The following is a 115343-nucleotide window of genomic DNA, read 5'->3' on the forward strand; positions in this document are numbered from 1 at the left end:
GCGGAAGTTGATCAAAGCAACTATTCGATAAATAATTCGTTAATATATGGTTTGGTGAAATCATTGAAGGATAGCGCTAGTCAGCGCGGAGATTTTTGGAATTCTTTCGTGATTTCATTTACCGCTGATGAGCAAGTCAAGGTGAAGTTTAAATATAGTTAAACTTCGCGGAGGTTCATTATCATCTTTAGGATATTAGCTCAAGCTTCAAGAAGAAGAGGTGGGTGAAATGTGGGGGTGAGGTTATTCAAAAAGATATCAATCTGAATATTTGCAACTGGTAATCAGCAATGGCCCGGGCCTTCGTTACCTGATCGAGACCGATCCGCGCTTCGTCAACTACGACAACTTCATCAGCAGCGACTTCCTGCTGGACAAGCTGGGCGTGGACCCGGAGTGGACCCAGATCCGCCTGGGCGACGGCTTCTACGAGCAGCGCCTGGTGCTGGACCAGATCACCCAGCTCACTGGTCGTCGTTATTTGGGCAACTACGCCGACGGCGTGGCGCAGTACCGCGCCTTGCTCGAGTCCGGCGTGGCCGCTGCAGGCCAGCTGCAGCTGAGCATGGGCGTTGGCCTAACTGCCGCCCAGGCGGCTGCACTCACGCAAGACATCGTGTGGATGGTGGAGCAGGACTACCAGGGCCAGAAGGTGCTGGTGCCGGTGGTCTACCTGGCCTCCAACTCGCTGCAGTTGCGTGGCAATGGTGCCTTGATTGCCGGCGGCAACGTCGAGCTCAACGCCAGCAATTCCATGAGCAACCAAGGCGTCATTGCCGGCGCCGACGTCAGCATCACCGCCGGCAACCTGCTCAACCAGGGGCGTATCAGCGGCACCGGCACCGTGGCATTGGAAGCGCGCAACGACCTGCTCAACCAGGGCCAGATCCAGGGCCGCGATGTCGCATTGGCCGCCGGCAACAACCTGGTCAGCGAAGCGGCCAAGGCCATCAATGGCGTCGGCATCCTGTCGGGCATCACCGCCAGCAACACCCTGCAACTCATGGCCGGCAACGATATGACGTTGACCGGCACCCGCGTGCAGGCGGGCGGCAGTGCGGCGCTGATTGCAGGCAATAACCTGAGCCTCACACCGAGTGCCTTGCGCGACGACAATGGCCTGCTGCGTGGCGGCGATGCCGTGTCACTCGTCACGGGTAAAGACCTGATCGTGTCCGCAGGCAACGACCTGCAACTGCATGGCGTCAGCATCAACGCGGGCGGCAGCGCCGCCTTGCAGGCAGGCAACAATCTCTCGCTGACCCCGACCACCGGTCTGGACGGCAAGGTCGCCACCCGCACCAGCATCAGCACCGGCGACAGCCTGCAGCTCACTGCGGGCAACGACCTGACCATTCGCCAGGCCGAAGTGAAGGCAGGCGGCGATCTGATCGCTGCAGCCGGCAACAACCTCAATGTCGAGTCGGTGCTCAACGACAGCGAGACCAACAGCTACAACTCACGCAACGGCAGACGCGCGTCACTACCACGACCACTACGCAAACCATCGACCAACAGGCGCTCACTGCCGGCGGCAACCTGATCCTCAGCGCCGGCAATGACGTCAATCTGGTCGCTGCCAAGCTCGATGCAGGCAAGGGCTTGGGCATCAGCGCCGGCAACGACATCAACGCCAGCACGCTGACCACGGTGGACACCAGCGACGTCCTGGAAACGCGCAAGCGCTTCAAGCAGACCACCAGCACCAGCGACGAAACCGTCCACGGCACCGAGTTCACCGCCGGCGGCAACCTCGCCATGCAGGCGGGCAACGACATCACCCTGACTGCCGCATTGGCCGCCACCAAGGACGGCGGCATCACCCTGGCCGCCGGCAACGACGTCAACCTGCTCGCCGGCAGCGAGCAGCACGATGCCGTGCAGGACATGACCAAGAAGAAGAAGGGCACGTTCTCCAGCAAGACGACCACTACGCATGATGAGTGGCACGACACCGTGGCGGTCACTACTACACTCAGTGGCGACACGGTGCAAGTTGCGGCGGGTAACGATCTGCTGTCGCAAGGCGCACGGGTCGCCAGCACCGGCGATGTGGTGTTGGCCGCTGGCAACAACCTCACGTTGGACACGGTGCAGAACACGCACAGCGAGGAACACGAAAAGACAGTCAAGAAGTCCGGCCTCTACGGCGGCGGTGGATTCAGCGTCGCCTTGGGCGTCACCAAGAAGACCGACGGATTAGATGTCACCGAGGTCACCAATGCCGGCAGCCTGGTCGGCAGTACCGACGGCTCGGTGACGATGACAGCTGGCAACAAGGTGTCCGTCACCGGTAGCGATGTACTGAGCGCCACCAGAAGCACCATCGTGGGTAAGGAAGTCACGATTGCGGCAGCGGAAAACACCGCGGATACGGTGCAGACGTCCAAGCAGCAGAGTGCAGGCATTACCTTGGGGTTGACTGGTGGGGCTGTAGATGCCGCGCAGGCGATCTACGGCGCTGTCAAGCGTGGCTCGGAGGTCGAGGACGATCGCCTGAAGGCGCTCTACGCCGCCAAGGCAGGTTACGCGGTCAGCGACACAGTGGGCTTGGTCGGCAATGGCCTGAAGGGCTACGACGGCCAGGCGGTTGCCGGCAACATGAACAAGACCGGCGCCGCCGCTGCGGATGGCGCACAAGGTGCCGCCAATGCGGCGGGCGTGAGCTTGCGCCTTGGCATCGGCGCCAGCAGCTCGTCGAGCAAGACGACCACGCACGAGGAAACCACCGGCGGTAGCCGCATCCTCAGCAACGGCGATATCACCATCGCCGCGACGGGCGGTGACCTCAACGTCATCGGCAGCAAGATCGCTGGTGAAAACGTGGCCCTGGCCGCTGCAAACAATCTCAACCTGCTGAGCAACAAGGAAACCAATACCACCAAATCGGAGAACAAGAACGCCGGTGGCGAGATCGGCATCAGTGTCGGCGCGGTCACGGGCTACTACCTGTCGGTCACCGCGGGCAAGGGCAGTGCCAAAGGTAATAGCGACCTACGCACGGAAAGTGTGATCACGGCCAACGACAGCTTGACCCTGGTCAGCGGCAACGACACCACCATCCAGGGTGCACAGGCCATCGGCAACAAGGTGCTGGCCAATGTCGGCGGCGACCTGCTGATCAAGAGCGAGCAGGACACCAACGAGTACAAGAGCAAGCAACAACAAGCCAGCCTGACGCTGGCGACCGGCTCGGGCAGCGGCGGCAGTTACAGCCAACAGAAGGTCAACAGCAGCTATACCAGCGTCACCGAGCAGAGTGGCATCCAGGCCGGCAATGGCGGCTTCGACATTACGGTGGGCGGCAACACGGCCTTGGTCGGCGGTGCCATTGCAAGTGCGGCCGATGCCAGCCTCAATCGGCTGTCCACCGGCAGCCTGACGGTCGAGGAGTTGCAGAACAAGGCCGAGTACAAGACCAGCGGCGTCTCCGTGGCCGGTGGTACGGGCAGCAGCATGGCCAGCGTGGCCATCGGTACCGGGCTGAGCATGCTGGGCAACGCCAGCGACAGCTCGAGCAGCACGACCAAAAGCGACATCGCTGCCGGCTCGATCCAGATCCGCAATGGTGACGCATCCGCGCTGGCAGGTCTGGATCGCAGTGCAACCGAGTTGCAGCAGTCAGGCCTGAAGGAAATCTTCGATCAGAAGAAGATCGAGGATCAGAAAGAGCTGATGGGGCTGGCTGGAGCGATCGGGTTCCGGGCAGCGGGTGATATCGCCAGCAGCATGCAACAACGTGCGCTCAGCGAATACGCGACTGCCTACAGCACGAACAATCCGCAAGGAATGGCTGACGCCCAGGCGAAGATGGACAGCTGGGCCGACGGGGGCCTGAACAAGACACTGCTTCATGGTCTCACCGGCGCCGCGGTGGCCGCGCTGGGCGGCGGCGATGTGGCGGGAGGCGCGCTCGCTGCCGCTGGTGCCGAGAAGGCGAAGCTGGCGATGGCCGGGTACCTCAGGGATCAGGGGGTTGCCAGTGATAGCGAAACCTATCGAGCCCTGATGGAACTGGGTAGTGCGGCCATCGGTGGAGCGCTGGGCGGCGTTGCAGGAGCCAACACTGCGTTGGCCGGCGATCAGTTCAACCGGCAGCTGCACCCGGACGAAGTGAAGTGGATCAAGGACAATGCCGCGGTATTCGCCTACGAGCAGGGCATCTCGGAAGAGAGTGCCAAGCAGATCCTGCTCATCGAAGCAGCGTCGTACGTAGATGCGACGATTCAATCGGCTTTGAAGGATGTGCCGATGAATGCAGCGTCCGTCGAATTCCTCAAGACGAACAACAACGAGTACGACGGTGTAAAAGCCTTCGATACGAGCGATCGAGACAATTTCCACCTCTACGGCAAAAAACTGGCAGGCACGCCGGAGAATTTCAAGGAAGTCTTCGATGCGCTTGGTGCCGCAGGCCTGAAAAAGGACGAGCTTCAGTTGCTGTACCAGCCGGAGCTGTTGACTTACGCCGGGAAGGGTATTGGCAGAGACAGCCGCCTAACCGTCGCTGTTCCAGCCATGGGAGCCGCGATCGGCGTCGCCGCGGTAGGTGGCGGGGCGTGCGCATTAAATCTTGTTGCTTGTGGCCGACTAGCAGTCGGTGCGCTCGACGCGATCGCAACCGAGGCAACTGGCGGTCATAGTCTGCTTGTATCTACTGCGTGGGGTGGTGCGGTCGTTGCAAAGAAGTTTGATGACATAGTGAAATCCGCTGGTTTGACCGCAGAGCAGATCGCGATTGCTTTTGGGCGGGCACCTTCGACGAAAGTAGCGCCCTTGGCGCTCAATCTTGGCGAGGTCGCTAAGATTGATGGCGTCAATGTAACGAGAGTTGGGCGCTGGATGTCATCTGTTGAGTTGGAGGCGATGCAATCTACTAATCGCGTAGTTCAAGGGGGAGGTGGGCAGACATACATTTCTGTCAACGGGGCTGGCGACTTTAGGGCTACCGCACCTAGCGGTTCTCTTTACGTGGAGTTCGATGTTCCCGTCAACAGTCTTGTTCAGGGGGGGAAGCAGGGGTGGTTCAAGATGCTTGGGCCAGATGCTAGTAAATCTCAAAAATTCATGCTTGGAAAACAAGGCGGTGAAGAGCTTCCGCAGGTTAGTAATGTTAAGATTGTCGATAAAAAGGCGGATTAATCATGAGCATGGTTCGATTTAAAGAAGACTTGTTGGCCTCTCTCAAGGGTTGCGAATTCGAATTAAGTAATTTCAAGAATGGTGATTTCGGGGATCTCCAGCGAGTGGAAGTTCAAGGTTTTAACAAGCTGGGGACAGTGGAGTTTTGGTCCTTAGGATGGGTTGGGGTTGATCTTGTTGATTGCGTTTCTGGAACCCAAGAGATGAGCTTGCTGCTTTCCCCAGAGCAGCTAGATTTGGTTGGCAGTGAGTTAAGGAAATTTGCAGCTTTGATGACCGGGTCAAAAATTTGAATGTTGGGTCATGCGTCTGCCGCTACCCAATAGTTCTGTGCACGGCGATGTCTTCGTCTTGATCTGCCGACCAAGACTCGTTCGATCAGCCTGATTCATTGGCAACGTGGCGCTTGTAAAGCCGTTAAATGAGGCTGATAAGCGAAACTGCTAAGTCAGTCAAGTTCAGCCACGTTCACGACCAGTTCGCCATTGCGCACTCGCACATTCAGTTTGCTTCCGATGGTAAACCCTAGTTGTTCCAGCCAGCGACCGCGTAGGCGTAGTGTAGGAATACGTTGATCGCTGGCGGGGTAGTAGCCATAACCGACTGTCAGTTGTTGGGGCGGGCGCGGGCGACGCTTTGCGCGCTGTTGTTTGACAAGGTCGGCGGCGTTGGCGGCTTCAATCTCTTCGGGGGTGAGCATCGGGGTAAGCGGCGACTCTTTGATGCGCCAGACCGCGTCCAGGGGTGGTTGACGCTTTACGCGCTTGCGCGTGGTGGTGCGAGATTGCGGTTGACGCATGGCAAAGCCCTCCGTTGCGAACAGGCGCCGTCGCCGATCAGCGACGGGATGTCGGGAGGTTAGAAACCGCTCATAGCCGGCGGGCGTATTTCCCCGAAGGGTGTTGTATTAGCCGCCCTCCCGACGCAGGCATCGCGTCGGTTGCACCTACGAAATACAGGCACAAAAAACCCACCGGTTTGACGGAGGTGGGTACCGCTATGAGAGGAGTTTCTACGCTCCTTGGAGCAAGAGATTGCTACCGCGCAGGAGCCATGTCAATGGCTTCGTAACATCGCGCTCAACGCTACCAGCGCCCTGAGCAACCAGGGCGTCATTGCCGGTGCCGATGTCAGCGTCACTGCCGGCAACCTGCTCAACCAGGGCCGTATCAGCGGCACCGGTAGCGTGGCGCTGGAAGCACGTAACGACCTGCTCAACCAAGGGCAGATCCAGGGCCGCGACGTGGCACTGCTGGCAGGCAACAACTTGGTCAGCGAAGCGGCCAAGGCCGTCAATGGCGTGGGCATCCTGTCCGGCATCACCGCCAGCAACACCGTGCAAATGATGGCCGGCAACGACATGACGTTGACCGGCACCCGCGTGCAGGCGGGCGGCAGTGCGGCGCTGATTGCAGGCAATAACCTGAGCCTCACACCTAGTGCCTTGCGCGACGACAATGGTCTGCTGCGTGGCGGCGATGCCGTGTCACTCGTCACGGGTAAAGACCTGATCGTGTCCGCAGGCAACGACCTGCAACTGCATGGCGTCAGCATCAACGCGGGCGGCAGCGCCGCCTTGCAGGCAGGCAACAATCTCTCGCTGACCCCGACCACCGGCCTGGACGGCAAGGTCGCCACCCGCACCAGCATCAGCACCGGCGACAGCCTGCAGCTGACCGCCGGCAACGACCTGACCATCCGTCAGGCCGAGGTCAAGGCGGGCGGTGATCTGATCGCCGCAGCCGGCAACAACCTCACTGTTGAGTCGGTGCTCAACGACAGCGAGACCACCAGCTACAACTCGCGCAACGGCAAGACGCGCGTCACTACCACGACCACTACGCAAACCATCGACCAACAGGCGCTCACCGCCGGCGGCAACCTGATCCTCAGCGCCGGCAACGACGTCAATCTGGTCGCTGCCAAGCTCAATGCAGGCAAGGGCTTGGGGATCAGCGCCGGCAACGACATCAACGCCAGCACGCTGACCACGGTGGATACCAGCGATGTTCTGGAGACGCGCAAGCGCTTCAAGCAGACCACCAGCACCCGCGACGAAACCGTCCAGGGCACCGAGTTCACCGCCGGTGGCAACCTCGCCATGCAGGCGGGCAACGACATCAGCCTGACTGCCGCATCGGCTGCGACCAAGGAAGGCGGCATCACCCTGGCGGCCGGCAACGACGTCAACCTGCTCGCCGCCAGCGAGCAGCACGATGCCGTGCAGGACATGACCAGGAAGAAGAAGGGCACGTTCAGCAGCAAGACCACGACGACGCATGACGAGTGGCAGGACACCGTGGCGGTCACCACCACGCTCAGTGGCGATACGGTGCAGATCGCGGCGGGTAACGATCTGCTGTCGCAAGGCGCACAGGTCGCCAGCACCGGCGATGTGGTGTTGGCCGCTGGCAACAACCTCACGTTGGACACGGTGCAGAACACGCACAGCGAAGAGCATGAGAAGACCGTCAAGAAGTCTGGTCTCTACGGCGGAGGTGGCTTCAGCGTCGCCTTGGGCGTGACCAAGAAAACCGATGGTCTGGACGTTACCGAGGTCACCAACACCGGCAGCCTGGTCGGCAGCACCGACGGCGCGGTGACGATGACCGCCGGCAACAAGGTCGTCATCACCGGTAGCGATGTGCTGAGTGCCACCAGCACCACCATCGTGGGCAAAGAGGTCACCATTGCCGCAGCGGAACACACCGTGGACACGGTGCAAACGTCCAAGCAGCAGAGTGCAGGCATTACGTTGGGTTTGACCGGTGGGGTAGTAGCTGCGGCGGAAGCGGCCTATAGCGCGACCAAACGTGGTTCGGAGGTAGAAGACGATCGTCTAAAGGCACTCTATGCCGCCAAGGCGGGATATGCAGTCAGCGATGGCGTGGCCGAGTATCAGGCAGCTGCGGCCGCTGGCAGCAGTATGGGGGGCGTGAGTCTACGCATCGGGATCGGTGCTAGCAGTGCGTCGAGCAAGACGACTACGCATGAGGAAACCACTGGCGGTAGCCGCATCCTGAGCGACGGAAACGTCACCATCGCTGCGACCGGCGGCGACCTGAATGTCATCGGCAGCAAGATCAATGGTGAAAACGTCGCGCTCTCTGCCGCGAACGACCTGAACTTGTTGAGTAACCTGGAGACCAACACCAACAAGTCGGAGAACAAGAACGCCGGTGGCGAGATTGGTGTCAGCGTTGGTACAACGACGGGTGTGTATCTCACTGCCTATGCTGGTAAAGGCAGTGCCAAGGGCAATAGTGACGTACACGCTGAGAGCGTGGTGACCGCCAACGACAGGTTGACGTTGATCAGTGGCAATGACACCACGATCAAGGGCGCACAAGCAATCGGCAACAAAGTGCTGGCCGATGTTGGCGGTGACCTGCTGATCCAAAGTGAGCAAGACACAAGCGACTACAAGAGCAAGCAGCAACAGGCGGGCATGACGTTGGTGTGGGGCTTTAGCGGAAGCAGTGCAAGCTACAGTCAGCAGAAGGTCAATAGCAGCTACACGAGTGTCAACGAACAGAGCGGCATCCAGGCCGGCAACGGTGGATTTGATATCACTGTCGGCGGCAATACGCACCTTGTTGGAGGTGCAATCGCAAGTACAGCGGATGCGGTACTCAATCGCCTGTCCACAGACAGTTTGACGGTAGACGATCTTCAGAACGAAGCAAAGGCAAAGGCATCGAACATCGGTGTGAGCGCGGGGACCAGTGGTGCTGGGTTAGCACAATCGGCCGCAAGCGCAGGACTCAGTGCTTTAGGTGGCGCTAATAGTAATGCGATGAGTACTACTCGCAGTGACATTGCTGCTGGTGCTATTGAAATACGTAATAAGGATCTCGGTGACCTGGAAGGTCTGCAACGTAGCGCTGCAGTACTTGATGGCAACAGCGTCAAGGCGATTGATACGAACAAGTTGCAGGAACAGATCGAGCTGAGCCAGGTTGCAGGGGAAGTCGGATTCCGTGCTGCCAAGGACGTGATTGCTGCACGGCGTGACGCGGCATCAGAAGAGCTAAGAGCCGCAGCCGAAGACTATCAAGCTGCCACAACCGATGAAGAGCGTGCAGCAGCAGTGGTACGGCGTGATGCCGCTCAATCCAGTCTCAAGCAGTGGTCCGATGGCGGTAACGCCAAGATGGCAACGCAGGTACTAGCAGGCGTGTTCCAAGCGAGCCTTGGCGGGGGCAGTGCCCTCAGTGCTGCAGCTGGTGTGGCTGCCAACGAAGGTTTCCTGACCAAGCTATCAGCAAGCATCAACAAGGGCTTGGATGGCGATGGTATCGCCCACGAAGGAGCGATGAACCTGGCCAGCATTGGCCTGGGCCTGATTGCTGGCGGTCTGATGGGGGATGCCACATCGGGCGCCATCGCCGCCAATACTTCCCAGCAATACGGCTATTACGACTACCGTGATGGTAAGCGACAGCTGCTAGCCTCCGACGCTCTGCGTGAGATGGCCGGCGGTGACGAAGCTTTGCTGCAAGGCATGCGTACGCTGATCAACGAGGCAATCAAGAATGGCGCGGATCCAGCCAGCCTCGCGGCGGCGCTGACAACGCCTGGCGTTGCCAACAACATGGCGGGCATGGCGCTGGTTGAAGCATCGGCACAGAAGCAATACGGCAAGAGTTTTGGCGCGCTCGATGTAGTAGATCAGAAGTCAGTCTTGGGGCTGCTAGGTAAGGTCTATGTTGGTGGTATCCAGAGCACTGATCCTGAGAGACAAGCTCTTGTTACTACGGGAGGTGTCGAGACGCTACCGACGGTAGAGGTAGTCGGTAAATCGTCCGGTGGGCTCCTGCACGCTGGTCAGCTTGTCAGCGGAGTCATCGAGAGTGGTGGTCGCGGCGTTGAGAAGGCAAGCAACTGGCTGGGTCAAGACACGGCATTGGCGCTTGCTTACGTCGCAATGGCGGCTGCTGGCGGCCCGGTCAAGACCGTTGCGAGTACGCTGTTTGAAAACTCTGCGCCTGGCGAGTTCTTGCAGAACAAGAAACAGCAGTATGTGGTTGATCCGTTTGGAAATTTTATTGGTACTTATGGCCTAGGAGCCCAGAACGAGCAGCAGCTTCAATCGGTACGGCCTGCCACAAGTATGATGGCAGGGATGGGCGTCGACTCGATGGCGTCCGTTATTGGCGTCATCAGTACGGGTAAGGCAGCCAATAGTCTTCTTGAGAGTTCGCAGGGCATTGGAAAGAAAATTGATGACGCCGAAGGTAAGATTGTTTGGGTTGATGAAAAAGCGTCGATGAGTTCCAAGGCGCGCGATTATAATGACTCTGCCCCAGGTGCGCGATCAAACGTGGAAACCCAAGCATCGCAAGCGCCTTCAATCACGAGGACCATGCCAGATGGAACGGAACGGCCTGTCAAGTTCGACGGTGTTGACGCAGATGTGTTGATGGATCGTAAAATATCAGTGGTTACCACGCCAAAGGCGAAAGATCAGGCGTTACGTCAATCTCAAGCTTTGTCAGAACAGGGTTTAACCGGTCGATGGGAAGTGCCCACACAGGCACAGGCTAATCGTGCAAAGAAAATGTTCGAAGAGCTTGGTATTAACAACATAACTGTAGAGGTGGTTAAGCCATGAGAGAAGCTAATAAAACTTTTGCCAAAGTTATAGCTAATTTTTGTAATTTTCTAGAGTTTTCTGATGCTAAAGTTGTCGATCAAGATGCGGCTGTTCAGATGATGGAGCAGTTGGCCTTCGAGCTGCAGGAACTTCCTGATGTCGAAAGGGCTCTGCTGTGTTCTGATTTGGTTTCGGAATCTTTAAATTATGAGGGTGAGGTTGCCGATTTTGTGAAAAATATTCCAAGTTCACTTGGTTTGAATGAATAAAAGAACGGGGTCAGATTCTTAGGTATCCCCACGTTTTTACGGTATCAGCGTCATCTGCTCACGCACTGTGTCGGGCAGTGTGCGTAAGCGTTCTAGCCAGCGTGAGACAGGTTCCATCGCCCAGCGTCTGACCAACGCCTCGCGGCCGACGCGCAGTGTCGAGTAGAGCTTGCGTGTGCTGTTGCGTGGCGGCAGCCACTGGGCGATGCCGGTGGCTTCGCAGCCCAGTCCTGCCAGCCAGCTGGCGAATGATACGCCCAGAGTTCCGTAGACACTCAAGACCCTCGTTGCGCATAGCGCCGTTCAAACTCTACAGGGGACAGGTCACCAGTTGAACCGTGGCGGCGGTTGGGGTTGTAGAACATCTCGATGTAGTCGAATACCTCGGCGCGTGCGGCGTCCTTAGTGGGATAAATCCGTCGCCTGATCCGCTCGCGTTTGAGCAGGCCGAAGAAGCTCTCCACGGGTGCGTTGTCGTGGCAGTTGCCACGCCGACTCATGCTGCACACCAAGCCATGGGACGCCAGGAAACTCTGCCAGTCATCGCTGGTGTAGACAGACCCTTGGTCCGAGTGAACCAGGCAACCAGCGTTGGGTTTGCGCCGCCACACCGCAGACAACAAGGCCTGCACGACCAACTCGGTGTCGGCCCGATCGCGCATCGCCCAGCCGACGACCTGCCTGGAAAACAGATCGATCACCACAGCCAGGTACATCCAGCCTTCGTGCGTGCGAATGAAGGTGAAATCACTCGCCCAGGCCATGTCCGGCTCAGTCACGTCGAACTGTCGGTCCAGCAGGTTGGCCGCCGCCTTGCACGGCATTCCGCCATGGAAGCGCGGTTTGCGACCATAGCCTACCTGGGCACGCAATCCCGCGGCGCGCATCAATCGATGCACACGATGGCGACTGCAACGCTCACCCAGATCGCGTAGGTCCTTGGCGATCTTGCGATGCCCATACACACTGCCGCTGGCCAGCCAGTGGTGCTTGATTAGTCCAAACAACCGATCATCTTCCTTGGCGCGCTCACTGTCGGGCGCCTTTAGCCACGCGTAGTATCCAGCCCGGTTCACCCGCAACACCCGGCACATCGCACACACCCTGAACTCCCCGCAGTGGGCTTGCATGAAGGCGTACTTTGCCTTTACCCCTTGGCAAAGTACGCGGCGGCCTTTTTTAGGATGTCGCGCTCCTCGGTCACTCGACGCAACTCGGCCTTCAGGCGCCGAACCTCGGCGCTCTGGTCCACCTCGGCGCGCTGTACCACGCCGGGCTTGCCGAACTTGCGCAACCAGGCGTACAGGCTGTGCGTCGTGACACCCACCCGCTCGGCGACTTCTGCCACCTTGAACCCACGATCAGTCACTTGCCGGACCGCCTCGATCTTGAACTCATCCGTATACCGCTTGCTGCTCATAGACACCTCCGAATCGACCATTTTCCATGGCCATGAGATGTCTAGGAAACCCTGGGCGTATCAGTTCACCAGCCGCGACTACACCCGACTGGTTCGCAGCTATGGGCTGATGCAGGAGTTCATCACCCCGCATTACCCACAGCAGAACGGGATGGTGGAGCGTGTGATCCGGACCTTGAAGGAACAGTGCGTGCACCGACATCGCTTTGAGAGCCACACCCACGCGCTGCGAATGATTGCTGACTGGATCGCCTTCTACAACCAACAGCGCCCTCACCAGACGCTGAAGATGATGACCCCGGACGCGGCCTATGCCGCTACATTAACCCCATGACCTGAGCAGAAACCGGTGGGTCATTACAAGTCCGGACTGGCCCACTAAGGAAAATAATGGTTTCGCTGATGGTTTCGATGCGGTGCCAAAAGTTATTGAACTTAGGCCGGGGGAAACTTTTGACAGGTTTGGGGGGAGATTTGACGAGTATGGAAATTTTACCGATCGGGGAAACTTTGTCGCGCCGCTGGATGTGCCGTTTGATCAGCGCGCCTTGCCAAGCTCAAGCATGGACTCGCCGCAGAAGAAGTATGTGGTTTTGAAGCCTATCCCCAAAGTAGAATCGGGTAACGCATCTCCGTGGTTCGGGAAGCCGGGCGGAGGAGTCCAGCACAAGCTGCCCATGAGTATCGATGAATTGAAGTCAAATGGATTTATCAGGGAAATTGAATAGATTAAAGGTGGTTTAAGTGAAAATCGATGAAATAGCCTATTTTTTCTTAATGTATGCAGAGATGCAGGGGAAACCGTACAAGTTTCTTCCTTTAGGGACTGATGTTGAGGAGTTTGGTGCTCCGTACATAGAGATTAATGAATCAGGAGTTTTGGCTATTGTTGCAAAGGATCGTGGTAGTGAATGTCTAAGGAAGGAAACAGATTCTCCTGAAGTTCTAGCGAGGTGGATTTATGAAATTTATAACAAATAAATTTAAAAAATGCTTAAGTAAGGCCTGAACAAATCGGCCTAACTTGGCGATCAACCAACCGAGCGGACGATTTCAATGCAAGTTGCCCTTCGGCGACGCGGAGTACGACGGCAAGCGCAAGCAGATGTCGCGCGAACTGTGCTTGGCCGAAATGGGTCATGTGGTGTCGTGGAAGAAACTGCTTGCGCTGATCGAGCTGCGCTATCCGAAGTCGGAGAAGCGGGGGCGACAGCCGTATCAGCTGGAAACGATGCTGCGCATTTGAAGAACGGGGTCTGAAGAACGGGGTCAGATGTAATTAACAAGTCGATCTAACCCTGCGGTCGGCCGAAGGCAACGCCTTGTTGCTGGCCAGCAAGGACATCGTGTTCGACGTTGCGCACAGCACCCAGTCCAGCGGCAATGCCAGCAACGGCAAGGGCTGGGGCTTCAACAATGCTGCCGACCTGCCATACGGCAACTACAACCAGCAGGGCACCTGCAGCGGGCAGACCGATACCATCACCGGCACGCAGTTGTCGGTGGGCGGCAACGCCAGCCTGACCACCACGCAGGGCGACATTGCACTGACTGCAAGCAACATCGCAGCCCAAGGCAATGTCAGCATGCGTGCGGCCGGCGACCTGACCATCCAGAGCGGGCAGGACCTGCTGGGCAATGCCAACCAGTCCACCAGCAAGGGCATCGGCACGGTGGTCATCTCCGACACCGAGCGCTTTGCCGGCTACAACAAGAAAAACCACACCGACGACAACGCACAGGTGGCGCAGGTGGCCAGCAATGTGGGCAGCCTGGGGGGCAATGTCAGCCTGACGGCTGGCGGCGCGTACACGCAGTCCGCCAGCAATGTGGTCGCTGCCAAGGATGTGGACATCACCGCTGCCTCGATCCAGTTGCTGACCGCTAATACGAGCAGCTCGGCCTCGCAGCAGGACGATGATCTGAAGATCGGCGCGTTCGCGCGCATCAAGTCCCCGCTGATCGATCTGATCAACAACGTGGACGATGCGCGCAAATCCGACGGGCGCTTGGGTGCGATGCAGGGCATGGCGGCAGCGGCAAATGCCTATCAAACGGCGAAGGCTGTTCAAAGCGGCTCGTTGCTCAGCGTGGAAGCCGGCGTCGGCTTCGCCACCAACGAGAGTAGCTTCAACAGCAGCAGTCAGATGTCGCAGGGCTCCACCATCACAGGCGGTGGCAACGTTAGCCTGAAAACCACCGAAGGCGACCTGCACATCGTCCAGGGCAACCTCAAGGCAGGCGACACGCTGAGCCTGGATTCGGCACGCGATCTGGTGCTGGAAGCCGGCAACTCCAGCAACACCGAGCAGAGCAAGGGCAGTAATGCCGGCTTCGAAGTGGGTGTGGGTGCCTCGGTGGGCGCACAGACCGGTGTCTATGCCTATGTGCAAGCCAGTGCGGGTAGCCACAAGTCGAACGTGGATGGCAGCACCTGGCAGAACACACAACTGGCCGGCCAGGACATCGTCCTCAAATCTGAGGGCGACACCACACTGCGTGGCGCGGTGGTCAAGGGCGACCGGATCGATGCACAGGTTGGTGGCGACCTCACCATCGAATCGCTGCAAGACAAGCTCGGTATTCAGTCCAAGGAAAGCAGCGTGGGTGGCCGAGTGCAGGTCTCAGCGGGTACCGCTTGGGATGCCAGCGGCTACGCAAGCGGCGCCAAGGCCAACGGCAACTACCTCGGTGTCGTTGAACAGTCGGGCTTGTTTGCGGGCAACGGCGGCTATCACGTCACCGCCGGCAATGTGAACCTGATCGGCGGTGCCATCGCCAGCACCAATGCCGGCGCCAGCGAACTGAGCGCCGACTCGCTGACGTTCACCGATCTGAAAAACCAGATGGACTACAGCGCCACCTCTGGCAGCATCAGCGGTGGATTCGGCAGTACCGGCAACCAAACCGATGCCAACGGCAACCCGATCCAGCGGACCGCTGGCGAGCAGTCCAGCGACATCGGCAACAACATCGCCAATGGCAACTACGGCAAGGCCAACACCGGTAGTTTCATGCCGGGCGTGCCGATGAGCGAAAGCGGCAGCGACACCAGCTATACCCGCGCCACGCTGACCGAAGGCACCATCAAGATCGGTGGCAAGATCACCACGGCTGCGGCGACCGGCATCAACACCGATGCCAGTGCCGCGCACGAAGCTGTGGCGACCTTGCCAGACGTGCGCAAGATCCTGGGCGAGCAGCAGGCAATGGCCGCCGCGGCCGGCACGGTCATCGCGACGGGCAGGCAGATCGGCCAGGACATTGCTGCTGCCGCTGAAAGCAAGACGCGGACCATCGAAGCACAATACAAAGAGGGCCTCGAAACCGACGATGAAAAGAACCGTTTTTCAGCATTGACGCCTGCTCAGCGGGAAAGCGAACTGCTACAGAAGGTTCCCGACTACCGCTCTGCCTACGAGTCAAAGCAGCAGTGGGGTACGGGCGGCGACTATAGCCGTGCGTTGCAGGCGGTAACCACGGTGCTGGTCGGCAGTGTTGCCGGTCAAGGCGCCGGCCAAGTTGCCGGTAATGCATTGGCACCCTATGCCGCACAGCTTATTGGCAAAACCTTCGATCAAAACCACGGCAGCGATCCCAACGCAGTCCTGCAAGGCTTGTCGCATGCGGTGCTTGGCGCAGTGCTGGCGCAAGTCAACGGTACGTCTATGGCGGGCGGTGCATTAGCCGGTGCAAGCGGCGAGCTGGCCGCGCAATATCTGACCAAGACGCTGTACGGCGACGATCCGCAAGCCTACGGCCCGGATGGTAAGTTCGATCCGAATCGATTGTCGGAAGCGGACAAGCAGATGATCGTCTCGTTGTCGCAGGCCGTTGGTGCGATTGCGGGTGGGATGACGGGTGGGAGTTTGGCGGATGCTGCGACCACCGCAAATATTGCGAAGAACTCGGTGGAAAACAATTTCCTCGGCAAGGATGATCATGCGAGATTGAAAGAGCTTCGTCAGAAAGCTGAAGCACAGTTTGGACTGAATCCACAAGAATCATTAGAGCTGGTCCTGCTTGACGCTGGTGACCAGATGAGCGCCGGTCTTTTGAAGAAGATATTGGCTGGGGAGAATCTCACTAAAGTTCAGGAAGCTGATCTAGCTACTTACTACTACCGCTATCTTGATCAAAATGGAAGCTTTGAAATAAATAACCTGCAAGGCATCGGGCCAGACCAGATGTATGGTTTTCCATATGCAGGATTAAGTGTTGATAAGCAAGCTTATATAAGTACAAACTTCAACTTCATGGAGCGATTGTTTGGTCGTGATAAGACGACCAACGACAAGATATATGCTGGCGCGCTCATCAAGTCAGGGCTTGAAGTCAGTCGTAGCGAAGATCTTCTCCCATCCTCAATGCAGCTAAGAAGTTTCTTCGCCCTCCATGATTCATTAAGCTCGAGCGCACTTGCAAGCCTGGGCTATCTCGGTGCAACTGCGGCGGGAATGAGTGAGGAAAATCGGCGCAATGTCGCAAATACGATTGCAGGAGTAACCCAGATTATTGGTGCAGGAGTAACTCCGAAAACCGGTCTGGTGCCAAACACTGGCAGCGTTGGAGTGCCTCGTGCGCCAATACCTCGTTACGTGGAAGAAGTGTCGCCGAATACACTGGTAATAACTCCTAAAAATCCCGCGGCTAGCAGCGGCAATGGAGTGTCGCCGAACAAGCCAGTTGAAGAGTCAGTAATCCCACCAAGTAGACCACTGGCACTTCCTTCACCCAATTTCAATGTGCCTAGTGGCTACATTGCATCTACGAACGCTGATGGTACTGCCACGGTTACTGGACCGCGTGGCGGTGTGTATAATTCAACTGGCAGATATACAGATGATGGGAAACCGATCTACCGCGACAACAGCGGTGGATATGTAACGCTTGATGGGGGAAGGGTTGACGTAAATGCGCCACCTAATTATGACGCAATTCCGCTGCATCACCTGTGCACTGATAAGTGTACTTCTGACTCGAACGGAAAAATAGCTTGGACATTGGAGTTTCAAAGATTTTTTGACGGCTCTGGTCTTGATATAAGTCGGGCGACTGAAAATTTGGTGGCTGTTCCAGGACATAGGGGGCCTCATCCTGAGCAGTACCATAAATACGTATACGGAACTCTCAATAGAGCCACAATGGGCTTGACTCCTAATACTCCAGAATACAAGATGGCTGTGACTCAGGCGCTTAATAGGATTAAGGTGGAGGCTGTAACGAGGGGGAGTGAAGTTAATAAGTGGTTAACAGGAGGGTGATGTGAGGTATTACTTAATGTGGCAGGATGTATCGATAAAAGGAAAGTGGATTCTTGATGATGTTGGCTATGTTAATAACTGGAATTTCATTGATCCGCCTGTCAATTTCATGGAGCCAGGTGGTTATTCATTGAGGGTGAGGTTTGATGGCATTGAAGTTGATTATTCATTGGCTGGATATGCAAGTGTCCCTGTTTTAAGTAAGAAGGCTGTTGATTCGTTAATTGGTTTGCCGGAAGTTGATGAGCCATACCAAAATGTTGTGTTTGCGCCATTGGAAATTAAGAAAAAAAATTTGAAGCAAAATTATTTTGCGATGATAATCGAAACTCAAATTGATTGCGTGGATGAAGGAAATTCTGAATTTTCAGTTTTTGACGAGGATGATCCAGTTCGCCCAGATCTTGCAGGGACATATCGAAATTTCTTTAATCTTGTTATAGATACGTCCAAGGTGGGCGAAAAACATATATTTAGGCTGAAAAAATATTTGGGGGCGATAATCGTTAGTGAGGAGGTGAAGCGGCGATTTGAGGACGCAGGGATAACAGGGGTAGTTTTTGATTTATTGAATGGTTCAGGAAAAGTTGTTGCTTAAGTGGGTTGTAAATATCGCATGGGCTTGCTTCTTTGTTGTAAGTGATTTGGGTGGTGTAAAATAAAAAGGTTCCGGGCAAATATCAAGAATAAAAATTTCAGAGCGAATGTCGGTCTGAATATCCGCAGCCAATAGTCAGCAACGGCCCCGGCCGTCGTTACCTGATCGAGACCGACCCGCACTTCGTCAACTACAACTTCATCAGCAGCGATTTCCTGCTCGACAAGCTGGGCGTGGATCCGGAGTGGACCCAGACTCGCCTGGGCGATGGCTTCTACGAACAGCGTTTGGTACTTGATCAGATCACCCAGCTCACCGGCCGCCGTTACCTGGGCAACTACGCCGACGGCGTGGCGCAGTACCGCGCCTTGCTGGAGTCCGGCGTGGCCGCCGCAGGCCAGTTGCAGCTGAGCATGGGCGTTGGCCTGACTGCCGCCCAGGCCACTGCACTCACGCAAGACATCGTGTGGATGGTGGAGCAGGACTACCAGGGCCAGAAGGTGCTGGTGCCGGTGGTGTATCTGGCCTCCAACTCGCTGCAGCTGCGTGGCAATGGCGCCTTGATCGCCGGCGGTAACGTCGAGCTCAACGCCAGCAATTCCATGAGCAACCAAGGCGTCATCGCCGGCGCCGACGTCAGCATCACCGCCGGCAATCTGCTCAACCAGGGCCGCATCAGCGGTATTGGCAGCGTGGCGCTGGAAGCCCACAACGACCTGCTCAATCAAGGCCAAATCCAGGGCTGCGACGTGGCACTGCTGGCAGGCAACAACCTCGTCAGCGGAGCGGCCAATTCCATCAATGGCACGCATCTTGTCGGGAAAACATGGGTAATCCCCCCACAGGTTAGCTGACGCCAGAAGTGGAATTTTCTCGTACCCTTTTCCGAGGAGGTTCCATGAAGACATCCCGCTTCACCGACAGCCAGATCATTGCCGTCCTCAAGCAGGCCGAGGCCGGCACGCCCGTGCCGGAGTTGTGCCGGGAACACGGCATCAGCTCGGCGACGTTCTACAAGTGGCGCAGCAAGTTCGGCGGCATGGACGCATCGCTGATGTCCCAGCTCAGGGAGCTGCAGGACGAGAACCGGCGCCTGAAGAAGATGTACGCCGATGCCCAGCTCAGCGCCGACCTGCTGAAGGAGGCGATGGCAAAAAAATGGTGAGGCCATCTCAACGCCGGGAGATGGCCCGATGGGCCGTAGATGGTGGCCACACGAACATCCGGCATGCCTGCCGGACCTTTGCGGTGAGCGAGACCTGCTTTCGCTATCAAGCCAAGGCCAGCGAGGAGAACGCCCGGATTGCCGATTGGCTGGTGCGGTTGACCACAACCTCTCGTGATTGGGGGTTCGGCCTGTGCTTTCTGCACCTGCGCAACGTGAAGGGCTTTGGCTGGAATCACAAGCGGGTGTACCGCATCTATCGGGAGCTGGAGTTGAACCTGCGGATCAAGCCGAAGAAGCGGCTGGTGCGCGAGCGGCCAGAGCCGTTGGCGGTGCCGGAGACGATCAACCAGGTCTGGTCGATGGATTTCATGCACGACCAGCTGGCCGACGGCCGCAGCTTCCGGTTGTTCAATGTGCTCGATGACTTCAACCGTGAGGGTCTGGGCATCGAGGTCGACTTATCGCTGCCATCGGCCCGGGTGATCCGCTCGTTGGAACAGATCATTGACTGGCGCGGCAAGCCAAACGCCATTCGCTGCGACAACGGCCCGGAGTACATCAGCGGCGCGCTGCTAGCTTGGGCACAGCAGCGCGGGATTCGGATCGAGCACATCCAGCCAGGCAAGCCGCAGCAGAATGCCTATGTCGAACGTTACAACCGCACCGTCCGCTACGCCTGGCTGGCCACAACGTTGTTCGACACCATCGAGCAGGTTCAGGACAAGGCCACGCGCTGGCTATGGACGTACAACCATGAGCGCCCCAACATGGCGCTCGGCGGTATCACGCCAGCAATGAAATTGGCGATGGCCGCCTAGCTCCACTTTTGGCGAACGCTCAAAGCGGGGGGATTACCCATGGATTTGGAGTAAAGTGGAAAGTAAAGTAAGGCTCGTTTAGTCAATCTAAAAAAGTAAGGTTAGTTTGGTTAAGGTAAAGAGGAATGGCGGTGGATAAAAAATACGAGTTCATACTTTCATCTGGAACTCCTGGGGTGCGTTCTGTATGTACTGAAGATCCTGCATGGGAGAGGGTTGTTGCGGGAATTGATTCAGTTTTTGTAGAAGGTGGACGTGCCTCTCTGATTATTCAAGGATCAGATGGGCCTATTCGCGCTATAATTATGGAGGGTGCTAAAGGAGTATGCCGACTATTGCTAAAAATGAACTCGGATGACCCGAGGTTCGAGATTTTGAAGTGGTGGGATGAGAGTGGATGTGATTTTAAAATTGGGCCTATAATCTACCTCGATCAGAAATGGGATCCGAGAGGTTGGATGGTTGATGCTGAAGTTGCGAAAAAGTTAATGAAGGATTTTTTTGATAAAGGTAGGTTGGATAGTCTTTTGAATTTTAAATCTCCTTGGGATGTTGACTTTTCATTTAAAGATTAGACTGAATCGCTCAATCGCTGGTTGCAAGATCTGCGACTAGTCGGTTGGGAAAAGAACGGGGTCAGGGGCAATTAATAGACCAACCTGACCTTGAGGTTTCCCACGTTTAGTACATCGATTCACCTGCGCGCTTATAACTTCCGGCTTTGTAAACAAGCGTTCCAACCAGCATGAGACAGCTTGCGTCGGGCAATGTCTGATCAGCGCTTCGCGCTATGCGAAAGGTTGACGGAGCCGTTCGACTCGTAGCGGTATTAATGATTTCATCATTGCAGGGCTCCGATAAGGGCGCCCACGAAGCCGATGGAGGACCGCGCAAGACACCAGTGCGGCTACTTGACGCTCTAAGCAGCGATTAGCCGCCCCTCTTACGCGTCGCTTGCACAAGTGGTCTGCCACGCTAGTTGCTGTTGATCTCAACCCATCACGGTCATGACGCAGGACATCTCGAAAAAATCACAATGGTTTGGACTATTGGGCTGGCTGGCGCTGTGTTACGCCGTCGCCGGATTGGGCGCGTTGGCGTCGATCCAGGCGGCCAGCTTCTATGCCGAGTTGCAGCGTCCAGCATGGGCGCCGCCGGGGTGGTTGTTCGGGCCGGTATGGACTGCGCTTTACGGGATGATGGCGGTGGCGGTCTGGTTGGTATGGCGGCGCGGGGGCTGGGCCGGGGCGCGTTCGGTGTTGGGCTTGTTCCTCGTGCAGTTGGCGCTCAATGGGCTGTGGAGCTGGTTGTTCTTTGCGTGGCACATGGGGGCATGGGCCTTCGCTGATATCGTGTTGCTGTGGTTGACGCTTGCGGCAACGATCGGCGTATTCGCGAAGCGGAACTCGGTGGCCGCGTGGTTGTTGGTGCCCTACTTGGCGTGGGTGAGCTTTGCGGCCGCGCTCAACTATTCGGTGTGGCAACTCAATCCTCAGGTGCTTGGCTGATCTCTGTGCTGACCATGCTGATTTGCACCGGCTGACGCAGCAATGGGGAAGGCCTGTCACTTGATGCGAAGTGACCTGTTGTTGGACACGCAGTGCCACCGGCAGCAATCCGATGCAATCGCGCGTAAGCGATCCGTCAGCTGCATCGCATTGGCCGGGTCGCACGACAGCATCCATCCATGTTCGAAACCTGCGCAGCGCCGCCTGCTGAGGCGGCTCGAAAAGTTTCCATGGCAATCAATTGCTTGCAGGCGGGTTGCTTAAATCTTTGAGCCGCAAGGTTTTCTGCTCAGGGCTGTGGCAGCAGGCGCATGCCCATTGACGCACTGCTTGACAGGCCTCGGCCTGGTGATGTCTTTTGCAGGCATGGCTAATGCCTCCGCCAACGTTTCGCTCCTCTGCCAGCCGCTGTTTTGGGCGGGCACGGGCGTGGCCGGTATTACCACCACCATTACCACCGTCACCATTTGCCCGGTGCGGCCCGTCGTCTTCGCGTAACTTCCGAAAACAACGGCCCCGCACCCGGATCAGGATGCGGGGGCCTCCCTCTCACCTGAAGCGGACGGGGCCTCCTTAACGAGGTCTGTCGATGTCATCGCTTGCTGTTTCGCTCGACTCTGCCGCCGCGCCGGCGTCATCCCACCGCACCGTGGTGCACAAGTTCGGCGGCACCTCCGTGGCCGATGCCGAGCGGTATCGGCATGTGGCGCAGTTGTTGCTCGCCCGCGACGAGACGGTGCAGGTCACCGTGGTCTCGGCGATGAAGGGCGTCACCGATGCCTTGATCGAGCTTGCCGAACTGGCCGCAAAAGATCGCCCCGAATGGCGCGAGCGCTGGCACGAAACCCGTGCGCGCCATCGTGGTGCGGCGGTGGCCTTGCTCGGCGAGCATTCCGGGCCGACGGTGGAATGGCTGGACGAGCGCTTCGAGCATCTGTCGCAGATCCTGGGTGCGCTTGCGGTGATCGGCGAGTTGCCACGCGAGGTGCTGGACCGCGTGCAAGGCCTGGGCGAGGTGTATTCGGCGCAATTGCTGGGCGACCACTTCCGCGCCATCGGCGAAGACTGCGCGGTGCTGGACGCGCGCGACGTGCTGGTGGTCAATCGCGGCGAACTGGGCGTGGATGTCGATTGGGACGTCAGTACGCAGCGCCTTGCCACGTGGCGGCAGGCGCATCCGCAAGCGCGGGTGGTGGTGACCGGGTTTGTGGCGCGCGATCGTGCCGACCGCATCACCACGCTGGGGCGCAACGGCAGCGATTACTCGGGTGCGATCTTTGCGGCGCTATTCAATGCCGACGAGTTGCATATCTGGACCGACGTAGATGGCGTGCTGTCTGCCGACCCGCGCGTGGTGCCTGAAGCAGTGCAACTGGAAACCCTGAGCTACGACGAGGCCTGCGAGCTGGCGTATTTCGGTGCGAAGGTGGTGCACCCGCAGACGATGTCGCCGGCCATCGAGCGCGGCTTGCCGATCATCATCCGCAACACCTTCCAGCCCGAACATCCGGGCACGCGCATCACCGCCAGCAGCGCGGTCAGCGGGCCGATCAAGGGCCTGACGCTTAGCCCGGATCTGGCGGTGCTCAATCTGGAAGGCACCGGCCTGATCGGTGTGCCAGGCACGGCCGAGCGCGTGTTTGCAGCGCTGCGCACGGCGCAGGTGTCGGTGGTGATGATCTCGCAGGGCTCGTCGGAGCATTCGATCTGCTGCGTGGTCAAGCAGCACGAGTCCGAGCGTGCACGCAACGCGTTGTTGCAGGCGTTTGCGCATGAACTCACGGTCGGCCAGGTGCAGCGCGTGCAGCTGACCACCGGCATCAGCGTGCTGGCGGCGGTGGGCGATGGCATGGCCGGGCAGCCGGGCGTTGCGGCGCGCCTGTTCGAGTCGCTGGGGCGCGCGCAGGTCAATATCCTGGCGATTGCGCAGGGCTCATCCGAGCGCAACATCTCGGTGGCCATCGATGCGGCGCATGCGACCAAGGCCTTGCGCGCGGCGCACGCCGGTTTCTGGCTGTCGCCGCAGACCTTTTCGGTGGGCGTGATCGGCCCGGGCAATGTCGGCGCGGCGTTGCTGGATCAACTGCGCATCGCGCAACCGCAATTGCTGGGCAAGGCCAACCTAGATCTGCGCCTGCGTGCGGTGGTGTCGCGTGGGCGCATGCTGCTGGACGAGCGTGGCCTGGTCGGCGACTGGCGCGATGCGTTTGCATCGGCCGCTACGCCGACCGACCTGGAGCGCTTCACCACGCATCTGCTGTCCGCGCATCTGCCGCACACGGTGATCATCGATTGCAGCGGCAGCGCCGAAGTGGCCGACCGCTACGCAGGCTGGTTGGCTGCCGGCATCCATGTGGTGACGCCCAATAAACAGGCCGGTTCCGGCCCGCTTGCGCGCTACGAGGCCATTCGCGCAGCGGCCGATGCCAGCGGTGCGCGCTTCCGTTACGAGGCGACCGTCGGCGCCGGTTTGCCGGTGATCACCACGCTGCGCGATCTGGTCGACACCGGCGATGCGGTGACCTCGATCGAAGGCATCTTCTCCGGCACGCTGGCCTGGTTGTTCAACAAATACGACGGCAGCGTGCCGTTCGCCGAACTGGTGACGCAGGCGCGCGGCATGGGCTATACCGAACCGGACCCGCGCGATGATCTGTCCGGCGTGGATGTGGCGCGCAAGCTGGTGATCCTGGCGCGCGAAGCAGGGCGTGCGATCAGCCTGGAAGACGTGCAGGTCGAAAGTCTGGTGCCGGAAGCATTGCGCCAGGCCAGCGTTGACGATTTCATCGCGCGCCTGCCCGAGGTGGATGCAGCCTTTGCGCAGCGTCTGGCCGATGCGCGTGCACGCGGCAACGTGCTGCGCTATGTGGCGCAACTGCCGCCCGACCGCGCGCCCAGCGTCGGCCTGGTCGAGCTGCCGGCCGATCACGCATTCGCCAACCTGCGTCTGACCGACAACGTGGTGCAGTTCACCACGCGCCGCTATTGCGAGAACCCGTTGGTGGTGCAGGGCCCGGGTGCCGGGCCGGAAGTGACCGCAGCCGGCGTGTTCGCCGATCTGCTGCGCGTGGCGGCGGGCGAGGGCGCGCGGCTGTGACGCAGGCAGTTGTCGGCCAGACCGGCCTGAGCCAAGCAACGTCGGCGCGTGCGCACAATAGTGATGGCGCTTCTGTCGGCAACCACGGGCTGCACGAAGCGCGCGCCTTCGCGCCAGCATCGGTTGCGAACGTGGCAGTGGGATTCGACCTGCTCGGTTACCCGATCGATGGCGTCGGCGACACCGTCACCGTGCGCCGCATCGAACAACCCACAGTACGCATCGCGGCGATTCGCGGCACGACCGTGGCGCTGCCGCTCGACGCCGAACGCAATACCGCAGGCGCTGCGTTGATGTCGCTGCGCGCCGCATTGCAGCTGCCTTACGGGTTTGAAATCGAGATCGACAAGGGCATTGCGCTGAGCTCGGGCATGGGCGGCTCTGCTGCCTCGTGCGTGGCGGCGTTGGTGGCGGCAAACGCGCTGCTGGCCTCGCCGCTGGACCACCACCAGCTCTACCAGTACGCGCTCGATGGCGAAGCGGTGGCCAGCGGTAGCCGCCACGGCGACAACCTGGGGCCGCTGTTTTTGGGCGGACTGGTGCTGTGCACGCTGGAACGCCTGGTGCCGATCGCGGTACCGGCAGCCTGGTATAGCTTGCTGGTGCATCCGGATGCAGCGCTGGAAACGCGGCGCGCGCGCGAGGCCCTGGCCGGGGCGTATCAGCTGCGCGAGTTTGTCGCGCAGAGCACCAACCTGGCCCTGGTGCTGGCCGGTTGCCATGCCGGCGACGCGAGTCTGGTACGCGCCGGCCTGCGCGATGTGCTGATCGAGCCGCGTCGTGCCCCCTTGATTGCCGGCTTCGCGCAGGCCAAGCAGGCGGCGCTGGAGTACGACGCGTTGGGCGCCAGCATTTCCGGCGCCGGGCCAAGCGTGTTTGCCTGGTTCGAATCGCGTGCCGCTGCAGACGCTGCAGCACCGGCAGTGCAGGCCGGGTTTGCTGCCGCCGGTTTCGATAGCCAGGCGTGGGTGTCGCCGATCGCAAGCCCGGCAGCGCGGTTGCTCGGATGAATCAGCACGCCCGCAATGACAATATGCCGCAAGTAGCGCGCAACAGGTCTGGCCTGCTGCGCGCTACCCGCGATTTAGTCGACCACCACTTCGCTGATCTGCGTCACCGGCGTGGGGTCGGTGTAGTTGGCGATATCGCCGAGGATCTCGGCCGCGTGCGGGCCAAAGCTCGCGTTGAAGGTCTCCACCGAGTCGCAATAGATGTGGCACATGCCGATGAAGGCGGGGGGGCTGCCGGCTTCGCCACCGCTGATGCCTTTGTCCACGGTGTATTTCAGACAGGCCGCGCCCATGCGCGCGCTCACCAGCGGCATGTGCTGGTCGCGGTAGTAGGCGTGGTCGAAGCGCGCGCCTTCGCGGTAGGGATACATCACGCTGACCTTGATCATCTGCCGGCTCCACGGAAAGGTGCGCGCAGCATAGCGCCGCGCCCATGGGGGCGGATGACGCGCAGGACACGCACCCGCACTGCGCCACTCCCGCGTCTTTCCTCATCTCTGTTGTCGCCGGGCAGCGCCCGGCCTCCCTATTGCCTGGAGTCACGCTGATGTTCATTTCCACCCGTGGCGGCGCGCCCGCCGCAAGTCTGAGCCAGGCCATCGCTGCCGGGCTGGCGCCCGATGGCGGCCTGTATGTGCCGCAGTCGCTGCCGCCGGCGCGCACGCTGACGGCGGGCGTCGACTTGGCGACCACTGCCAGCACGCTGCTGCAGCCATTTTTCGAAGGCGATGCGCTGGCGGCGGAACTGCCGGCCATCTGCGCCGAGGCGTTCGATTTCCTTGCGCCGTTGGTGCCGTTGGCCACGCCCGGCGACTACGCACTGGAGCTGTTCCATGGGCCGACCGCCGCGTTCAAGGATTTCGGGGCACGCTTTCTGGCCGCCTGCCTGACCCGCCTGCGCCGGGACGAGGATCGTCCGCTCACCATCCTGGTGGCCACCTCCGGCGATACCGGCGCGGCGGTGGCGGCGGCCTTTCATCGGCAGCCGGGCCTGCGCGTGGTGGTGCTGTACCCGGATGGCCGGGTGTCGCCGCGGCAGGCGCATCAGCTGGGCTGCTTTGGCGACAACATCCAGGCCCTGCGCGTGGCCGGCTCGTTCGACGACTGCCAGGCGATGGTCAAGCAGGCCTTGAACGATGCGTCGCTGCAGGCGCAGGTGCCGTTGAGTTCGGCCAACAGCATCAGCCTGGGCCGGCTACTGCCGCAGATGAGCTACTACGCGCATGCGGCCCTGCAGCACCATGCGGCCTCTGGTAGCGCGCTGAATCTGGTGGTGCCCACCGGCAACCTGGGTAACGGGCTGGCCGCGATCCTGGCGCGTGCGCTCGGGGTCCCGTTGGGCACGATCGCGCTGGCGTCCAACGCCAACCACGTGCTGCCGGACTACTTCGCCGGCGACGACTACGCTCCGCAGCCCAGCGTGGCGACCCTGGCCAATGCCATGGACGTAGGAGCGCCCAGCAACTTCGAGCGCCTGCGCTGGCTGTATCGCGGCGACGACACCGCGCTACGTGAGGCGTTCCGTGCCCTGTCGGTGGACGATGCGGCCATTCGCCACACCATCCAGCAACGCTACGCGCGCTATGGCGAGGTGCATTGCCCCCATACCGCCACTGCGGTGCATGTGCTGGAGCAATTGCGCGCGGAGGGAGCCGAGGGCGTGACGGGCGACTGGGCCGTGGCTGCCACGGCGCACCCGGCCAAGTTCGAGGCCGTGGTGGAGCCGCTGATCGGCCGTGGGGTCGAGGTTCCGCCGGCGCTGGCGGCGCTGCTGCAACGCCCGGCGCATGCCGAGGCGCTGCCGCCGGACTACGCGGCGTTCCGGCAGCGTCTGCTTGCGGACGTGGCCTGAGCCGAACGCGTTCAGCCGGCCGGGGTTGGAAAGTGCCGCGCTTGGGGCTATTTGTAGCGGGTGCGGCGCCGGCGTGGTGCCGCGTCTGATGTGGGTTGCTGCATGTCTTATCGAGTGATTGCCGTTGTCGCCGCGCTCTGCGGATGGGCTGCGGCTGGTACGGCCAGTGCTGCCGATGCCGTGTCTGCTTCTCCGCTGTCGCCACTAGGCGCGCCACGCATCGGCTTGGTCGAAGCCCTGGCGCGTCAGGCGCCGTCGCTGGACCGCCAGGTGCTGGCGCTGGCCACCGACGCCTTGCAGTGCGCGCGGCAGCGCCAGCAGGTGGGCGCCGAGCGGGTGCTCAGCGTCATCGATTACAGCCGGCCCTCGACCGAACGCCGCCTATGGGTGTTCGATCTGGACAAGCAACGCTTGTTGTTCCAGGAGTGGGTGGCGCACGGGCGCAACACGGGCGAGAACCTGGCGGCGAAGTTTTCCAATGCCGACGGCAGTTTCCAGTCCAGCCTGGGTGCATTTACCGCGCAGGAGTCGTATACCGGCCACAACGGCTACTCGCTGCGGCTCAAGGGCCTGGAACCGGGCTTCAACGACCATGCGCGCGACCGCGCCATCGTCATCCACGGCGCGCCCTACGTCAGCGAAGCCATCATCCGCAGCCAGGGCCGGCTTGGCCGGAGCCTGGGCTGCCCGGCCGTGCGGCCGGCAGTGGCCAGGCAACTGATCGATACCTTGCGCGAGGGTGCCTTCGTGTTTGCCTATTACCCGGACCGCGCCTGGTTGCGTCAATCGCAACTGCTCAGCAGCGGCTGCGGCGGGTCGGTGGCGGGGACGGTGGCCGGGCGCTGACTGACGGCGTGCGGGGGTAACAGCGGCAGGCGGCTTGCGATCAGCGTGAGGCGCAGCGGCTCTGTCCGTCAGCCCTCACACCGTATCGCCGGCCAGGCTTCGTAACGCGGCGTAATCCAGGATCTGCACCAGGTGCAGCTGCGGTAGCGCGATCAGCTGCTGCTGCCGCAGCTTGGTGAAGGTGCGGCTCACCGTTTCCATGGTCAGCCCGAGATGGTCGGCGATGTCGCCGCGGCTCATCGGCAGCGCCACGGTGTCGCCGCTGGCGCCGGGCTGGGTGGAGCGTGCGGCCAGGCGGAGCAGAAAGTGCGCCAGCCGTTCGCTGGGCTGCAGGCGTGCCAGCAGCAGGCCGGTGTCCTGTGCGGCGGCCAGTTCCATGCTTGCGCGTTGCAGCAGCTTGCGTTCCAGCTGCGGGTAGCGATCGCGCAACTGCCGCATCTGCGCCAGCGGCGTGCGGCACACGCGGGTCTCGACGATGGCCTCGATGTCATGGCGGTGCTGCGGGGTTTCGGTCAGCCCCACGTAGTCGCCGGGCAGCACGAAGCCGGTGATCTGGCGGCGCCCGTCGGCCAGGGTGCGCACCATGCGCAGGGCGCCGGAGGTGACGGTGTAGACGTGGTGGCGCGCCTCGCCGGCACGCACCAGGGTGCTGCCCGGGGAATAGCCCGAGGCGCTGGTGACTTGCTCGAGTGCGTCCATTTCCTGCGCCGACAACGCCGCGCAGACCGCGCGGCCGCGCACCGCACACAGCGTGCAATCGGAATGACGTGCGTCGCTGCCGGCCGCCGCGCTTGGGGTCGGGCAGGTCACGCTGGGGTCTGAAAGCTGCCGGTACATGGGTCACGCACTGCCTGGGACGCGTGTGAATGATACGCCATGCGGTCAGCGCGGCCGCCCAACCGGTAGAATTGCCGGCTCGCCCCCAGTCGTCATGCAGGAGTTTCGCTCGTGATCAAGCCCCGTACGCCGCCCGGCATCATGGAATTGCTGCCACGCGAGCAGATCGCGTTCCAGCGCATGCTGGACGTCATCCGCCGCAATTACGAGCGGTTCGGGTTCCTGCCGGTCGAAACCCCGGTGTTCGAGCTGTCCGATGTGTTGCTGACCAAATCCGGCGGCGAGACCGAGCGCCAGGTGTACTTCGTGCAGTCCACCGGTGCGCTGGCCAATGCCGCCGCTGCGGCCGACGAAGGCGGCGAGGGCGGGCTGCCCGAGCTGGCGCTGCGTTTCGACCTGACCGTGCCGCTGGCGCGGTACGTGGCCGAGCACGAGCACGACTTGAGCTTCCCGTTCCGCCGCTACCAGATGCAGCGCGTGTATCGCGGCGAGCGTGCGCAGCGCGGGCGTTTCCGCGAGTTCTACCAGTGCGACATCGACGTCATCGGCAAGGACGCGCTGAGCATCCGCTACGACGCCGAGGTGCTGGCGGTGATACACGCGGTGTTCGCCGAGCTGGGCATCGGCGACTTCAAGGTGCAGTTGAACAACCGCAAGCTGCTGCGCGGCTTCTTCGAAAGCCTGGGCGTGGCCGAGGGCGAGCTGCAGCTTGCGGTGCTGCGCGAGGTCGACAAGATCGACAAGCGGGGCGCCGATTACGTGCGCGACACGCTGACGGGCGAGGGCTTCGGTATTGCCGCCGAGCAGGTTGCCAAGATTCTCGCCTTCGTGGCGGTGCGCTCGAACGGGCACTCCGATGCGCTGGCGCAGCTGCAGGCGCTGGAAGCTTCGATCGGTGCCAGTGCCACGCTGGGCGAGGGCATTGCCGAATTGCGCGAAGTGCTCGAGCTGGTCAAGGCGCTGGGCGTGCCGGAGAGTGCGTACTGCCTGAATTTCTCCATCGCGCGCGGGCTGGACTACTACACCGGCACCGTCTACGAAACCACGCTCACCGACCACCCGCAGATCGGCTCGATCTGCTCGGGCGGCCGTTACGACAGCCTGGCCAGCCATTACACCAAGTCCAAATTGCCCGGCGTGGGCATCTCGATCGGCCTGACCCGCCTGTTCTGGCAGCTGCGCGAGGCCGGCCTGATCCAGGGCATCGCCGAAAGCAGCGTGCAGGCCATGGTGGCGCTGATGGATGAAACCCGCCTGGACGACGCGCTGGACATCGCGCGCCGGCTGCGTATCGGTGGCATCAACACCGAAGTGCAGATGGAGCCGAAGAAGGTCGGCAAGCAGTTCCAATACGCCGCGCGTGCCGGCATCCGCTTCGTGGTGCTGGCCGGCGACGACGAGCTGGCGCGCGGCGTGGTGGCGGTGAAGGACCTGGTGCGCGAGCAGCAGTTCGACGTTGCCCGCGACGAGCTGGCGAGCACCTTGCAGGTGGAGCTGGAGCAGGCCAAGGTGATGCCGTAAGGCAGGTGGTCGTCGCTGGTTTTTCGATGGCCGGCGCACGCAATTCAGCATGTGAACTGATGGCGGTGCTGCACGAGGTTTCGCCCCCATCCGCCCTGCGGGCACCTTCCCCCGCAGGCGGGAGAAGGGCGGCGGATCTCCGCCGCGCCCGAGGCGCCATGGATTGCTCCTTCTCCCGTTGAGGGGAGAAGGGCAGCGGGTCCGCCGCATCCGAGGCGCCTTGGATTGCTCCCTTCTCCCGTTGACGGGAGAAGGTGGCGCGCAGCGCCGGATGAGGGGCGTTGGGGCTTTCCTGCAACTTAGCTTAGAAGCCGGGGCACAACGCCTCACCCCGGCAGCAACGAGGGCGCCTTCCTCGCAGGTGGGGCAAGGGCAGCTTGGTCGGCCCTCCTTGCAGCAACGCGAGGGCAGGCGAGCGCAACGCCGCATGACGGGCACCAACCAAACTGTCCTACTGTCACCGCCGCAGCAGGTGACAAGCGCCACCGTTTGCGTTAATGTACTAACACGCTATTACATTAACGCGATGAAACAACGACCAGCCCCCCGCGAAAGTACCGACGTCGCCGCCTCCCTCAAGATGCTGGCCGACGCACTGGCCTGCCTGACCGAGCCCGGCGCGGTCGAAGCCTTCCTGCGCGATCTGTGCACACCCGCCGAACTGGAAGCCATGGGCGACCGCTGGCGGGTGGTGCCCTTGCTGGTCAAGGGCGTGCCGTATCGCGAGATCCACGAGCTGACCCAGGTCAGCGTGACCACCATCGGGCGCGTTGCGCGCACGTTGGAACACGGCGCCGGCGGCTACGCCGAAGCCCTGCGCGAGCAATCGTCGCGCCCTGTCGAATCCCACTGAGAGAACAACATGAGTGCTTCCACGGCAGCACCGGCACGTGACCGGTTGCGTATCGCCATCCAGAAGAGCGGCCGTCTGGCCGAGCCCGCGCGCAGCCTGCTGGCCGCCTGCGGGCTGAGCTGGCGGCAGAGCCGCGACAAGTTGTTCTGCTACGGCGAATCGCTGCCGGTGGACTTGCTGCTGGTGCGCGACGACGACATCCCCGGCCTGATCGCCGATGGCGTCTGCGACCTGGGGATCGTCGGTCAGAACGAGCTGGACGAGCAGGCCTCGGCGCGTCGTCGCGCTGGGTTGCCGGCCGCCTACCACGCGGTGCGCGGCGTCGGTTTCGGCCAGTGCCGGTTGATGCTGGCCGTGCCGGAAGACTGGGAGTGGCAGGGGGTGGCGCAACTGGCGGGCAAGCGCATCGCCACCAGCTACCCGGCGATCCTGGCCGACTGGCTGGAGCGGCAGGGCATCGATGCGGCGGTGGTGGAGCTGTCCGGCTCGGTGGAAATCGCTCCGCGGCTGGGTACCGCCGATCTGATCTGCGATCTGGTCTCCAGTGGCGCCACCCTGGCCGCCAACCAGCTCAAGCCGGTGGAGCTGGTGATGGAAAGCGAGGCGGTACTGGCTGGCGCCGTGCGCGAGCCGGCGGACGCACGCGCAGCGCTGCTGGCGATGCTGCTGCGGCGCATGGACGGCGTGCTCAAGTTGCGCGATAGCAAGTTGCTGATGTTCCGCGCCGAGCAGACCCATGTGGATGCGCTGCGCCGGCTACTGCCCGACGCCGACCCGCTGGTGCAGTTGCCCGACGACGGCAACGGCGCGATGCGGCTGCAGACCATGTGCCACGGCGCGGTGACCTGGCAACGGTTGGAAGAGCTAGAACGCGCAGGTGCGCAAGGCTTGATGGTGTTGACGGTGGAGCGCTCGCTGGCATGAACATTCTCGATTGGTCCCAACTCGACAGCGCCGCGCGCACCGACGCATTGACGCGCCCGGTGCAGACCGTGGCCACACAGACGCGCAACGCGGTGGCTGCACTGATTGCCGATGTGCGCGCACGTGGCGATGCCGCATTGCGTGAGATCACCGCACGTTTCGATGGCGTGTCGCTGCAGAGTTTTATCGTCAGCGAGGCCGAATTCGCCGCTGCCGAGGCCGCGGTTGCCCCCGAACTGCGCCAGGCCATGCAGGACGCGGTGGCGCGGATCGACACCTTCCACCGCGCCGGCATGAGCGCCGGCTACGCCGTGGAAACTGCGCCGGGCGTGGTCTGCGAAAAGATCGTGCGCCCGATCGGGCGGGTCGGGTTGTATGTGCCTGCAGGCAGCGCACCGTTGCCGTCGACGGCGCTGATGCTGGGCGTTCCCGCACGGCTGGCCGGTTGCCGCGAGGTCGTGCTGTGCACGCCGCCGCGCAAGGACGGCAGCGTGGACCCGGCGGTGCTGGTGGCCGCGCAGCTCACCGGCGTGCGCCGCGTGTTCAAGCTGGGCGGTGCGCAGGCGGTCGCGGCGATGGCGTATGGCACCGAGTCGGTGCCGAGCTGCGACAAACTGTTCGGCCCGGGCAACAGCTTTGTCACCGAAGCCAAGCAGCAGGTGGCCCAATCCGGCGCAGCCGCGATCGACATGCCGGCCGGTCCCTCCGAAGTGCTGGTGATTGCCGATGCCGGCGCGCAGCCGGCGTTCGTTGCGGCCGACCTGCTGTCGCAGGCCGAGCACGGCCCGGATTCGCAGGTGTTGCTGCTGTCTGACAGCGACGCTTTGATCGATGCGGTGCAGGTGCAGCTGGATGCGCAACTGGCCCAGCTCTCGCGTGCGGACATCGCACGCCAGGCATTGGCGCAGTCGCGGCTGATCAAGGTGCAGACACTGGACGACGCCTTTGCGATCAGCAACCGCTATGCACCCGAGCACCTGATCCTTGCGCTACGCGAACCGCGCGCATGGCTGGCGCAGGTCGAAGCGGCCGGCTCGGTCTTTCTCGGCGATTACACGCCGGAAGCACTTGGCGACTATTGCAGCGGCACCAACCATGTCTTGCCGACCAGCGGCGCGGCGCGCGCGTACAGCGGTGTCAGCGTTGCCAGCTTCCAGAACATGGTGAGCGTGCAGGCCGCGAGCAAGGCCGGTATCGACGGCATCGGTGAGTGTGCATTGATTCTTGCGCGCGCCGAAGGCCTGGATGCCCATGCCAATGCGGTGGCCCTGCGCATGGGAGTGGCAGCATGAGCACGTCCTCGATCCTGGATCTGGTGCGCGAGGACCTGCGCGCATTTGCCGGGTATTCGTCGGCGCGTACCAGTGCGCTGCAGGGCGATGTCTGGCTCAATGCCAATGAATCGGCCTGGGAGAACCCGGCCGATCCCGGTGGCAGCACGCGACGCTATCCCGACCCGCAACCCAAGGGCCTGCGTGGCGCGCTGGCCGCGCTGTATGGCTGCGCGCCCGAGCAGCTGCTGATTGGCCGTGGCAGCGACGAAGCGATCGATCTGCTGGTGCGCGGCCTGTGCGTGCCGGAGCGCGATGCGGTGGTGGTGACGCCGCCGGTGTTCGGCATGTATGCCGTGTGCGCACGGCTGCAGAACGCGCCCTTGATAGAAGTGCCGCTGGTCGATGGGCCCGACGGTTTCCACGCGGATATCCCGGCAATCATCGAGGCAGCGTTGGCCGCGCGCGCCAAGTTGGTGTTCCTGTGTTCGCCTTCGAACCCGGCCGGTTCGGCGATCAGCCTCGAAGAGATCGAAACCGCCTTGCAGGCATTGCAAGGCAAGGCGCTGGTGGTGGTCGACGAAGCCTACGGCGAGTTCTCCGATCTGCCGTCCGCAGTGAGCCTGCTTGCGCGCTACGACAATCTCGCTGTGCTGCGTACGCTCTCCAAGGCGCACGCGTTGGCGGCGGCGCGTATCGGTACGCTGATCGCCAATGCCGAGTTGATCGCCTTGCTACGCCGCTGCCAGGCGCCGTATCCGGTGCCGACGCCGTGTGCCGCGATGGCCGAGCAGGCCTTGTCTGCACCGGCGCTGGAGGTCACGCGTCGACGCATCGCGGAGGTTCGTACTGAACGCGAGCGCATGCACAAGGCGCTTGCGCAGCTCGCCGGCGTGCGCCAGGTGTACCCCTCGCAGGGCAACTTCCTGCTGGTGCGTTTCGACGATGCCCAAGCCGCATTCCAGGCGCTGCTGGAGGCAGGCGTGGTGGTGCGCGATCAACGCGCAGTGCCGCGGTTGCACGATGCACTGCGTATTACCTTGGGCACGCCGGAACAGAACGTGCGCGTGCTGACGGCACTGCATACCGCGCAGGAGGCTGCCGCATGACCCCGATTCTTTTTGTCGACCGCGACGGCACGCTGATCACCGAGCCGGCCGACTATCAGATCGACGCCTACGAAAAGTTGCGCTTCGTCGACAACGTGATTCCGGCCATGCTCAAGTTACGCGACGCCGGCTATCAGTTTGTCATCGTCACCAATCAGGACGGCCTGGGCAGCGAAAGCTACCCGCGTGCGTCCTTCGACGGCCCGAACAACCTGATGCTGCAGATCTTCGCCAGCCAGGGCATCGAGTTCCGCGACGTGTTGATCGACTGCAGCTGGCCGGCCGACAACGCCCCCACGCGCAAGCCCGGCATCGGCCTAATGGTGCCGTATCTGCAGGACCGCACGATCGACTGGGCACGCTCGGCGATGGTCGGCGACCGCATCACCGACATCCAGTTCGCGCAGAACCTCAATATCCGCGGCTTCCAGCTGCGTACCGACGAATTCGGCGGCGAGTGGGACTGGCCTGGCATCGCCCATGAGCTGGCCGATGCGCCGCGGCGCGCGGTGGTTCAGCGCAACACCAAGGAAACCAAAATCCGCGTCGAGCTGGACCTGGACCGCGTCGCCGAACCGCACACCGCCACCGGCCTGCCGTTCTTCGACCACATGCTGGAGCAGATCGGCAAGCATGGCGGCTTTGCGCTGGATATCCGCGCCGACGGCGACCTGCATATCGACGAGCACCACACCATCGAAGACACCGGCCTGGCATTGGGCCAGGCGCTGCGCGAAGCGCTGGGCAACAAGCGCGGGATCGGCCGGTATGGGTTCGATCCCGCCGAAAGCCCCTGGCTTGCAGCAGGGCCGGACGCGCAGCACGGCTTCACGCTGCCCATGGACGAAACCATCGCCAGCGCCGCGCTCGACTTCAGTGGCCGGCCGTATTTCGTATTCGAAGGCGACTTCAAGCGCGAGCGCGTGGGCGACATGCCCACCGAGCTGGTACCGCATTTCTTCCGCTCCATCTGCGATGCCTCGGGCTTGAATCTGCATCTGAGCGTGCGTGGCGAGAACGATCACCACAAAGTGGAAGCCTGTTTCAAGGCGCTTGCACGCGCATTGCGTCAGGCGATCCGCCGCGAAGGCAACGCGCTGCCGTCCACCAAGGGCGCGCTATGACCGATGTCGCATTGATCGATGCCGGTGGTGCCAATCTGGGTTCGGTGCGTTATGCGCTGGAGCGGCTGGGCGTGGAGGCGCGGCTGGTGCGCGATGCGGCGGGCCTGCAAGGCGCCGAGCGGGTCATCCTGCCGGGCGTGGGCGCCGCGCCGGAAGCGATGAAGCGCCTGCGCGCACAAGGCTTGGTCGAGCCATTGCGGCAGCTGCAGGTGCCCTTGATCGGCATCTGCCTGGGCATGCAGTTGTTGTTCGAGCGCTCCGAAGAAGGCGATGTGGAGTGCCTTGGCCTGGTGCAGGGCATCGTGCGCCATATGACCCCGGCGCTGGGCATCCGTGTCCCGCACATGGGCTGGAACCAGCTGGTGCCAATGCGCGACTCGGCGCTGCTTGCCGGCCTGCCGGAGCGCGCCAGCGCCTATTTTGTGCATGGCTATGCCGCGCCGGTGACGGCCGATACCGTGGCCGCCTGCGATCACGGGGGCCTGTTTACCGCCGTCGTGCAGCAAGGCTTGCGGTGCGGCGCGCAGTTCCATCCCGAGCGCTCGGCCGACACCGGTGCACGCATCCTGCGTAATTTTCTTGAGATGAGTTTCCCATGAGTTTTACCGTCTATCCGGCGCTGGATATCCGCAACGGCCGCGTGGTGCGCTTGCTGCAGGGCGATTACGCACGCGAAACGCAGTACGGCGACGACGTGTTGCCGCGCGCGCAGGCGTTTGCCGATGCCGGCGCGCAGTGGATGCATCTGGTCGATCTGGATGCCGCCAAGGCCGGCGGCTACACCCTGGCAGCAACCCTGGGCGAGATCGCGCGCCAGACCGGCCTGCAGGTGCAGACCGGCGGCGGCGTCCGTTCACGTGACGATGTGGCACGCATCCTCGATGCCGGCGCGGCGCGCGTGGTCATCGGCTCGCTGGCGGTGCGCGAGAGCGACACCGTGATCGGCTGGCTGCAGGAGTTCGGCGCCGACCGGTTGACCATTGCGCTGGATACGCGCCAGGACGCGCACGGCGTGTGGCAGCTGCCGGTACATGGCTGGACCGAAGCGGCCGACGCCACGCTGGATCACCTGGCGGTACGTTACGCGCAGGCCGGCCTGCAGCACCTGCTGTGCACCGACATCGCGCGAGACGGCATGTTGTCCGGCCCCAACATGGCGCTGTACGCGCACCTGCGCGGGCTGGTACCGCAGCTGCAGGTGCAGGTGTCCGGCGGTGCACGCCATCTGGCCGACGTGGTCGCTGCCAAGGCATCCGGGTGCGCCGGCATCGTGCTGGGCAAGGCCTTGCTTGAAGGGCATCTGGATCTCAACGAGGCATTGGCATGCTGAGCCGCCGCATCATTCCATGCCTGGACGTGCGCGAGGGCCGCGTGGTCAAGGGCGTCAAGTTCCGCGACCATATCGACATGGGCGACATCGTCGAGCTGGCCCTGCGCTATCGCGCACAGGGCGCCGATGAGCTGGTGTTCTACGACATCGGTGCCAGCCCGGAAGGCCGCTCGGTCGACTACACCTGGGTCGAGCGCGTGGCGCGGCTGATCGATATCCCGTTCTGCGTTGCTGGCGGCATTCGTGATGTGGAAACGGCGCGTGCGGTGCTGCACGCCGGGGCCGACAAGATTTCCATCAACTCGCCGGCACTCGGGCGCCCGCAGCTGATCTCCGAACTGGCCGACGCCTTTGGCGTGCAGTGCGTGGTGGTGGGCATCGACTCCATTCGCGAGGAAGACGGCCAATGGCGGGTGCGTCGCTATACCGGCGACCCGAGCAAGACGCAGGCCTTGCCCATGCGCACGCTGGACTGGGTTGCCGAAGCGCAGCGCCTGGGCGCCGGTGAGATCGTGCTCAACTGCATGGACAACGACGGCGTGCGGCGCGGCTACGACCTTGCCCAGCTGCGTCAGGTGCGTGCGCTCTGCCGGGTGCCGTTGATCGCCTCCGGCGGCGCCGGCGAGATGCAGCATTTTGCCGACGTCTTCGACCAGGCCGATGTGGACGGCGCGCTGGCCGCCAGCGTGTTCCATAGCGGGGCCATTCCCATTCCGGAGCTCAAGCAGTTCCTGCGCGCGCAACAGATCGAGGTACGTGATGGACAGTGACACCGTGGCAACCGGCGACGCCTTGCAGGCGCTGGACTGGAGCAAGGGCGACGGGCTGTTGCCGGTCGTCGTGCAGGACGCCGACAACCTGCGTGTGCTGATGCTGGGCTACATGAATGCCGAAGCGCTGGCGGTGACGCAGCAGCGTGGCGAAGTGACCTTTTTCAGCCGCAGCAAGCAACGGCTGTGGACCAAGGGCGAGAGCTCGGGCAATGTGCTGCGCGTGGTGACCATCGAAGCCGATTGCGACGCCGACACCTTGCTGGTGCTGGCCCGTCCGCACGGGCCGACCTGTCACCTGGGCCGTACCAGCTGCTTCCCGAATGCGCCGGGGCAATTTCTGGGCAGCCTGGATGCGCTGATTGCCACGCGCGAGCACGAGCGCCCGCATGGCAGTTACACCACCAAGCTGTTCGAGCAGGGCATCCGCCGCATCGCGCAGAAGGTGGGCGAGGAGGGTGTGGAAACCGCATTGGCAGGCGTGGTGCAGGGCGATGCCGAACTGCTCGGCGAATCGGCCGACCTGCTGTATCACCTGATCGTGCTGCTCCGCGCGCGTGGGCTGGGCCTGAGCGACGCGGTGGCACTGCTGGAGTCGCGGCACAACTAACACGCCGCCGTAGGAGCGCACCCGGGCGCGACGGGGCTTTACCAGCAAGGCCAGTCGCGCCCGGGTGCGCTCCTACGGTGCGTTGCAGGACGCGCGATTTTCCGGGCCTGCACCGCGCGCGGCGGGCCGGCGGGTACAATTTCCGCCGGTCTTGCCGCGGTACACCACATGCAGCTTCGCTTCGCTCTATTGGCCCTGGGGTTGCTTGGGGGCAGCGCGTACGCACGCGACGTCATGATCGATGGCACCGTCTACGAAGAGCGCGACGGGCGTGCCGGCCGCAGTGCGGATGAGCCGGGTCTTGCCGGTATTGCGGTGTCCAACGGTGAGCAGATCGTGCGCACCGATGCACAGGGGCGCTACCGCCTGCCGGTGCGCGATGGCCAGACGGTGTTCGTGATCAAGCCGGGCGATCGCCGCTTTGTTCCTGCCGCCGACGGGCTGCCCGGGTTCTGGCGCCACTATGCGCCGCTCGGTTCGGTGACCCACAAGTATCAGGGCATCACATCCACCGGCAGCTCCACGCAGGGCTGGGATTTCGCACTGACGCCGCGTGCGGACGCTGGCGGCAACGGTTTCGACATGCTGGTGTTCGCCGACAGCCAGACCGCCAGCCTCACCGATGTGGGCTATTACCAGCGCGATATCGTGGCACCGCTGGTCGGCAAGACGTCCGCGCGCCTGGGGACCACGCTCGGCGACATCGTCAACGACGATCTGAGCCTGTATCCGGCCCTGAACAAGGTCACGACCCAACTGGGCGTGCCATGGTTCCATGTGCCCGGCAATCACGACCTCAACATCGATGCCGGCGACGATCTGCAGTCGCTGGACAGCTGGCGCGCGGTCTATGGCCCGGACACGTATGCGGTGGAAGAAGCCAATGCGAGCTTCGTGTTTCTGGACGACGTGATCTACATCCCCGGCGGCAAGCCGGCGTATGTCGGCGGCCTGCGCGAGGATCAGTTCGTGTTCCTGCAGCACTACCTGGCGCAGGTGCCGCGCGGGCGGCTGCTGGTGCTCGGCATGCATATCCCGCTGTTCGATGCGGCGCCGGGGCAGGAGACCTTCCGGCATGCCGATCGCAGCCGTCTGTTCGCGCTGCTGAAGGATTTCCCGCATGTGCTGGTGCTCAGTGCGCACAGCCACACCCAGCGGCAGATCGATCACGGCGCCAACGAAGGCTGGCACGGCGAACGCCCGCTCCACGAATACAACGTGGGTGCAGCCTGCGGTGCGTTCTGGTCGGGGGTCAAGGACGCCGACGGCATCCCCGATGCGACCATGAGCGACGGCACGCCCAACGGCTACGCGGTGCTGAACGTGGCGCCGGATGGCAACTACACCCTGGCCTACCACGCGGCACGCGCAGTCGACGACGCGCAACTGCTGCTGCATGCGCCCAAGGTGCTGCGACAGGGCGCATATCCGGCCTGGGGCATCTACGCCAATGTGTTCATGGGGCAGGACGATACCCGCGTGGAGATGCGCATCGACAACGGCGCATGGCAATCGATGAAACGACAGGAGCGCGCCGACCCCCGGCTGCTGGCCGAAAACGTGCGCGACGATAGCGCTGACCGGCTACGTGGGTACGACCGCTCACCGGAAGCGACGCCCTCCACACATCTGTGGCGCGGCGTGTTGCCGACCACCCTGGAGTTGGGCGAGCACCGCGTGGACGTGCGCGCGCACCTGCCCACCGGGCAGTACAGCGCCCACACGGTCTATCGCCTGCAACGCGCCGATCCGTAAATGCCGGCGCGGTGGGCTGGCGCACGGATGTGCGTTGGTTCGTGGTCACGCGTGCGGCCGATCGAGGGCCCGCACGTGACACCGTAAGGTCGGGTGCGTGCGTTGCACCGTGCGGACCGGTCAGGCAGCGCGGTGAGGCCTGTGTTGCCGGCCGCGCGAAAGTGATGACGCCGCGCTCCGTTGGCCGCGCGCCTCGCAACAAGGCTGCTGGCCGCGCGCATGCGCCTGCGCAGCCAACGGGCAAGCGCCACCCCGATGGCAGAAACACAAACGCCTCCACAAGGGAGGCGTCTCAGGACCCGGGCTGGCAGGCGTCGGCGCGCTGGCGGGGATCTGTGCTGGCTGGCAGAAGCTGGCTGGCCCGGCGAGTGTAGCGAGGCCCTGGAATTGCTGACGAAATGAGAATTAGTCTCAGTTTTTCGTGGCCGAAGGTGGCGATGGGGCCGTTGGAGCAGACGTCGGCGGGTTCGTCCCCTTGCCGGCGTTGCTGCTGGCGTCCGGGCTGCCGCCGCTGCCCGGGTCACCGTCCTTGGCCGGCTCGGCGTCGGCATCCGGATCGATGTCGACCGGCGGATACGGATAGGCGAGGGCAGGCCCAAGTCGCAACCCTGCACGCCAGTGCGCCAACACCGGTGCGATGCGCTTGCCGAGCGATTGCTGCGGCAACGAGGGCAATTCGCCGTCCTGTTTTTCGCGCGCGGTGATGGCATCCCTGGCCATGTCGAAGGCCGCAAGCGGGTCGTCGCTGCGGTTCATCGCATCGATCAGCCAGGCCTGGCCGAAGTAGGTGGCGTTGGACGTATTGCCGCAGCCGAAGGACGGCCGATCCGCCCGCGCGGCGGTCAGGATCACGGTGTCCGGCGAACGCAGCGCCGGGATGAACCCGCCCGAATAACAGGCCGACAGCACGATGATGCGGTTGCCGATGCCAGCATCGTCCAGCGCGGTGCGCAGATCCTGCGGGCTGATGAAGTCTTCTTCGTTCTGGTCCACCTGCACGTACAGCGTGTGGTCTTCGGTGCCGTGCGTGGTCACGAACAGCAGCAGGGCATCTTCCTTGCGGTCCATGCGCTTGCCGATCGCGGCCAGCGTGTCGTAGAGATTGTCGTAGGTCGCCAGTGGCGCATACGGATGCTCGCCCAGGTTGTCCGGGTTGTTGACCAGCGTGACCACGCGGCCGCGTGCGTCGAAGCGTTGCTCGAACAGTTGCTTGAGGTAGAGCGCTTCGTTGCGGAAGACATCGTCGCTGGCATCGCCGGCAAAGCCAACCACGTACAAATCGGTCACGCCTGGGCGCTGCGGCTGCACCGCCGCCAGCGCTTTTGCAAGTGCGGCTTGGTCGATCGGGTCCGCCTCGGCTGCCGCTTGCGCGGCCGCGGGCGGCAAGGCCGCGCCGGCATCGGGGTGGCACCCGGCCACCAGGACGGCCATGGCCAGCAGTGCCAAGATCCGACGGGGCAAGCGGTGCGCCGTCGGCAGGGAATGGACTCTCAAAAACAACGCCGATGCCTCTCGAAGACGGATGGACACAGCGCTCGACCAAGGCGTCTTGTCGCGCAATTGCTGCGTCAAGCGGAATCGACCTTGCGCACGCCGGCTGCGTTGCGAGCAGCCGGTGTGCGCAATGACGCCACGTTTCAGAACACCAGCTGCGAGAAGCTCTCCACGCGCTGGTGGCTGCCGACATCGTCGGCCGAGCGCGGCGTGGGGTAGTCCTCCAGGCGGTCCAGCAACGCGGTGCGCATGCCGGCGCGCTTGGCCGCGTCGAGTTCTTCGATCACATCCGACAGGAACAGGATCTCCGGCCCCGGCACGCCGATGCGCTCGGCAATCCGGCGGTAGCTGGCGCTCTCGCGCTTGGGCCCTACCTCGGTGTCGAACCAGTCGGTGATCAGGCCGCTCAGATCGCCGGCGTCGCTGTGCGCGAAGAACAGCTTCTGCGCCGGCACCGAGCCGGACGAATACACGTACAGCGGGATGCCCTGCGCATGCCAGGCCTGCAGCTGGATCGCCGCATCGGCGTAGATGTGCGCGGTGAAATCGGCAGTCTTGTAGCCATCGCCCCAGATCAGCCCCTGCAGGGCCTTGAGCGCGGTGTGCTTGCGGTCCTCGTCGATCCAGGTCTGCAACGTGGTGATCAGCACGTCGTCCGGCACGTCCTCGCCGATTTCGTCGGCCACCTGGTTGAGCCAGTGGCGCACCTGCGGATGATTGCCGTGCTCGCGTACATACGCGGGCATGGCGCGGCGTGCATACGGAAACAGCACGTCCTTGACGAACGAGATGCTGCTGGTCGTACCTTCGATATCGGTGAGGATCGCGTGCGGTCGTGTCATCGTCAGCTGGCCTTGTGAGGTTTCTCGGGGGCGTAGCGGGGGAATTGTTTGGCGATTTCGGTGCCGGTGAAGTGGCCGACCCAGCCATCCGGCTCGGTGAAGAAGCGGATCGCCACGAAGTGCGGCTCCGGCCCCATGTCGAACCAGTGCAGGGTGCTGTCGGGCACGGCGATCAGATCGTCCTTGACGCACTCGATCTCGTAGACCTTGTCGTCCACGTGCAGCGTGAACAGGCCCGAGCCGGCGACGAAGAAGCGCACCTCGTCTTCCTTGTGGAAGTGCTCGTCCAGGAACTTGGCGCGCATTTCCTCGCGCTTGGGGTTGTCCGGCGCGATGCTCACCACGTCCACGGTCTTGAAGCCGCGCTCGGCACTGATGCGGTCGATGTCGGCGCGATAGGCCGCCATCACCTGCTCGGGCGTGGCGCCCGGTTCCACCGGTTCGCTGGCGTGCCAGCGCTCGAAGGTGACGCCGATCTTGACCAGCTCGGCGGCGATCGCATCGCCGTCGCGGCTGTCGAATTCCGGGGTGGTCGGGTTGGTGTCGGCGAAGATACGCAGTCGGCTCATGGCGGTCTGGCTCACGAATGGGGGACGGACGATGATCAGCGCGGGCCGCGCAGTTTCAGCAGTTCGAGCTCGCAATGCAGCAGGAATTCGAACGCCTCCAGATGACGACGTGCCTCGGCCATGTTGCGGCCCCAGGCATACAACCCGTGTCCTTCGATGAGATACCCCCACATACTCTGTTTGTCCAGCAGGGCCTCGACCTGCGCGGCCAGCACCTGCATGTCCTGGGTATTGGCAAATACCGGCACCTCCACCGCGGTCTCGTGGGTGGTGTTGCCGTCGAAGGCCTTGAGCAGCTCGTAGCCTTCCAGCCGGATCACGCCGGGGCCTGCATACAGGCGCGAGGCGATCGTCTGCACCGGCGAATGCGTGTGCAGCACGCAGCCGATCTCCGGAAACCGGCGATACAACTGGGTGTGCAGCAGGGTTTCCGCGGAGGGTCGCAGCGGACGGCCAACGGCCTGGCCATCGAAGTCCACCACCATGATGTCTTCCTCGACCAGGCGGCCCTTGTCGCGGCCGGACACGGTGATGGCGGCGTGCTGCTCGTCCAGGCGATGGGAGAAGTTGCTGCTGGTGGCGGGCGTCCAGCCGGCCTGGGCCAGCTCGCGGATATTGCCGATCAACAACTGCGCCAGCTCGTGCAGGCGGGCGGCGCTATAGGGCAGGGGGGCAGTGGTCGCATTCATGCGGCTATTCTACTGCCCCACCGGATTACGGTCAGGTGCAGCGCAGCAGGGGGTGTTGCTGCCACGCCCGGGTCGCGAGTGGCTGACAAACGGTGAAGCGCGCGCGTCAGACGGTGAACGCAGTGGTTTTTTGTTAGCCGCCTCTTGTCGGAGGCGGTCAGAGGGCGAGGTGAAACGCTTTAGTCGGTCGAGGGCGCGGTGTCCTCACCGCTTGCGGGACACGCCTTGAACCCGTCCCTGGGGGCTCGGTGGCGGCATCCATGCCGCCACACGGTCCCGCAACCGGCAAGGACACCGCACCAGACAGTTGGCCGGCTGTTTTTTTGAAAACATATTGCTCGGCTTGCGGCGCGCAGGCTGGACGTTTCTAGTCTGGTCTTCCGCTCGGCTTGCGATGGAAAGTGGTGAGAGGTTGAGCGGACGCCCAGTGATCCAACCAGAGCACGTCATGCACTGCTTGCAAACACACACGCCGACCATCTCGACAGGTCCTTGCCCGCCCACCGTCGCGGGACCTTACGCGGCATGGATGCCGCGTAAGAGCCTCCATGGACGGATTCACGGCGTGTCCCCGCGATGGTGGGCGGGCAAGGGCCCTGCAGCCAAGCAGCAGACCAGCGGATCAGGGCCTTACAGCCAAGTTGCAGATCAGCAGAATAGGGGCCTGCAACCAGGTCACAGATCAGCCGCCCAGGAGCCGAATACCTGGCACCCGCTCTGCCATACATCGGCGGGCGGTCGCTCGTCAGTGGCTGCTGGCGCGCGCGCTCAGCGGCCGTCGCGCAGGCGACTGTGACGGTAGCCGTAGCCGAAGTAGACCACCAGCCCGACCAGCGTCCACAGGCCCATCAGCATCCAGTTGTGCAGCGTCATCGCCGACAGCAGCGCAAGGCAGCTCAGCACGCCGGCACTGCAGATCAGCCACGCCGCCGGCATGCGGAACGGGCGCGGCAGTTCCGGGTGGGTGCGGCGCAGGATCAGCACGCCGGCGCAGACCGCGGCAAAGGCGATCAGCGTGCCCATCGAGGTCAGCTCGCCCAGCACGTCCAGCGGGAACACGGCCGCCAGCACGGCGATGCCGACACCGGTGATGATGGTGTTGATATGCGGGGTGCGGTACTTGGGATGGATACGGGTGAAGATGGACGGCAACAATCCGTCGCGCGCGATGATCATGAAGATGCGCGGCTGCCCGATGATCATCACCAGCACCACCGAGGACAGCCCGATCAACGCGCCTACTTCGACCACCACGCGCAACCAGGCCAGCTGCGGATGCGCTGCTACTGCGGTCACCACCGGCTCGTCGGTGCCGAGCAGCGTATAGGGCACCAGACCGGTCATCACCGCCGCCATGGCGATGTAGAGCACGGTGCAGATCAGCAGCGACAGCATCATGCCGATCGGCAGGTCGCGTTGCGGCCGGTGCGATTCCTGCGCGGCCACCGACACCGCTTCGAAACCGATATAGGCGAAGAACACCATCGCCGCACCGCGCAGCACGCCTTCCATGCCGTACTTGCCCGGGCCTTCGTTGGCCGGGATGAAGGGATGCCAGTTGGCGGTATCGACGTACTTCCAGCCCACTGCGATGACCAGGATGATCAGGCCGGTCTTGAGGATGACCATCGCCATGTTCATTGCCGACGACTTGCGGATGCCCACGTAGCACAGCCAGGTCAGCAACAGCACGATGCCGGCGGCCGGCAGGTTGGCGATCGCACCGGTGGGCTGCAGCTTGCCGTCCAGCGGTGCACTGACCAGCGCGGCTGGCAGGTGGATGTCGAAGTGTTCGAGCAGGCTGAGGAAATAGCCGGTCCAGCTGACCGCCACTGCCGAGGCGGATACGCCATATTCCAGTACCAGCATCCAGCCGATGAACCACGCCGCCAGCTCGCCGAAGGTGGCGTAGGTGTAGGTGTAGGCGCTGCCGGACACCGGCACCATCGCTGCGAATTCGGCATAGGCCATGGCACAGAACGCGCAGCAGATCGCCGCCAGCACGAACGACAGCACGATCGCCGGGCCTGCATGGTCGGCCGCAGCCTGGCCGGTGATGACGAAGATGCCGCCGCCGATCACCGCGCCGATCCCGAGTGCGGTCAGCCCCCAGGGGCCGAGCGCGCGTTGCAGGCCCAGCCCGTCGGCCGCCTCATGGCTGGCGTGCGGGTGTTTGGTGGCCCAAAGTTGTTTGAACATGCAGCAGTTCCGGCTTGGCGCTGAGCGCGATCATTGAACGAGAAGACCGGCGCTGTGCGCCGGTCTTGAGAGAGCGTCAGGCCCGCTTGGCCAGACGACTGTTGTGGATGCCGTAGCCGAAATAGATACACAGGCCGATCACGGTCCAGCCCACGAACACCTTCCAGTGCTCCTGGAAGGCCTGGAAGAACAGGAACAGACAGGCCAGCGCCCCCAGCGGGCAGATCACCATCGCCAGCGGCACCCGGAACGGGCGCGGCAACTCAGGCTTGGTGAAGCGCAGCACCATCACCCCGGCGCACACCGTGGCAAAGGCGAGCAGGGTGCCCATCGAGACCAATTCGCCCAGTACGTTCAACGGGATCACGCCGGCCAGCAGCGCAGCGACCACACCAACAAAGAGCGTGCCGACGTAGGGCGTGTGGAATTTGGGGTGCACCTTGCCGAACAGCTTGGGCATCAGCCCATCCTTGGCCATGGTGTAGAAGATGCGCGGCTGCGCCATCAGCATCACCAGCACCACCGAGGACAGGCCGGCGATCGCGCCAATCTCCACCGCGGTCTTGAGCCAGGTCAGCTGTGGGTGCGCCTCCAGCGCGGTGGCCACCGGCTTGGCGGTACCCAACTGTGTGTACGGCAGCAGGCCTGTCAGCACCGCACAGACGATGATGTAGATGACGGTACAGATCGCCAGCGACACCAGAATGCCGATCGGCATGTTCTTTTGCGGGTCCTTGGTTTCGCCGGCAGAGGTGGAGACCGCATCGAAGCCAATGTAGGAGAAGAACACGATCGACGCCGCGCGGAACACGCCGTCCCAACCGAACTTGCCCGGACCGGCGTTTTCGGGGATGAAGGGATGCCAGTTGGCGGGGTCGATGTAGGCGATGCCGAAGCCGACGAACAGGCAGATCACCACCACCTTGATCGCCACCACGATCGCATTGGCGAATGCGGACTGGGTGACGCCGACATAGCACAGCATGCTCACCGCAGCGACGATCAGCACTGCCGGCAGGTTGACGATATTGCCGGAACTGACAAAGCCGTGGCCGTCCCAGGCCAGTGGCGCACCCGCCAGTTCCGCAGGGAACGGCAGGCCGAGCGTGCCGGTCAGGAAGCTGATCAGGTAGGCGGACCAACCGACCGCGACGCTGGAGCCGGCAAACAAATACTCCAGCACCAGGCACCAGCCGATGAACCAGGCGATGCCCTCGCCGAGCGTGGCATATGAATACGAGTAGGCGCTGCCGGAGACCGGCATCATCGCCGCGAACTCGGCGTAGCACAGCCCGGCGAATGCGCAGGCGATGCCCGCAAACACGAATGACAGCATCACTGCCGGGCCGGCGTGATTGGCCGCCGCCTGGCCGGTCAGCACGAAGATACCGGCACCGATGACCGCGCCGATGCCGAGCATGATCAGGTGCTTGGCGGTGAGGGTCCGCTGCAGCGTGGCTTCGCCTTGCAGGCTGCCTTCGACCGGTTCGCCCGCATCGACGCGTCCGGCGGGCTCGATCGGTTTGACCCTCAACAGAGATTTCAGCATTCGGTACGTCCCTAAGTGGCAAAGCGAAGGCGCACGCGCCCGGGCGAGGTGTGTGCCGCCCCCGGGGGACAGGCAAGCGGCCTACCTTGCCAAAGCTGCACGCTCACGACAAGCACGTACGCAGCATGAATGGCGATAATGGCCGCTTGGCCGACGGGCGACCGGGAACGAGAGATGGTGGATGCAACCTTGCGGCAGCAACTGGCTGCCTACCGCGCACGCTGGCCGGACGAGGCCGTTGTGGCCGACCAGTTTGCGCAGCTGCTGGACGATGCCACCGATCCGTTCGTGCGCGAACGTGTCGAAGGTCATTTCACCGGCTCGGCCTGGGTGGTCAGCGCCGATGGCAGCCGCACCCTGCTGACCCACCACCGCAAGCTGCAGCGTTGGCTGCAGCTGGGCGGGCACGCCGACGGCGACCGCGATCTGGCCCAGGTGGCGCTGCGCGAGGCGGAGGAAGAATCCGGGCTCAGCGGTTTGCGGCTGGCGGACACGGCGCTGTTCGATCTGGACCGTCACTGGATCCCGGCACGCGGCGAGGTGGCCGGGCATTGGCACTTTGATGCGCGTTACGTGGTGATGGCCGGTGCGGACGAGGCGTTCGAAGTCAGCGAAGAATCGCTGGCACTGGCGTGGCGCCCGATCGTCGAGCTGCTTGCAGAACCGGAGCTGGATCCGTCGCTGCGGCGCATGGCCGAGAAGTGGATGGCCCGAGGCGTGTGATGGGTGCTGAGGGTGTGCACCCTCATCCGCCCTGCGGGCACCTTCTCCCGCAAGCGGGAGAAGGGAGCAAGCGGGAGACCGATGGCCTGCACTTTCTTCTCCCGCTTGCGGGAGACGGGGGCAAGCGGGAGACCGATGACCTGCACTTTCTTCACCCGCTTGCAGGAGAAGGGAGTAAGCGGGAGACCGATGGCCTGCACTTTCTTCTCCCGCACGCGGGAGAAGGGAGCAAGCGGGAGAGCGATGACCTGCACTTTCTTCTCCCGCAAGCGGGAGAAGGGAGCAAGCGGCAGACCGATGGCCTGCACATTCTTCTCCCGCTTGCGGGAGAAGGGGGTAAGCGGGAGACCGATGGCCTGCACTTTCTTCACCCGCTTGCGGGAGAAGGGGGTAAGCGGGAGACCGATGGCCTGCACTTTCTTCACCCGCTCGCGGGAGAAGGGAGTAAGCGGGAAACCGATGACCCACATTCTTCTCCCGCTTGCGGGAGAAGGTGGCGCAAAGCGCCGGATGAGGGCGCTCGCGCAACAACAGATCAATACAAGACGCGCGTCCGCAACGTGCCTTCGATCAACGCCAGGCCTTCCTTCAACGCGGTGGCCTGCGCCTCGCTGGCGCTGACATCGATCACCACATAGCCGACCTTGGGGTCGGTGCGCAGGAACTGGCCGTCGATGTTGACGTTGTGGCGCGAGAACAGTTCGTTGATTCTGGAGAGCACGCCCGGCACGTTGCGATGGATATGCAGCAGGCGCAGGCTTTCGGCGTGCTCCGGCAACGTCACTTCCGGGAAGTTCACTGCCGACAAGGTGCTGCCGTTGTCGCTGTAGCGCACCAGTTTTGCAGCGACTTCAATGCCGATATTGTCCTGCGCTTCCAGCGTGCTGCCGCCCACGTGCGGGGTCAGGATCACGTTGTCGTGCGCGATCAGTGGCGATTCGAACGCGTCGCCATTGCCCTTGGGCTCGATCGGGAACACGTCCACTGCTGCGCCACCGATCTGGCCTGAGGTGAGCGCCGCATCCAGTGCGGCAATGTCGATGACGGTGCCGCGCGAGGCATTGATCAGATGCGCGCCGGGCTTCATGCGGGCGATTTCCGCCGCGCCGATCATATCCTTGGTGGACGGTGTCTCGGGCACGTGCAAGGTCACCACGTCGGCGCGGGCCAGCAGGTCGTCCAGGTCGATCGCCGCGCGCGCGTTGCCCAGCGACAGCTTGGTTTCGATGTCGTGGAAGATCACCTGCATGCCCAACGATTCGGCCAGCACGCCCACCTGCGTGCCGATGTGCCCGTAACCGACGATGCCCAGCACCTTGCCGCGGGTTTCGTGGCTGCCGGCCGCCGACTTGGACCAGCCGCCACGGTGGCATTCGGCATTTTTCTGCGGAATGCCGCGCAACAGCAGGATCGCCTCGGCAATCACCAGCTCGGCCACGCTGCGGGTATTGGAGTAGGGCGCATTGAACACCGGGATCCCGGCCAGCTCTGCGGCATCCAGGTCCACCTGATTGGTGCCGATGCAGAAACAGCCCACCGCGATCAGCCGCTTGGCGTGCGCCAGCACCTCGGCGCTCAGCTGGGTGCGCGAGCGGATCCCGACGATGTGCGCCTCGGCGATGCGCGCAATCAACTCGTCTTCCGGCAACGACTTGGCATGCAGTTCGATCTGCGAGTAGCCGGCGGCGTGGAATACATCCACCGCGGTGGGGCTGATGCCTTCCAGCAACAGCACGCGGATGTCCTGCTTGGGAAACGAGGTTTTCTTCGGCGACATGGGGGAGCGCAATGCAGCAATCGGGTCGGCAACTATGCCAGATGGGCTGCCCGATGGGGCGCTGGCGATGCGGCGTTTGTGCGGCGCCAGCCCTTGCGCTGCAACGGTTTCAGCTGAATCCAACACGGCGCCGGCGCGGCGCATCGCAACTGGACGAGGCCGGCGCACACTGGCACGCTGTGCGGTTCCTACTGCCGCGCCGCGTGCCATGACCGACCCCCGCATTGTTTCGTTGCAACAGGCCGTGCCGGCCCTGCGCCTGAAAACCGAGCCGGCCGACCTGGACCATTACGGCCGCGACTGGACGCGGCGCTGGACGCCCAACCCGCTGGCCATCGCGCTTCCAGGCTCGGTCGATGAGGTGCAGGCGGTGGTGCGCTGGGCCAATGCGCAGGGCGTGGCGGTGGTGCCATCGGGCGGCCGCACCGGGCTGTCCGGCGGCGCGGTGGCCGCCAATGGCGAACTGGTGCTGAGCCTGGAGCGCTTGAACAAGCCGCTGGACTTCAACCCGGTGGACCGCACGCTGACCGTGCAGGCCGGCATGCCGCTGGAAGCGGTGCACAACGCCGCGCGCGAACAGGGTCTGGTGTACCCGGTGGATTTTGCCGCACGCGGCTCCTGCTCGATCGGCGGCAATATCGCCACCAACGCCGGCGGTATCCGGGTGATCCGCTACGGCAACACCCGCGAATGGGTGGCCGGTTTGAAAGTGGTCACCGGCGGCGGCGAGCTGCTCGAACTCAATAACGCGCTGGTGAAAAATTCCAGCGGCTACGACGTCCGCCATCTGATGATCGGCTCCGAGGGCACCCTGGGCATCGTCGTCGAAGCGACGCTGCGGCTGACCGACCCGCCGCCGCCCAGCAATGTGATGCTGCTGGCGCTGCCCTCGTTCGAGGTGCTGATGCAGGTATTTGCAGCGTTTCGCGCGCAGCTGCGCCTGGAAGCCTTCGAGTTCTTTACCGACCGTGCGCTGGAACACGTGCTTGCGCATGGCGCGCAGGCGCCGTTCGCCGACGTTCACCCGTATTACGTGGTCACCGAGTTCGCCGCCGGAGATGAAGTGCAGGAAGCGGCGGCGATGGCGGCGTTCGAGACCTGCATGGAGCAGGGCTGGGTCAGCGACGGGGTGATCAGTCAGAGCGATGGGCAAGCCGCGCAGCTGTGGCGGCTACGCGAGGGCATCACCGAGGCCGTGGCGCGCTACATCCCGTACAAGAACGATGTGTCGGTGCGCATCTCGGCAATGCCGGCGTTTCTGGCTGAAACACAGTCCTTGCTCAGCCAGGCGTACCCGCACTTCGATGTGGTGTGGTTCGGCCACATCGGCGATGGCAACCTGCACATCAACGTGCTCAAACCCGACGACACCAGCCAGGCCGATTTTGTCGCTGCCTGCGATCAGGTCACCAAGGTCCTGGCGCATGCGCTGCAGCGTTTCGGCGGCAGCATCTCTGCCGAGCACGGCATCGGCCTGGTCAAGAAGCCGTATCTGTGGAGTACCCGTTCAACCGCGGAGATCGCGCTGATGCGCGGCATCAAACATGTGCTCGATCCTCATCTTTTGCTGAATCCCGGCAAGCTGTTCGACATGGACGACGCGCCCGGCGTCACGCACGCCGGTTAGTCTTTCGGCACCTCACATGGAATCGACATGCCAATGATGCGCTCCCTGGTGTTTTGTGCGTTGACCCTGCTGCCGCTGGCTGCAGCCGCCTCCAGTCTCGCCGGCACGTCGGCCGGCGCATCGTCGGCTGGCTCGTCCAATAGCAGCAGTTCCGGCGACGACAAGGTAGTGGCCGACGCGCGCGAAGATGCGGCCGGCTTCGTTGCCAGCGATGGCGCCATCCGCGGGGCGCGCCTGGAAGCGGCGTTGCTGCAGCTGCGTAGCCGCAGCGATGCGGCGCGTCTGTCCAGCGACCTGGAATTGGCTCAGTCCATTCTGGCGCAGTGAGTCGTCGCCGCCGGTGCGGCTGGCTGTGGCTGGCCGCAGCACTCGCACCGGCGGCCTACGGCCAGTCGCAGCTCGCTCCGGCGCTGCAAATTGCCGTCATGCCTGCGGACCTGAGTCCGGAGCAACGCGATGACAGCCAGGCGCTGGTCCAGCAGGTCGTGCAGCGCCTGCCGCAGGGCTGGGCGCAACGCCCTGCAGCGCCGATCCAGCTGCAATGGCGCCGCGATCTGCCTGCACGCGTGCATGGCCGCGCCATCGGCAACCACATCCTGCTCGACCGCGCCTTGTTGCAGTCCTGGAGCGCGCAGCCGGCACGTGAGCGCGCCGATGTGACCGCACCGGCCACGCGCGCCGCCATGGCGGCGTTGATCCACGAGTTGGCGCATGTGCGCGACCGTGGCTCGGGCAGTGCGCTGTCGCGTGATCCCCGCTTGCGCGATCTGGCCGGCTGGCAGGTGCGGCCATGGCGGGTTGGACGCGGCGCAAACCACTTCAGCGACCGCAGCCCCGACCCTTACGAGCGGCATAGCCCTGCAGAGTTCGTCGCGGTCAATCTCGAACATTATGTGCTGGACCCGGACTATGCCTGCCGGCGTCCCGCGTTGGCGGCGTGGTTGTCCGAACAGGTGGGCCCGCCGCAGAACATCGCATCGTGCGCGCCGACGCTGCCCTACCTGCAGGCCGACAACGATGCCGGGGCGATGTCGCTGCTGAGTCTGGATCCTTCCCGCGTGTATGCGGTGGACTACCTGCTGGCCGAAGGGAACCAGCAGCCGATGAGCCGTTGGGGCCACAGCATGTTGCGGCTGGTGATCTGCGCGCCCGGTCGCGTGCCCGGACCGGATTGCCGGCTGGACCTGCAGTACCACCGCGTGCTCTCGTTCCGCGCGTTTGTGGGCGATGTGCAGATTTCCAGCTGGCGCGGGCTGACCGGGTCGTATCCGTCGCGGCTGTTCGTGTTGTCGCTGAACCAGGTCATCGACGAGTACACCAAGGTGGAACTGCGCGCGCTCTCGTCGGTGCCGCTGGCGCTGACGCCCGAGGAGATCGCCGCGCTGCTCACGCGTGCAGCGCAGGTGCACTGGAGCTACGACGGGCGCTATTACTTCGTCGGCAACAACTGCGCGGTGGAGACCTACAAGCTGCTCCACGACGGCGTGCCGCGTCTGGGGGCCGCCGATCTGGCGTCGATCACGCCGCGCGGCCTGCGTCAGCGCCTTCAGCGCGCCGGTATCGCCGATATCAGGGTGTTGGACGACCACGCCCAGGCAATCCGCCAGGGCTATTACTTCGAGTCGGCGGCCACGCATTACCAGGCCATGTTCGAGGTGATCCGGCGCGGCATCCCGGTGCCGCAGACCAGCGTGGCACATTGGCTCGATGCGCAACCCGCCGCACGCGCGCAGTGGTTCGACCAGGGCGGCCTGCGCGAAACCGCAGCGGCGCTGTTGCTGGAGCAGGCGGCACTGCGTCGGCAGGAGTTGCTGGCGCGCGATGCACTCAAGCGGTTGCTGCGCCCTGGCGTGGCCGACCGCTTAATGGTGCAGGACCAGCTGCACGCAGTGTTCGCGCAGCAGGCGCAGTTCAGTCGCCCGGCGACGCTGCTGGTCACCTCCGGTTATGGGCTGCCGCAGACGGACGAACAGCGGCAGCTGGCAGAGCGCGTTGCGCAGGACAGCGGCGTATTGGTCGATGGCTGGAAGCAGCTGCAGCGCTTGGGCCGCCAGCACTTGCCGGCCAAGCTGCGCAGTGGATTGGAGCAGGGTGAAGCGAATGTGGCGCGTTTGCGTACGCGCTTGCGTGTGCTGGCGCGCGGTGAGGCGGCTGCCGACAACGTGCAGTCGGACATGCGCACGCCTCTGCAGGTGCAATAGCGAACCAGGCTACGCAAAGGGGGCGTAGCAGAGCCCCTCTCCCGTCGGGAGAGGGGTTGGGGTGAGGAGGACAATGTCCCGAGGGGAGAAGGGATGCTTCAGCCGGCGGGTTGCAGATCCGCTTGCACTGCATACTGGCGCAGCCATTCGCTGATGTGCGCGTCGTTGCGGTACTGCTGCATCAGCTTTGCAAGCCGTGCCGGCGCCGGTGTGCAGAATTGCGCCACGGCGACTTCGATTTCGTGGCGGCGGTCGGCGTCATACGGTTCCTCGCCGGCGAAGTGCTCGCACGTGTCGTAGTCGTCCACCAGCGCGCGCACGTCATCGGGCATGCCGCACAGGCCGGCGGGGTGCTGCAGCCATTCTTCCTCCACCTTGGGGTCGGTGCAGGTTGCCGCAGCCGGCGTCGACGCGGGCGTCGGTACCGGTTCTGCGGTGCAGGCAGCCAGCAGCCCCAGCGACAGGGCTGCGATCAGACGCCGCATCAGTCGGCGCGGCCAGCAAATTCGCCCGTGGTGGTGTTGACCAGCACGCGCTCACCGTTGCTGATGTACTCGGGCACCATGATTTCCATGCCGGTGTTGAGCTTGGCCGGCTTGGGGCGCTTGGTGGCGGTGCCGCCCTTCAGTTCCGGCGGGGTTTCCACCACTTCCAGGGTCACCGTCTGCGGCAACTGCACGGCCACCGGCTGGTCGTCGATCACCTGCACGTAGATGCCGGTCAGGCCATCGGTGATGTAGCCGGCATCGGTGCCGATCACGTCCGCATCCAGCGTGTACGGGGTGAAATCTTCGTCGTCCATGAACACGAAGGCTTCGCCATCCTTGTACGAGAACGTGGACAGGCGGCGCAGCAGCTCGACTTCGGGCAGGTTGTCGTCGGCATCGAAGCTGGCGTCCAGCTTGGCGCCGCCGGGCACGCTGTACATGATGAAGCGGAAGCGCACATTGCCGCCGCGCCCCTGCGGCGAGCTGCGCTCGATATCGCGGATCTGATAAATGCCGCCGTTGTATTCGACGACGTTGCCTTTCTTGATGTCGTTAGCTTTCATGGGTCAAGTCAGAGATTGAGGATTGGGGATTCGGGATTGGCAAAACAGGATTTCAGGAGGCGGGAAGGGTACGGCGTTCTTGCTGTGACGAATCCCCAATCCCGAATCCCCAATCCCGGCTACTTGGGTGCCAAGCGCACGCCGCCGTCCAGGCGGATCACTTCGCCGTTGAGATAGCGGTTGCGCAGGATGAAGGCGACGGTGTCGGCGTATTCGTCGGGTTGGCCGAGGCGCGAGGGGAACGGAATCGAAGCGGACAGCGATTGCTGCACGGCCTCGGGCATGCCGTCGACCATCGGGGTCCAGAACACGCCGGGCGCGATCGTCATCACGCGGATGCCGAAGCGGGCGAGTTCGCGCGCCATCGGCAGGGTCATGCCCACCACGCCACCTTTGCTCGCGGCATAGGCGGCCTGGCCGATCTGGCCCTCGTATGCAGCGACCGAGGCGGTGTGGATGATCACGCCGCGCTCGCCGTCGTTACCGGCGGCGTTGTGCTGCATGACATCGGCGGCCGCCTTGGCCACATTGAAGCTGCCGACCAGGTTGACCAGCACGGTGTTGCGGAAGGTCGCCAGCGGCATCGGCGCCTCCTTGCCCAGTACGCGCCCTGCGCCCAGGATGCCGGCGCAGTTGACGACAAGAGTGAGCCCGCCCAACGCCTGCGCCGCCTGCGCGATATTGGTTGCCACCTGCGCCTCATCGGTGACGTCGGTGGCGAAGTAATGCGCATTGCCGGCGCCCAGCGCCGCCAGCGCCGCGTCGGCCTTGTCCGCGTTGACATCGAACAGGGCCACCTTGCCGCCGTCGGCCACGAGGCGTTGCGCCACGGCCAGGCCCAGGCCGGAGACGCCGCCGGTGACAACGGCAAGAACAGAAGACGGCTGCATGCGATGGTTCCCTGTGATGGCGTTGGATGCCGAGCGATGACGGCACGCGAACGGTGGACGAGACGGCCGGCAATTCTAGCCGAAGCCCTTGCGCCAGCGCGGCGGCGACGCTGCCGGCGCGTTGCGGTGCCGGTTGATCAGCCGGCGGCCGCGAGCGCCTTGCCGGTCTTGCTGCCGGTCTCGCGACCGAGCAGCTGCGCCAGCCAGCGGCCGGTGCGGGCGAGGGCGGGCAGGTCGATGCCGGTGGACATGCCCAACCCGTGCAGCAGGTACACCACATCCTCGCTGGCGACGTTGCCGCTGGCGCCCTTGGCGTACGGGCAACCGCCCGCGCCGGACACCGCCGCATCGACCACGCGCACGCCCTGTTCCAGGCATGCAGCGATATTGGCCAGCGCCTGTCCGTAGGTGTCGTGGAAATGCACGGCCAGCGCCTGCATCGGCACCTCCTGTGCGACCGCGTCCAGCATCTGGCGTGCCTTTGCCGGGGTGCCGACACCGATGGTGTCGCCCAGCGAAATCTCGTAGCAGCCCAGCGTGTACAGGCGCTGCGCGACGTCCACCACATCGGCCACTGGCACCTGTCCCTGGTACGGGCAGCCGAGCACGGTGGAGACGTAGCCGCGCACGCGTACGCCATCGATGGCGGCCTGCTCCAGCACGGGCCGGAACCGCGCGATCGATTCGTCGATGCCGGCATTGGTGTTGGTGCGGTTGAACGCTTCCGATGCGGCCGTGAACACCGCGACCTCGCGCGCGCCCGCGGCATGGGCACGTACATAGCCCTGCAGGTTCGGCACCAGGACCGGGTAGGCGATGCCCGGCGCCTTGCCGATGCCGGCAAGGACATCGGCAGCATCGGCCAGCTGCGGCACCCAGCGCGGACTGACGAAGCTGGTCGCCTCGATACTGCGCAGGCCGGTGGCCGAGAGTTGATCGATCAACGCAATCTTGTCGGCGGTGGCGACCGGTTGCGCTTCGTTCTGCAGTCCATCGCGCGGGCCGACTTCGACAATGCGGACGAAGTCGCTCATGCGCCCACGTTCCCACATGCACGCCCGGGCGCGGCCGACGCAACAGCGGTCTCATGTGCGCCCACGTCCGCGCAGGGAGATAAAGTGCTCAAGAACATCGGAACGGTGCTCATGCGGCGCGGTGACAGACCGCTTCGAGGTTGTTGCCATCGGGGTCGAGCACGAAGGCGCTGTAATAGTGCGGGTGGTAATGCGGGCGCAGACCGGGCGCGCCGTGATCGCGGCCGCCTGCGGCGAGCGCTGCACGGTGGAACGCGTCCACGCTGGCGCGATCGGCCGCCGCCAGTGCCAGATGCGCGGTGCCGGGAGCCTGCGCATCGGACCCCAGCCAGACGATCGCACGCTCGATGCCGAAGCCGGCGTGCGCGCGGCTGCCGGTCTGGGCCGCGCTCAATTCCGCCAGCAGGGTCATGCCCAACGGCGCCAGCGCCGCGCGATAGAACGCGACGCTGGCGGCAAGGTCGCCGCAGGCGATGCCAACATGGTCGATCCCGCTCATGCCACGCTCTCCGGCACCCATGCTGGCGCCCGTTTGTCGAGAAAGGCACCAAGACCTTCCTGGCCTTCGGGCGACACCCGCAGGCGTGCGATCCAGGCGGCATTGGCGGCATCGATCGCGTCGCGGTCGGCAGGCGGCAGTACCGAACGCACCAGCGTCTTGGCGCTGCTGGCGGCCAGTGGCGCAGCGGCCAGCAGCAGGCGCACCTGCCGCTCCACCGCGATGTCCAATTGGTCGGCCGCCACGAGCTGGTGCAGCAGCCCCAGCAGCTGCGCGGTGCCGGCGTCGAAGATCTCGGCGGTCGCGAACCAGCGGCGCGCCTGGCGCGCGCCGATCGCCGCGATGACATACGGCGAGATCACCGCCGGCAGCAGCCCCAGCTTGCTCTCGGTCAAGCCGAAGCGCGCTTCGGTGCAGCCGATGGCGATGTCGCAGCACGCTACCAGGCCGACGCCGCCGCCGAACGCGGCGCCGTTGACGCGGGCAATGGTGGGCTTGGGCAGTTCGTCCAGGGTGCGCATCAGCTGTGCCAGCGACATTGCATCGGCAGCGTTCGCGGCCTCGCTGGCGTTGGCCATGCCGCGCATCCAGTTCAGGTCTGCGCCGGCGGAAAATGCATCGCCGGCACCGGTCAGCACCACCACGCGGATGTGGGCTGCGCCGGCTGCCTGTTGCAGGGCCTGGGTAAGGCCGCCGATCAAGGTCGCATCGAAGGCGTTATGCACCGTTGGTCGGTGCAGGCGCAAGGTGCGGACCGGTCCCTGGTCCTCGACGATCAAGCCGGTGTCCTGCATTGCGAACGTCCATGAATGAGATGCGAACCATCATAGCGGTACGGGTCGCCGGAGCCATGACGCGGTGCGTCGATGCTAGAATTGAGAACCATTCCTAACAATCAGGCCGTCTTTGTGACGCTGTCCGACATGCCCTTGCATCGCGCCGCCATTGTGGACTCTGTGGAGGATCGTCTTCCCAACGACACGATCGCCCGGCGCTTGCGCGAGCTTGGCTTTGTCGCAGGGGAGGAAGTGACCGTGCTGGCCACCGGGCCGGTGGGGCGCGAACCCTTGCTGGTGCAGGTCGGTTACACCCGGTTTGCGCTGCGTCGCAGCGAGGCGGCGCGCGTACAGGTGCGCCAAGAGGGGGTATCGGCATGAACGCGGCCAGCGTTCCGCTGCGGCTCGCATTGGTCGGCAACCCCAACAGCGGCAAGACCGCCTTGTTCAACCAGCTCACCGGCAGCCGCCAGAAGGTGGCCAATTACACCGGCGTCACCGTCGAGCGTAAGGAAGGCCACTTCCGTGCCCCGTCCGGGCGCGACTTTGCGGTGCTGGATCTGCCCGGCGCCTACAGCCTGCAGCCGGCTAGCCTGGACGAAGCGATCACCCGCGACCTGTGCCGTGGCTTCTACCCCGGCGAACCCGCACCGGACGTGCTGGTGTGCGTGATGGATGCGACCAACCTGCGCCTGCACCTGCGCTTTGCGCTGGAGCTGCGCGAGCTGGGCCGGCCGATGATCGTGGCCTTGAACATGGTCGACGCCGCGCAGCGGCGCGGCATCGTCATCGATCTGGCGGCGCTGGAACAGGCGCTGGGCGTGCCGGTGGTCGAAACCGTGGCAGTGCGGCGCGGTGGGGCCAAGGCCCTGGTCGAGCGCATCGACGCGCAGGCCGCCAGCCTGCACGCGCCCAGTGCAGCACCGCCGGCGGACGGCAACTACCACGCCCAGGTGCGCCAAATTCTGAGTGCGGCCGTCAGCATGCCGACCCGCACCTCGCGTGTGGACGACGCGCTGGACCGTTGGCTGCTGCACCCGATCTGGGGCCTGGTCACGCTGGCGGTGGTGATGTTCCTGATCTTCCAGGCGGTATACGCCTGGGCCACGCCGGTGATGGATCTGATCGATGTCGGCACCGCGATGCTGGGCGATTGGGTGGGCGCCACGCTGCCGGAGGGTCCGCTCAACAGCCTGCTCAAGGACGGCATCGTCACCGGCCTGGGCGGGGTGATCAAGTTCCTGCCGCAGATCCTGATCCTGTTCGCCTTCATCCTGGCATTGGAAGAATCCGGCTATCTGCCGCGCGCGGCGTTTCTGCTGGATCGCATGATGGCTGCGGCCGGGTTGTCGGGACGCTCGTTCATTCCGTTGCTGTCGAGCTTTGCGTGTGCGGTGCCGGGCATCATGTCCACCCGCAGCATCCAGGACCCACGCGACCGGCTGGCCACCATCATGGTCGCGCCGCTGATGACCTGCTCGGCGCGGCTGCCGGTATATGCGCTGCTGATCGGCGCCTTCATTCCGCGAAAAACAGTGTGGGGCATCTTCAACCAGCAGGGGCTGGTGCTGTTCGGGCTGTATGCCGCGGCCATCGTCAGTGCGCTGCTGGTGTCGTGGACCATGAAGAAGTGGCGTCGCGACAAGAGCGAGCATCCGCTGATGCTGGAGTTGCCGTCCTACCGCGTGCCGCAGCTGCGCGACCTGGCGCTGGGCCTGTGGGAGCGGGCCTGGATCTTCCTCAAGCGGGTGGGCGGCATCATCCTGGCGCTGACCATCCTGCTGTGGTTCCTGTTGTCGTTTCCGGCGGCGCCCGCCAATGCAACCTTGCCGGCCATCGATTACAGCTTTGCCGGCCGCATCGGCCATGCAATGGCGGTGTTCTTCGCGCCGTTGGGCTTCAACTGGCAGATCTGCATTGCGCTGATTCCCGGACTTGCCGCGCGCGAAGTGGCGGTGGCTTCGCTGGCGACGGTCTATGCCTTGTCGGCCGCCGATGACGATGCCGCAGCGCAGGCGCTGTCGCCGTTGATCAGCGACGGCTGGTCGCTGGCCACCGCGCTGTCGTTGCTGGTCTGGTACATCTACGCGCCGATGTGCATTTCCACGCTGGCCACGATCAAGCGCGAAACCAACTCGTGGAAGCAGATGACCATCAGCGCGGTGTATCTGTTCGCCCTGGCCTACCTGGCCTCGCTGCTGACCTACCAACTGGCCGTCCTGTTGGGTGCAGGCTGACATGGATCTCTCGCTCACGGTGCAATACGTGGTCATCGCCATCGCGGTGCTGGTCAGCCTGTGGGTGGTGATGAAAAAGCAGTTCCCCGGCACCTTGCGCCGGCTACGCGGCGCGCTCGCGCTCGCGCTGCTGCGCACCGGGCGACCTGCCTGGATGCAGGCGGTCGGCCGTCGCGTGGCGCCGCCGGCTACCCAAGGTGCAGCCTCCTGCGGCGGCTGCGATAGCTGCGGCCCGACGCCGCCGCGCAAGCACTGACGCACCCAGCGTCGGCTACACTTGCCCGGCCGCAGGACGCGGCGAAACAAGGGGCGGTGATGCGTTTGCTGGTGTTGTTGGCGGTGCTGGCCGCCGTTGCGGGGTTCTACAACTATGGTGGCAATGCGCTCGACGAAACGCAGGTGCGCGATTTCTACGCCGCCCAGGAAAAGGCGATGATGGGCCAGGATGGTGAGGCCCTGTGTGCGATGACCGCGCCTGAATTCGAGATGGTGGTGCTGTACCGCATGGATTCCCATCAAAAGCGCGAGACCACCAATCGCGCCAAGTACTGCAAGTCCAATGGCGAATGGGCGCAGGTGCTCAGCCAGATGCGCCATGTGGCTGAGCCGGAAGAACTGATCGACTACAAGCAGTCGATCACCAAGATCGAGATTGCACCGGACGCGCGGTCGGTGCTGGTGGAGACGCGTGCCACACTCGGGCTGCCGGGCTTGCGCATGACCTTCCGCTCGCGCGACACATTGATCCGCAAACGGTGGAAGACCCTGATCGAACGCAGCGAAGGCACGGCCTGGGTCGGCCCCGCGTACCAGTAAGCGGCGTCGCGCCCGGCAAATGGCGAGCAATGTATCGCTGCAGTGCACAGCGGCGCAGTCGCTGGCGTTCGCTATGCTTGTGCCATGACAACCTCTTTCCAGATCTCCCGACGTGCGCAGGCGCTGACCAGTTCGGCGATTCGTGAAATCCTCAAGGTGACCGAGCGGCCGGAGGTCATTTCATTCGCCGGCGGCCTGCCATCGCCGGCGACCTTTCCGGTCGAGCGCATGCGCGCGGCCAGCGATCAGGTATTGCGCGATGCACCGCAGGCCGCCTTGCAATACGGGCCCACCGAGGGCTACGCGCCATTGCGCGAATGGGTGGCGGCCCGGCTCAGTCGCGATGGCGCGGCCGTCCGGCCCAGTCAGGTGCTGATCACCACCGGGTCGCAGCAAGGCCTGGACCTGCTGGGCAAGGTCTTCATCGACGAAGGCAGCAAGGTGCTGGTGGAAACGCCCAGCTATCTGGGCGCGTTGCAGGCGTTCTCGTTGTTCCAGCCCACGTTTGTCGGCATGCCATCGGACGACGAGGGTGTGGTGGTGGATGCGCTGGAGCCGGCGCTGCTGGCCGATGCGCGTTTCCTGTACTGCCTGCCCAATTTCCAGAACCCGACCGGGCGGCGCTTGCCGTTGGCGCGACGTCGGGCGCTGGTGGCGCGCGCTGCCGAGGCAGGCGTGCCGCTCGTCGAAGACGACCCGTACGGCGAGCTGTACTACAGCGGACAGCCGCTGCCGAGCCTGCTGTCGATGAATCCGGACGGCGTGATCTACATGGGCTCCTTCTCCAAGGTGCTCGCGCCCGGTCTGCGGTTGGGCTATGTGGTGGCGCCGGAGGCCGTGCTGGGCAAACTGATCCAGGCCAAGCAGGCAGCCGATCTGCATACGCCGTCGTTCACCCAGCGCGTGGTCTACCAGACGCTGCAGGACGACTTTCTGGATACCCACATCCCGCAGATCCGCGCGCTGTATGCGCGCCAATGCAGCCTGATGCTGGAAGCGCTGGACAGGCATTTTCCGCCCCAGGTGCAATGGAATCGCCCCGAAGGCGGCATGTTCCTGTGGGTGAGCCTGCCGCCCGGGCTGGACGGTACCGCACTGCTGGCGCGCGCCATCGCACGCAATGTCGCGTTCGTGCCCGGCGCACCGTTTTTTGCGACGCTCCCGCAAGCCAACACCCTGCGGCTGTCGTTCGTCACCGTGCCGGGCGAGAAGATCGATGCTGGCATCCAGGTGCTCGGCGAGGTGCTGCGCGAGGCGCTGGCCGAGCTGCCGGGGCAGGGCGCATGAGCGCGCCCGCTACGCTGCAGGACGTGCCGACCGCAACGCGGATCGATAGCGTCGCCATCGGCGTGGCACGCGACTTCACGCGCCCCGGCAGCCGCAGCGCGATCGACAAGCGCGCCGTGCGGGGTTCGGTGCAGATTGCGGTGGACGGTCTGGCCGGCGACGAGCAGGGCGACCGGCGCGTGCATGGCGGGCCGGACAAGGCGATCCATCACTATCCGCGCGACCACTACGCCGCCTGGCGCAGCGAACTTGGCGCGCATGCGCTGCTGGAAGCTGCCGGCGCCTTCGGCGAGAACCTGAGCAGCACCGGCCTGACCGAGGCCACGGTCTGTCTTGGCGATCGCTTTACGTTGGGCACGGCGGTAGTGGAGGTCTCGCAGTTGCGCCAGCCATGCTGGAAGCTGTCGGACCGCTTCGGCGTGCGCGGGATGGCGCGCCGGGTGCAGGACAGCGGACGCACCGGGTGGTATTACCGCGTGCTGCAACCCGGCGCGGTAACAGCCGGCGACATGCTCACGTTGCAGGAGCGACCGCATCCGCAATGGACATTGGCCCGCCTGCAGCAGGTGCTGTACGCGCGCACCGTCGATACCGCCGCGATCTCCGATGTGCTGACGTTGCCACTGGTGCCCTCGTGGCGCGCGTTGTTCGAGCGTCGCCTGCAGCGCAGCGAGGTCGAAAGCTGGGCCAAGCGTCTGGACGGCATGGACGACTGAGCAAACGTCGCCCCGGTCGATGTGAGCGGCAATCCCTCACCCAAGCGCCACACCATCGCAAGCCCCTCCTCGCGCTCCCAAGCCACACCCCACCCAAGAACCGCCAAACCCCGCCAGCCGCTCAGCCATAGCACACCGCTCTTACGATTCCCGATTCCCGAATCCCGATTCCCGAATCCCAGCACCTTGTGCAACCCACACCGCATCGCTAGCCTGCGGTCATGACAACGTCTCCTGTAAAAGTGTTGATCCACGGTGCCTCCGGGCGGATGGGCAAGGCCTTGTTGCGCCTGGCGGCCGAAGACGATGGCTTGCATGTCGTCGGCGCAGTGGTGGGGCGCTCGCCCTCGCAGCGGGTGGTCGACGGCGTGCCGTTCTTTGCCGCCAGCGAGCTGGGCGGTGCGCCGGCCTTCGATGTGGCGATCGACTTCAGTCTGCCGCAGGGCTTTGCGCCGGTCCTGGCGTTGTGCACGCAGCGCGGCAAGCCGCTGGTCTCCGGCACCACCGGGCTGGACGAGGCGCAGCGCGCCGCCTTGCTCGATGCCGCGCGGCAGATTCCGCTGGTATGGGCGTCCAACTTCAGCCTGGGGGTGGCGGTGCTCACCGAATTGGTCGAGCGCGCCGCCGGCACCTTGCCCGGATGGGACTGCGACATCATCGAAGCCCATCACGTGCACAAGCAGGACGCACCCTCCGGTACCGCACTGACGCTGGGCGAAGCGGCCACCGGCAGCGGTGCGCAACCGCGCTTTGCCAGCCTGCGCGCCGGCGATATCGTGGGCGAACACACGGTGCAGTTCACCGGCTTGGGCGAACGGGTGGAGCTGGTGCATCGCGCAACCAATCGCGACATCTTCGCGCGCGGCGCCCTGCATGCAGCCAAGCGCCTGATCGGGAGGCCGGCCGGTAGCTACCGGGTGCGCGACCTGGTGCTGTAACGCGCCACGCAACCGCGCGTGAACGGTTGCCAGGCGCGGCAGCGTATTCATGCCGCTCCGGCGCGGCGTCTGCCGCTTCGGCTGCGCGACAGGGTGGCATGCGGGGGCACTTGCCTTTACAATTCTCGCTTGCCCGAACCAGCGTCGGACCGGTCCTCAGCACCGCGTCCGCGCTTTGCTGCAACCGGAATTTGGCCGGAAGCGCATCGGAGTCCCAGGCAGCCAGAGCGAGACCCCACGTGACCCAACCCGCAATCCTTGTCCTCGAAGACGGCACCGTGTTCGAGGGCGAATCCGTAGGCGCCAACGGGCTTTCCGTCGGTGAAGTGGTGTTCAACACCGCCATGACCGGTTACCAGGAAGTCCTGACCGATCCCTCCTACGCCCGCCAGATGGTCACGCTGACCTATCCGCATATCGGCAACACCGGCTTTACCGATCAGGACGACGAAGCCCGCAAGATCTGGGCCGCCGGCCTGATCGTGCGCGATGTGCCGCGCCGTCCCAGCAACTGGCGCAGCCAGGTGGCCCTGCCCGAATGGCTGCAGGCGCGCGGCGTGGTGGCCATCTCCGGCATCGACACCCGCAAGCTGACCCGTTTGCTGCGTGAGAAGGGCGCCCAGAACGGCGCGCTGATGGCCGGCGAGATCGACATCGAAAAGGCATTGGAAGCCGCGCGCAAGTTCCCCGGCCTGAAAGGCATGGATCTGGCCAAGGTGGTTTCCACCGAGACCAGCTACAGCTGGCAGGAAGGCTCGCTGGATCTCAACTCCGACACGTTCGTGCGGGCCGAGCTGAAGCACAAAGTTGTTGCTTACGATTACGGCGTCAAGCTCAACATCCTGCGGATGCTGGCCGACCGTGGTTGCGACGTCACCGTGGTACCGGCGCGCACGCCGGTGGCCGAGGTGCTGGCACTGCAGCCGGATGGCGTGTTCCTGTCCAATGGCCCGGGCGACCCGGAGCCCTGCGATTACGCCATTGACGCGATCAAGGAGCTGGTCGCGCAGAAGGTGCCGACCTTCGGCATCTGCCTGGGCCATCAGTTGCTGGCGCTGGCCGCCGGCGCGAAGACGGTGAAGATGGCCACTGGCCATCACGGCGCCAACCACCCGGTGCAGGATCTGGATGGCGGCCGGGTGATGATCACCTCGCAGAACCACGGTTTTGCAGTGGATGAAAGCAGCCTGCCGGCCAATGTGCGGGTGACCCACCGTTCGCTGTTCGATGGCACCAACCAGGGCATCGCACTGACCGACGCACCGGCGTTCTCGTTCCAGGGCCACCCGGAAGCCTCGCCCGGTCCGCGCGATGTGGGGCCGTTGTTCGATCGGTTTGTGGAGTTGATGGCGGCACGCGCCTGATGAAAGCAGGGCTGGCCTCGCTGCCGCACACACGCCATTGGCGGGTGTTCGCGTTGGCGATGCTGGCGCTGTCCGCGTATCCGGCGTTCGTGTTGATCGCGGTGTATTCGCAGTGGATGGGATCCGGCCTCCCGGGCGGACGCAACGGCCCGGCCGATGCCTACCGGCACAGCCTTGCAAGCGCCATCGTTGCCTACACCTTGTCTCCGCGTTGCGTGGATTGGGTGACTGCCGTGATGGAGCGCGGTGGCGTTGGCACTCCGAGCCGCGCGATGGATGCGCACAACAACGGGATTGGCGCGCGCATCGGCGCCGCCGCTCCGAGCTGGGCCGCGATGCAGCGAGAGGTTCGCGCCGCGGTCGACCATGGCGCGATCGACGCCCGATCGCCCGACCAAATTACCTGGCTCGCCGCAACGGCGTGGCAGGACCGACTTTACTGAGGACCCCCATGCCAAAGCGCACCGACCTAAAAACCATCCTGATCATCGGCGCTGGTCCGATCGTCATCGGCCAGGCCTGCGAGTTCGATTACTCCGGCGCGCAGGCGTGCAAGGCGCTGCGCGACGAGGGCTACCGGGTGGTGCTGGTCAACAGCAATCCGGCCACCATCATGACCGACCCGAACATGGCCGATGCCGTCTACATCGAGCCGATCAACTGGCAGACGGTCGAGAAGATCATCGCCAAGGAAAAGCCCGACGCCCTGCTGCCGACCATGGGCGGGCAGACCGCGCTGAACTGCGCGCTGGATCTGGCCGACCACGGCGTGCTGGAGAAGTACAACGTCGAGCTGATCGGCGCCAAGCGCGAAGCGATCCGCATGGCCGAAGACCGCGAGCTGTTCCGCGTGGCGATGGGCGAGATCGGCCTTGAATGCCCCAAGGCCGAAGTGGCGCACACGCTGGAAGAAGCGCTGGATATCCAGACCCGCGTCGGCTACCCCACCATCATCCGCCCCAGCTTCACCCTGGGCGGCAGCGGCGGCGGCATCGCCTACAACCGCGAAGAGCTGATCGAGATCGTCGGTCGCGGCCTGGAGCTCTCGCCGACCACCGAAGTGCTGGTGGAAGAGTCGGTGCTGGGCTGGAAGGAATTCGAGATGGAAGTGGTGCGCGATACCGCGGACAACTGCATCATCGTCTGTGCCATCGAAAACCTCGACCCGATGGGCGTGCACACCGGCGACTCGATCACCGTGGCGCCGGCGCAGACGCTCACCGACAAGGAATACCAGCGCCTGCGCGATGCCTCGATCGCGGTGCTGCGCAAGATCGGCGTGGACACCGGCGGTTCCAACGTGCAGTTCGGCATCAGCCCGACCAATGGCCGCGTTGTCGTCATCGAAATGAACCCGCGCGTGTCGCGGTCCTCGGCGCTGGCCTCCAAGGCCACCGGCTTCCCGATCGCCAAGGTCGCCGCCAAGCTGGCGGTGGGCTACACGCTGGACGAATTGCGCAACGAGATCACCGGTGGGCTGACCCCGGCCTCGTTCGAGCCGTCGATCGATTACGTGGTCACCAAGATTCCGCGCTTCGCTTTCGAGAAGTTCCCGCAGGCCGACGCACGCCTGACCACGCAGATGAAGTCGGTGGGCGAGGTGATGGCGATGGGCCGCACCTTCCAGGAATCGCTGCAAAAGGCCTTGCGCGGACTGGAAACCGGCAAGATCGGGCTGGACCCGACCGGCCTGGACCTGAGCAGCGAAGACGACATCGCCGCGCTCAAGCGCGAGCTCAAGGCACCGGGCCCGGAGCGTCTGTTCTATGTCGCCGATGCATTCCGCGCCGGCATGACGGTGGACGAGGTGTACGCGCTGTCGTTCATCGACCCCTGGTTCCTGGACCAGATCGAAGAGCTCATCAGCCACGAACAGCAGCTGGCCGACGATGGCATGCCGGCACTGGATGCGGCGCGTCTGCGCACGCTCAAGCGCGCCGGTTTCTCCGATGCGCGTCTGGCCGAGCTGATCGGCAGCAACGAAGAATCGGTGCGCACGCTGCGCCGCGCGCTCAAGGTGCGCCCGGTGTACAAGCGCGTTGACTCGTGCGCGGCCGAGTTCGCCACCAGCACTGCATATCTGTATTCGACCTACGAGGACGAATGCGAAGCGCTGCCGACCGGTCGCGACAAGATCATGATCCTGGGCGGTGGGCCGAATCGCATTGGCCAGGGCATCGAGTTCGACTATTGCTGCGTGCATGCGGCGCTGGCGCTGCGCGATGATGGCTTTGAAACCATCATGGTCAACTGCAATCCGGAAACCGTCTCCACCGACTACGACACCTCCGACCGTCTGTACTTCGAGCCGCTGACGCTGGAAGACGTGCTGGAAATCGTCGAGCTGGAACAGCCCAAGGGTGTGATCGTGCAGTACGGCGGCCAGACGCCGCTGAAGCTGGCGCGTGCGCTGGAAGCCAACGGCGTGCCGGTGATCGGGACCTCGCCGGATTCGATCGATCTGGCCGAAGACCGCGAGCGTTTCCAGCAATTGGTCGACAAGCTGGGCCTGAAGCAGCCGCCGAACCGCATTGCCCGCAACGCCGACGAAGCCTTGGTGCTGGCGCGCGAGATCGGCTACCCGCTGGTGGTGCGCCCGAGCTACGTGCTGGGCGGCCGCGCGATGGAAATCGTCTACGGCGAATCCGACCTGGCACGCTATGTGCGCGATGCGGTGAAGGTCTCCAACGACTCGCCGGTGCTGCTGGACCGCTTCCTGGACAACGCGGTGGAAGTGGACGTGGACATCATTGCCGACAAGGACGGCAACGTGCTGATCGGCGGGGTGATGGAGCATATCGAAGAGGCCGGCGTGCATTCGGGCGATTCGTCGTGCTCGCTGCCGCCGTATTCGCTCTCGCCGCAGACCCAGGCCGAACTGCGTCGCCAGGTGGTGATGTTGGCCGAAGGCTTGAACGTGGTCGGCCTGATGAACACCCAGTTCGCGGTGCAGGTCAACGATGCCGGCGACGACATCGTCTATCTGCTCGAAGTGAATCCGCGCGCCTCGCGTACCGTGCCGTTCGTGTCCAAGGCCATCGGCATGCCGCTGGCCAAGATCGCCGCCCGCTGCATGGCCGGCAAGACGCTGGCCGAGCAGGGCGCCACCAAGGAAATCGTGCCGGATTACTACTCGGTGAAGGAGGCGATCTTCCCGTTCGCCAAGTTCCAGGGCGTCGACCCGATCCTCGGGCCGGAAATGCGCTCCACCGGCGAGGTGATGGGCGTGGGCCGCAGCTTCAGCGCCGCGTTCGCACGTGCGCAGGAAGCCGGCGGCATCAAGGCGCCGCCCGTGGGCAAGGCGTTCGTGTCGGTGCGCGACCCCGACAAGCAGCGCGTGTTGCCGGTGGCCCAGGCGCTGGTAGAGCGTGGCTTCACCCTGGTGGCCACGCGCGGCACTGGTGCATGGCTGCAGCAGAACGGGCTGAGCTGCGAGATCGTCAACAAGGTGGCCGAAGGCCGCCCGCATATCGTCGATTCGATCAAGAACGGCGAGATCGTCTATATCGTCAATACCACCGAAGGTCGCGCTGCCATCTCCGATTCGTTCTCGATCCGGCGTGAAGCGTTGCAGCATCGCGTGACCTATTCGACCACTGTCGCCGGCGCCAAGGCGCTGGTGCATTCTCTGGAATTCCGCGGTACCGGCCCGGTCTGGTCGCTGCAGGAACTGCACAAGGAGCTTCAAGCATGAGAGCACCCATGACGGCAAAGGGCGCGCAACGTCTGCGCGAGGAACTGGACCAGCTGAAATCGGTCAAGCGCCCGGCAGTGATTGCCGCAATCGCCGAAGCGCGTGCGCACGGCGACCTGAAGGAAAACGCCGAGTACCACGCCGCACGCGAGCAGCAGAGCTTCATCGAAGGCCGCATCAAGCAGCTGGAAGGCGAGCTCTCGCATGCCGAGATCATCGACATCACCAAGTTGTCGGCCGGCACCAAGATCGTGTTCGGCGCCACGGTGACGCTGGCCGATACAGAGACCGATGAAGAAAAACGCTACCAGATCGTTGGCGACCTGGAAGCGGACATCAAGATGGGCCTGATCGCGATTTCCTCGCCGCTGGCGCGTGCGCTGATCGGCAAGCTGGAGGGCGATTCGGTCACCATCGATGCGCCGGCCGGCCAGCGCGAGTACGAAGTGGTCAGCGTCGCGTACCTGGACTGAGCGGCAATACCGCGCGATGACCACCGCCACGCTGCTGCTGCCGGAAAAACGCCGTCTGCCCGGAGCCCTGGGCAATGCGCTGGTGGCGCGTGCCTTGGCGCGCGCCGACCAGCAGCAGGCCGTAAGTGGTGAGGTGGCGCAGCTGCAGCGCCATTTCACCCTGACCCCGGCGCACTGGCCGGTGGCTGCGTTGACCCGCCAGCTGGATGCCGGCGATGCCGCCGGCGCCACCTGGGTACGTGCCGACCCAGCCTATGTGGTGCCGGACATGCAGGGCGCCCGTCTGATGGGCTATGGCGAAGCGCTCGGCCCCACCGCCGAGGATGTGGCGGTGTTGCTGCCGCTCCTCAAGCCGATGTTCGGCGATGCCGGTTTCCTGCTCGACGCACCCACGCCATCGCGCTGGTATCTGCGGTTGTCCCCGGACGCGACGTTGCCGGATTTCGTGCCGCCGGATGTCGCAATCGGCGACGACCTGTTCGAGCATCTGCCGGCAGGCGATGCGGGCCGGCGCTGGCGTGCCTTGCTGACGGAGGCGCAGGTGCTGCTGCATCAGCATCCCTGGAACGAGGGCCGCGTGGCCAGCGGCAAGCCGGCGATCAATTCACTGTGGTTCTGGGGTGGCGGTGTGCCGCCGCATGCAGTGACATCGCCGCATCGTCAGGTGCGCAGCCGCGAATCGTTGCTGCGTGCGCTGGCGCTTGCCGCCGGTGCCGATGCGCAGGGCGAACAGCGCGTGGATGCGCTGGTGGACCTGCGTCATCTGCGTTCGTTGCAGCAGTTCAGCGACGACGCGGTGGCGCCGTTGCTGGCGGCAATGGCGCGCGGCGAACTGGATCGGCTGGTGCTGGATTTCCAGGACGGCGAAAGCGTGTCGCTCACGCATGCGCAACGTTGGCGTTTCTGGCGCAAGCCACGGGTACAGCTGGCGCAATGACGTCGAGTCCGCGGATCGTCCGGCGCCCCTCCGGGCAGGCCGGCAGTTGGCCCGATGCCATGTTGCCGCTGCTGCGCCGCATCTATGCCGCGCGCGGTGTTACCGACGCGCAAGGCGCGCAACCGCGACTGGGCCAGTTGTTGTCGCCGGAACTGCTGCATAACAGCGGCGTGGCCGCCGAGCTACTGGCCGATGCGATCGCACAGCAACGGCGCATCTTGGTGGTGGGCGATTTCGATTGCGATGGCGCCACCGCCTGCGCGGTGGGCGTGCGTGGTTTGCGCATGCTCGGGGCGCTGGATGTGCACCACGCCGTGCCCAATCGCATGGTGCATGGCTATGGCCTGTCGCCGGCGTTGGTCGACGAACTGGCCGCGCTGCAGCCGGATGTGCTGGTCACCGTCGATCACGGCATCGCCTGCCATGCCGGTGTGGCCGCAGCCAAGGCGCGCGGCTGGACGGTGCTGGTCACCGACCACCATCTGCCGGGGGAGGTGTTGCCGCCAGCCGATGCGATCGTGGACCCGAACCTGGCCGAAGACAGCTTTCCCAGTAAGACGCTGGCCGGGGTCGGCGTGATCTTCTACGTGTTGCTGGCCTTGCGCAGCGCGCTACGCGCACGCGGTGCATTTGCCGACCGCAGTGAACCCGATCTGTCGGTACTGCTGGATCTGGTGGCCGTCGGCACGGTGGCCGACCTGGTGCCGCTGGACACCAATAACCGTGCCCTGGTGTCGGCCGGCCTGCGTCGGCTGCGCGAGGGCAAGGGCTGCATCGGCTTGCGTGCCTTGATCGATGCCAGCGGCCGCGATGTGGCGCGGCTGAGCGCCAGCGATATCGGGTTTGCGCTCGGGCCACGTCTCAATGCGGCCGGTCGGCTCGAGGACATGGCACTGGGCATCGAGCTGCTGCTCAGCGAAGACTGGGGCCGCGCGCGCGAGATTGCCGGCACGCTGGAAGAAATCAATGCCGAGCGCCGTGCGGTGCAGCAGCTGATGACCGACGACGCCGAGCAAGCCGTCACCAAGGTGGTGCTGGATGCCGATGGTGCGTTGCCGATGGCCGCCTGCCTGTTCGATGCCGACTGGCACCCGGGCGTGATCGGCCTGGTCGCCTCCAAACTCAAGGACCGGCTGCACCGTCCGGTGATCGCGCTGGCGCCAGCGGAGCCCGGCAGCAGCCAGCTGCGTGGCTCGGCGCGGTCGATCCCCGGCCTGCACATCCGCGATGTGCTGGCGGCGGTGGATGCGCGCCATCCCGGCCTGATCCAGAAGTTCGGTGGCCATGCGATGGCTGCCGGGCTGAGCATCGATCACGCGGCGCTGGCCACCTTCGAACAGGCCTTTCAAGCACAGGTGCAGGCGATGGTGGACGCCTCGCTGCTGCATGCCGAATTGCAGAGCGACGGCGAACTGGCTGCGCACGAACTCGATCACGTGCATGCCGAAGCGCTGCGCGTGGCCGGGCCGTGGGGGCAGGGTTTTCCCGAGCCATTGTTCGATGGTCGGTTCGAAGTATTGCAATACCGTGTGCTCAAGGAGCGCCATCTCAAACTGACCTTGCGCTGCCCCGGCCGGCCCGAGCCGCTCAACGCCATCCACTTCAATGGCTGGCGCGGCAGCGAGCCCGCGCGCGTGGTGCGGCTGGCGTACCGTCTGGTCAGCGACGACTACCGCGGCGGCACGGCGGTGCAGTTGATCGTCGAACATTGCGAGCCGGCGTCGTCATCTGGGTGAGTGCGCCGCCGGGCCTGGGCGGCGTTGGCAGTGCAACCTGCTGCGGCCGCGGCATGCCGCGCGCAGGAGCTGACGTTCCGGCTTGCGCCTGTCGGTTTACTTGCTGACCTCGGCCACCACGGTGGGCAGTTCCCATGCACCGCCGGCGGCCACCAGCCGGCACAGGCCGGATGTGGATTTGGAGGTCTGTACAAAGCGGCGGCCATCCCAGGTCCAGCGTTCTTCGCCATAGCAATCACCCAGGCCGCGGCCCTTTTGCGACGACAGGATGGTCGAGCCATCCAGCTCGCTGGCGTGCAGGGTGATCAGGCTTGGTGCAAACGGCGCGCGCGCATTGATTACCCAGAAGCCGGTGCCAACGTTATAGGCGCCCATCCAGCAGTCGGTCGACACCAGCAGCTTGTCGCTGCTCAGGCGGGTGATGGTCAGCGGTTCGGCGGCTTCGCTGGTGTCCAGTCCCTTGCACTCCTCATCGGCGGGAAGCGTGGCACGCAGTGCTTGGTACAACGCCGGCAACGTGCCCAGGCGCGTATCGCCCGCCTGCGCTGCGACGAGCCTGGCCTCGCGGACCTGCGGTGCCGGTAATGGCGGCAGTACGGCGGAGTCGTCGCGGTCGCCCTTGCGCACCAGCGCGCCGCGCGTGCCGAGCCGGCCCTGGAATTCATCCATCTTCAACAGCACGGCCGACGCGCCCTTGTCGGACAGCTGCCAGCGGCGGCCATCGTTGCCGAGTGCGACGATCGAGCTGCTGCGCGGCAACGCCGCCAGCAATGCGGCGATCTGCGCGCTGCTCAGCGATGCGGTGCCGCTCTTGCTGTCCAGCACCAGCTTGCCCTGGGTCCGCTGGTCGATCTGCAGGCTGAGCGAGGCCGGCAGCTTGAGCTCGTCGTACTGGCCCAGCATCAGCTCTGCGGTGACTGCCTCACCGGCACCGGCCTTGCGGGTCAGTAGCACCGACACCGGCAAGTGCTCGCCTTCGTCGGGCTGGTATCCGGCGGCACGACAGGTGCGGGTGTTGTCGCAGGCGATGGTCCAGTCGTCATGGGTAAAGTCGACGCTGGTGGCCGGTGCGGCATGGACGAACGTGGGGCTGAGCAACAATGCCGCAGCAAGCAGGGCGGGACGCATCGTGGTTCCTTCAACGCAGGTCGGGCGGGCATCTTGCGGTGCCATCTGTCATGCGTCCAGCCGGGCCAGCGACAGGCGGTGAACACGATTCATCGGGTAGCACGTCGCCTCGCAGCAGCACTGGATGCAGGTAGTGGTGGAATTCGATTCCGGTGTCCTGCGCATGCACCTGCTCGTTGACGAGTACTCCGTATCGCCCCGCGATCGCTGCCTGCGGTATCGCGCACGCCAACGCGTTTGCATGACGAGGCAGGACCGTGCCGCGCGCCATTACGCCGTCATCGCTGGTGTGGTCTGGGGCGTGCGGGTCTCCGGCGCGTGCATCGTCATGCCGAACAACGGCCGCAGCCAGCGCACGCGGCGGATCAGATATTCGTGCGACAGCAGGCACCCCGCCACGGTGGCAAGCAGCACCAGCGCCGGCTCCAGCCAGGGGCCCAAGTGCAGCGGCGCCAGCCAGTACAGCGCCAGGATGATCAGGCTTTGATGCAGGATGTACCAGGAGAACACCGCCTGGGTGCAGTACGGCAGCCAGGCAAACGGGCGATTCAGACGCTGTCTTGCCCAGCCCAGCAGCGTGAGCAGGGCCAGCCAGGTATAGGCTGCACGTGCCAGTCGTTCCACCACGTCCCAACGTACCGTCGCCAGCATGTCGGACAGCTGTGCAGGATCGAGCGTACGCCCCAGATGCCGGATGCCCAGCTCGAGCGTGATCGCCAGCAGCGCCGCGATCAGGGTCGGCCAGCGCAATTGCACAACCCAGTCCCAGAAGCGTGCGCGATGGGCCAGCACATACCCGAGCACGAACAGCGGAAACGATTCGGCATGCACGAACCAGTCGCCAACCAATGCATGGGTCGGCGGATGACGCGGCATCACCCACAGCACGCAGAAGGCTTCCCACAGGATGGGGACGAGCAGCAGGGCCGTGCCCGCAATGGAGCTGGGCAGGCGCGGCAGGGTGACGGGCAAGGCGCGGCCCAGCGCAATCATCACCATCAACACCAAGGTGTAGGGCAGCAGATAGGCCAGGTACCACAGGTGGTTCCAGGTGATCCCGTGCTCCCAGCCATCGAAGCTGCCGGCCGGCCACGGCCGCAGCTGCCAATAGCGCAGCAGAAAGCTGCCGAACCCGGGGACCACCTTGCCGTTGCTCACGCCCTGGCAGTAGGCCTGCACTGCCACCACGACGAACATGCCGAACACTAGTGGCGGCAGCAAGCGCCCGCAGCGCCGCCACGCGAACTGCCACGGCGCACGCTCGGCCCGCGCCAGGCCAATCGCCATGCCCGAGATCAGGAACAGCAGCGGCATCCGCCAGCGGTTGAGCGCAATCATCGGCGGCTGCAGCCAGTCGGTGGTGTAGGCGCTCTTCAGGTGGAAATCCCAGCCGGCCACGTAGGCCATGCCTACGTGATAGAGGATCAGCAGGGCGAAGGCGAAGACGCGCAAGGCATCGATATCGTGGTGGCGCTCGGTCATGGTGCGGTCGGTAACGGAAGAAGTGGGTGCATCCTGCCCGCCGGCTCGCAAGGGCATAGGTGTCAGGGGTGGAAGTGCCCCGGCGCAGTGACCAGTTGTGCCGTCCCAGGGACGAATGGGGGCGGCGGGGGTGACGGTTTCGCCCCGTCGCGCAGGCCTCTATGATCGCCAGCTGCCAACTGCGGACGTGTGCAATGGAAACGACCGGGCCACGCCCGCCGACACCTAGGGACGGAGTGCGTCACTTCGCCACGCGCTGGGCGGTGACGATCTGGTTGCTGGTGTTCTACCTGAGTGCATTGGGCAACACGCTGAGCGCATGGGTGGCAGGGCGCCGCGATGGCGAGGCGATCGTGCTGTGGCAGGTGTTGAGCTGGGAGCTGAGCAGCGCCACCGCGGCGCTGTTGCTGTTGCCGGCAGTACTCTTTCTATGTGCCCGATGGCCGCTGGAGGCCGCTGCCTGGCGGCGGCGCCTGCCGGTGTATGCGGCGGCTGCGCTGGGATGGTGGTTGGCGCATGTGGCCGGCATGGTGGTGTTGCGTAAGTTGATTTACGCCCTGGCCGGTACCCATTACGACTTCGGGGGCGGGCTGCAGTGGATGTACGAGCTGTCCAAGGATCTGCGCACCTTTGCCCTGCTGGTGGCGTTGCAGCACACCTTGAGCTGGTACGCGCGGCGCCGCCAGGGCGAGGCGCATCTGCTTGCCGCGCCGGAGGAGGGGCCGCCAGTGGAGCCGTTGGACCGGCCGGAGCGCTTTCTGGTGCGCAAGCTCGGTCGGGATTTTTTGGTGGCTACCGCAGATATCGAATGGATCCAGGCCTCGGGCAACTACGTCAACCTGCGCGTGCGCGGGCATGACTACCCTCTGCGCAGCACCATGGCGGCGATCGAGGCCCGGCTGGACCCGGCCGTGTTCGTGCGCATCCACCGCAGCTATCTGGTCAATCTTGGGCAGGTGCAGGCCATCGAGCCGGCCGATTCGGGCGACGCGCGCGTGCACCTGCGCGACGCCACCGTGTTGCCCTGCAGTCGTAGCCATCTGGTCACGCTGCGCGCGCACGCCGGGCAGGCTGCGGCCGGGTCCAGGACCGAGCCACTGCCGGTGCGCTGACCGGCAATCTGGTTTAGGCAGGAAGATGCCCGGGAACGCACGGCGTGTCGCGCAGCGGTTCCGGCGTCGCGGGCCGGGCGTCGCAGCCGTTGCGACACTGGCGCGCAACGCTAGCGATATCGCACTGGTCGAGCGAGCGCGAGAGGGCAGGTGCGCGTCGCCGTCCCCGTTGCGCGGCATGGCCGGGCAGACGCCTCCGCGTTCCGCCGCCGCCGCCCGCTTGCTAAACTAACCAGCTTGTTTGCCGGAAGTCCGTCATGATCGAAACAAATCCGATCCGCCAGCGCATCACCGATCTCAACGATCGCGTGCTCTCGCTCAGGGGGTATCTTTGACTACGACGCCAAGAAAGAGCGTCTAGAGGAAGTCAGCCGGGAGCTGGAAAGCCCCGACGTATGGAACGACGCCGAACGTGCCCAGGCCCTGGGACGTGAGCGCTCCATGCTGGAAAAGACCGTCATCGGCATCGCCGACGTGCTGGCCGGCCTGACCGATGCCGGCGATCTGCTCGAGCTGGCCGACAGCGAGCAGGACGAAGACACTGCCGTTGCGGTGATCGCCGATCTGGACAAGTACCAGGCGCACGTGGAAAAGCTGGAATTCCAGCGCATGTTCTCCGGCCAGATGGACGGCGCCAACGCCTTCGTCGATATCCAGGCCGGCGCTGGCGGCACCGAGGCACAGGACTGGGCCGAAATCCTGCTGCGCATGTACCTGCGCTGGGCCGAGTCGCGCGGTTGGAAGACCGAGCTGATGGAAGTGTCCGGCGGTGAAGTGGCGGGCATCAAGTCGGCCACCGTGCGCATCGAAGGCGAGTACGCCTATGGCTGGCTCAAGACCGAAATCGGCGTGCACCGGCTGGTGCGCAAGTCGCCGTTCGATTCGGACAACCGCCGGCATACCAGCTTCACCTCGGTATTCGTATCGCCGGAGGTGGACGACAATATCGAGATCGACATCAACCCGGCCGATCTGCGCACCGACGTGTATCGCTCCTCCGGTGCCGGCGGTCAGCACGTCAACAAGACCGAATCGGCCGTGCGTATCACGCACATCCCGACCAATACGGTGGTCGCCTGCCAGACCGGCCGCAGCCAGCACCAGAACCGCGACAACGCGATGAAGATGCTGGCCGCCAAGCTGTACGAGCTGGAAGTGCAGAAGCGCAATGTCGAGCGCGACGCGCTGGAAGCGACCAAGTCCGACATCGGCTGGGGCAGCCAGATCCGCAACTACGTGCTCGATCAGAGCCGCATCAAGGATCTGCGCACCGGCATCGAGCGTAGCGACACGCAGAAAGTGCTGGACGGCGATCTGGACGAATTCGTCGAGGCCAGCCTGAAGGCGGGTCTGGCAGCGGGTTCCAAACGCCTGGATGCCTGATCGCGGTACGCCGTCGGCATCAAGCTGCCGGCGGCGCGGTATGACGAGGCGGCCTGTGCGCTATGTCCGGGTCGCACGACACCCGCGCTACGGCGGACGATCCAGTCGATCGTCCGCCGGTCATCGTCGCACTGTAAAAACAGGAGCCAGCGCTGCCGGCTCCTCACTCCCCACCGGGCACGCGCCCGACCTATCGCAGACCGATTCCCGCCATGACCGAACAGACCCCCGCGCCGCAACTTCCCGTCGACGAGAACAGCCTCATCGCCGAGCGTCGCGCGAAACTGGGCGCGTTGCGCGGCCAGGGCATCGCGTATCCGAACGACTTCGTGCGCGAACATTTCGCCGGTGATCTGCAAGCCGAATTCGCCGACGCGCAGACCTGGACCGCAGAGGCGCTGGAGGCCAGCGGGCGCACGGTGCGCATGGCCGGCCGCCTGATGGCCAAGCGGGTCATGGGCAAGGCCAGCTTTGCGCAGATTCAGGACGAATCCGGGCGTGTGCAGCTGTTCCTGCAGGGCAATGTGCTCGGCGATGCCTATACCGCCTTCAAGGGCTGGGATGTGGGCGACATCGTGGCAGTGGAGGGGGGGCTCACCCGCACCAAGACCGGCGAGCTGTCGGTCAAGGCCGGCGCGCTGCGCCTGCTGACCAAGTCGCTGCGCCCGCTGCCGGACAAGTGGCACGGCCTGTCGGACGTGGAGCAGCGCTACCGCCAGCGTTACGTCGACCTGATCGTGACCCCCGAGGCGCGCGAGGTCTTCATCAAGCGCTCCAAGATCATCCGCGCGATGCGTGCGTGGCTGGACGCGCGCCGCTTCCTGGAAGTGGAAACGCCGATGATGCATTACATCCCCGGTGGCGCCACGGCCAAGCCGTTCACCACCCACCACAACGCGCTGGACCTGAACCTGTACCTGCGCGTGGCCCCGGAGCTGTATCTCAAGCGCCTGGTGGTCGGTGGCCTGGAGCGCGTCTACGAGATCAACCGCAATTTCCGCAACGAAGGCGTGTCGACCCGGCACAACCCCGAGTTCACCATGCTCGAGCTCTACGAGGCCTACGCCACGTACCACGAGATCATGGATCTGACCGAGCAGGTCATCCGCGACACCGCACAGACGGTGCTGGGGACCACCCAGGTGAGCTGGGACGGCGCCGACATCGATCTGGCGCCGGCTTTCCGGCGCTGGCGCATGGATGAGGCCGTCCGTCACCACAACCCTGAGATCAGCGCCGCCGACTGCACCGACCGCGAGGCGCTGCTGCGCCACTGCGAGCGACTGAAGATCCGGGTCAAGCCGTCCTACGGCTGGGGCAAGCTGCTGCTGGAGATCTTCGAAGCCACCGTCGAACACACCCTGGTGCAGCCGACCTTCATCACCGACCATCCGGTCGAGGTGTCGCCGCTGGCGCGTTCCAGCGACACCGAGCCGGGGTACACCGATCGCTTCGAGCTCTTCATCAATGGCAAGGAGCTGGCCAACGGCTTCTCCGAGCTCAATGACCCCGAAGACCAGGCCGCACGCTTCCAGGCGCAGGTGCAGGCCAAGGACGGCGGCGACGACGAAGCCATGCATTTCGACGCCGATTACATCCGTGCGTTGGAGTACGGCATGGCGCCGACCGGGGGTCTGGGCATCGGTATCGACCGTCTGGTGATGCTGCTGACCGGCAGCACCTCGATCCGTGACGTCCTGCTGTTTCCGTATATGCGGCCGGAAGCCTGACTTTTTTGTGCCAAGCGCGTGCTCACGGCACAGATACTGCATATGCTAGGGCGGAGCCTCGAACGCCGTGACGTTCGGGGGAGTCGACAGAGGGGTCGACGTCATCGCTTTTCCGTTCTCGGGATAGAGGAGCAACGGCTATGCAGGATGTTTTAGGGAGTCCGGACGGCATCGTGTCGGCGGATACATGGGGAAGCTGGGCGGAAAAGGCGGATCTGGGATTGAACATCGTCATTGTCGATGACCAGATGTCTGCGCGGACGATGCTGCGCCATGTCATCGAGGACATCGCGCCGGAACTGAAGGTCTACGATTTCGGCGACCCGCTCGACGCGTTGGCATGGTGCGAGGCCGGGCGCGTGGATCTGTTGCTGCTCGACTACCGCATGCCGGGCATGGATGGTCTGGAGTTCGCGCGGCGGCTGCGCCGGCTGCCCAGTCATCGCGACATTCCGATCATCCTGATCACCATCGTCGGCGACGAGCCGATTCGCCAGGCAGCGCTGGAAGCCGGTGTGATCGACTTCCTGGTCAAGCCGATCCGCCCGCGCGAATTGCGCGCGCGGTGTTCCAACCTGCTGCAGCTGCGCCAGCAGAGCGAAAGCGTCAAGCAACGCGCGCTGTCGCTGGAGCAACGCCTGCTGGCCAGCATGAACGAGGTCGAGGAGCGCGAGCGCGAAACCTTGTCGCGGCTGGCGCGCGCCATCGAGTACCGCGATTCGGGCACCAGCGCGTTCCTGGAGCGCATGTCGCACGTTGCCGGCCTGATCGCCGAGCAACTGGGGTTGTCGGAAGAAGAAGTGCGCATCATCGAGATGGCCGCGCCGCTGCACGACATGGGCAAGATCGCCATTCCCGATGCGGTGCTGCTCAAGCCGGGCAAGCTCACCGACGACGAGATGAGCATCATGAAGCGCCACCCGCGGATCGGCTACGAGCTGCTCAGCGGCAGCCAGAACCGCTTCATCCAGGTCGGCGCCCTGATCGCGCTGCGCCACCACGAGCGCTACGACGGCACCGGCTATCCGGATGGACTGGTCGGCGAAGCGATTCCGCTGGAGGCGCGCATCGTGGCGGTGGCCGACGTGTTCGACGCCTTGCTGTCGCCGCGCCCGTACAAGGAAGCGTGGACGATGGATGCCGCGCTGGCCTATCTGTACGCGCAGCGCGGCCGCCTGTTCGATCCGCGCTGCGTGGATGCGTTGCTGCGCGGCCGTGCACAGCTTGACCAGATTTGCGGGGAATTCTCCACCGCATCGGCGCGACCCGGGGTGTGAGGTGAGGGCGGTGCTCGGCCAGCTGCGGGACCGGCTTGCGCGGTGTCCCGACAGCGAGCATGGTCAGGCGATGGTGCGCATCGTCATGATCCTGCTGATCCTGGCCTACACCCTGGCATTCGCCTCGCACTGGCAGTTACCCCGGCACCAACTGCAGCTGCTGCTGGGCATGATCGCAGTCGGGCAGGCCGGGGCGGTGCTGATCTTCGCGTGGATTGTGGTGAGGCCACGGCGCTCGCATCTGCGCCGCACGCTCGGCATGCTGGCCGACTATGGCCTGATCGGTCTGGCCATGACCTGGTTCGGCGCGCCGATGGCCTGCCTGTCCGTGGTATTGCTATGGGTCACCATCGGCAATGGCCTGCGCTTCGGCAGCCATGCCCTGCAGACGGCCACCGCAATGGGTGCGCTCAGTTTCGGTATGACACTTGCCAATAGTGTGTACTGGCAACAACAACTGGAGCTGGCGATCGCGCTATTGGGTGCGCTGGTCATCATTCCCATGTCATTGTTGCGTCTGCTACACGAGGGCGCGGACGCGTGCGTTGCGCCGTTGCCCCACAGGATCGGCGACGCGGCAGCGACGCACGAACGGATTCCCACACCAGCGACGCCATCGCGCGTCTGAGGCTTCTATGACGTCTCCCTTGCCATGGTTGAAACGACGCCTGTCCGGGCGGGCGGATACGGAACACGCGCAAAACCTGATCCGCATCATCATCACCACGTTGTTCATTTCGTACCTGGGCTGGCGCTATCAGCACACCCATGGCGATACCTTGATGGCCACCTGGCTGATCCTGGTCGGCGAGCTGGTGGTGTCGCTGGGCCTGATGGTGGCCATCCTGTTGCGACCGCAGGTCTCGCATACGCGCCGCCTGATCGGCATGCTGCTGGACTACACCTGCACCGGCGCCATCATGGCGATCCAGGGCGAGCCGGCCTCGCCGCTGTATGCGGTGTGCATGTGGGTGACCATCGGTAATGGCCTGCGCTATGGCAGCAACTATCTGCGTGCGGCGACCGCGATGGGCAGCCTGTGCTTTCTCAGTGCGATCCTGATCTCGCCGTACTGGAAGGCCAATCCGTATCTCAGCTGGGGCCTGTGGCTGGGTTTGATCGCAGTGCCGCTGTATTTCGACTCGCTGCTGCGTGCGATGACCCGCGCCGTGCGCGAGGCGCGCCATGCCAACCAGGCCAAGAGCCGCTTCCTGGCCAACATGAGCCACGAGTTCCGCACCCCCCTCAACGGGTTGTCGGGCATGACCGAAGTGCTGGCGACCACGCGACTGGACGCGGAGCAGAAGGAATGCCTCAACACCATCCAGGCATCGGCGCGCAGCCTGCTGTCGCTGGTGGAAGAGGTACTGGACATCTCGGCGATCGAAGCGGGCAAGATCCGGATCGATCAGCGCGATTTCTCGCTGCGCGAGCTGATCGGTTCGGTCAGCATGATCCTGCAGCCGCAGGCCAGGACGCGCGGGCTGGACTACGCCATGCAGGTGGCCGCCGACGTGCCGGATCTGCTCAAGGGCGATACCGGCCATCTGCGCCAGGTGCTGCTCAACCTGGTCGGCAATGCGGTCAAGTTCACCGAATACGGGCACGTGCTGCTGCGGGTCACGCGGCTCTCCGGCGGTGCCGAGCAGTCGGTGCGGCTGCGTTTCGAAGTCGAAGACAGCGGCATTGGCGTACCGCTGGACATGCGCCCGCGGCTGTTCGAGGCCTTCGAGCAGGCCGACGTCGGATTGTCGCGACGGTACGAGGGCACCGGGCTGGGCACCACGATTGCCAAGGGCCTGGTGGAGGCGATGGGCGGCAGCATCGGGTTCAGGGAGAACAAGCCCAGCGGTAGCGTGTTCTGGTTCGAGTTGCCGCTGACGATCGGCGAGCCGTCCAGGGCCGCCCCCAGCCGTGCGGCGGCCAGTGCGCTGGAAGAGGTACCCGACGAGCTGGAGGCCTCCAACGTCATCGCCTTCTCCAACCCGTTCCTGCGTCACCGCGCCCGCGTGCGCAGCATGCGCATGCTGGTGGCCGACGACCACGAAGCCAACCGCATGGTGCTGCAGCGCCTGCTGGAAAAGGCAGGGCACAAGGTGCTGTGCGTCAATGGCGCCGAGCAGGTGCTCGATGCCATGGCCGATGAAGACTTCGACGCGGTGATCGTGGATCTGCACATGCCGGGCATGAATGGCCTGGACATGCTCAAGCAACTGCGGGTGATGCAGGCCAGCGGCATGCGCTACACGCCGGTGGTGGTGCTCAGCGCCGACGTGACGCCCGAAGCCATCCGCGGCTGCGAGCAGGCCGGTGCACGCGCCTTCCTGGCCAAGCCGGTGGTGGCGGCCAAACTGCTCGACACCCTGGCCGATCTGGCGGTCAGCACGCGCCCGTTGGCGAGCCCGGCCACCACGGTGCAGTTGCCGACCAGTTTCGAAGGCGTGCTGGATGCGAGCGTGCTGGACGAGCTGGCGGCATTGGGCATGGGCGACGAATTCGAACGTCAGTTCGTAAGGCAATGCCTGGAAGATGCGCAAAACTGCGTGGCTGCGATCGAGCGCGACGGCACGCGCTCGGACTGGGAGCAATTGCGCGAGAGCGCGCATGCGCTACGTGGCGTTGCCAGCAACCTGGGTCTGGCGCAGGTGGCCACCAACGGCGGCGAGCTGATGCGCATGGCCGATTGGCAGCTGCAGGCCGAATGGCGGCAGCGCCTGTCCGTGCTGCGTGAGCAATTGACGGCCGGTAAGGATGCACTCGACGCACGCGTGCGAGGCGTCAAGGACGACGAGTGCTCCCCCCGTAGTAGCGAATAGACCGCCGCCGCATCAGCCCGCGTCGAGCCCGGAGCGCCGCGACTGCGCGCGCACCAGGCGGTCCATCGTACGCAGCGATTTCTCGCCGAGCTGCATCGCCGTGTCGACCCAGATCTCGGTGATGCGCATCATCTCCTCCAGCGGCACGGCGGTGGTCATCTCGCGCACCTGCTGCATCGCCGCCCAGGCGTGCGGGGTGCGCTTGCTCTCGCGGATGACCTGTTCCACCGCGGCGACACCTTGGCCGCGCGGCACCACGCGGTCCACCAGGCCCATGCCGAGCAGTTCCTCGGCCGAATACAGATTGCCTTCGAGCATGATCTTCTGCGCCAGCTGCGCGCTGACACGCTGGCACATGAAGGAGTAGGCGCCCATGCCGGGGAACAGGTCGAACAGCACTTCGGGCAGCCCCATCATCACGCCTTCTTCGGCAATGATGGTGTGGCAGCTCAGCGCCGCTTCGAAGCCACCGCCCAGCGCATTGCCCTGGACAAGTGCGATGCTGTGCGCACGCGCGCCCAGGCCGACGTGGAAGGCATGCACGCCGCGCACGCAGCGCTGCGCGTAGTCGAGCAGGCGCGCGCGGTCGCCTTCGCGAATCAGCTGGCAGAACAGGGCCAGGTCACCGCCGAGATTGAACACGTCGCTGTCCGAGGCCAGCACCACGTGCGGCGCCAGGACGCCGGCGGTGGTGAGGCGCTGGCCCAGGTTGGTCTGATAGCCGGTGATGTCGTCGACCAGGCGCGTCGAAAAGCAGGCGCGCCCCGGGTTGATGGCCAGGTCGGCATGCATATGGATCCAGTACACGTCACGCTGCGGTTCTTCGATGATGCGGAGGGTGGAGCCGATATTGGTGCGAATGAAGGGTTGAACTGCAGACATGGTGATTCTCCGTGAAGACCGTCCGGCCGGCTGCCTTGCGGACGGAGAAAAGGGTGAACGCCTGAGCGTGCGCCGACATCCGATTCTATGCGTGCAAAAGCGAACGCCCGCAAGGCCTTGCGGCGTTGCGGGCGTGCCTGGAGGCTGAACGCCCCGGTCGATCACGGTGCTGCGGGCTTATGCCTTGGGCGCATCCCGCAGTTCGCGGCGCAGGATCTTGCCGACGTTGGTTTTCGGCAGTTCCTTGCGGAACTCGATCACCCTGGGCTGCTTGTAGCCGGTCAGGTTGGCACGGCAATGCGCCTTCACGTCCTCGGCGGTCAGGGCGGGGTCCTTCTTCACGATCACGGCCTTGACGATTTCGCCGGATTTTTCATCCGGCACGCCGACCGCTGCCACTTCCAGCACGCCGGGCAGGGTGGCGATCACGTCTTCGATCTCGTTTGGATAGACGTTGAAGCCGGACACCAGAATCATGTCCTTCTTGCGGTCGACGATGTAGACAAAGCCATGTTCGTCCATGCGCGCGATGTCGCCGGTGTGCAGCCAGCCCTCGTCGTCCATCACCTTGGCGGTTTCGTCGGGCTTCTTCCAGTAGCCCTTCATCACCTGCGGGCCCTTGATGCACAACTCGCCGATCTCGCCGACCGGCAGCGCCACGCCGGCGTCGTCCTTGATGCAGGCATCGGTGGACGGAATCGGCAGGCCGATCGCGCCGTTGTAGTCCTTCAGGTCCATCGGGTTGATGCAGGCGGCCGGCGAGGTTTCGGTCAGGCCATAGGCCTCAACCAGGGTCAGCCCGGTCACTTTCTTCCAGCGTTCGGCCACCGAGCGCTGTACGGCCATGCCGCCGCCCAGGGTCATCTTGAGCGAGGAAAAATCGACCTGATCGAAGCCGGGCGTATTGAGCAGGCCGTTGAACAGCGTGTTGACGCCGGTGAAGGCGGTGAAGCGGGTCTTCTTCAGTTCCTTGACGAAGCCGGACATGTCGCGCGGATTGCTGATCAGGTGATTGCAGCCGCCGATCTTCATGAAGACCAGGCCGTTCGCCGTCAAGGCGAAGATGTGGTACAGCGGCAGCGCGGTGATGACGACCTCGTTGCCTTCCTCCATCTTGCCGGTGCCGGCCAGCCACTGGTGCGCCTGCTGCATGTTGGCCACCAGGTTGCGGTGGGTCAGCATCGCGCCCTTGGCCACGCCGGTGGTGCCGCCGGTGTATTGCAGGAACGCGATGTCGTCCGCCTCGATCTGCAGGGTCGGTACCTTGTGCTTGCGGCCCAGCGCCAGCGCCTCGCGGAAGCGGATCGCGCCCTTGATGCGGTACTCCGGCACCAGTTTCTTGACGTACTTGACGACGAAGTTGACCAGTGCGGCCTTTGGAAAGCCGAGCATGTCGCCCAGGCCGGTGGTGATCACCTGCTTCACCTGCGTGTCGGCGATGACCTGCTGCACGGTGGTGCCGAAGTTGTCGATGACCACCAGCACGCTGGCACCGGAGTCGATCAGCTGATGCTTCAACTCACGCGGTGTGTAGAGCGGATTGACGTTCACCACGGTCAGGCCGGCACGCAGGATGCCGAAGGTGGCGATCGGGTATTGCAGGCAGTTGGGCATCATCAGGGCGACGCGGTCGCCTTTCTTGAGCTGCAGCTCGCCCAGCAGATAGGCAGCAAACTGGTCGACCAGCTGATCGGCCTGCCGGTAGGTGATGGTCTTGCCGAAGCTGTGATACGCAGGACGATCGGCAAAGCGGCTGACCGATGTCGCAAACACCTCGGCGACGGTGCGGAACTGCTCCAGATCGATCTCGGCGGCGACGCCGGCCGGATAACTTTGCAACCAAGGACGTGCCTGATTCATCTGCCCCCCTCCAGGGTGTTCTCGACGCGCCGCAGTGTGTTCCACGGCGTGACAACAACTGGCAGCATACCGTCATGAATGGAAAAGGCGAAGCGTGATGCAGGGCGGGATTCACTGGCGGCAGTGGCTGCTGATGCTTGCGTGGACCGTGCTGCTTTGTGGATGTGCACGTCCTGCGCCGGAGCAGCGCGTTCGGCAACGCGTGGCGCAGATGCAGGCGGCAATCGAGGCACGCGATGTCGGCGAGGCGATGCAGCCGGTGGCGGCCGATTTCGTGGGTGAGCAGGGCCTGGACACGGCCGGCCTGCGTCGCATGCTGCAGCTGCAGTTGCTGGGCAACCGCAAGATCGGCCTCACCCTGGGGCCGATGGACGTGCGACTGCAAGGCACGACGGCGACCGCCAGCTTCACCGCGTTGCTCACCGGGGGCGATGGGCGCTGGGTGCCCGAGCAGGCGCAGACCTACCAGGTGACGACCGGATGGCGCCTGCAGGACGGCGACTGGCACCTCTATCACGCGCAATGGGCACCGGCCGGCCGGTGAGCCTGCTGTGCGTGTGCAGCATGACGCCACACGTCGCCGCCACCGCCGTCGTCATTGCGCGTTGGCGCCTGCGTCGCGTCCGCTGCCTGGGCGGGCGTCAGCGAAGGGGTGTGTCGTGGATGCCGATGCCCAGCGCTGCCTGCATGCCGATGCAGGTCCGTGCGCGGGCGCCCAGGCGCGTTGGGTATGACTGGCGACTGCAGTAAACGGAGCAGGTGTCGCGGGGCGCGCGAATGCGCCGACGCCGGAGCGGGCCAACCCCAGAGACGACATTCCCGCCAGCAGGCGGGAATGTCGGGGGCAACACGCGCTGGAAGGGGCGTTACGCCGCCTTGCGGGCAGCCAGTTGACGCAGCACGTACTGCAGCAGGCCACCGTGCTTGAAGTATTCCACTTCCTTGGGCGTGAGCAGCAGCACCTTGACCTGGAACTGCTTGACGCTGCCGTCGGACTTTTTCGCATCCACGGTGGCACGGCGGCTGGCGCCGTCCTGCAGGCCGGTGATGTCCAGCACTTCCGAACCATCCAGACCCAGCGTCTGGGCGTTTTCATTTTCCAGGAACTGCAGCGGCAGCACGCCCATGCCGACCAGGTTGGAGCGATGGATGCGCTCGAAGCTCTCGGCAATCACTGCCTTGACCCCAAGCAGGTTGGTGCCCTTGGCCGCCCAGTCGCGCGAGGAGCCGGTGCCGTATTCCTTGCCGGCCAGCACCACCAGCGGCACGCCATCGGCCTTGTACTTCACCGCCGCATCGTAGATCGCCAGCTTTTCCGGCTGGCCACCATCGGCGGGGTAGTACAGCGTGTTGCCGCCTTCTTCGCCACCGAACATCAGGTTCTTGATGCGGATGTTGGCGAAGGTGCCGCGCACCATCACATCGTCGTTGCCGCGGCGGCTGCCGTAGCTGTTGAAGTCGGCCGGCTGCACGCCACGTTCCTGCAGGAAGCGGCCCGCCGGCGAATCCTTCTTGATGTTGCCGGCCGGGGAGATGTGGTCGGTGGTGATCGAGTCGCCGAACAGGCCCATGATGCGTGCGCCGTGCACGTCGTCCACGTTGCCCACCTGCATGGTCATGCCGTCGAAGTAGGGCGGGTTCTTGATGTAGGTGGACGCGGCGTCCCACTCGTACAAGGCACCATCCGGGGAGGCAATCGTGTTCCAGCGCGTGTCGCCCTTGAACACGTCGGCGTAGTTCTGCTTGAACATTTCCGGGCCGACGGTGGCGGCGATGGTGTCGCCGATTTCCTTGTTGCTCGGCCAGATGTCGCGCAGGTACACCGGCTGCCCGTCGCTGCCGGTGCCCAGCGGCTCGGTGGTGAGGTCGATATCGGTGGTGCCGGCGATCGCGTAGGCCACTACCAGCGGTGGCGAAGCGAGGTAATTCATCTTGACTTCGGGATGCACGCGGCCTTCGAAGTTGCGGTTGCCCGACAACACCGATGCCACCACCAGATCGTCCTTGGCAATCGCCGCAGACACATCTTCGGGCAGCGGGCCGGAGTTGCCGATGCAGGTGGTGCAGCCATAGCCCACCACGTAGAAGCCGAGTTTTTCCAGATCGGCGAGTACGCCGGCCTTGCTCAGGTAATCGGTGACCACGCGCGAGCCCGGCCCGAGCGAGGTCTTCACCCACGGCTGCGCCTTCAGCCCCTTGGCCGCCGCGTTACGCGCGAGCAGGCCGGCGCCCAGCATCACTGCCGGATTGGAGGTGTTGGTGCACGAGGTGATGGCGGCGATGACCACCGAACCATCGCGCAGCTGCCAGCCGGCGCCGCTGTCGCTGGCATGCTCGGCCTGCGCAGCCTTGGCGCCGACCGCGGTGCCACCGCCGCCTTCGTTCTTCAGGCGGTCTTCCTGCTTGAGATCGGTCGGCTTCTTGCTGCGTGCCTCGGCAAACGGCTTGAGGCTTTCGCGAAAGTTGGACTGCATGTCTTCCAGCAGCACGCGGTCCTGCGGGCGCTTGGGGCCGGCCAGAGACGGTTTGACCTCGGCCATGTCCAGCTCCAGCGTGGCGCTGTACTGGGCGGGCGGGGTGTTGGCGTCGTGCCACAGGCCTTGCGCCTTTGCATAGGCTTCCACCAGGGCAATCTGCTCCTCGCTACGGCCGGACAGGCGCAGGTAGGTCAGCGATTCCTCGTCGACCGGGAAGATGCCGCAGGTGGCGCCGTATTCCGGTGCCATGTTGCCGATGGTGGCGCGGTCGGCCAGCGGCAGGTGCTGCAGGCCTTCGCCGTAGAACTCGACGAATTTGCCGACCACGCCGGCCTTGCGCAGCATCTGGGTGACGGTGAGCACCAGGTCGGTGGCGGTGGCGCCTTCGGGCAGCTTGCCGCTGAGCTTGAAGCCCACCACCTGCGGAATCAGCATCGACGAGGGCTGGCCCAGCATCGCGGCCTCGGCCTCGATGCCGCCCACGCCCCAGCCCAGCACGCCGATGCCATTGATCATGGTGGTGTGGCTGTCGGTGCCGAACACGGTGTCGGGATAGGCGATCCGGGTGCCGTCCTTGTCGGCGCTCATCACCACACGCGCGAGATTTTCCAGGTTCACCTGGTGGACGATGCCGGTATTGGGCGGCACCACCTTGAAGTTTTCGAAGGCCTTCTGGCCCCAGCGCAGGAAGCCGTAGCGTTCCTGGTTGCGCTGGAATTCGATCTTGCCATTGAGGTCGAGCGCGTCGGGCTTGCCGAACACGTCCACCTGCACCGAGTGGTCGATGACCAGTTCGGAGGGAATCTGCGGGTTGATCTGGTCGGCGTTGCCGCCCAGCTTGACCACCGCGTCGCGCATTGCCGCCAGGTCGACCACGCAGGGCACGCCGGTGAAATCCTGCAGCACCACGCGCGCGGGCATGAAGGCGATTTCGATATCGGGTTCTGCCTTGGGGTCCCACTTGGCGACCGCTTCGATATGGTCCTTGCCGACGGTCACGCCACCGTCTTCGTGCCGGAGCAGATTCTCCAGAAGGATCTTCATCGAGTAAGGCAGGTGGCCGATGTCGAAGCGTTCGCCCAGCTTCGGCAGGCTGTAGTACTCGTAGCGTTTGCCGTGTACCTCAAGCGAGGTGCGAGTGGAAAAGGAATCGCTCATGCGTCACTCCTATGGCGTCTAAGGCTTTAGGTAGGCACATAGTCTGAGCGATTCAGTGTGTACGCACGGTGTGTCCGGGGCGATCTGCGAGCTTGAGTACGACATCGCAAGTACGTATCATATGTGCATACTTTCTGGAGCATGCTCATGGAAGCCACCGTTGCCGAACGCGGACAGATCACCCTGCCCAAGGCCGTGCGCGACGCCCTGGGCCTGACCAAGGGCACCACGCTGAAGATCGAGCTCGACGGCGGGCGCATCATCCTGCGCAAGGACGTCAGCGAGGCGCTGCGCAAGGTGCGCGGCAAGTTCAAGCTGGTCGACGGCCTGACCAGCACCGACGAGGCCATGCGCGCCATCCGTGGCCGCGCCCCCGGGGACCCGTTCGACCCATGATCGCCCTGGATTCCTCGGTGCTGCTCGATATCTTGATCGGCGACCCGGTCTACGGCGAGGTGTCGGAGATCTGCATCGGCGATGCACTGGCGCGCGACGAAGTCGTGGTCTGCGATGCGGTGGTGGCCGAGGTGCTGGCCATGCTCGACACCCAGGTCGACCTGATGGAGACGTTGGCTTCGATCGGGGTGCGTTACGAAGCCACCCAGGAAGCGGCAGCGGTGCGCGCCGGCCACATGAACAAGCGGTTTCGCGCGCGCGGCGGCAAACGCGAGCGGGTGGTGGCGGATTTTTTGATCGGCGCCCACGCGATGCTCCAGTGCGATGGCTTGATTACCCGCGACGAGGGCTTTTTCCGCGACTACTTCAAGGGTTTGAAGATCACCGTGCCCAAACCCGTTGCCTGATCCACGCCTTCTGATCCACGTCTGACGTTTTTACACATTCACTGCTGTCCTTTTGGAGAACCCGCATGTTGGAAGCCTATCGCCACCACGTTGCAGAGCGCGCCGCGCTCGGTATCCCGCCGCTGCCGCTGACCGCGCAGCAGACTGCCGAAGTCATCGAGCTGTTGAAGGCACCGCCAGCGGGCGAAGAGGAGTTCCTGGTCGAACTGCTCAGCCAGCGCGTGCCGGCCGGCGTCGACGACGCCGCCAAGGTCAAGGCCTCTTACCTGGCCGCGGTCGCCTTCGGCACCGAAAAAACTGCGCTGATCAGCCCCACGCGGGCCACCGAGCTGCTCGGCACCATGCTGGGCGGCTACAACATCCAGCCGCTGATCGACCTGCTGGACAACGCCGAGCTGGGCGCCACCGCCGCCGAAGCGCTCAAGCACACCTTGCTGGTGTTCGACGCCTTCCACGACGTGCAGGAAAAGGCCGAAGCCGGCAACGCGCACGCCAAGGCCGTGCTGCAGAGCTGGGCCGATGCCGAGTGGTTCACCAGCAAGCCGGAAGTGCCGCAGAGCATGACCGTCACCGTGTTCAAGGTGCCCGGCGAAACCAACACCGACGACCTGTCGCCCGCACCGGACGCGACCACGCGCCCGGACATCCCGCTGCACGCGCTCGCCATGCTCAAGAACACCCGCGAAGGCGCGGCATTCGTGCCGGAAGAAGACGGCAAGCGCGGCCCGATCCAGGCCATTGCCGACCTCAAGGACAAGGGTCACCTGGTGGCCTATGTGGGCGACGTGGTCGGCACCGGTTCTTCGCGCAAGTCGGCGACCAACTCGGTGCTGTGGTGGACCGGCGAAGACATTCCGTACATCCCGAACAAGCGCTTCGGCGGCGTGTGCCTGGGTAGCAAGATCGCGCCGATCTTCTACAACACCATGGAAGACGCCGGTGCACTGCCGATCGAGCTGGACGTGTCGCAGATGGAACATGGCGACGTGGTCGAGCTGCGTCCGTATGAAGGCAAGGCGCTGAAGAACGGCCAGGTGATCGCCGAGTTCGCGATGAAGTCGGACGTGCTGTTCGACGAAGTGCGCGCCGGTGGCCGCATTCCGCTGATCGTGGGCCGTGGCCTCACCGCCAAGGCGCGCGAATTCCTCGGCCTGCCGGCGTCGGACCTGTTCCGCCTGCCGATGGACCCGCCGGACACCGGCAAGGGCTTCTCGCTGGCGCAGAAGATGGTCGGCCGCGCCTGTGGCCTGCCGGAAGGCCAGGGCATGCGCCCGGGCACCTATTGCGAGCCGAAGATGACCTCGGTGGGCTCGCAGGACACCACTGGCCCGATGACCCGCGACGAGCTGAAGGACCTGGCCTGCCTGGGCTTCTCCTCTGACCTGGTAATGCAGTCGTTCTGCCACACCGCCGCCTACCCGAAGCCGGTGGACGTCAAGACCCACCACACCCTGCCGGAATTCATCTCCACCCGTGGCGGCGTGTCGCTGCGTCCGGGCGACGGCGTGATCCACAGCTGGCTCAACCGCATGCTGCTGCCCGACACCGTGGGCACCGGCGGCGACTCGCATACCCGTTTCCCGATCGGTATTTCGTTCCCGGCCGGCTCCGGCCTGGTGGCCTTCGCGGCCGCCACCGGCGTGATGCCGCTGGACATGCCCGAGAGCGTGCTGGTGCGCTTCAAGGGTGAGATGCAGCCGGGCGTGACCTTGCGCGACCTGGTCAACGCGATCCCGCTGTATGCGATCAAGGACGGTCTGCTGACCGTGGCCAAGCAGGGCAAGAAGAACATCTTCTCCGGCCGCATCCTGGAAATCGAAGGGCTGCCGAACCTGAAGGTGGAGCAGGCATTCGAACTGTCCGACGCCTCGGCCGAGCGTTCGGCGGCCGGTTGCACCGTGCACCTGGACAAGGCGCCGATCATCGAATACCTGACCAGCAACATCACCCTGCTGCGCTGGATGATTGCCGAAGGCTATGCCGATGCACGCACGCTGGGCCGCCGCATCAAGAAGATGGAAGAGTGGCTGGCCGACCCGCAGCTGCTGCAGCCCGATGCCGATGCCGAATACGCCGCGGTCATCGAGATCGACCTGGCCGATATCCACGAGCCGATCGTGGCGTGCCCGAACGACCCGGACGACGTCAAGACGCTGTCCGAGGTGGCCGGTGCGGCGATCGACGAGGTGTTCATCGGTTCGTGCATGACCAACATCGGGCACTTCCGTGCCGCCGCCAAGTTGCTGGAAGGCAAGCGCGACATCCCGACCCGGTTGTGGGTGGCACCGCCGACCAAGATGGACGCCTCCGAGCTCACCAAGGAAGGCCATTACGGCACCTTCGGCGCAGCCGGCGCACGCATGGAAATGCCCGGCTGCTCGCTGTGCATGGGCAACCAGGCGCAGGCACGCGAGGGCGCCACGGTGTTCTCCACCTCCACGCGTAACTTCCCCAACCGCCTGGGCCGCAACACCAATGTGTACCTGGGCTCGGCGGAGCTGGCGGCGATCTGCTCGCGTCTTGGCCGGATTCCGACCAAGGAGGAGTACATGGCCGACGTGGGCGTGATCAAGACCAGTGGCGAGCAGATCTACCGCTACATGAACTTCGATCAGATCCAGGAGTATCAGGGCGTTGCGGAGACCGTCGCGGCCTGATGCCGTCACGGATTGGTGTTGTCCCGAAATGCCCGGCACTGCCGGGCATTTCGCTTTTTGCGCGTTGGCTTCGCGTTGCATCCACGATAACGGGCGATAAGGCAACCAGCAGCTGACTGAGGTGGCGCATTGCAACAAAAATCTGAAGTCGGGGGAGCTAGTGTCCGGCACTTCCCCCACTTACCTTCGATGCCATGCCCATTTGCACGATCGCTGGTCAACCATTGCACTACGCACAATACGGCCAGGGCTTTCCGGTCCTGCTCGGCCACAACTACCTCTGGGATGCGGCCATGTGGGAGCCGCAGATCCAGGTCCTGTCGCAGCACTACCAGGTCATCGTTCCGGAACTCTGGGGCCACGGACAATCGGGCGGATTACCCGACCAGACCCGGGGCATCGACGACCTGGCGCGGCAGATGCTTGGCCTGCTGGATACGCTGCAGCTGCCGCAGTGCGCAGTGGTGGGCTTGTCGGTTGGCGGCATGTGGGGCGCTGAGCTGGCGCTGCTGGCGCCGGAGCGTGTCCGCAGCCTGGTGTTGATGGACACCTTCCTCGGTGCCGAGCCGCAGGCCACGCGGACGCGTTACTTCGGCATGCTCGATGCGATCGAGGCGGCGGGGCAGGTGACGCCTGCGCTGATCGAGGCGATCGTGCCGATCTTCTTCCGTCCGGGGATCGATCTGACCTCGGCGTTGCCGGCTGCGTTTGCGCAGCGCCTGGCACAGCTTTCGGTCGAGCAGTTGCGTGCCTCGATCGTGCCGCTCGGGCGGCTGATCTTCGGGCGGGCCGATCGCCTGGACGCGCTATCTGCACTGGATCCGGCGCGCACTTTCTTGCTCGGCGGCGATGCCGATGTGGCACGCCCGCCGGAAGAGGTGTGGATGATGGCCGAGGCGATCTGTTGCGATTACGAACTGGTGCCCGATGCCGGGCATATCGCCTCGCTGGAAAACCCGGCGTTCGTCAATGCGCAGTTGCTGGGGTGGTTGAAGCGTACGTTGCACTGAGCGTGGACGTTGCGGTGATGCCTGCGTAATCGTCTGGGTGCGGGATGCAGCCCGTACCCTCACCCCAACCCCCGCTCCGCGCCCCGGCCCGCGCTTGCGGCGCGGGCGCTCCAAGGCACGCGCGCCAGTGACGCGCAAGCCGTGCCTTCTCGCCCCGATGGGAGAGGGGCTAACTCCCTTCTCCCATTGGGACATTGTCCTCCTTCATGGGGGAGAAGGTGGCGCGCAGCGCCGGATGAGCGGATGGGCGACTCGGGTACCGCGAGCCGCCGGGGCAACAACCCGCTAAGGCTGCGCGCCCAGCCAGGCTTCCAGTGCCGCAGCCGGCAACGGGCGCGAGAACAGATAGCCTTGCAGCACCTCGCACCCCAGGTCGGCGAGAAACAGGCGCTGGGCCTCGTTTTCGACCCCTTCGGCCACCACATGCTTGCGCAGGTGCTCGCCGATGCGCAGGACCGAGGTGGTGAGTGCGCGCGCGTCTTCGCTGTGTTCGATGTCGCGTACGAAGCTCATGTCCAGCTTGAGTTCGTCGATCGGCAGGCGATGCAGGTGGCTGAGGCTGGAGTAGCCGGTGCCGAAGTCGTCCAGCGACAGCGAAATGCCGGCTTCGCGGATCGCGTGCAGGTTGTCCAGCACGCCGGACTGCCCGGAGAGCATCACGCTCTCGGTCAGCTCCAGGGTCAGGTCGGACGGTTGCACGCCGGTATCGGCCATCAGCCGGAGCAGGTCGGGCAGCATGCGCGGGCTTTCGAAGCCGCTGGCCGACAGATTGACCGAGACGCGCGCCACCGGCACGCCGCGCTGGCGCCAGTCGGCCACCTGTTCGCAGGCGTGGCGCAGCACCCAGTCGTTGAGCTGCGGCATCATGCCTTGCTCTTCGGCCACCGGCAGGAACCGCGCCGGCGAGATCGCGCCCAACTGCGGGTGGTTCCAGCGCAGCAGCGCTTCCACGCCATACAGTGCGTGTGGTGCGGCGCTATGCATCTGCGGCTGGTAATGCAGCTGCAGCTGACCGCGGCCGATGGCCTGCCGCAGCTCCGCTTCCAGCGCCACGCGTTCCTGCGCCATGCGATTCATGTCGGAACTGAAGAAACGAAAGCGTCCGCCGCCTTCCTTCTTGGCGCGATTCATCGCCAGGTCCGCGTGCCGCAGCAGGATGTTGATGTCGCGGCCGTCCTCGGGAAACATCGCCACCCCGATGCTGGCCGACGGATGCACGGTCATGTGGCCGACCGATAGCGGACCGGCGATGGTGCCCAGCACGCGTTCGGCCGCGGCACTGGCCTGTTCGGCGCTGCATTGCGGCAGGGCCAACGCAAATTCATCGCCGGCCAGACGCGCCAGCATGGCGGTGGCGGCCAGCTGGTCGGCGATGCGCAGCGCGATATCGCGCAGCAGGCCATCGCCGGCCGCATGGCCCTGGCTGTCGTTGATCAGCTTGAAGCGGTCGATGTTGATGAACATCAAGGTGGCCGGCTCGCCGGCGTATTCGGCCTGGGTCAGCGCCTGCTCGGCGCGTGCGCTGAACATGATGCGGTTGGGCAGGCCGGTCAGCGCGTCATAGAACGCGAGTTGATGCACGCGCTGGCGGATCTGCTCGCGCTCCAGTGCCAGGGTGCACAGTTGCTGGCACAGCTCGGTGAGCCGCACATGCCAGGCGTCGGCGCGTTGCGGCTTGCGGTAATACAGCGCAAAGGTGCCCAGCACGCGCGCGCTGTTGGAACGGATCGGCGTGCTCCAGCAGGCACGCAGGCCCATCGGGAGCAATGTCTGCCGGTACGGCGCAAACAGCGGGTCGGTGGCGATGTCTTCCACCATCACCGCGCGGCCACGCCAGGCGGCGGTGCCGCAGGCGCCGGCAGTCGGCGCGATCTTCAGGCCGTTGACCGCATCGGCGTATTCGGGGGGCAGGCTGGGCGCGGCCAGCGAATGCAGGCAGCCCTGATTGTCGGCGCTCATCACGGTCGCAATCACATCCGGTGCGATGCGTTCGACCTCGGTGCAGATCAACGTCATCACTTCGATCAGCGGGCGCTCCTGCACCAGCGCTTCGAGCACGCGATGCTGCAGCACCTCGTGCATCTTGGTATCGGTGATGTCGGTCAGCACCGCGACGTAGTGCGAGGGGTTGTGCCGGGCGTCGTAGATCGGATTGAAGTTGAGCGAAATCCACAGCGGGGTGCCGTCCTTGCGGTACACCAGCAGGTCGGCACGGGTGTGCTGCAGGGCGTCGGCGCGGTCGCGGATGCGTGCAACTTCGCTCTGGTCGCTTTGCGCTCGGGTCAGTACGTCGGACGGACGCTGGCCGACCAGTTCGGCTTCGGTGTAGCCGAACATGCGCTGGAAGCCGTCGTTGGCATACAGCAGGCGCGATTGCAGATCGCAAATCAGGATGGCGCTGCTGCTGCCGTCCAGCGCCTCGGCCAACAGGCGTGAGCGGCGGTCGTCCGGATGCTCACCCGGCATGGCCATGCCGGCGGTGACTGGGCCGTGCGTGATGGCGCCTGGCGTCAGCGCACGTGTGGCAGCGCCATCGCCAACTGCGTCGAGCGGCAGCGTTTCCACGGCGAACGCCGGTATCGTTGCCCACGCATCCTCCACTGTCGGCAAGACAGTGGCCGGTTCGCCGAAACGCGGCAGATCGGTCGGGCGCGGGGGCAGGGGGCACATGGGCGATCAGCGCGCCTGCGCCGACAGTGCGATGAGCCGTTCGGCCACGCGGTCCAGCGGCACCACTTCCTGCGCGGCGCCCAGCTTGTAGGCGGCACCCGGCATGCCCCAGACCACGCTGCTGGCTTCGTCCTGTACCAGGGTGGGGGCGCCGGCCTGCAGCATTTCCAGCAGGCCGCGCGCGCCGTCGTCGCCCATGCCGGTGAGGATGGCGCCCACCGCATTGGGCCCGGCATTGGCAGCGACCGAGCGGAACAGCACGTCCACCGCCGGCTTGTGCCGATTGACCGGCGGGCCGTCGTCGATGCGGCAGCGCCAGCGCGCACCGTCGCGGATGATGCGCAGGTGCTGGCCGCCCGGCGGCAGATACGCGTGGCCGGGAAGGATGGCTTCGCCATCGCTGGCCTCGCGCACCGACATCGCCGAGTGGCGGTTGAGGCGCTCGGCGAAGGCGGTGCTGAAGCTGGCCGGCAGGTGCTGGGTCATCACCACCGCGGGCGCGTCGGCGGGCATGTGTTCGAGCACCACGCGCAGTGCTTCGGTGCCACCGGCGGAGGCGCCGATCGCGATCAGGCGGTCGGTGGTGCGGAAGCGCAGTGCGCTGCCCGGCACCGGCGCCGATTGCATGTCCAGGGTGACCTTGGGGGTGCTGGGGCGATTGAGCGCGCTGACCTTGGCCTTGGCGGCCATCTTGACCTTGCTGACGATCTCCTCGGCATAGCCTTCCAGCCCGCGCGCGACATCGATCTTGGGCTTGGACACGAAGTCCACCGCGCCCAGCGACAGGGCCTGCAGGGTGGTGTCGGCGCCGCGCTCGGTCAGCGACGAAATCATCACCACCGGCGTCGGCCGCAGCCGCATCAGGTTTTCCAGGAACACCAGCCCGTCCATGCGCGGCATTTCCACATCCAGCGTGAGCACGTCCGGATTGAGGCGTTTGATCTTTTCGCGCGCCAGCAGCGGGTCGGCGGCTGAGCCGACCACTTCGATGCCGGGGTCGCGCGAGAGGATTTCGGTGAGCATCTGACGTACCACCGCCGAATCGTCGACGATGAGGACACGTACGGGAGTTTCCAGCGTCATTCGAACAGCTCCACTCCACCGGTGACCGGTGCTTTGGACAGACGGGCACGCACGGCCGATTCGGCGGCGGCGACTTCGGCTTCGTGTGCGTGCGGCAGACGCTGCACGACCACCCGGCCGGTCGTCGGGAAGAACCACACCTTGCGCGGATGGATGCCGCACAGATCTTCGGCAATGATGGGAATGTGTTCGGCCTGCAGGTACTGGCGGACGAACTCGGCGTTGCGGGTGCCGACCGGGTTGCTGGTGAAGCCCTTGAGCACGTTGGCGCCGCCGAAGACCTTGGCTTCGATGCGTTTGCGATGCGCGCCGCGCTTGAGCATGTCGTTGATCAGCAACTCCATCGCATAACTGCCGTAGCGCGCGGGTGCGCCATCGCCGACCTGACCTTCGGGCAGCAGGAAGTGATTCATGCCGCCGATCTTGAGCACCGGGTCGCGCAAGCAGGCTGCAACGCACGATCCCAAGGTGGTCGTCAACGCGGTGTCGTCGTCCACCACCAGGTATTGGGTGGGCAGCAGCTTGGCGGTGATGGTCTGGAAGCGCGAATCGCGGTACCGCATCACGTCATCGACTTGCACGGCGGTGCTCATGCAGAGGCTCCTGCGCGCGGGGCGCGCCGATACAGCGTGCGGCCGCACGGCTGGATCAGATCGGCCGCGTGCAGGTAGTTCTCCGAGTGCCCGGTGTAGAGCAGGCCGTCGTCGCCCATGTGGCTGACCAGACGCGACAGGATGCCGCGCTGGGTGGGCTTGTCGAAATAGATCATCACGTTGCGGCAGAACAGCGCCGCGTACGGGCCGCCCACGTCGTAACGCGGGGCCAGCAGGTTCAGCTGGCGGTATTCGATGAGCTGGCGCAGCGCCGGAATCACCCGGCACTTGCCCTCGTTGGGGCCGCTGCCGCGCTGGAAGTACTTGCGCTTGATCGAAGCATCCAGCGAGGCGACGCGGTCGATGGCGTAGACGCCGCGCGAGGCGGTTTCCAGCACCTGGGTGTCCACGTCGGTGGCCACGATGCTCACCGGCGGAGTCAGCGTGCCGAAGGCTTCGCAGGCGGTGATGGCGATGGAGTAGGGCTCCTCGCCGGTGGAGGCGGCGCACGACCAGATCTTCAATGACGCCTGCGAAGCGCGCTTCTGCAGTTCTTCGCGCAGCTTGTCGAAGTGGTGCGGCTCGCGGAAGAACGAGGTCAGGTTGGTGGTCAGCGCGTTGGTGAACGCCTGCCATTCTTCTTCGTCGTTGCCGGCTTCGAGCTGGTCGATGTACTCGCGGAACGAGCGCAGACCGAGCGCGCGCAGGCGACGCGACAGGCGGCCATACACCATGTCGCGCTTGGCCGGGGCCAGGGAGATGCCGACACGCTGGTAGATCAAATCGCAGACGCGCTTGAAGTCGCGGTCGCCGAAATCAAATTCGCGTGTGTCTGAAGCGGAAGTCGTGGTCGTCATATCCATACGCGTCGTGAGCTATCACTGGATATCGGCCACGGAGCCGCGCAACTGAAGCGCCAATGCGTGGATTGCGCGCGGTTGTGTTCGGTCGGCAGTGTGATTCGGCCGGGCTGCGCGTTTGTGGGGCGCTGCGCGCTGACGCCGCACGCCGTGACATCCCCGGCAGCGTGCGCGCGCAGGGGTCAACGTAGATCCAGGCTCCAGCAGCGGCTCCAAATGCACAACGCCCCGGCAGGGCCGGGGCGTTGTGGGTGACAGCGGTGGATCAGAACTCTTGCCAGTTACCGTCGGCCAGGGCGGCCTGTGGCGTGGCAGGTCGCGCGGACGTTGCCGCAGTGCGCGGGGCCGGCTTGGCGGCGGTCTTGACGCCAACCGGACGCGATGCCACCGGGCGCACGCGGGCCTGCGCGGCGACGGCGGCCGGTTCGTCCAGCTTGAACACCGACACCGCTTCGGCCAGGTGGCCGGCCTGCTCTTCCATCGAGCGGGCGGCGGCCGTGGCTTCTTCCACCAACGCGGCGTTCTGCTGGGTGGTCTCGTCCATCTGGGTGATGGTCTGGTTGACCTGCTCGATGCCGGCCGACTGCTCCTGCGAAGCGGCCGAAATCTCGCCCATGATGTCGGTCACGCGCTGCACGCTGGCCACGATGTCGGCCATGGTGGCACCGGCCTTGCGCACCAGTGCCGAGCCTTCGGCGACCTTGTGCACGGAATCGTCGATCAAGCCCTTGATCTCCTTGGCCGCACCGGCCGAGCGCTGTGCCAGCGTGCGCACTTCCGAGGCCACCACCGCAAAGCCGCGGCCCTGTTCGCCGGCACGCGCGGCTTCCACCGCGGCATTCAAGGCCAGGATGTTGGTCTGGAACGCAATGCCGTCGATGACGCTGATGATGTCGGCGATCTTCTTGGACGAGGCTTCGATGCCGGACATGGTAGTGACCACCTGCGACACCACCTCGCCGCCCTGCGAGGCCACACCGGTGGCGCCGATCGCCAGCTGATTGGCCTGGCGGGCGCTTTCGGCGTTCTGCCGGACGGTGGAGGTGAGCTCCTCCATCGAGGCGGCGGTTTCTTCCAGGTTGGCGGCCTGCTGTTCGGTGCGATGCGACAGGTCGGTGTTGCCGGAGGCGATCTCGCCGGCCGCCGCGTTGATGGCGGTGGACGAAGACTTGATGCGCCCGACGATGTCGGCCAGCTGTTCGGCGGTGGCATTGGCATCGTCACGCATCTGCGCGAACACGCCGCTGAACTGGCCGTGCATGCGCACGGTGAGGTCGCCACGCGACAACGCAGACAGCAGCGACGAAATCTGCTCGATGCTGGCGGCGTTGGCATCCAGCAAGCCGTTGAGCTGCTGCGCCAGCTGCAGGAAGAAGCCCTGCTTGCCGTCGGTTTCCACCCGGCCGCTCATGTCGCCGCTGGCGGCGGCACGCACGATGCGGGCGACTTCTTCTTCGACCTGGACTTCGATGGTGCGGTCGCGCCATTCGCAGACTTCGCCGGTATTCTCGCCGTGCTCGTTCTTGATGCCGGTGACGGTCTGCGCCAGCACCACTTCGCCGAAGCGTTCTTCGAAGCTGGTGACACCATCGCGTTCCAGCGCGGCAATGGCCTTGCGCACGGTCGCATCCGACAGGCCCAGGTAGCTGATGTGCTGGCCGATGACCTTGTTGGCATCGAATTCCGGCGAGGCCAGGCGGATGCTGCTCTCGTACTGCGCAACGATCTTCTTGAACGCGTCGTTGGCGTAGATCATGACGCGGTCGGGATCGGTGATGAAGGTGCCGGTGGACGACTTGTCCAGCGCGGTACGGATACGCAGGTTTTCGTCGGCGATGGTGCGGTCGCGTTCGATGCGCTCCTTCAGATCGCGCTGCATGCGCTGCATGGAACGCATCAGTTCGGCCACTTCATCCTGGCCCTGCACGTTGATCTGGCCGTCCAGCTTGCCGCCGGCGATCTCGGTGGCGGTGCTGACCGCACCACGCATGCTGCGCACGATGGCGCGGGCAAACAGGAACGCCAGGCCCAGGCCGCCGGCAATGCCGATCAGCAACACCAGCAGGGTCAGCGTGACCGAGGTGGCGTGGACCTTTTCGGCCTTGGTCTTGGCGGCCTGCGCCAGCAGGTTGTCTTCGGCGATCAACGCGGCCAGCGAATCCTTGGCCTTGTTGTGCAGGGTGCGGGTTTCGCCGACAAAGGTGTCGACCGCATCGTCGGGCAGGTTCAGTTCGACCATTTCGTCGACGCTGGCGTAGGAGGCGGCGGCCTTCTTCCAGTCCGCCACGAAGACGTCGAAGAGTTTTTTCTGTTGCGGGCTTTCGATCAGGCGCGGGTAGCCCTTGATCGTGGCTTCGATTTCGCCATTGAGGCGCTTGGCGCGGACCTTGGCTTCCTGCTTGACCGCGTCGCTGGCGCGCACGAGGTTCTGATAAGACGCATTCCGGTATTCGCCGAGCATGCCGCGCAGGTCGCCGGCTTCGCGCACGCTGGACATGGTGTTGCCGGCCAGGTCGCGGGTGACGTTGTTGAGCGATGCCAGGCCCGAGTAGGCGATGATTCCCTGCACCAGCATGATCAGCAGCACGATGCCGAATGCGAGCATCAGGCGCGGCATCAACTTCAGATTATTGATCCATTGCATTGACACGATTCCCCGTAGAAGTCAGTCCGCATAATCCACACAGCACATCGCCACGCGTGGGCGTGGCGATGTGCGAGGCGATTACTTGATGGTGGCGAGCTTCAGGCCGGCCGGGGAGCTGACTTCGATTTCGGCGCGCGAGCTGTCGCGCTGGATCTTGCCGAGGACGCAGACGTCCTTGCCTTCCAGGGATTCGGGGGCAAAGCTGAACTTGCCGCGGTTGGCGCCGTCGATGCGGGCCGAGAAGGTGTGGCGCGGGAACATGCCGCCCATGTACAGGAAGGTGGGCTCACCTTCCGAGCTCTGCGCGTACTTGGCCTTTTCGACCTTGCCGCACACCATGCCGTCCTTGCCGACGAAGCGGGTGGCCATCTCCGGCGGAATCATTTCCTGCGACTGAGCCGACAGCGTGGGAGCAACGATCACGAGAGCAGCGACGGGGAGGAGCGAGAGCAGGAACTTCATGTGGATTCTCCAGAATCGAAAGTCGAACAGTGACCCGTTTGTGAACGCGGGCTTCTATTCAGCTATCGGCTAGCTCCGGTTCAACTTGAATCCAAAAAACGTGAATCGCATCGCACTTTGATTCGGTCGTACGTCGCGTGTCGGGGAGCTCCTGACACCTGATGGTCGTACAGGCGGTCCAGAAACCGCTGCGGCCGTCTGATTGCGTGTGGGCTGCCGGTGTGCGACGTGCAAACGCACGTCGCAGTCACTGCCAGTCACACGCCATCTGACGACCGCGGGCACCGCTACTTCCGTCGCGTCGCTCGGACGCGTCGATCGGCAACGCCGATCAGGCGGCTTCTTCGGCCAGCTGCTGCTGACCCAGCTCGGTGCTGTCCAGCAGGGTTTCGATGTCCAGCAGGATCAGCATGCGATCGTCCTGGGTGCCGATACCGGAAATGAAGCGGGTGTCCACCGATGCGCCGAATTCGGGGGTCGGGCGGATCTGGTCGTCGTTGAGCGGGATGACGTCCGAGACGCTGTCGACCACGATGCCGACCACGCGGTCTTCGACGTTGAGCACGATCATCACGGTGAAGGCGTCGTAGCGCGCTTCTTTCAGGCGCAGCTTCAGGCGCAGGTCGATCACGGGCACGATGGTGCCGCGCAGGTTGATCACACCCTTGATGTAATCGGGCGCGTCCGGCAGGCGGGTGACCGAATCGTAGCCGCGGATTTCCTGCACTTTCAGGATGTCCACGCCGTAGTGTTCTTCGCCCAGGGCGAAGCTGAGGAATTCACCACCGGTGCCGGTGGCAGTGCTTTTGTCGTTCATGAAAACTCCGGGCGTTGCGGCTGAGTGTCAGGTTGCGGCACAGGGTTGGAAGAGGGTTGCCATAGCAACATCGGCGCCGCGCTCGGCAACTTTAGGTGCGTGCCGGGGACGGTACGGTCGGGTTCAGAACACGCCGCTCTTGCGCGCATTGCGCTGGCGGTCGACCCGGAAGATGTAGCGCTGGATGGTTTCATCGGCGCCGCGCGGCAGGTCGCTGTACTGCATGCCGACCCGGAAGCCTTCGCTGCCGTTGGGCAGGGTCTGCTTGTACTGGCTGCAGACCGTGAGCGGCAGCGCGATCGGCGCGGCATCGGGCAGTTGCAGGGTGCAGTTGCGGTAGGTGCGATGCGGTTCGAGCAGGGGCATGCCGGCAGTGAGCGAGACGGCCAGGCCGCCGCTGCTGATGTCGATCACACGTAGCTGCAGGTTGAGGTTGCCGCCCTGCGCGTCATCCTGGCGGATGATGCAGATGGGGGAGTCGGTGATCGGGGTCTCCAGCCGATACGACTCGCGGCGCTGCAGGTGGTACATCACTTCCGGCAGCTCGGCGCGGAAGGCGACGTGGATGTCGCGCTCCAGGCGTTCGGCCTTGTCCAGGCGGAAGCGGATGTTGACCCGTTCCAGCTGGGCGTAGCACAGCAGGTACTTGGCGCCTTCGATGGCGCGGTTGGAGGCATCGTTATGGCTGCCGTCCAGGATCACGCAGTCGTCGTCCTCATCGATTTCCAGCACGGCGGTGGGCACGGCCATGTCGCGGCCAGCCACGTGCATGGTCACCACGGCGCGTTGGTCCAACAGCTGGCGCAACAACCCACGGATCTGCCGCTTGTTGCGCAGCAGGTAACGCTCGTCACCTTCGGCGAGGTGATCGGCATCGTGGTCCAGCTCTGACTCTGAGGTATCGCCTTGGGACATGGGCACAAGCACAGTGGAAGCGGGATGAGGCCCGGAAGGTTGTCCCGGCGTCGCCTTGATATCGGCGGCAAAGCGAAATCTTTAAGCGCTGCTGACAAGATGCGTTCGCTGAACCACCAGCCAACCGTCTGGCGTGGTGTCCTCGCCGCTTGCGGGACCGTGTGGCGGCATGGATGCCGCCACCGAGCCTCCACGGACGGATTCACGGCGTGTCCCGCGAGCGGTGAGGGCGCCGCGCGCTCGACCAGACTTGAAGATCGCCAAGGGCTTGCGAGACGCGCATTTTAGGCGTCTCGACCTGGTCGCTCGCTACGGACGGATCAGGCGCAGAGCGGATCATCTGCGCCTTTACTGCAGGGCCCTTGCCCGCCCACCATCGCAGGACACGCCGCAAGTACATCCCTGTAGTCTCCGTGGCGGCATCCATGCCGCCAAGGGTCCTGCGACGGTGGGCGGGCAAGGACCAGTCGTGTTGGTCGGTGTGCAGAGCTATTAGCAGAGCAACCAGCAACCCTTGCGATGCGGTGTCTTCGCTCTTCAGTAAAACCACCAGCCAACTGTCTGGCGTGGTGTCCTCGCCGATTGCGGGACCGTGTGGCGGCATGGATGCCGCCACCGAGCCTCCACGGACGGATTCACGGCGTGTCCCGCGAGCGGTGAGGGCGCCGCGCCCCCGACCGGACTTGAAGACAGCCAAGCGATCGCTACACGCACGATGCAGATGTCGCTACATGATTGCCTGATCCCGGCAGCAAAGACGCAGAGCGGATCATCTGCGCCTTTGCTGCTGGATCCTGGCCCGCCCGCCCACCATCCCAGGACACGCTGCAAGTACGTCCTTGCAGCATGGCGCTCTGCACGCGTGCGTCGTTGTGGTGCCCTGAATCAGCTGTAGGCGTGACGTGCGTTGGCCAGTAGGGTGCTCAGGCGATCTTCCTGTTCGAGCCGGAACACAGCCACTGCGTCCACCAGCTGCGCGGCCTGGTCTTCCATTGCGCGTGCGGCTGCGGTTGCTTCTTCCACCAGGGCGGCGTTCTGCTGGGTGGTTTCGTCCATCTGGGTGACGGTCTGGTTGACCTGGGTGATGCCGGCGGCCTGCTCGCGCGAGGCGCTGGTGATTTCGCCCATGATGTCGGTGACGCGCTGCACCGAGCTCACCACTTGCTGCATGGTGCTGCCGGCTTCGGAGGCCAGTGCAGCGCCGTTACCGATGCGGGTTACCGAATCTTCGATCAGGTGCTTGATCTCCTTGGCGGCGCCGGCCGAGCGCTGGGCCAGCGTGCGTACTTCGCTGGCGACCACGGCAAAGCCACGGCCCTGTTCGCCGGCACGGGCGGCTTCCACGGCGGCGTTCAAGGCCAGGATGTTGGTCTGGAAGGCGATGCCGTCGATGACGCTGATGATCTCGGCGATCTTCTTGGACGAGGTGTCGATGTCGGCCATGGTGCTGACCACGCGGCCGACCACGTCGCCGCCCTTGGCCGCCACGCCGGCGGCATCCAGCACCAGGCGGTTGGCCTGGTCGGCATTGTCGGCGTTCTGCTTGACGGTGGCGGTGAGCTCTTCCATCGAGGCGGCGGTTTCTTCCAGCGCAGCAGCCTGCTGTTCGGTGCGGCGCGACAGGTCGCCGTTGCCGGTGGCGATTTCAGTGGCCGCGGAGTTGATCGCCAGCGACGAGTCCTTGATCCGGCGCACGATGCCGGCCAGCTGGTCGGCGGTGGCATTGGCGTCGTCGCGGATGGTGGCGAACACGCCTTGCAGGTCGCCGTCCATGCGCGCGGTCAGATCGCCTTGCGACAGCGAAGAGAGCAACGCGGAGACGCGCGACAAGCCGTCGGCGTTGTTGTCCAGCAGGGCGTTGAGTTGCTGGGCAAGCAACAGCAGGAAGCCCTGCTTTCCGTCGAGGCTGACACGCTCGCTCAGGTCGCCGGCGGCGGCGGCCTGCACGATGCGGGCCACTTCCTGTTCTACCTGGACTTCCTGGGTGCGGTCGGCCCACTCGACCACAAACCCCATGCGCTCGCCGGCGGCGCCAAGCACGGGGCTGACCACCAGACGCATGGTGCGGCCGCCGACATGGATCTGTGCCACGTGCGTGCTGGTGAGCTGGTCGAGCATGCGCGCCTGATGCTCGGGCTTGCGATGGAACTGGTCGATGCTGGCATTGATCAGGGCATCGGCGTCGAAGTTGGGCAAGTCGCGCCGCAGCTCGTCCTGCACGCTCTTGAGCATGCGCTGCAGCGGACGATTGACATAGATGATGCGGCGATCGGCATCGGCGATCATCACGTTGGTGCTGACATCGTCCAGCGCGGTACGCACGCGCAGCGCCTCGCTGGCGATCAGGTGGTCGCGTTCCAGGCGTGCGCGCAGGTCGTCGCGCATGGTGCGGGCGCTGAGCAGCAGGCGGCCGAGTTCATCGTGGCGGTCGATCTCGATGGGGTTGTCCAGGCGGCCAGCGGCAACGTCGCCGAGCACGCGTTCCACTGCCGCCAGCGGGCGGGTGACCATCTTGCGCGCGGCGATGAACACCACCGCGATGCACAAGGCCAGCACCACCAGCGAAAACAGCAGCATGCTGCCCAGCAGTTCGTTGAGCGGGCCGTCGATGGCGCTGCGCGGCTGGGTGCCGATCACCGCCCACTGCCACGGTGCATAACGCTGTGCGGTGACTTCGAAGGCCTGGCTGTTGCCCTTGGCATCGCGCAGTTGCAGGTTGGCGCTGGGCTGCTTGCCGTCCAGGACCGACTGCAGCGCGGCCTGCTGGTCGGCCGGCACCAGCGCCGACAAGGTCGCAGGCGTACCGGGCGGTGCGGCGATGATCTGGCCCTGGCGTTCGCCCGGTGCCATGTCGGCGATGACGAAATACCCGTCCTGGCCCAGCGTGGTCGCGCTGACCTGCGCCTTGAGTGCGGCCAGGCCCTGGGTGTAGTTGCGACCGACGAACAGCGCGCCGATCACTTCGCCGGCGTCGTTGCGCAGCGGTGCGTAGTGGGTCATGTACTGCTCGCCGAACAGCTGTGCCTGGCCAGTGAAGGGCTTGCCTTCGGACAGTGCGGCGTAGGCCTTGCCCTTGCGGTCGAGCAGGGTGCCGATCACGCGCTCGTTCTGCTTGTTGCGCAGCGAGGTGGTGATGCGCACGAAGTCGTCGCCGGTGCGCGCGAAGATGGTCGCAACGCCGCCGGTGGCCTGCGCAAAGCGGTCCACTGCCTCGAAGTTGAGATTCAGGACCTGCGTGCCGGCCTGCAGCGATGGCGTGTGCTGCTCGCCGATGGTGACGGTGCGGGAGGTCTCCAGCTGGCGTGCGCCACGCGGCAGCATGTCGTCGAACACGCTGCCCAGACGCTGGGTGCCTTCGGTCAGGGTGACGTCGTACATGCCTACCGACTGCTGCATCAGGCGCGTGCTCGAACGCAGCTCGGCCTTGACCTGCGCTTCGATGTCGCCGGCCGATTGCCGGTAGATGGTCATGGCCAGCAGGCCGAGCGAAATGGCAATGACCACGGTGAGGAGGGCAGAAAGCCGTGTGCCGACGGACAGCCGGTTGAAGAAATGCATGAGGAATCGACCTTGCCCGGGGGAGGGCGTTACGGATGCGTGAACCTGATAGCGGCCGCCTATGCTTGAAATTGATGTTTTATGCCGAAATCTGCATAAAACGGGGCAGTGCGTTAAGTTTCCAGTGTATGAAATCGCTTTCAGTGTCCTGAGCGATTCTGGCATTTGTTATGAATGCATGAATATTGGCGCGTCTGGCTCGGTCAGCGACCGAGTGTGGCAACCCAAAAAAAGGGCCGCTTCCCCTCGCCAGGGAAGCGGCCCGCAAGATTCGCAGTTGGCGAATCGAACGCTCTCGAATGCTGTGTGGTGCGGCGAACGGGTTGCGGAGCTGCTTAATGGCCGGCGGCCGCCACCCGATGCCGGCGAGTGGTGCTGTCGTACCGCGCGGTCAGGCCGGTTGACGCACCGTGCCGGGGGAGTGCGCGGCGCACGTCAGGCCGATCAATGGCTCAGAACTCCTGCCATTCGCCAATCGTGGTGGTGGCTGCAGCGCCGGCGCTGCTGCGGGTGGAGGTGGAAGCCAGCACCGGGCGCGGTATGCGACGCGGCACGGCACCTGCGTGGCCAACCGGCGCACTGCGAGCGGCAAGCGGCGGATGGCGCTCGATCTTGAACACCGCCACCGCTTCGGTCAGCTGCTGGGCCTGTTCTTCCATCGCGCGGGCAGCGGCGGTGGCTTCTTCCACCAGTGCAGCGTTTTGCTGGGTGGCCTCGTCCATCTGGGTGACGGTGAGGTTGACCTGCTCGATGCCGGCCGACTGTTCCTGCGATGCAGCGGAGATCTCGCTCATGATGTCGGTGACGCGCTGCACCGACGCCACGATCTCGGCCATGGTGCGGCCGGCCTGGTCCACCAGCTGCGAGCCATCGGCCACACGTTGCACGGAGTCGCCGATCAGGTCCTTGATCTCCTTGGCGGCCGCCGAAGAACGCTGCGCCAAGGTGCGCACTTCCGAGGCCACCACCGCAAAGCCGCGGCCCTGTTCGCCGGCGCGCGCCGCTTCCACCGCTGCGTTCAAGGCCAGGATATTGGTCTGGAAGGCGATGCCATCGATGACGGAGATGATGTCGGCGATCTTCTTCGACGAGGCCTGGATGCCGGCCATGGTGTCGACCACCTTGCCGACCACTTCGCCACCTTGCGAAGCGACACTGGCCGCGCCGATGGCCAGCTGATTGGCCTGCCGTGCGCCTTCGGCGTTCTGCTTGACGGTCGAGGTGAGCTCCTCCATGGACGCTGCGGTTTCTTCCAGGTTGGCGGCCTGTTGTTCGGTGCGCTGCGACAGGTCGTTGTTGCCGGCGGCAATTTCGCTGGCAGCGGCATTGATCGACACCGCCGAGGTCTGGATATGCCCGACGATGCCGGCCAACTGGGTGGCGGTGGCATTGGCATCGTCGCGCATCTGCGCGAAGACGCCCTTGAAGTCGCCGTCCATGCGTGCGGTGAGGTCGCCGGCGGCAATCGCCTGCAGCATGCCCGACAGCGATTGCAGGCTGCCGTCGGCGGTGGCCATCAGCTGGTTGAGGCTTTCGACCATGATGCGGAAGTCGTACTGGAACTGCGCCGCGTCGCCGCGCGCACTGAAATCGCCATCGGCTGCGGCCGTTGCCAGCTGTTTGATCTGCTGGTTCATCGCTGTCAGATTGGCTTTGACCTGCGCCATGGTGTCGGTGAGGGTGGCCTTTTCGCCCGGCAGCTGGTCCATGTCGTCGCTCAGGTCGCCGATGGCGTAGCGGCCCATGATCTGCGCAAGGCGTGTGGTGAGCTGGATGTGGCTGTCGACCAGGGTGTTGGTGTCGCCGGCCATGCGGCCGAAGTCGCCCGGGAACACGCCGGCGTCCATGCGGAAACTGATCTGGCCGGCATCGTGGCGCTTGGCCATGTCCAGCTGGGCGGTGATGAGGTTGCGCACCTGCGATTGCATGGCGTCCATGGCCTGCAGCAGGCGGCCGGTCTCGTCACTTGCATCGGTGTGCACGGCGTTGTCGAGCCGGCCGTTGGCGATCGCTTCGGCGGCGCGGGTCGCGCGGTTCAGTGGGCCAGTGAGGCTGCGGGTGATGATCCAGGCCAGCAGAACGCTGAGCAGGACCACACCCACGCCACCGCAGATCAACAGGCGGCGGCCACGCGCCATGGCGTCGTTGGCTTGTGCATAGGCTACCTGGCTGCTTTCGCGCTGTGCGTTGGAATACGTCCTGATTGCATCCTGCCAGCGCTGCGTGGCCGGCGCGGCGCGCTGGATGAGGATCGGCATGGCTTCGTCGACCTTGCCGGCGGTGCCCAGTTCGCGCACTTGCTGGTTGTGAGACAACGCCTGCTCGCGTGTCTTGTCCAGGACATCACGCAGTTGCTGGTCATGTGCATCGGCAGGGAAAGCGTAGAGTTTTTCGCGCAGCTCCTTGTAACGCACACGCTGGGCGTCGATCGTTTCACCGAACTCACGGCTCTGCTGGGCAGTGGTCGGCAGCACGATGTTGCGCAGATTCAACGAAATGGTGGCATTGGCGTCCAACATGTCGGTGGCGTACTGGATCATCGCCATGTTGCGGTTGACGATGGTGTCCAGCCGCTCGCGTGCCTGGCCGAGCGTGTACAGGCCAGCGGCAATCAATGCGCACGACAGCAGGATCAAGATGCCGAATGCCAGCGAGAGGCGTTTGCCGACGTTGAAGCGGTGCAAAAAAGAAGTCATGGAATGGCCTGATGAATGGATGGGCGAGCGGCAAGAGCTGAAAGCGTGCACCGCAGAGTTGCGGGCGATGGATGCCTTGCGTGTTCCAGTAACGGCCCGGGCGCTGCGCCGTTGATGTGTCTGCTTTTCCGGGGTAAATCCCTGGATCAGGCACGTGATGGCCGTGTGTAGACCGGGTAGGGAGTTGGTGTCCGGCTGTCGGGAGCGACCCCTGGAGCGCTGTCAGGAGGCAGCTTTTCAGGTGGAAACGACAACGCGAGTCCAGCTGGATGTGTAGAAGGATTTCACGCGGGTGTACCGGCCGCGTTGCCGCCGCAGAGACGGGCCGCGCTGTGGCAATGCGCGACGAGGCTGCACTGGGATCGGTCCAGGAGGTGTCGTCGTATCTCGGCGCGGCACAGCTCATCGACGTCGGGCGGACAGCGGTGCTCTGGGGTGCACGTGGTGCGCGGCTGCTCCAGACAAACCGAAGGCCGACCTGGGAGCGCCAGGCCGGCCGTCAGGGAGCAAGACGGGAGTCATTGCGCGGTAGCAATGGCTCAGAACTCGCGCCAGTCGTCGCTGCCTGTCGTGGCCAGAGCGGACGCGGGCGCTCGCGCGGTGCTGCGCAGACGCGGCGGGCAAGACGATGCTGCCGGTTTGATGGGTTGACGGGCGAGGACGCGCGCAGCGTGGTTGCCGTTGTGCACCTTGAACACGGCCACCGCTTCGGTGAGCTGCTGTGCCTGCTCTTCCATTGCGCGGGCGGCGGCTGTGGCTTCTTCCACCAAAGCGGCGTTCTGCTGGGTGGTTTCGTCCATCTGGGTCACGGTCTGGTTGACCTGCTCGATCCCGGCGTACTGCTCCTGCGAGGCTGAGGAAATTTCGCCCATGATGTTGGTGACGCGCTGCACGCTGGCGACGATGTCGGCCATGGTGGTGCCGGCCTGGTCGACCAGCGTGGCGCCTTGCGCGACCTTGTCCACCGAGTCGTCGATCAGGTGCTTGATCTCCTTTGCCGCACTGGCCGAGCGCTGGGCGAGGGTGCGCACCTCGGAGGCGACCACCGCAAAGCCGCGGCCCTGCTCACCGGCACGTGCCGCTTCCACTGCGGCATTCAGTGCCAGGATATTGGTCTGGAAGGCGATGCCGTCGATCACGCTGATGATCTCGGCGATCTTCTTGGACGAGGCCTGGATATCGGACATGGTGGTGACCACGTTGGCCACCACGTCGCCGCCTTGCGAGGCGACCGCAGCGGCGCCGATGGCGAGCTGGTTGGCCTGGCTGGCGTGTTCGGCATTCTGCTTGACGGTGGAGGTGAGCTCTTCCATCGAGGCAGCGGTTTCTTCCAGGTTGGCCGCCTGTTGCTCGGTGCGTTGCGACAGGTCCTGGTTGCCGGTGGCGATTTCGCCGGAGGCCAGGCCGATCGCACCGGCTGCTTCCTGGATGCGGCCGACGATGTTGGCCAGCTGTTCGGCGGTGGCATTGGCGTCGTCGCGCATCTGCGCGAACACACCCTGATACTGGCCGCTCATGCGTGCGGTCAGGTCGCCGGCGGCGATCGATTGCAACAGGCCCGAGAGCGACTGCAGGTTGCCGTCGGCGGTAGCCATCAGGTGGTTGAGGCTTTCCACCATGAGGCGGAAGTCGTACTGGAACTGCTCGGCATTGCCGCGTGCACTGAAGTCGCCATTGGCCGCCGCCTGGGCCAGGTGCTTGATCTCATGATTCATCGTGGACAGGTTGTGCTTGACCTGATTCATCGCGGTGGTGATCGCGGCCTTTTCGCCGGGCAATTGCGGCATGTCTTCGCTCAGATCGCCGATGGCATAGCGTTCCACCAGGTGAATGGTCTGCATCTTGACCTTGATGTGCGCGGCGACCAGCTCGTTGGTGTCGTTGGCCATGCGCCCGAAGTCGCCCGGGAACGCGCCGGCATCCATGCGGAAGCTGATCTGGCCTTCGTCGTGGCGCTTGGCCATGTCCAGCTGCGCGGTGATCAGGTTGCGCACCTGGTCCTGCATCTTGTCCATGGCCTGCAACAGGCGGCCGGTTTCATCGTTGGCCTGGGTGCGCACATCGTTATCGAGGCTACCGTTGGCAATGGCCTCGGCGGCGCGCGTGGCCTGGGTCAGCGGACGCACCAGGCTGCGGGTGATCGCCCAGCCCAGCAGGCCGCTGATCAACACCACCGCCAGGCCGCCGCCGATCAGCATCGCACGGCCGCGTGCCATGGCCGTGGTGGCGGCTTCATAGGCTTCGGTAGCGCGACGGCGCTGCAACGCCGAGTAGCCGGCCAGTGCGTCCTGCCACTGCTCGGTGGCCGGCGCAGCTTTCTGCAGCAGCAGTGCCAGTGCTTCGTCCGGCTTGCCGCTCAAGCCCAGCGCCGCGACCTGCGCATTGAGCTTGTTGGCCGACTCGCTGGCCTGGTCGATCTTCTGTCGCAGGGCGGTGGCCTCCGGCGATGCAGAAAACAGGTACAGCGTGCTGCGGCTGTCTTCATAGGCAGCGAGCTTGTCCTTGATGATGCCGGCAAAGCGCAGGTTGTCCGCCTCGGAGGTGGGCAACACGATGTTGCGCAGTTGCACGGCAACCGCCGAGCTGGCGTTGGTCATGTCCTGCAGGTGCTGCATGATCGTGATGTTGCGGTTGACCACGGTGTCGATGCGCTCGCGTGCTTGCGCCACCGTGTACAGCCCGGTGGCGACCAGGCCGCAGGACAGCAGGATCAGCGTGCCGAAGGCGAAGGTGAGGCGCTTGCCGACGTTGTACCGTTGTAGAAGAGCGATCATGTTGGAATCTCGAGGCAATGGGCGGGAAGGGGGAATGCACATCGGCCAAGTCGCGTAGATCACTACGTCGAGCCGGGCCATGGCAGGCAGGCATCCAGCCCTCCATCGGTGCCGGTGAGAGGTGTCACGCGGCAATCGGTTGCGGGGCAGGTCTGCATGCTTGTGGTCGGTAACGGCGACTGCCGCGGCGCCTGAACTCGCTTGCGCGGCCGTGTACGGGCAGCCGTCACCGAGGTGATGCGGGCGTGCACACGAGGGTTGGAAAGCTCGCTATCTGGATGATTGCCAGGCGTTGCGCGCGCGGCCAATTCACCGCTCGATCACGCCTTGGGCGTGATGGCTGTGTGCAGGCGGGCGTGTTGCCGGGTGGATGCACCGGCGAGGCGAGAGTGAAGCGGGGGCGGGGCGACGCGCCGGAGTCACCGGTGGGGTATGCGGCGCGCTGGCGCAATTGCTGAAGGGCGCAGCATCGGGGCCATCGCGGTGCGCGATGGCGGACGCAGGCGCGCTGCCTGCGTGCCGACCAACATCAAGTCCACGGCAGCCGGTGCCATGGTCAGGCGGCGGTGTCGTCGGTCAATGCGTGGGTAGCAGGGGCCGGGCCATCGACGGATGCCGTGGCCCGCGCCCGGCCGTTTTCAGGCCGCCTGCCCCAGGCGCGCCGGTGCGGCCGCCTGCAGCTGGAACACCGAGACCGCATCACGCAGTTGCTGCGCCTGTTCTTCCATCGAGCGTGCCGCGGCGGTGGCTTCTTCCACCAGCGCTGCGTTCTGTTGGGTGGCCTGGTCCATCTGCGCGATGGTCTGGCCAACCTGTTCGATGCCTTGCGACTGCTGCTGCGAGGCCTCGCTGATCTCCTGCATGATCGTGGTGACGTTGCGCACCGAGTCGACGATGTCCTGCATGGTGCGGCCGGCCTGGCCGACCAGCTGATTGCCGTGGTCCACCCGGCTGACCGAGTCGTCGATCAGCTGCTTGATTTCCTTCGCTGCACCGGCAGAACGCTGGGCGAGGGTGCGCACTTCCGAGGCCACCACGGCGAAGCCGCGCCCCTGTTCACCGGCACGCGCCGCTTCCACGGCGGCATTCAGCGCCAGGATGTTGGTCTGGAACGCGATGCCGTCGATGACGCCGATGATGTCGGCAATCTTCTTGGAAGCCGCCTGGATGCCGGCCATGGTGCCGACCACCTGGCCAACCACCTCGCCCCCCTGCGATGCCACCGAGGCGGCGCCGACCACCAGCTGATTGGCGCGGCGGGCATGCTCGGCGTTGTTGCGCACGGTGGAGGTGAGCTCCTCCATCGAGGCGGCGGTTTCTTCCAGGTTGGCGGCCTGTTGCTCGGTACGCTGCGAAAGATCCTGATTGCCCGACGCGATCTCGCTGGCGGCCTCGTTGATGGCGTCGGTGGAGCGCTGGATGCGCCCGACGATATCGGCCAGCTGGGTCACCGTGGCATTGGCATCGTCGCGCATGCGTGCGAACACGCCATGGAAATCGCCGTGCATGCGGGTGGTGAGGTCGCCGGCGGCAATCGCCTGCAGCACTGTGGAAAGCGACTGCAGATTGGCATCGGCCGTGGCCATCAGCTGATTGAGGCTGTCGACCATGGCGCGGAAATCGTACTGGAAGCGCTGCGCGTCGCCGCGCACGCTGAAATCGCCGTTGGCGGCGGCCTGCGCC

At 64.5% G+C, this 115343-nt stretch carries 89 protein-coding genes and 4 pseudogenes (2 of these 93 running past the window's edge); 58 read left to right on the forward strand and 35 right to left on the reverse strand.

Going from position 1 to position 115343, the window contains the following annotated elements; all coding sequences use genetic code 11:
* The 3 genes and pseudogenes from RZV17_RS09105 to RZV17_RS09115 form a co-directional block, all read left to right on the forward strand.
* Positions 1 to 162 carry the 3' portion of a hypothetical protein gene (locus tag RZV17_RS09105; protein WP_047697854.1) on the forward strand. It extends 144 nt beyond the left edge of the window, so only the last 162 of its 306 coding nucleotides appear in the window; the start codon falls outside the window, past its left edge; it ends in the stop codon at positions 160 to 162.
* Positions 163 to 577: 415 nt separating this feature from the next.
* Positions 578 to 5142: pseudogene (locus RZV17_RS09110) on the forward strand (hemagglutinin repeat-containing protein); the annotation flags it as partial.
* Between the two features lie 2 nt (positions 5143 to 5144).
* Complete coding sequence (locus RZV17_RS09115; protein WP_355608776.1) at positions 5145 to 5435, forward strand: hypothetical protein; 291 nt, start codon at positions 5145 to 5147, stop codon at positions 5433 to 5435.
* 155 nt (positions 5436 to 5590) lie between these two features.
* Here RZV17_RS09115 and RZV17_RS09120 read toward each other — a convergent pair whose 3' ends face one another.
* The gene (locus RZV17_RS09120) at positions 5591 to 5941 is read right to left on the reverse strand and encodes a SymE family type I addiction module toxin (RefSeq protein WP_355608779.1); all 351 of its coding nucleotides are present in this window, start codon (positions 5939 to 5941) and stop codon (positions 5591 to 5593) included.
* Positions 5942 to 6211: 270 nt separating this feature from the next.
* Between RZV17_RS09120 and RZV17_RS09125 the strand changes: the two are divergent.
* A pseudogene (locus RZV17_RS09125) lies at positions 6212 to 10756 on the forward strand (hemagglutinin repeat-containing protein); the annotation flags it as partial.
* Positions 10753 to 11007: a hypothetical protein gene (locus RZV17_RS09130; RefSeq protein ID WP_184370467.1), complete on the forward strand. Its 255-nt coding sequence runs from the start codon at positions 10753 to 10755 to the stop codon at positions 11005 to 11007. The pseudogene RZV17_RS09125 and the gene RZV17_RS09130, both read left to right, overlap by 4 nt.
* Positions 11008 to 11043: 36 nt before the next feature.
* On the opposite strand, the pseudogene RZV17_RS09135 reads toward RZV17_RS09130, so the two are convergent.
* Both RZV17_RS09135 and RZV17_RS09140 read right to left on the reverse strand, forming a co-directional pair.
* Positions 11044 to 11292, reverse strand: a pseudogene (locus RZV17_RS09135) (IS4 family transposase); the annotation flags it as partial.
* Positions 11283 to 12427, reverse strand: a protein-coding gene (locus RZV17_RS09140; protein WP_355604652.1) for an IS3 family transposase whose coding sequence is annotated in 2 segments (ribosomal slippage) — positions 11283 to 12190 and positions 12190 to 12427 — 1146 coding nt in all. Because the reading frame shifts where the segments join, the coding sequence is not laid out codon by codon here. The gene RZV17_RS09140 and the pseudogene RZV17_RS09135, both read right to left, overlap by 10 nt.
* Positions 12428 to 12464: 37 nt before the next feature.
* Here RZV17_RS09140 and RZV17_RS09145 point away from each other — a divergent pair.
* From RZV17_RS09145 to RZV17_RS09200, 12 genes and pseudogenes are all read left to right on the forward strand, one after another.
* The gene (locus RZV17_RS09145; protein WP_260178887.1) at positions 12465 to 12761 is read left to right on the forward strand and encodes an integrase core domain-containing protein; all 297 of its coding nucleotides are present in this window, start codon (positions 12465 to 12467) and stop codon (positions 12759 to 12761) included.
* Between the two features lie 82 nt (positions 12762 to 12843).
* The gene (locus RZV17_RS09150; RefSeq protein ID WP_338122368.1) at positions 12844 to 13155 is read left to right on the forward strand and encodes a TNT domain-containing protein; all 312 of its coding nucleotides are present in this window, start codon (positions 12844 to 12846) and stop codon (positions 13153 to 13155) included.
* Positions 13156 to 13171: 16 nt separating this feature from the next.
* Positions 13172 to 13408, forward strand: a complete 237-nt coding sequence (locus RZV17_RS09155; protein WP_184370470.1) for a hypothetical protein — start codon at positions 13172 to 13174, stop codon at positions 13406 to 13408.
* A gap of 124 nt (positions 13409 to 13532) precedes the next feature.
* Positions 13533 to 13670, forward strand: a pseudogene (locus RZV17_RS09160) (IS5/IS1182 family transposase); the annotation flags it as partial.
* Between the two features lie 79 nt (positions 13671 to 13749).
* Positions 13750 to 17691 carry a hemagglutinin repeat-containing protein gene (locus RZV17_RS09165; protein WP_355608785.1) on the forward strand — a complete coding sequence of 1314 codons (3942 nt, stop codon included), beginning with the start codon at positions 13750 to 13752 and terminating at the stop codon, positions 17689 to 17691.
* A 1-nt stretch (position 17692) separates the two neighbouring features.
* Positions 17693 to 18289 carry an imm11 family protein gene (locus RZV17_RS09170; RefSeq protein WP_355608787.1) on the forward strand — a complete coding sequence of 199 codons (597 nt, stop codon included), beginning with the start codon at positions 17693 to 17695 and terminating at the stop codon, positions 18287 to 18289.
* 233 nt (positions 18290 to 18522) lie between these two features.
* Positions 18523 to 19143 carry a hypothetical protein gene (locus tag RZV17_RS09175; RefSeq protein ID WP_355608790.1) on the forward strand — a complete coding sequence of 207 codons (621 nt, stop codon included), beginning with the start codon at positions 18523 to 18525 and terminating at the stop codon, positions 19141 to 19143.
* Between the two features lie 44 nt (positions 19144 to 19187).
* Positions 19188 to 20275 (forward strand): IS3-like element ISXcd1 family transposase gene (locus RZV17_RS09180; RefSeq protein ID WP_355603727.1). Its coding sequence is split into 2 segments (ribosomal slippage): positions 19188 to 19440 and positions 19440 to 20275, totalling 1089 coding nucleotides; the frame shifts between segments, so codons are not numbered across the junction.
* A 131-nt stretch (positions 20276 to 20406) separates the two neighbouring features.
* Positions 20407 to 20850, forward strand: coding sequence for a hypothetical protein (locus RZV17_RS09185; RefSeq protein WP_355608793.1), 444 nt, complete (start codon positions 20407 to 20409; stop codon positions 20848 to 20850).
* A gap of 432 nt (positions 20851 to 21282) precedes the next feature.
* Positions 21283 to 21783 (forward strand): TspO/MBR family protein, encoded by a 501-nt coding sequence (locus tag RZV17_RS09190; RefSeq protein ID WP_184370476.1) that lies wholly within the window; start codon positions 21283 to 21285, stop codon positions 21781 to 21783.
* 589 nt (positions 21784 to 22372) lie between these two features.
* Entirely contained in the window at positions 22373 to 24880 is a 2508-nt protein-coding gene (thrA, locus tag RZV17_RS09195; protein WP_355608797.1) for a bifunctional aspartate kinase/homoserine dehydrogenase I, read from the forward strand.
* A gap of 26 nt (positions 24881 to 24906) precedes the next feature.
* Positions 24907 to 25890, forward strand: coding sequence for a homoserine kinase (locus tag RZV17_RS09200; protein WP_355609281.1), 984 nt, complete (start codon positions 24907 to 24909; stop codon positions 25888 to 25890).
* Between the two features lie 74 nt (positions 25891 to 25964).
* On the opposite strand, the gene RZV17_RS09205 is transcribed toward RZV17_RS09200, so the two are convergent.
* Positions 25965 to 26279, reverse strand: a complete 315-nt coding sequence (locus RZV17_RS09205; protein WP_355608800.1) for an EthD family reductase — start codon at positions 26277 to 26279, stop codon at positions 25965 to 25967.
* A gap of 158 nt (positions 26280 to 26437) precedes the next feature.
* On the opposite strand from RZV17_RS09205, the gene thrC reads away from it, so the two are divergent.
* Complete coding sequence (gene thrC / locus RZV17_RS09210; protein WP_355608803.1) at positions 26438 to 27742, forward strand: threonine synthase; 1305 nt, start codon at positions 26438 to 26440, stop codon at positions 27740 to 27742.
* Between the two features lie 102 nt (positions 27743 to 27844).
* Positions 27845 to 28588 carry a murein L,D-transpeptidase catalytic domain family protein gene (locus tag RZV17_RS09215; protein WP_047696311.1) on the forward strand — a complete coding sequence of 248 codons (744 nt, stop codon included), beginning with the start codon at positions 27845 to 27847 and terminating at the stop codon, positions 28586 to 28588.
* A gap of 75 nt (positions 28589 to 28663) precedes the next feature.
* Here the strand turns inward: RZV17_RS09215 and RZV17_RS09220 are convergent, their stop codons facing one another.
* Positions 28664 to 29329: a Crp/Fnr family transcriptional regulator gene (locus tag RZV17_RS09220; RefSeq protein ID WP_179455422.1), complete on the reverse strand. Its 666-nt coding sequence runs from the start codon at positions 29327 to 29329 to the stop codon at positions 28664 to 28666.
* Between the two features lie 207 nt (positions 29330 to 29536).
* Here RZV17_RS09220 and hisS point away from each other — a divergent pair, with 207 nt between their 5' ends.
* The 11 genes from hisS (at position 29537) to RZV17_RS09275 (ending at position 40692) form a co-directional block, all read left to right on the forward strand.
* Positions 29537 to 30946 (forward strand): histidine--tRNA ligase, encoded by a 1410-nt coding sequence (gene hisS, locus RZV17_RS09225; protein ID WP_047696307.1) that lies wholly within the window; start codon positions 29537 to 29539, stop codon positions 30944 to 30946.
* A gap of 526 nt (positions 30947 to 31472) precedes the next feature.
* A complete protein-coding gene (locus tag RZV17_RS09230) occupies positions 31473 to 31799 on the forward strand; it encodes a YerC/YecD family TrpR-related protein (RefSeq protein WP_047696305.1) in 327 nt (108 codons plus the stop codon).
* Between the two features lie 9 nt (positions 31800 to 31808).
* A complete protein-coding gene (gene hisG / locus RZV17_RS09235; protein ID WP_039410221.1) occupies positions 31809 to 32723 on the forward strand; it encodes an ATP phosphoribosyltransferase in 915 nt (304 codons plus the stop codon).
* Entirely contained in the window at positions 32720 to 34015 is a 1296-nt protein-coding gene (gene hisD, locus RZV17_RS09240; protein ID WP_184370482.1) for a histidinol dehydrogenase, read from the forward strand. The genes hisG and hisD overlap by 4 nt, the downstream gene beginning before the upstream one ends.
* Positions 34012 to 35103, forward strand: a complete 1092-nt coding sequence (hisC, locus tag RZV17_RS09245; protein ID WP_355608809.1) for a histidinol-phosphate transaminase — start codon at positions 34012 to 34014, stop codon at positions 35101 to 35103. The genes hisD and hisC overlap by 4 nt, the downstream gene beginning before the upstream one ends.
* Positions 35100 to 36227 (forward strand): bifunctional histidinol-phosphatase/imidazoleglycerol-phosphate dehydratase HisB, encoded by a 1128-nt coding sequence (hisB, locus tag RZV17_RS09250; RefSeq protein WP_355608812.1) that lies wholly within the window; start codon positions 35100 to 35102, stop codon positions 36225 to 36227. The genes hisC and hisB overlap by 4 nt, the downstream gene beginning before the upstream one ends.
* Positions 36224 to 36826 carry an imidazole glycerol phosphate synthase subunit HisH gene (gene hisH / locus RZV17_RS09255; RefSeq protein WP_355608814.1) on the forward strand — a complete coding sequence of 201 codons (603 nt, stop codon included), beginning with the start codon at positions 36224 to 36226 and terminating at the stop codon, positions 36824 to 36826. Before hisB ends, hisH begins: the two co-directional genes overlap by 4 nt.
* Positions 36823 to 37557 carry a 1-(5-phosphoribosyl)-5-[(5-phosphoribosylamino)methylideneamino]imidazole-4-carboxamide isomerase gene (hisA, locus tag RZV17_RS09260; RefSeq protein WP_047696296.1) on the forward strand — a complete coding sequence of 245 codons (735 nt, stop codon included), beginning with the start codon at positions 36823 to 36825 and terminating at the stop codon, positions 37555 to 37557. Before hisH ends, hisA begins: the two co-directional genes overlap by 4 nt.
* On the forward strand, positions 37551 to 38327 hold the full coding sequence (hisF, locus tag RZV17_RS09265; protein ID WP_355608817.1) for an imidazole glycerol phosphate synthase subunit HisF: 777 nt from the start codon (positions 37551 to 37553) through the stop codon (positions 38325 to 38327). Before hisA ends, hisF begins: the two co-directional genes overlap by 7 nt.
* Complete coding sequence (gene hisIE, locus RZV17_RS09270; protein ID WP_047696293.1) at positions 38317 to 38937, forward strand: bifunctional phosphoribosyl-AMP cyclohydrolase/phosphoribosyl-ATP diphosphatase HisIE; 621 nt, start codon at positions 38317 to 38319, stop codon at positions 38935 to 38937. The genes hisF and hisIE overlap by 11 nt, the downstream gene beginning before the upstream one ends.
* A gap of 168 nt (positions 38938 to 39105) precedes the next feature.
* Positions 39106 to 40692, forward strand: coding sequence for a calcineurin-like phosphoesterase family protein (locus RZV17_RS09275; RefSeq protein ID WP_355608821.1), 1587 nt, complete (start codon positions 39106 to 39108; stop codon positions 40690 to 40692).
* Positions 40693 to 41103: 411 nt separating this feature from the next.
* Here RZV17_RS09275 and RZV17_RS09280 read toward each other — a convergent pair whose 3' ends face one another.
* The 6 genes from RZV17_RS09280 to RZV17_RS09305 form a co-directional block, all read right to left on the reverse strand.
* Complete coding sequence (locus RZV17_RS09280) at positions 41104 to 42123, reverse strand: C13 family peptidase (protein ID WP_355609284.1); 1020 nt, start codon at positions 42121 to 42123, stop codon at positions 41104 to 41106.
* Between the two features lie 206 nt (positions 42124 to 42329).
* Entirely contained in the window at positions 42330 to 43028 is a 699-nt protein-coding gene (gene mtnC / locus RZV17_RS09285) for an acireductone synthase (protein ID WP_039410249.1), read from the reverse strand.
* Between the two features lie 2 nt (positions 43029 to 43030).
* A complete protein-coding gene (locus tag RZV17_RS09290) occupies positions 43031 to 43597 on the reverse strand; it encodes an acireductone dioxygenase (protein WP_039410252.1) in 567 nt (188 codons plus the stop codon).
* A 35-nt stretch (positions 43598 to 43632) separates the two neighbouring features.
* Entirely contained in the window at positions 43633 to 44286 is a 654-nt protein-coding gene (locus RZV17_RS09295) for a methylthioribulose 1-phosphate dehydratase (protein WP_039410254.1), read from the reverse strand.
* A gap of 768 nt (positions 44287 to 45054) precedes the next feature.
* Complete coding sequence (locus tag RZV17_RS09300; RefSeq protein ID WP_039410257.1) at positions 45055 to 46485, reverse strand: amino acid permease; 1431 nt, start codon at positions 46483 to 46485, stop codon at positions 45055 to 45057.
* Between the two features lie 76 nt (positions 46486 to 46561).
* Positions 46562 to 48034 (reverse strand): amino acid permease, encoded by a 1473-nt coding sequence (locus RZV17_RS09305; RefSeq protein ID WP_047696287.1) that lies wholly within the window; start codon positions 48032 to 48034, stop codon positions 46562 to 46564.
* A 138-nt stretch (positions 48035 to 48172) separates the two neighbouring features.
* Here RZV17_RS09305 and RZV17_RS09310 point away from each other — a divergent pair, with 138 nt between their 5' ends.
* Positions 48173 to 48757 carry an NUDIX hydrolase gene (locus RZV17_RS09310; RefSeq protein WP_184557415.1) on the forward strand — a complete coding sequence of 195 codons (585 nt, stop codon included), beginning with the start codon at positions 48173 to 48175 and terminating at the stop codon, positions 48755 to 48757.
* Positions 48758 to 49292: 535 nt separating this feature from the next.
* Here the strand turns inward: RZV17_RS09310 and serA are convergent.
* Entirely contained in the window at positions 49293 to 50534 is a 1242-nt protein-coding gene (gene serA / locus RZV17_RS09315; protein ID WP_047696283.1) for a phosphoglycerate dehydrogenase, read from the reverse strand.
* A gap of 208 nt (positions 50535 to 50742) precedes the next feature.
* On the opposite strand from serA, the gene RZV17_RS09320 reads away from it, so the two are divergent.
* Genes RZV17_RS09320 through RZV17_RS09330 form a run of 3 tightly spaced genes read left to right on the forward strand, consistent with a single transcriptional unit; the run spans position 50743 to position 54362 of the window.
* Positions 50743 to 52161, forward strand: coding sequence for an FAD-binding oxidoreductase (locus RZV17_RS09320; protein ID WP_355608826.1), 1419 nt, complete (start codon positions 50743 to 50745; stop codon positions 52159 to 52161).
* 33 nt (positions 52162 to 52194) lie between these two features.
* Positions 52195 to 52488: a DUF2388 domain-containing protein gene (locus RZV17_RS09325; RefSeq protein WP_115004571.1), complete on the forward strand. Its 294-nt coding sequence runs from the start codon at positions 52195 to 52197 to the stop codon at positions 52486 to 52488.
* Positions 52485 to 54362, forward strand: coding sequence for a DUF4105 domain-containing protein (locus RZV17_RS09330; RefSeq protein WP_355608829.1), 1878 nt, complete (start codon positions 52485 to 52487; stop codon positions 54360 to 54362). The genes RZV17_RS09325 and RZV17_RS09330 overlap by 4 nt, the downstream gene beginning before the upstream one ends.
* A gap of 98 nt (positions 54363 to 54460) precedes the next feature.
* On the opposite strand, the gene RZV17_RS09335 is transcribed toward RZV17_RS09330, so the two are convergent.
* The 6 genes from RZV17_RS09335 to RZV17_RS09360 all read right to left on the reverse strand — a co-directional run bounded on the left by RZV17_RS09335 (position 54461) and on the right by RZV17_RS09360 (position 58630).
* Entirely contained in the window at positions 54461 to 54847 is a 387-nt protein-coding gene (locus RZV17_RS09335; protein ID WP_047696275.1) for a hypothetical protein, read from the reverse strand.
* Positions 54847 to 55413, reverse strand: a complete 567-nt coding sequence (gene yeiP, locus RZV17_RS09340; RefSeq protein ID WP_047696273.1) for an elongation factor P-like protein YeiP — start codon at positions 55411 to 55413, stop codon at positions 54847 to 54849. Before yeiP ends, RZV17_RS09335 begins: the two co-directional genes overlap by 1 nt.
* A gap of 119 nt (positions 55414 to 55532) precedes the next feature.
* Positions 55533 to 56303, reverse strand: a complete 771-nt coding sequence (locus tag RZV17_RS09345) for an SDR family NAD(P)-dependent oxidoreductase (RefSeq protein ID WP_047696271.1) — start codon at positions 56301 to 56303, stop codon at positions 55533 to 55535.
* 137 nt (positions 56304 to 56440) lie between these two features.
* Positions 56441 to 57337 (reverse strand): hydroxymethylglutaryl-CoA lyase, encoded by an 897-nt coding sequence (locus RZV17_RS09350; protein WP_047696325.1) that lies wholly within the window; start codon positions 57335 to 57337, stop codon positions 56441 to 56443.
* A 109-nt stretch (positions 57338 to 57446) separates the two neighbouring features.
* Positions 57447 to 57836 (reverse strand): VOC family protein, encoded by a 390-nt coding sequence (locus tag RZV17_RS09355; protein WP_047696269.1) that lies wholly within the window; start codon positions 57834 to 57836, stop codon positions 57447 to 57449.
* Positions 57833 to 58630, reverse strand: coding sequence for an enoyl-CoA hydratase-related protein (locus RZV17_RS09360; RefSeq protein ID WP_355608834.1), 798 nt, complete (start codon positions 58628 to 58630; stop codon positions 57833 to 57835). The genes RZV17_RS09355 and RZV17_RS09360 overlap by 4 nt, the downstream gene beginning before the upstream one ends.
* Positions 58631 to 58744: 114 nt before the next feature.
* Between RZV17_RS09360 and RZV17_RS09365 the strand changes: the two genes are divergently transcribed.
* From RZV17_RS09365 to recJ, 13 genes are all read left to right on the forward strand, one after another.
* Positions 58745 to 58993, forward strand: a complete 249-nt coding sequence (locus tag RZV17_RS09365) for a FeoA family protein (protein ID WP_039415340.1) — start codon at positions 58745 to 58747, stop codon at positions 58991 to 58993.
* Positions 58990 to 60849: a ferrous iron transporter B gene (locus tag RZV17_RS09370; RefSeq protein WP_355608837.1), complete on the forward strand. Its 1860-nt coding sequence runs from the start codon at positions 58990 to 58992 to the stop codon at positions 60847 to 60849. Before RZV17_RS09365 ends, RZV17_RS09370 begins: the two co-directional genes overlap by 4 nt.
* Before the next feature lies 1 nt (position 60850).
* Positions 60851 to 61105 carry a DUF6587 family protein gene (locus tag RZV17_RS09375; protein ID WP_355608840.1) on the forward strand — a complete coding sequence of 85 codons (255 nt, stop codon included), beginning with the start codon at positions 60851 to 60853 and terminating at the stop codon, positions 61103 to 61105.
* Positions 61106 to 61164: 59 nt separating this feature from the next.
* Positions 61165 to 61665: a nuclear transport factor 2 family protein gene (locus tag RZV17_RS09380; protein ID WP_355608843.1), complete on the forward strand. Its 501-nt coding sequence runs from the start codon at positions 61165 to 61167 to the stop codon at positions 61663 to 61665.
* A gap of 84 nt (positions 61666 to 61749) precedes the next feature.
* A complete protein-coding gene (locus RZV17_RS09385) occupies positions 61750 to 62952 on the forward strand; it encodes a PLP-dependent aminotransferase family protein (protein WP_166750927.1) in 1203 nt (400 codons plus the stop codon).
* Complete coding sequence (locus RZV17_RS09390) at positions 62949 to 63668, forward strand: MOSC domain-containing protein (protein WP_355608847.1); 720 nt, start codon at positions 62949 to 62951, stop codon at positions 63666 to 63668. The genes RZV17_RS09385 and RZV17_RS09390 overlap by 4 nt, the downstream gene beginning before the upstream one ends.
* A 221-nt stretch (positions 63669 to 63889) precedes the next feature.
* Complete coding sequence (dapB, locus tag RZV17_RS09395) at positions 63890 to 64606, forward strand: 4-hydroxy-tetrahydrodipicolinate reductase (protein ID WP_047696246.1); 717 nt, start codon at positions 63890 to 63892, stop codon at positions 64604 to 64606.
* Positions 64607 to 64845: 239 nt separating this feature from the next.
* The gene (gene carA, locus RZV17_RS09400) at positions 64846 to 65970 is read left to right on the forward strand and encodes a glutamine-hydrolyzing carbamoyl-phosphate synthase small subunit (RefSeq protein ID WP_355608851.1); all 1125 of its coding nucleotides are present in this window, start codon (positions 64846 to 64848) and stop codon (positions 65968 to 65970) included.
* Positions 65970 to 66413: a hypothetical protein gene (locus RZV17_RS09405; RefSeq protein ID WP_166748510.1), complete on the forward strand. Its 444-nt coding sequence runs from the start codon at positions 65970 to 65972 to the stop codon at positions 66411 to 66413. The genes carA and RZV17_RS09405 overlap by 1 nt, the downstream gene beginning before the upstream one ends.
* A gap of 8 nt (positions 66414 to 66421) precedes the next feature.
* Entirely contained in the window at positions 66422 to 69664 is a 3243-nt protein-coding gene (gene carB / locus RZV17_RS09410) for a carbamoyl-phosphate synthase large subunit (RefSeq protein ID WP_047696240.1), read from the forward strand.
* Between the two features lie 8 nt (positions 69665 to 69672).
* Positions 69673 to 70137 carry a transcription elongation factor GreA gene (gene greA / locus RZV17_RS09415; RefSeq protein WP_172797366.1) on the forward strand — a complete coding sequence of 155 codons (465 nt, stop codon included), beginning with the start codon at positions 69673 to 69675 and terminating at the stop codon, positions 70135 to 70137.
* Between the two features lie 16 nt (positions 70138 to 70153).
* Entirely contained in the window at positions 70154 to 71074 is a 921-nt protein-coding gene (locus RZV17_RS09420) for a phosphoglycerate mutase (protein ID WP_166750930.1), read from the forward strand.
* Positions 71071 to 72810 (forward strand): single-stranded-DNA-specific exonuclease RecJ, encoded by a 1740-nt coding sequence (gene recJ / locus RZV17_RS09425; RefSeq protein WP_355608857.1) that lies wholly within the window; start codon positions 71071 to 71073, stop codon positions 72808 to 72810. The genes RZV17_RS09420 and recJ overlap by 4 nt, the downstream gene beginning before the upstream one ends.
* Before the next feature lie 96 nt (positions 72811 to 72906).
* Here recJ and RZV17_RS09430 read toward each other — a convergent pair whose 3' ends face one another.
* Positions 72907 to 73938 carry a DUF1176 domain-containing protein gene (locus tag RZV17_RS09430; protein WP_184374217.1) on the reverse strand — a complete coding sequence of 344 codons (1032 nt, stop codon included), beginning with the start codon at positions 73936 to 73938 and terminating at the stop codon, positions 72907 to 72909.
* A gap of 270 nt (positions 73939 to 74208) precedes the next feature.
* Positions 74209 to 75420, reverse strand: a complete 1212-nt coding sequence (locus RZV17_RS09435; RefSeq protein WP_355608861.1) for an acyltransferase family protein — start codon at positions 75418 to 75420, stop codon at positions 74209 to 74211.
* A gap of 161 nt (positions 75421 to 75581) precedes the next feature.
* Between RZV17_RS09435 and RZV17_RS09440 the strand changes: the two genes are divergently transcribed.
* The 6 genes from RZV17_RS09440 (at position 75582) to RZV17_RS09465 (ending at position 83738) form a co-directional block, all read left to right on the forward strand.
* The gene (locus RZV17_RS09440; RefSeq protein WP_355608864.1) at positions 75582 to 76532 is read left to right on the forward strand and encodes a LytTR family DNA-binding domain-containing protein; all 951 of its coding nucleotides are present in this window, start codon (positions 75582 to 75584) and stop codon (positions 76530 to 76532) included.
* A 257-nt stretch (positions 76533 to 76789) separates the two neighbouring features.
* Positions 76790 to 77915 (forward strand): peptide chain release factor 2 gene (gene prfB, locus RZV17_RS09445; RefSeq protein ID WP_104581439.1). Its coding sequence is split into 2 segments (ribosomal slippage): positions 76790 to 76864 and positions 76866 to 77915, totalling 1125 coding nucleotides; the frame shifts between segments, so codons are not numbered across the junction.
* A 212-nt stretch (positions 77916 to 78127) separates the two neighbouring features.
* A complete protein-coding gene (gene lysS, locus RZV17_RS09450; protein ID WP_355608867.1) occupies positions 78128 to 79645 on the forward strand; it encodes a lysine--tRNA ligase in 1518 nt (505 codons plus the stop codon).
* Positions 79646 to 79785: 140 nt separating this feature from the next.
* Complete coding sequence (locus RZV17_RS09455; RefSeq protein WP_047696230.1) at positions 79786 to 80922, forward strand: HD-GYP domain-containing protein; 1137 nt, start codon at positions 79786 to 79788, stop codon at positions 80920 to 80922.
* A 10-nt stretch (positions 80923 to 80932) separates the two neighbouring features.
* A complete protein-coding gene (locus tag RZV17_RS09460) occupies positions 80933 to 81550 on the forward strand; it encodes an RpfH protein (RefSeq protein ID WP_355608871.1) in 618 nt (205 codons plus the stop codon).
* Positions 81551 to 81557: 7 nt separating this feature from the next.
* Entirely contained in the window at positions 81558 to 83738 is a 2181-nt protein-coding gene (locus tag RZV17_RS09465) for an ATP-binding protein (RefSeq protein ID WP_104581442.1), read from the forward strand.
* 12 nt (positions 83739 to 83750) lie between these two features.
* Here RZV17_RS09465 and RZV17_RS09470 read toward each other — a convergent pair whose 3' ends face one another.
* Positions 83751 to 84620, reverse strand: a complete 870-nt coding sequence (locus RZV17_RS09470; RefSeq protein WP_047696227.1) for a crotonase/enoyl-CoA hydratase family protein — start codon at positions 84618 to 84620, stop codon at positions 83751 to 83753.
* 177 nt (positions 84621 to 84797) lie between these two features.
* The gene (locus tag RZV17_RS09475; protein ID WP_355608876.1) at positions 84798 to 86480 is read right to left on the reverse strand and encodes a long-chain fatty acid--CoA ligase; all 1683 of its coding nucleotides are present in this window, start codon (positions 86478 to 86480) and stop codon (positions 84798 to 84800) included.
* A gap of 97 nt (positions 86481 to 86577) precedes the next feature.
* On the opposite strand from RZV17_RS09475, the gene RZV17_RS09480 reads away from it, so the two are divergent.
* On the forward strand, positions 86578 to 87024 hold the full coding sequence (locus RZV17_RS09480) for a nuclear transport factor 2 family protein (RefSeq protein ID WP_355608879.1): 447 nt from the start codon (positions 86578 to 86580) through the stop codon (positions 87022 to 87024).
* Positions 87025 to 87346: 322 nt separating this feature from the next.
* Here RZV17_RS09480 and acnA read toward each other — a convergent pair whose 3' ends face one another.
* Entirely contained in the window at positions 87347 to 90115 is a 2769-nt protein-coding gene (gene acnA / locus RZV17_RS09485; protein WP_047696222.1) for an aconitate hydratase AcnA, read from the reverse strand.
* 147 nt (positions 90116 to 90262) lie between these two features.
* Between acnA and RZV17_RS09490 the strand changes: the two genes are divergently transcribed.
* The 4 genes from RZV17_RS09490 to RZV17_RS09505 all read left to right on the forward strand — a co-directional run bounded on the left by RZV17_RS09490 (position 90263) and on the right by RZV17_RS09505 (position 94585).
* A complete protein-coding gene (locus RZV17_RS09490) occupies positions 90263 to 90511 on the forward strand; it encodes an AbrB/MazE/SpoVT family DNA-binding domain-containing protein (protein WP_016903180.1) in 249 nt (82 codons plus the stop codon).
* Positions 90508 to 90918 (forward strand): type II toxin-antitoxin system VapC family toxin, encoded by a 411-nt coding sequence (locus RZV17_RS09495; RefSeq protein ID WP_011259444.1) that lies wholly within the window; start codon positions 90508 to 90510, stop codon positions 90916 to 90918. The genes RZV17_RS09490 and RZV17_RS09495 overlap by 4 nt, the downstream gene beginning before the upstream one ends.
* A 65-nt stretch (positions 90919 to 90983) precedes the next feature.
* Complete coding sequence (acnB, locus tag RZV17_RS09500; protein WP_166750941.1) at positions 90984 to 93575, forward strand: bifunctional aconitate hydratase 2/2-methylisocitrate dehydratase; 2592 nt, start codon at positions 90984 to 90986, stop codon at positions 93573 to 93575.
* 194 nt (positions 93576 to 93769) lie between these two features.
* Positions 93770 to 94585: an alpha/beta fold hydrolase gene (locus tag RZV17_RS09505; protein ID WP_047696218.1), complete on the forward strand. Its 816-nt coding sequence runs from the start codon at positions 93770 to 93772 to the stop codon at positions 94583 to 94585.
* Positions 94586 to 94870: 285 nt separating this feature from the next.
* On the opposite strand, the gene RZV17_RS09510 is transcribed toward RZV17_RS09505, so the two are convergent.
* From RZV17_RS09510 to RZV17_RS09565, 12 genes are all read right to left on the reverse strand, one after another.
* Positions 94871 to 97255 carry an EAL domain-containing protein gene (locus tag RZV17_RS09510; RefSeq protein WP_233548912.1) on the reverse strand — a complete coding sequence of 795 codons (2385 nt, stop codon included), beginning with the start codon at positions 97253 to 97255 and terminating at the stop codon, positions 94871 to 94873.
* Between the two features lie 6 nt (positions 97256 to 97261).
* Positions 97262 to 98338 carry a chemotaxis response regulator protein-glutamate methylesterase gene (locus RZV17_RS09515; protein WP_047696216.1) on the reverse strand — a complete coding sequence of 359 codons (1077 nt, stop codon included), beginning with the start codon at positions 98336 to 98338 and terminating at the stop codon, positions 97262 to 97264.
* Positions 98335 to 98931: a chemoreceptor glutamine deamidase CheD gene (gene cheD, locus RZV17_RS09520; protein WP_024937701.1), complete on the reverse strand. Its 597-nt coding sequence runs from the start codon at positions 98929 to 98931 to the stop codon at positions 98335 to 98337. The genes RZV17_RS09515 and cheD overlap by 4 nt, the downstream gene beginning before the upstream one ends.
* The gene (locus RZV17_RS09525; protein WP_355608886.1) at positions 98928 to 99794 is read right to left on the reverse strand and encodes a CheR family methyltransferase; all 867 of its coding nucleotides are present in this window, start codon (positions 99792 to 99794) and stop codon (positions 98928 to 98930) included. The genes cheD and RZV17_RS09525 overlap by 4 nt, the downstream gene beginning before the upstream one ends.
* Positions 99795 to 100056: 262 nt before the next feature.
* Positions 100057 to 102435 carry a methyl-accepting chemotaxis protein gene (locus RZV17_RS09530; RefSeq protein ID WP_166745179.1) on the reverse strand — a complete coding sequence of 793 codons (2379 nt, stop codon included), beginning with the start codon at positions 102433 to 102435 and terminating at the stop codon, positions 100057 to 100059.
* Between the two features lie 81 nt (positions 102436 to 102516).
* Complete coding sequence (locus RZV17_RS09535) at positions 102517 to 102900, reverse strand: hypothetical protein (protein WP_039408161.1); 384 nt, start codon at positions 102898 to 102900, stop codon at positions 102517 to 102519.
* Between the two features lie 331 nt (positions 102901 to 103231).
* A complete protein-coding gene (locus tag RZV17_RS09540) occupies positions 103232 to 103717 on the reverse strand; it encodes a chemotaxis protein CheW (RefSeq protein WP_005993869.1) in 486 nt (161 codons plus the stop codon).
* A gap of 123 nt (positions 103718 to 103840) precedes the next feature.
* A complete protein-coding gene (locus RZV17_RS09545; protein ID WP_047696210.1) occupies positions 103841 to 104632 on the reverse strand; it encodes a flagellar brake protein in 792 nt (263 codons plus the stop codon).
* An 885-nt stretch (positions 104633 to 105517) separates the two neighbouring features.
* Positions 105518 to 108190 (reverse strand): Cache 3/Cache 2 fusion domain-containing protein, encoded by a 2673-nt coding sequence (locus tag RZV17_RS09550; RefSeq protein ID WP_166748521.1) that lies wholly within the window; start codon positions 108188 to 108190, stop codon positions 105518 to 105520.
* Positions 108191 to 108642: 452 nt separating this feature from the next.
* Positions 108643 to 110886, reverse strand: coding sequence for a methyl-accepting chemotaxis protein (locus RZV17_RS09555; protein WP_104581452.1), 2244 nt, complete (start codon positions 110884 to 110886; stop codon positions 108643 to 108645).
* A 539-nt stretch (positions 110887 to 111425) separates the two neighbouring features.
* Positions 111426 to 113660: a methyl-accepting chemotaxis protein gene (locus RZV17_RS09560; protein ID WP_355608892.1), complete on the reverse strand. Its 2235-nt coding sequence runs from the start codon at positions 113658 to 113660 to the stop codon at positions 111426 to 111428.
* A 638-nt stretch (positions 113661 to 114298) separates the two neighbouring features.
* A protein-coding gene (locus tag RZV17_RS09565; protein WP_355608895.1) for a methyl-accepting chemotaxis protein crosses the window boundary here: on the reverse strand, positions 114299 to 115343 show its 3' end. It continues 1427 nt past the right edge of the window; only the last 1045 of its 2472 coding nucleotides appear in the window; its start codon lies off the right edge, out of view — the gene reads right to left on this strand; the stop codon is at positions 114299 to 114301.

It is taken from the genome of Xanthomonas cannabis (assembly GCF_040616535.1).
Classification (GTDB): domain Bacteria; phylum Pseudomonadota; class Gammaproteobacteria; order Xanthomonadales; family Xanthomonadaceae; genus Xanthomonas; species Xanthomonas cannabis.

Coding starts and splice junctions, on each gene's coding strand:
- RZV17_RS09115 (WP_355608776.1), top strand. CDS start 5,145: ATGAGCATGGTTCGATTTAAAGAAGACTTGTTGGCCTCTCTCAAGGGT.
- RZV17_RS09120 (WP_355608779.1), bottom strand. CDS start 5,941: ATGCGTCAACCGCAATCTCGCACCACCACGCGCAAGCGCGTAAAGCGT.
- RZV17_RS09130 (WP_184370467.1), top strand. CDS start 10,753: ATGAGAGAAGCTAATAAAACTTTTGCCAAAGTTATAGCTAATTTTTGT.
- RZV17_RS09145 (WP_260178887.1), top strand. CDS start 12,465: ATGTCTAGGAAACCCTGGGCGTATCAGTTCACCAGCCGCGACTACACC.
- RZV17_RS09190 (WP_184370476.1), top strand. CDS start 21,283: ATGACGCAGGACATCTCGAAAAAATCACAATGGTTTGGACTATTGGGC.
- thrA (WP_355608797.1), top strand. CDS start 22,373: ATGTCATCGCTTGCTGTTTCGCTCGACTCTGCCGCCGCGCCGGCGTCA.
- RZV17_RS09205 (WP_355608800.1), bottom strand. CDS start 26,279: ATGATCAAGGTCAGCGTGATGTATCCCTACCGCGAAGGCGCGCGCTTC.
- thrC (WP_355608803.1), top strand. CDS start 26,438: ATGTTCATTTCCACCCGTGGCGGCGCGCCCGCCGCAAGTCTGAGCCAG.
- RZV17_RS09215 (WP_047696311.1), top strand. CDS start 27,845: ATGTCTTATCGAGTGATTGCCGTTGTCGCCGCGCTCTGCGGATGGGCT.
- RZV17_RS09230 (WP_047696305.1), top strand. CDS start 31,473: ATGAAACAACGACCAGCCCCCCGCGAAAGTACCGACGTCGCCGCCTCC.
- hisG (WP_039410221.1), top strand. CDS start 31,809: ATGAGTGCTTCCACGGCAGCACCGGCACGTGACCGGTTGCGTATCGCC.
- hisD (WP_184370482.1), top strand. CDS start 32,720: ATGAACATTCTCGATTGGTCCCAACTCGACAGCGCCGCGCGCACCGAC.
- hisC (WP_355608809.1), top strand. CDS start 34,012: ATGAGCACGTCCTCGATCCTGGATCTGGTGCGCGAGGACCTGCGCGCA.
- hisB (WP_355608812.1), top strand. CDS start 35,100: ATGACCCCGATTCTTTTTGTCGACCGCGACGGCACGCTGATCACCGAG.
- hisH (WP_355608814.1), top strand. CDS start 36,224: ATGACCGATGTCGCATTGATCGATGCCGGTGGTGCCAATCTGGGTTCG.
- hisA (WP_047696296.1), top strand. CDS start 36,823: ATGAGTTTTACCGTCTATCCGGCGCTGGATATCCGCAACGGCCGCGTG.
- hisF (WP_355608817.1), top strand. CDS start 37,551: ATGCTGAGCCGCCGCATCATTCCATGCCTGGACGTGCGCGAGGGCCGC.
- hisIE (WP_047696293.1), top strand. CDS start 38,317: ATGGACAGTGACACCGTGGCAACCGGCGACGCCTTGCAGGCGCTGGAC.
- RZV17_RS09275 (WP_355608821.1), top strand. CDS start 39,106: ATGCAGCTTCGCTTCGCTCTATTGGCCCTGGGGTTGCTTGGGGGCAGC.
- RZV17_RS09280 (WP_355609284.1), bottom strand. CDS start 42,123: ATGGCCGTCCTGGTGGCCGGGTGCCACCCCGATGCCGGCGCGGCCTTG.
- mtnC (WP_039410249.1), bottom strand. CDS start 43,028: ATGACACGACCGCACGCGATCCTCACCGATATCGAAGGTACGACCAGC.
- RZV17_RS09290 (WP_039410252.1), bottom strand. CDS start 43,597: ATGAGCCGACTGCGTATCTTCGCCGACACCAACCCGACCACCCCGGAA.
- RZV17_RS09295 (WP_039410254.1), bottom strand. CDS start 44,286: ATGAATGCGACCACTGCCCCCCTGCCCTATAGCGCCGCCCGCCTGCAC.
- RZV17_RS09300 (WP_039410257.1), bottom strand. CDS start 46,485: ATGTTCAAACAACTTTGGGCCACCAAACACCCGCACGCCAGCCATGAG.
- RZV17_RS09305 (WP_047696287.1), bottom strand. CDS start 48,034: ATGCTGAAATCTCTGTTGAGGGTCAAACCGATCGAGCCCGCCGGACGC.
- RZV17_RS09310 (WP_184557415.1), top strand. CDS start 48,173: ATGGCCGCTTGGCCGACGGGCGACCGGGAACGAGAGATGGTGGATGCA.
- serA (WP_047696283.1), bottom strand. CDS start 50,534: ATGTCGCCGAAGAAAACCTCGTTTCCCAAGCAGGACATCCGCGTGCTG.
- RZV17_RS09320 (WP_355608826.1), top strand. CDS start 50,743: ATGACCGACCCCCGCATTGTTTCGTTGCAACAGGCCGTGCCGGCCCTG.
- RZV17_RS09325 (WP_115004571.1), top strand. CDS start 52,195: ATGATGCGCTCCCTGGTGTTTTGTGCGTTGACCCTGCTGCCGCTGGCT.
- RZV17_RS09335 (WP_047696275.1), bottom strand. CDS start 54,847: ATGCGGCGTCTGATCGCAGCCCTGTCGCTGGGGCTGCTGGCTGCCTGC.
- yeiP (WP_047696273.1), bottom strand. CDS start 55,413: ATGAAAGCTAACGACATCAAGAAAGGCAACGTCGTCGAATACAACGGC.
- RZV17_RS09345 (WP_047696271.1), bottom strand. CDS start 56,303: ATGCAGCCGTCTTCTGTTCTTGCCGTTGTCACCGGCGGCGTCTCCGGC.
- RZV17_RS09350 (WP_047696325.1), bottom strand. CDS start 57,337: ATGAGCGACTTCGTCCGCATTGTCGAAGTCGGCCCGCGCGATGGACTG.
- RZV17_RS09355 (WP_047696269.1), bottom strand. CDS start 57,836: ATGAGCGGGATCGACCATGTTGGCATCGCCTGCGGCGACCTTGCCGCC.
- RZV17_RS09360 (WP_355608834.1), bottom strand. CDS start 58,630: ATGCAGGACACCGGCTTGATCGTCGAGGACCAGGGACCGGTCCGCACC.
- RZV17_RS09370 (WP_355608837.1), top strand. CDS start 58,990: ATGAACGCGGCCAGCGTTCCGCTGCGGCTCGCATTGGTCGGCAACCCC.
- RZV17_RS09375 (WP_355608840.1), top strand. CDS start 60,851: ATGGATCTCTCGCTCACGGTGCAATACGTGGTCATCGCCATCGCGGTG.
- RZV17_RS09380 (WP_355608843.1), top strand. CDS start 61,165: ATGCGTTTGCTGGTGTTGTTGGCGGTGCTGGCCGCCGTTGCGGGGTTC.
- RZV17_RS09385 (WP_166750927.1), top strand. CDS start 61,750: ATGACAACCTCTTTCCAGATCTCCCGACGTGCGCAGGCGCTGACCAGT.
- RZV17_RS09390 (WP_355608847.1), top strand. CDS start 62,949: ATGAGCGCGCCCGCTACGCTGCAGGACGTGCCGACCGCAACGCGGATC.
- dapB (WP_047696246.1), top strand. CDS start 63,890: ATGACAACGTCTCCTGTAAAAGTGTTGATCCACGGTGCCTCCGGGCGG.
- RZV17_RS09405 (WP_166748510.1), top strand. CDS start 65,970: ATGAAAGCAGGGCTGGCCTCGCTGCCGCACACACGCCATTGGCGGGTG.
- carB (WP_047696240.1), top strand. CDS start 66,422: ATGCCAAAGCGCACCGACCTAAAAACCATCCTGATCATCGGCGCTGGT.
- greA (WP_172797366.1), top strand. CDS start 69,673: ATGACGGCAAAGGGCGCGCAACGTCTGCGCGAGGAACTGGACCAGCTG.
- RZV17_RS09420 (WP_166750930.1), top strand. CDS start 70,154: ATGACCACCGCCACGCTGCTGCTGCCGGAAAAACGCCGTCTGCCCGGA.
- recJ (WP_355608857.1), top strand. CDS start 71,071: ATGACGTCGAGTCCGCGGATCGTCCGGCGCCCCTCCGGGCAGGCCGGC.
- RZV17_RS09430 (WP_184374217.1), bottom strand. CDS start 73,938: ATGCGTCCCGCCCTGCTTGCTGCGGCATTGTTGCTCAGCCCCACGTTC.
- RZV17_RS09435 (WP_355608861.1), bottom strand. CDS start 75,420: ATGACCGAGCGCCACCACGATATCGATGCCTTGCGCGTCTTCGCCTTC.
- RZV17_RS09440 (WP_355608864.1), top strand. CDS start 75,582: ATGATCGCCAGCTGCCAACTGCGGACGTGTGCAATGGAAACGACCGGG.
- lysS (WP_355608867.1), top strand. CDS start 78,128: ATGACCGAACAGACCCCCGCGCCGCAACTTCCCGTCGACGAGAACAGC.
- RZV17_RS09455 (WP_047696230.1), top strand. CDS start 79,786: ATGCAGGATGTTTTAGGGAGTCCGGACGGCATCGTGTCGGCGGATACA.
- RZV17_RS09465 (WP_104581442.1), top strand. CDS start 81,558: ATGACGTCTCCCTTGCCATGGTTGAAACGACGCCTGTCCGGGCGGGCG.
- RZV17_RS09470 (WP_047696227.1), bottom strand. CDS start 84,620: ATGTCTGCAGTTCAACCCTTCATTCGCACCAATATCGGCTCCACCCTC.
- RZV17_RS09475 (WP_355608876.1), bottom strand. CDS start 86,480: ATGAATCAGGCACGTCCTTGGTTGCAAAGTTATCCGGCCGGCGTCGCC.
- RZV17_RS09480 (WP_355608879.1), top strand. CDS start 86,578: ATGCAGGGCGGGATTCACTGGCGGCAGTGGCTGCTGATGCTTGCGTGG.
- acnA (WP_047696222.1), bottom strand. CDS start 90,115: ATGAGCGATTCCTTTTCCACTCGCACCTCGCTTGAGGTACACGGCAAA.
- RZV17_RS09490 (WP_016903180.1), top strand. CDS start 90,263: ATGGAAGCCACCGTTGCCGAACGCGGACAGATCACCCTGCCCAAGGCC.
- RZV17_RS09495 (WP_011259444.1), top strand. CDS start 90,508: ATGATCGCCCTGGATTCCTCGGTGCTGCTCGATATCTTGATCGGCGAC.
- acnB (WP_166750941.1), top strand. CDS start 90,984: ATGTTGGAAGCCTATCGCCACCACGTTGCAGAGCGCGCCGCGCTCGGT.
- RZV17_RS09505 (WP_047696218.1), top strand. CDS start 93,770: ATGCCCATTTGCACGATCGCTGGTCAACCATTGCACTACGCACAATAC.
- RZV17_RS09510 (WP_233548912.1), bottom strand. CDS start 97,255: ATGTGCCCCCTGCCCCCGCGCCCGACCGATCTGCCGCGTTTCGGCGAA.
- RZV17_RS09515 (WP_047696216.1), bottom strand. CDS start 98,338: ATGACGCTGGAAACTCCCGTACGTGTCCTCATCGTCGACGATTCGGCG.
- cheD (WP_024937701.1), bottom strand. CDS start 98,931: ATGAGCACCGCCGTGCAAGTCGATGACGTGATGCGGTACCGCGATTCG.
- RZV17_RS09525 (WP_355608886.1), bottom strand. CDS start 99,794: ATGGATATGACGACCACGACTTCCGCTTCAGACACACGCGAATTTGAT.
- RZV17_RS09530 (WP_166745179.1), bottom strand. CDS start 102,435: ATGCAATGGATCAATAATCTGAAGTTGATGCCGCGCCTGATGCTCGCA.
- RZV17_RS09535 (WP_039408161.1), bottom strand. CDS start 102,900: ATGAAGTTCCTGCTCTCGCTCCTCCCCGTCGCTGCTCTCGTGATCGTT.
- RZV17_RS09540 (WP_005993869.1), bottom strand. CDS start 103,717: ATGAACGACAAAAGCACTGCCACCGGCACCGGTGGTGAATTCCTCAGC.
- RZV17_RS09545 (WP_047696210.1), bottom strand. CDS start 104,632: ATGTCCCAAGGCGATACCTCAGAGTCAGAGCTGGACCACGATGCCGAT.
- RZV17_RS09550 (WP_166748521.1), bottom strand. CDS start 108,190: ATGCATTTCTTCAACCGGCTGTCCGTCGGCACACGGCTTTCTGCCCTC.
- RZV17_RS09555 (WP_104581452.1), bottom strand. CDS start 110,886: ATGACTTCTTTTTTGCACCGCTTCAACGTCGGCAAACGCCTCTCGCTG.
- RZV17_RS09560 (WP_355608892.1), bottom strand. CDS start 113,660: ATGATCGCTCTTCTACAACGGTACAACGTCGGCAAGCGCCTCACCTTC.